This window comes from Pseudomonas sp. TE3911, assembly GCF_054062775.1.
In genome coordinates, this window is sequence record NZ_JBSSFP010000001.1 from 4,233,415 (window position 1) to 4,348,757 (window position 115,343).

Genomic DNA, 115,343 nt, shown 5'->3' on the forward strand with positions numbered 1-115,343 from the left:
ATGAAAAACTCGGCATGCTTTACCTGCCGATGGGCAACCAGATGCCCGACCAATACGGCGGCGACCGTACCGACGATTCCGAAAAATACGCCGCTGGCCTGACCGCCCTGGACATCGACAGCGGCCATGTGAAGTGGACCTTCCAGTTCACTCACCATGACCTGTGGGACATGGACGTAGGCGGCCAGCCGTCGCTGATCGACATCAAGACCGAAGCCGGCGTGAAGCAGGCCGTCATGGCGTCGACCAAGCAAGGCAGCATCTACGTGCTGGATCGCGCAACCGGTCAGCCGGTCGTGCCGATCCATGAAGTGGCTGTTCCGCAGGGCGCAGTGGCGGGCGACCGTACCTCCCCTACCCAACCGAAGTCCGAACTGAACTTCATGCCGCCGCCGCTCAAAGAGCGCGACATGTGGGGCGTGACGCCGTTCGACCAACTGCTGTGCCGCATCGATTTCAAATCCATGCGCTACGACGGTCCGTTCACCCCGCCATCGCTGCAAGGCTCGATCGTTTACCCAGGTAACTTCGGCGTGTTCGACTGGGGTGGCATTTCTGTCGATCCAGTGCGCCAGATCGCCTTCGTGAACCCAAGCTACATGGCGTTCAAGTCCAAGCTGATCCCAGCTGCCGACATCGCCAAGCAAGGTCCACGCGTCAGCGAAACCGAAGGCGTGCAGCCGAACAAAGGCGCGCCGTACGGCGTGATCCTGGAAGCGATGCTGTCGCCAATGGGCCTGCCGTGCCAGGCACCGGCGTGGGGTTATGTGGCAGCGGTCGACCTGACCACCCACAAAACCATCTGGATGCACAAGAACGGCACCGTGCGCGACAGCTCGCCGGTTCCGATCCCACTGAGCATGGGCGTACCTAGCCTGGGCGGCACCTTCACCACCGCCGGTGGCGTGTCCTTCCTCAGCGGTACCCTCGACCAGTACCTGCGTGCGTATGACGTGAAAAACGGCAAGCAACTGTGGGAAGGCCGCCTGCCAGCGGGTGCGCAAACCACACCGATGACCTACACCGGCAAGGACGGCAAGCAGTACGTGCTGGTCGTGGCGGGTGGTCATGGTTCCCTGGGTACCAAACAGGGTGACTACGTAATGGCGTTCAAACTGCCGGATTAAGCGTTACCGGCGGCAAAACAAAGGCGGCTACCCTCACAGGTAGCCGCCTTTTTCATAAACAACACAGATCAAAATGTGGGAGGGGGCTTGCCCCCGATGGCAGTGGGTCAGCCAATGCTCATGTCACTAGCGCACTGCTATCGGGAGCAATCCCCCTCCCACGCTTGCCGCCGGCACTCATGAAACTAGTGCTCGATCACTTCACCGCGCATCACCGCCAACCGTGCAATCAACCGATTCTGCACCGGCACCGAGATCCCTTCGCTGTCCATCGCCTTGATCAAATCCTCCACCAACGCATTGAAGTCACTGCGGCTCACATTCTGGCCCTTGTGACTCTCGGCCATGCTGTCACCGGTGTAGGTGCACGGCCCGCCTGCTTCGACGCAGAACTGTTCGATCAATTTGTTGCGCAGGCGCTGGATATCGACGCGCCGAAAGCGTTCGACGATGCGCTGATCCCGGGCAATGTTGAGCAGCATGCCTTCGACAATCCGCGTGATGCCGGGCATGGCGCCAAGGTCGCGGTACAGGCTGTCGTCCTTGGGCGGTTGCTGGGCGCAGGCGCTGAGCAGCAGCACCAGCGCAATCGGTAAAAGGCGCATTAGAAACTCCCCTGCACGGACAGGTAGGTGCCGTTCTGGTTATCCAACGTAGCGATTTCGCCGAGGCGCGCGTAGGCCAGCACAAACGACACATGCTTGTTGGGAAAGTAGCCGACAAACACGTCCGCCCAGTCGCTTTCGCCAGCGAACGACAAGTTATCGGGCTTCTCGCGGTACTCCACGCCCACCGCCCAGCGCGGGTTGAACAGCAGGGCCACCGACCCTTCCTTGAGCAGGCTGCGACGGTCGCGGCGGTCGCCGCCGAAGCCTAGCAGGCCGGTTTCATTGGCGCGGCTGTAGCGCAGGCTACCGTTGACCAGCACGTTGTAGCCAAACGCCGCGCCCATGAACAAACGGCTGGCGGCGAGGTAGCCCTCCACGTCGCTGTCACGCTTGGCGCCGACCAGGCTGGGGATGTCGAAGTTGGTCTGGTGTTTGTATTCCAGGCCCAGCGAAACCTGCGGCAAGCGGTCGTAAATCACGTCACCGAACAGGCGAAGCTTCACACCGAGCACATCCTGGCCAAGGTTGTCTTCCGGCAGATTCAGCTTGTGCACCAGGCTGCCGAGGTCAAAGCGCTGGCGGGCGAAAGAGACTTCGACGCGGTTGTCATAGGCCAACGCCAGCCCCGCCACGTCCAGCCGATAGTCCGGCAGGTTGACGGTGGTGGCGAACGCCGTGGCGCCCCACTCGTGCTGTTCGCCATAGCCGGCCAGCACCGCCCACGGCGTGATGCCGCCGCCCGCCGTGCCCTCGATGCTGCTGGCACCGCCGGTGGCGATCAGGCGGCCGTTGTCGGCCAGGGTGGTTTGCACAGTCAGGGCGGCCAGGCAGCCGATCAGTAGAGAAAGACGCACGTCAGCCACTCAATGAACCAGGGAAGTTTGCGCACTGAGTGGCAACGCCACCCAGGCTTCGAAAGCGTCGGCGCTCAAAGGCCGACTGATCAGATAACCCTGGGCCGTGTCGCACTGCCAGCGCTCCAGCAGGCGCAGGCTATGGGCATATTCAACGCCCTCGGCAACCACTTTGAGGCCCAGGTTGTGGCTCATTTCGATGGTGGAACGCACGATCACCGCGTCCTCACTGGTTTCATCGAGGTTGCGCACAAAGGATTGGTCGATCTTCAACTCTTGCACCGGTAGACGCTTGAGGTGCGCGAGGGACGAATAGCCGGTGCCGAAGTCATCCACCGACAGACTGATGCCGCAATCACGCAGCAAGTGCAGGACTTTGAGGGCTTTTTCCGGCTCGCGCATCACTGCGCTTTCGGTGATTTCGAACACCAGTTGCTCAGCCGGCAAACCGTAGCGACGCAGCAACGCCGAGACGCGGTGGGCCAGTTCATCGCCGAGCAAATCGTCCGCCGAGATGTTCAACGACAACTGCAGGTACAGGCCACGGCGGTTCCACTCACACAACTGACGAATGCCCTCTTCGATCACCCAGTGGGTCAGCAACTGAATACTGCCGGAGCGCTCGGCCAAGGGAATGAACTCCGCCGGCGAGACCATGCCGAACTGCGGATGCTGCCAGCGCAGCAAGGCTTCGGCCTGACGTACGTGGCCCTCGCGAATGTCCAGCTTGGGCTGGTAATGCAGCAGCAATTGGCCTTGGTTGGGCGCGTGGCGCAGGTCGCGGATCAGCGTGATCTGGCGGCGGTGCGCGAGGTCACGGCCATGTTCATAGACCTGCAGGCGACCGGGCATTTGCGCGGCGTCTTTCATGGCGATGGCCGCGCGTTCAAGCAAGGTGTGCGGGCTTTCGCCATCGGCTGGGAATGCGGCGATGCCCAAACGGCAGTCCAGCGCCAAGTCATGGCCGTTGATGCGCTGGGGCCGCAGCAACAGTTGTTGGAGTTTGTCGGCCATGCCCACCGCCTCGTCGCTGCCTGCGCCTTCGAGCAATAGCAGGAACTCGTCGGCGATCAGATGCGCCAGGGTATCGCCGGGACGCAGCACGGCTTCCAGGCGACGGCTGACGGCAAGCAGCAATTGGTCCACCGCGTCAGTCCCGGCGGTTTCGCTGGCGACGCGCAAGTTGTCGATGCCCAGGTAGATCAACGCGACCGGCCGATTCAACGCAATGGCGCTGCCCAGACGCTCCATGGCCAGTGCCCGATTCGGCAGGCCGGTGAGGCGATCATGCAAAGCATTGTGGGCAAGCTGCTGTTCGCGCTCGGCGATGCCGCTTTGCATGGAATTGACCGCATGGGCCAGTAACCCCAGTTCGTCACTGCGGGCCAGGGTCACGGGTGTTTGATAGTCGCCCTGGCCAATGCGCTCGGCCGCCAGGGCCAGCGCCTGCACTGGGCGCGACACGGTGCGCGCCAGCAGCAAGGCACCGATCAACGAAGCCAGCAACGCGACCAGTGCGATGGCGAGGATCTTCTCATCCAACGGCACAAAGGCTTGCATCGCCGCATCCAGCGGGCTTTGCAGCAACGCCAGGACTTTGCCGTTTTCATCGCTGGCCAATACCAACGACTGATTGAGGAAACGCTGCTCCAGGTGATCGGTGGTGGACACGCCACGGCGCGTGGAATCGCCCTGCATCAATGCAAGGATGCTCCTGCGCAGCTCTTGGGGTTGGGTGGTGACCAACTCGCCAGGCTGGTCTTTTTCAATCGCCAGGAACGACACTTCCAGGTTGCTCAACGAGCGCAACTCATCGGCGAACGCACCGTCCATGCTGAAGCCCATCACCACCCGCGCAATCGGCAGCGGCGCCAGCACCGAGGCTTCCACCAACAGGTGCGGTTTGCCTTGCAGCGGCACAATCAACATGACCTGGCGATTGCGCCGGGCCTCGCGCAGCGACTGGTCATACTTGAAGGTCGAGCCTTCGGGCACTTCGCTGAGGGTACTGGCCAGGACTTTGCCGTCCATGCCCAGCAGGATCATGTCACTGGCGTTGATGCGCTTGCCGTGGTTGAGCAGCACCGAGCGCATCGTCGCCGAATCGCCACTGGCCACCGCATCCCGAAAACCGAAGTCGGCCGCCAACAGTTGCACGCCGTCAGCGAGGCGCCGCCCGCGTACGTCCAGCAAGCGCTCGAAAACCCGCGCGCCCACATCCAACTGGGCCAGCGCCTGGCTGCGCACCGCTGAATTGGTGGCAGCCTTGACGCTGAAATACAGTGCGCCGATCACCACCAGCAACAGCAGGATCAGGACGCTGGCGACCCGCGCCTGGAAACTACTGCGCAGTTTCACGGGCGGCTCGATTGAAGGCATCGCCAAAGGCACTTGGCGTCGGCGGAAGATCCTCGGACGCCGGCTCCAGGGCCAGCACTACGTTGTGTCTCAGGCCAGCGGCAGGCACATGCAGGGTACCGCCGTCCAAGGGCTGCATATCCGCCAACTGCGGGTGCCATAGGGTGGCGTGGTAATCACCGGGCGCCAGCTGCTCCAGGTGCACTTGGCCCTGGGCATCGCTGACAGCGAAGAGCGGGTCATCGGTGACGTAGATGTAACCGAGCATCCAATCATGGATATTGCAGCCCAGCACCACCACGCCGGGTTTGTCGAACAGCAGCGGCTCGGCGGGCGTGCCTTCGTACAGGCGCAGTTCGAAACGTTTGGCGGCGCTGAACGAATAGACCTGATGCCGGATGTTGTCGCTGTTGGGGAAGCGCACCTGAGTGCCGGTGTGTACCGCCAGCACATGGGGCGCAAAGCGCTGGCCGCGTTGGTCCATATTCGCCTTGAGCACGGCCGACGATGAGCCGGGCGGGCCTTGCAGGGTCACGACCGCATCCGCCACCGGGCTGCCATCGGCCCGCTTGAACACCAGGTCCAGCGTGGCCGCCGACGCAGAGCCGGCCAACATCAGCATCAGCGTCAGGGAGAGCAAGGGAGGAGTTCGGGCCATGGTCGATCCGCAAAAAATGGAAAATGAGCGGCCAGCCCTGGCACAGTGGGTTACGGTCATGATGCCGCAAACAAGGCACAATGCCATCATGCAATAGCGCTGGATACTTGACCGTTGGTCGGTAAATAACTGTGCAAACGGTCAAGCCTTGTAGAGCGTATCGGCCTGGGGCCTAAAAACTATAGACGCGGGCTTCAGACCGGCGCGCGCTCGCGGCGCATCCACATCTCGAACGCCATGGCATTGAGCGGCCGACTGATGAGGTAGCCCTGGGCCGTATCGCAGTTCCACTGTTTGAGGAGTTTGAGACTGGGCTCGAACTCCACCCCTTCGGCCACTACCTTGAGCCCCAGGTTGTGGCTCATTTCGATGGTGGAACGCACGATCACGCCGTCGCCCGTGGCGCTGTCGAGGTTGCGCACAAACGACTGGTCGATCTTCAATTCCTGTACCGGTAAGCGCTGCAATTGCGCCAGCGACGAATAGCCCGTGCCGAAGTCATCCACCGACAGGCTGATGCCACACCCACGCAATTGTTCCAGCACGCTGAGGGCCTGCTTCGGGTTGTGCATGATCGCGCTTTCGGTGATCTCGAAAATCAGTTGCTGGGCCTGCACGTCGTAGTGTTCCAGCAAGGTGGTCACACGAATCGCCAGGTCATCATCGGCCAGGTCGTCCACCGAAATATTCACCGACAACTGGATATGCAATCCGCGCTGCGCCCACTCGCCGATCTGACGAATAGCCTCTTCGATCACCCACTGGGTCAGGCCACCCATGCTGCCAGTGCGTTCAGCCAGGGGAATGAACTCGGCGGGCGATACCAGCCCCAGCGTCGGATGCTGCCAGCGCAACAAGGCCTCGGCCTGGCGAACATGGCCATGCAGGAGGTCGAGCTTGGGCTGATAACACAGGTGCAACTCACCTTCGACGACCGCACGGCGCAGGTCGCGGATCAGGCTGATCTGGCGCTGGTGCGCAAGATCGCGGTCCTGCTGGTAGATCTGTAGATAACCGGGCAGCGTCGTTGCATCGTGACGCGCGATGGCCGCACGGCTGATCAACTCCTCCACATACTGGCCGTCGGCGGGGTACGCGGCGATGCCGATACTCACCTCGTGGCGCACTTCGTCATTGCCGATGCGCTGGGGTTCGGTAAGCAGCGCGTAGAGGCGGTCGGCGCGGGCTACGGCGCGGTCAACCTCGGTATTTTCCAGCAACAACAGGAATTCGCTGCTGGTGATGCGCGCGGCGGTATCGCTGGCCAATAGGCTCATGGACAGACACCGGCTGGCCTCGCGCATCATTTCTTCGACGCCCTCGGGACCGAAGCCCTCGTTGATGACCCGGTAGTTTTCGATGCCCAGGTACAGCAACACTACTGGCCGACGCGCACTGATCGCGCTGCCCAGGCGCTCCATCGCCAGCGCGCGATTGGGCAACCCGGTGAGAGCGTCATGCAGGGCGTTATGGGCCAGTTGCCGTTCGCGCACGGCGATGCGGCTTTGCATGGCATTGAACGCACGGGCCAACAGGCCGAATTCATCGTGGCTGCGCACCCGCACCGGCGTGCGGTAATCCCCCGCGCCAATGCGCCCGGCCGCCTCCACCAACGCATTGAGCGGGCGCGACACCCGCCGCGCCAGGAACAACGCACCGGCCAACGAGACCACCAGCACGGCCAGGGCAATCCCGAGGAACTGCCGGTCCAGCGGCGCAAAAGATTCCAGCGCGTGGTCCAGCGGGCTTTGCAGCAATACGCGCACCTCGTTGCCGTCACCGGTGTTGGCCAGCGGCAACACTTGGCTGAGCACACGCTCACCGTAAAACGGATGGATCTGCGCCTCTGGGTTCAAAGGCGCATCGTGGAGCAGGCTGAGAGTGCCAGCCTGATAATCGACAGGCTGGGTACTGAACAACGGACCGGGCCTGCCGTCCTGCACGCTGAGAAACGACACCTCCAGGTTGCTCATGGAACGCAGTTCGTTGGCGAACAGTTGGTCCATGGCAAAGCCCATGACGACGCGGGCGATGGGCAGGGGGTCGAGGACTTCATCCTGCACCAGCAAGTAAGGCCGCCCGTCCAGGGCGACAATCACCATTTGCAGGCCGTCGCGCCGCGCATGGCGCAAGGCAGTGTCATAGGGAAAAAGCTGCCCGCGCGTGAGGATGGGCAACGTGCTGACCACGACCTTGCCATCCAGCCCCAGCACAAACACCTCGCTGGAACGGACGCCGGAGCCATGCCGACGCAGTGCAGCCAGAATCGACACCGTGTTGCCTTCGGCCACGGCTTGCTTGAACGGGCCGTCGACGGTGAGCCAATCGAGGCCGTATTGCAGGCGACGCCCGCGCAGGTCCAGCAGACGCTCGAATACCTGGGTTCCGGTTTTCAACTGGACTTGCGCCTGGTTCTCCACCGCGCGGGTGGTGGCGGCCTTGACGGCAAAATAGGTGGCGGCGACGACCACCAGCAGTAGCAGTGCCAGCACCCCGGCGATGCGAGTTTGGAACGTATGGCGCCACGTCATGGCGGTGCCCTCTGGCAGTGTTCGCCTCTCTCTGCCACTACGTCCTTTTGTCATGTGCATTCCTTGCGACAGCTGACCTGGCGTCAAAAAAATATCCATTTTCGTTGGATATTGGGTGTGAGGAGATTAGCTGGGAGTTGGGGGGTGTGCATTCAATAAACGTGGGGATTTAGGTGGCGGTTTATTGGCGACAGAGGGTTGGCTTGGGGGGCATATCCGTTATTTGGGTAACGGCGGGTATTGGTTCCGCCCTTACGGCGGGTCACTTTGGAAAAGCCCCAAAGTAACCAAAGGGCTCTTGCCCCAACACTCGGCACCTCGCTTAGGCTCGGTGTGCCCGCACTCCGGCTTGAATCCGTGGGCCGCCGCAATGGGCCATCCATGGCCCAGTGCGGCTAACCCGGCGTCCTGCCGGGTTACCCACGGATTCAAGCCTGCGTGCGGCCAGCGTGTTTAACGGGGCGCCTAAGATCACGATCAAAAGCGCAGATCAAAAGACCGCTGACTTCGTCAGCGAAAAGGATGTAAGAGCAAAGGCAAAAGCCAAAGCAAAAGCAAAAGCAGATCTAAAGCAGATCTAAAGCAGATCTAAAGCAGATCTAAAGCAGATCTAAAGCAGATCTAAAGCAGATCTAAAGCAGATCTAAAGCAGGCTGGGACTTATCTGATATGTGGAGATCAAAATGTGGGAGGGGGCTTGCTCCCGATGAGGGTGTGTCAGTTGATGCAGCTGTGACTGACCCACTGCCATCGGGAGCAAGCCCCCTCCCACATTTGGAATGAGTTCGGCTTAAGAACCCGGTCGGCTCTAAGGCCGCCGCGCTGTTGCTTTTGATCTGGAATCGCCCCGTCAACCACGCTGGGCCAACATTCCGGCCTTTCCAAAAGTGACCCGTTGTAAGAGCGGATCCATAGGCGGCCGTTACCGCAGCAACGGATATGCCCCCCAACCCACGCACTCAATCAAACACCACGCGCCCGCATGAAATCCCCCCACCTGCGCACCAGGTAGTTGTGCTCATCCATCACCGAGTTCCACACCGCAATATGCCCCATCCGCTGCTCATACGAACCACCATCGCGCACTTCGCCAATATCGATCAGCGGCAATCCATCACTCCCCAACAATTCCTCCCGCGCAGGCTTGCCGGCGTACCAGTAATCCCACTCGGCGCTGCTCAGGTGATCGCGGCTGCGCGCCGGGTTGCCGATGTAGTAACCCTGGCGGGCCATGACCGCGCCGGGCCAGCCGGACAACCACCAATTGAGGTAGGCATAGGCCGCATCCAGCACCGGGCCTTGGGCATGGCGCGACAGTGACAAACCGCCAAACCAGGCGCGATAGCCTTCGCGGGGCACGGCCAGGCGGTACTTCACTCCGGCGCGGTGCAGGCGCATCAGCGTCGGCGACCACAGGCTCTGGATATCGATGCTGGGGCTGAGCATCAGTTGCGCAGCCTCTTCATCGTCGGACCAGAACGCAGCGAAATGCCCTTCTTTCTGTTTGCGCACCAGAATGTCAGCAAGCACGTCGATCTCTTCGATGCTCATATTGCCGATGTCGTTAAAGCGGGCCAGTCCCGCGCCCTGCACCGCCAGTGCGGCGTCCAGGGCGCCGATGGCGGCGTCACTTTGCAGCGCTGTGCGCGCGCGCCAGGCCGGGTCCAGCAGCCAGCCCCAGCTTTCGTTGCCGTGGCAAAAACCTTCGGGCAGGCGCTCGGGGCGGTAGGCGAAACTGTCGGCGTTGTGGGTCAGGGGCAGCATGCTGATGCGGTCGGTGACGGTGCTGCCGAGGCTGCCGTCGTGCTGCACAAATAAACGCTCACTGGGCACGCTGCCGCTGCCCAGGCGGTCGCTGGGCGACAGACGCCCGCGTTTGGGCAGGTCGTTGATCTCATGCCACAGCGCGATGCGCCGTGTGTCGATGGGCTGGATCGCCCGGGCCGGCCACACGAAGTCGACGTTATGAAACCACTGGTCGTACAGGTCGTAGCTGTCGGGCTGCATCACCGCAATGCGTTGGGCCTGTTCAACGTCGTGCACCTGGTACACCAGGCGAATACCCAGCTCCTGTTCGGCACGTACGCGCAGGGTTTCGAGCAAGGTCACGGAGGTGCCGAGGACGCGTAAAGTGATCATCCGGCGAACCGCCGCGAGAACACATCAAAAGAACGCCGCAACAGCGCAGGGTCAAGACCACGCAGGATAAACACCAGGCGCGATTGCCGGTCTGTGCCCGGCCACGCAGGCAGATGGACCGGGGCATGCAGACAGTGCTGCACGCCATGAATGACGATGGGGGCGTTGCTGGCGTTCACGTTGAGCAGTCCTTTGACGCGAAGGATTCGTTCGCCGTGGCATCTTAACAGCATCGACAACCACACCCCGAAGCCGACCCAGTCCAGCGGCTGGTCGAAGGTCAGGCTGCACACTTGCGCCGCGCCGTGGGTGGCGGTGGTGGTTTGATGCAGTTGCCAGCGGCTGACTTCCATCGCTGGCTCGGCGCTGCGCAAGCCTTCGCCCAGCAGCAATTGATCGCCGCTGTGAATGTCATGGGTATTGAGGATCGGCGTGCCGGTATTGAGTGCCCGCAGATGCGCGCGCAGGGGCTCGCACTCGCCCGCCAAGTCGGTCTTGCTCAGCAGCAAACGGTCCGCAGCCGCCACCTGGGCCAGCCATTCCGGGTGCAGGCGCTCTTGCAGGGCGGCGTGGCTGGCATCGACCAGCGTGATCACCAGGCCGATATGAAAACGTCCACGCAATTGCACATCGTTGTTCAGGGTGGCGAGGATCGGTGCCGGGTCGGCCAGGCCGGTGGTTTCCAGGATCACGCGTTTGAACGCGGGTATTTCGCCACGCTCGCGGCGCTGCAACAGGCCGAGCAACGCGTCCTTGAGTTCGCCACGGATCGAGCAGCAGATGCAGCCGCTGGGCAGCAGCACGGTGTCTGGCGCGACTTCTTCCACCAACAGATGATCGATGCCGATGTCGCCGAATTCGTTGATCAGCAACGCGGTATCGCCGAGGCTTTCGCCTTGCAGCAGGCGTTTGAGCAAGGTGGTCTTGCCGCTGCCGAGGAAGCCGGTAATGACATTCAGCGCGATGCTCATGGGGTTGACTCCAAATGATCCAACAGCCGTGGATCGAGAGGATCCAGCGGGCGGCCGAGCATGGTTTCGGCCGCCTGCCAGAGTTGATCCAGGCCGCTCGCCAGTTCCTGTTTACCGGTGGCGCCCAACAGCAGATAGGAGGCGCCCTGGAAATCTTCGACCTTGAGCCGGAACACCGCCAACACCTGGTTGATCGCAGCGATACGGCGCAGGCGCTCGCGGCGCCGGGGCAATTCGTCGCCCAGGGGATCACTCCAGTGCAGGTCTTCGCCGAGCAATCCGCAGAGTCCGCACATGGCTACACCTCACTCATGGCATGACATCGCCGGAGTTCGGGCCCAGGGTCTGGCCGACGAACAGATTGCCGCCCGGCTCGCTGGCGAGCAGCACGGCGGTAGGCGCGACTTCGTCCGCCAGGCCAAAGCGGCCCAAGGGCAGTTCGGCGGCCTTGGCGCGTTTCCAGTCGTCGCTGATGCCACCGACCAAAGGGGTTTCGATCGGGCCAGGGGCGATGGCGTTGACCAGCACGTTGTCCTTCGCCACTTCCAGCGCCAGGGACTTGGTAAACCCAATCACACCCGCTTTGGCCGCCGCGTAGTGAGTCAGTTCGGCGCCGCCCTTGATGCCCAGTTGCGAGGCCACATTAATGATCCGCCCCCAGCGCTGCGCGACCATGTGGGGCAAAGCGCGCTGGCTGGCGACGAACACGCTGGTGAGGTCGACGCGCAGCATGTCGTTCCACATCTCGATGGACAGGTCGACGCACCGCGCCTGGGTAAGCATGCCAGCGTTGTTGACCAGAATATCGATGCCGCCGAAATGTTCGACGCAGCGGTCGACACTGGCTTGGGCGCCTTCGACGGTGCCCACATCGGCCACGCACTCGACCACTTCGGCGCCGAGGTTGCGGCAGGTGATTGCGGTTTCAGCGAGGCTGGCGGCGTGGCGGTCGGCCAATAGCAGACGCGCGCCTTCAACGGCGTAGGCGCGGGCGATGGCGGCACCGATGCCGCTGCCGGCACCGGTGATCACGGCCCGGCGGTTGGTCAGTTGGTTCATGCAAAAACTCCTGAAAAATTCCACTTTCAATGTGGGAGGGGGCTTGCCCCCGATGGCAGTGGGTCAGTCAAAGATGGGCTAACTGAAACACCGCCATCGGGGGCAAGTCGAATCGTCGCACCGCCCCTCCCACATTTGGATCAAGTACATCAGTCAGTCAGGCCAGCGCACGGTCAGGCCGCCGTCAATGACGATGCTCTGCCCGGTTAAATAACTCGACGCATCACTGGTCAAGAACTGCACCAGCGACGCCACTTCATCCGCGCGCCCTACCCGCCCCAGCGGAATCGCCCGCGCGGCTTTCGCCAAACCTTCTGGCCCCAGCGAATTCTTCGCATCCAAGGACTGCGGCGTCTCGATCAAGCCTGGGATCACCGCATTGCAGCGAATCCCCAAACCGGCCAATTCCACCGCCAGCGACCGGCACAAGCCCGGCACACCGGCCTTGGCGGCGGCATAGTGCGAGTGCTCCTGCCAGCCATACACGCCGCCGGCAATCGAGGAAATCGCCACCAGCGCGCCGCCTTCCTTCATGTGCCGCGTCGCCGCACGGAAGGTGCGCATCACCCCCGTCAGGTCGACGTTGAGCATCTCGTCCCAGAGTGCATCGGTCATTTCCAGCAGTGGCGCGCGACGCAGCAAGCCGGCGTTGGCTACCGCGTAATCCAATCGGCCGAAGTGCTGCACGGCCTGTGCGGCCAGGGCGTCGACCGAGGCAGTATCACCGACATCCAGCGGCAACATCAGGCATTCGCCACCGGCCTCTTCCACCAGGGAAACGGTGGTCTGTGGATCATGGGGATCGGCCGGGTAGTACCCGCCCACCACCGCCACGCCGTTGCGCGCATACGCCACGGCGAGGGCTTGGCCGATGCCACTGGCGGCACCGGTAATCAAGGCAACTTTACGACTCATCAATCACTCCTTACTGAACGGTTTCCGGACGCACATGGCGCGCGGCAAACATCAGGACACCGGACAAAAAGCACGGCAAGGCGCCGAACCACAGCGCGGCGGTCTGCCAGTCGCTGCCGGCGGACAACACCTGGGTTGCACCGAAACCGGCGACTACTGCGCCAATCGGTCCCATGGCGTGGATGATCGCGCCACCGGTGGCGCGGATGCTGGTGGGGAAACTTTCGCTGATGAAGAACAGAGCCGCCGAGTACGGCCCGATCAGGAAGAACAGGCCCAGGCTGTAAAGCCCGACCACCATGGCCATGTTGCTTGGGCCAAACAGCATACCGGCGAACGACAGGCCGCCCAGCATCCAGCCCAGGCCGATCACGTTGCGACGGCCGATCTTGTCACCCATCCAGCCGTGGCTGAGGTAACCGCAGTAACCCACCAGGTTCGACAGCACCAGGATGATCAGCGAGTTCTCGAACGAGATGTGGTGCACGCTGACGATCACGGAAGTGCCCAACACGCTGAACACCTGGATCGCCGCCCAGTTGAGCAACAACGCAGCGCCGATCACCAGGGTGGCGCGGCGGGCCGGGCCACGGAACGCAGCTTTCAGGCCGGCCTTGCTGTGTTCGTCGTAATCCACGCCGTAGGTTGCCGCCACGTTCTGTGCTTCTGTCACCGCGCCGTTTTTGCGCAGTTGGCTGATGCGTTCATGGATCTGGAACTGCGGGCTCTCCTTGAGCTTGCGCGCCATGATCGCAATCACCACCGCCGGGATCGCGGCGAAGATAAAGCAGCCCTGCCAGCCGATGATCGGTAGCAACAGTGCAGTCAAGCCAGCGGCGATCAATGCACCGACCGGCCAGCCGCCCTGCACCAGGCTGTAGATGAAACCGCGACGTTTGGTCAGTCGCGGGTCTTCCGAGGCGCCGTACAGCTCACTCAGGTACGTGGCGTTGACGGTTTCCTCGGCATAGCCCAGGCCGCCCAACGAACGGATCAGAATCAGCGGTGACTTACCCCACGCCCCACCAATCGCGGTCAGCGCCGAGCACAGCGCGGAACCGGCCACGGTGAAGATAATGCCCTTGCGACGGCCCAACTTATCGACCACAGGGCCGATGGCAAAGGCGACCACTGCCGTGCCCACCGCCACCCACGTCGCGATTTCAGCTTGCTCCACTTCACCCCAGCCAAAATGCCGGCCGATCTCCGGCAGCAAGGTGCCGAACAGGATGAAGTCATACACCGCAAACACCCAGGCGAAAAACGCAATCCAGGTCGCAAACCGCACTTCCTTGGAGGTGAGTTGCCGGGGTTTCCAGCCAGTCAGGTCAAGCTTGTTGTAGATGGACATGAGTCGCGCCTCGGAGGTGGGGGGCTGTTTTTCTAAGGGTCAGGTACGGGGTTGGCGGCGGATAAAGTCATCGGCGATTTCGTCGAAGGTGACGAAGCGCACGCCGGCATGGCTCTGGATGTGTTCGATCAGGCGCTCAAGCATCAACAGCACTTGCGGGCGGCCGGACACGTCGGGGTGGATGGTCATGGTGAACACCGCGTGTTCGTGTTCGCGATAGACCCAGTCGAACTGGTCGCGCCACATTTCTTCGAGGTGACGCGGGTTGACGAAACCGTGGCTGTTGGGGGCTTTCTTGATGAACATCATCGGCGGCAGGTCGTCCAGGTACCAGTTGGCCGGGATCTCCACCAGGTCGGTTTCTTCGCCGCGCACCAAGGGTTTCATCCAGGTGTCGGGGTGCTGGCTGTAGTCGATCTTGGTCCAGGTGTCGCCCTTGCGGACGTAGTACGGATGGAAGTCGTTGTGCATCAGACTGTGGTCGTACTTGATGCCCTTTTTCAGCAGCAGTTCGTTGGTGACCTTGCTGAATTCCCACCAAGGCGCGACGTAGCCGGTGGGACGTTTGCCAGTCACCTGAGTGATCAACTCGATAGATTTATCGAGGACGATTTCTTCCTGCTCGGCGGTCATCGCAATCGGGTTTTCGTGGCTGTAGCCATGCACGCCGATTTCGTGACCGGCGTCGGCCACGGCCTTCATCTGCTCAGGGAAGGTTTCCATCGAGTGGCCAGGGATAAACCAGGTGGTGCGCAGGCCGTAACGTTCAAACAATTTGAGCAGGCGCGGCGCGCCGATTTCACCGGCGAACAGGCCACGGGAAATATCGTCGGGCGAGTCTTCGCCGCCGTAGGAACCGAGCCAGCCGGCGACGGCGTCCACGTCAACGCCAAATGCACAGAGGATGTCTTTAGCCATGGTGTGTCTCCTTAAACGTTAATTACGGTTTCGACGGACAACGCTGCGCGCAGCAGGCGTGCGTCTTCTCCTGTCGGGGCGCTGAGCAGCAGCCCGGTGGGCAGGCCCTGGGCATCGCGGCCGCTGGGCAAGGTCACGCCTGGCATGTCCAGCAAACTGCCGGGCATGGTCAGGCGCAGGGTGGCGAGGTTGGTGTTCACGAAGAGGTCGTCGTCGTTTTCCAGGGGCGCCAAAGCGGGCGCGACGTGGGCGACGGTGGGGGTGATCAGGATCGCGCCGTCAAGGTCGTCGAGCAGTTGCTGTTGCAGACGACGGCGCGCATCGGTCAGGTGGATAAGTTGGCTGGCCGGCAGCGCGCGGGCGGCTTCGAGGCGGCGGCGCACGCGGGGGTCGAGTTGCTCGGCATCGGCGCTGTCAAGCAGGGTTTGGTGCAGGGCGAACGCTTCGAAGGCACCGAGCCAGCCGTGGTGTTTGATCAGGTCCAGAGTGGCCTGGAAGGTCGGGCATTCACGTTCTTCGATCAGCGCGCCTTGGGCCTTGAGTTGCGCCACGGCGCTCAGCAGATTGTTGCGCACAGCGGGCTCGACGTCCTGCTGCGCCAGTACAAAGCGCTGGCCTTTGAGGCTGCGGGCGCTGTGGGTCTGTGTGCGGCCATGGAGCAGGTCATCGATGGCCAGCGCATCACGCACGCTGCGGGTCAGCGGGCCGAGGCTGTCGAGGGAACGAGCCAGGGGAAATACGCCGTCACGGCTGTAACGTCGGCTGCTGCTGCGGTAACCCACCACACCATTGAGCGCCGCCGGGATGCGAATGGAGCCAGCGGTGTCGGTGCCCATGGCAATCGGCACAATGCCGGCGGCCACGGCCACGCCCGAACCCGAGGACGAGCCGCCGGAAATGCGCGGCTGGTCCGTGCCATGGGGGTTGTGCGGCGTGCCGAAATGCGGGTTGAGGCCCAACCCTGAATAAGCGAGTTCGCTGAGGTTGGTTTTGCCGATGCTGACCATCCCGGCGCGGCAAAGCAGGCCCACGCTCGGTGCGTCGAGCAAGGCCGCAGGCGCGTTGCGCCGGTAAGCAGCGCCGGCTGTGGTGACGCTGCCAGCCACGTCGAACAGGTCTTTCCAGGCCACGGGCACACCATCGAACCCGCTCAAGGGCTGGCCAGCTCGCCAACGGGCCGCGGACGCTTCGGCTTCACGGCGGGCGCGCTCGGCGGTCAGGGAAATGAAAACGCTGGCCGAGCGGCTCGCTTGATCGAGTGCCTGTTCGAGGGCTTGCACCGGGTCGCTGCGACCGCTGGCGAAATCCTCGGCCATTGATGTGGCGTCTGACATCAGGAGAACCTCATAAAACGTACATATTCATAAAATGTACATTTTACAAAGGCAGCTTTCGTGCCAGTCTCTGCGTAGCGCTGTTTACGCGGTTACGGTTTTTCGCCCATAGCAGCGGGATAGATGGTTTTGATCGATGGAAAAATGTCTTGCATCACACCTGGGATCCACCTCCAATGAAATAATGTATCTTTTATTAATAAGTACATTTTGGTGCAGAAAAGTAACAGTCACACCTTTCAGGCCCCAAAAAAGTGCCACCGACGTAGCACAGAGTGACAGGCGCAACTTATGAGAGAATCCCCGGCCACCGTCCTACAAGCCCCAGAGAAAGTGATGAAAGCAGTGTCCGCCTCGGCCTCCCGTTACGCGATGATTCACCAGGTGTTGCGCGACGCGATCGTCAATGGCACCGCCCGTCATGGCTTGGTTTTACTGGAAGCGCCCTTGGCCGAACTGTTCGGCACCAGCCGCGTGCCGGTGCGCAAAGCGCTGGACCTGCTGCATGCCGAAGGCTTGATCTGCCGCTTCAACGGCCGGGGTTATCTGATCAACCCCGAAGGCCTGGTCATGGAGCCGCTGCGCCTGCCCCTGAGCCATGCGCACCTGGGTCTCAACGGCGAGGCTGAGCTGGTGGACACCCGGCCGCTGGGCGAGCGGATCGTCGAGGAGATCGGCGCGGCACTGTCCACCTGCATTGCCTTCGGCCATTACCGCTTGGATGAACAAGCCGCCGCCGACCACTACGGCGTCAGCCGAGCGGTGGTGCGTGAAGCGCTGATGCGCCTGCGTGACCGTGGCCTAGTGGAAAAAGAGCCCTACTCCCAATGGTTGGCCGGGCCGTTGACCGCGCGGGAAGTCACCGAGGATTACGAACTACGTGCCTGCCTGGAGCCCGAGGCGCTGCGCCAGAGCGCACCGAACCTGGACCGCGAAGTCCTTGAAGCCATGCTGCAGCGGGTACTGGATGCCCAGAACAGCGCCGAGTGCAGCCTGGAAGCCATCGAGCAGATCGAAGAAGACTTGCACCAGCGCTGCCTGGCCGGGATGCAGAACCGCAAGATTGCCGCGCTGATTCGCCAGGGCCAAAGCCCGATGATCATCAGCCGAATTTTTTACCGATTGCTGGGGATCGGCGCGGATCCAGCCATGCTCGCCGAACATCGCTTGATTCTGGAGTTGCTGCTGCATGGCGCGTTTGACGCGGCGGCGTTGAATCTGCGCGAGCATTTGCAACGGGCACGGCAGCGGATGTTGCAGCGTTTGAAAGTGCTATCGGTGCTGCCAGAACAGCCACTCCCCGCCTACCTCCACAAAATCAGCTGACGCAACACGGAGCCGATGTAGGCAGGGCGGTGCGACGATTGACTTGCCCTCTCCCACATTGACCAAGTCGCCGCAGGAATTTCATGCAATATGTTGCTATCTCACGCCCCCCATTGAAACCACTGCTGCCTCGCCCCATCTAACCTCCATACTTCCTTATGCAGGTGCCCCATGAGCGACCAGCAAGAATTCCCTGATTACGACCTCAACGACTACGCAGACCCCGAAAACGCTAAAACCTCCTCGTCCAATACCGGCCTGGCTCTTCCAGGGCAAAACCTGCCGGACAAGGTCTACATCATCCCGATCCACAACCGGCCTTTCTTCCCGGCGCAAGTGCTGCCGGTGATTGTCAACGAAGAACCGTGGGCTGAGACCCTTGAGCTGGTGAGCAAATCCGACCACCACTCACTCGCTCTGTTCTTCATGGACACGCCGCCGGAAGATCCACGCCACTTCGACACCTCCGCCCTGCCGCTGTACGGCACCCTGGTGAAGGTGCATCACGCCAGCCGCGAGAACGGCAAGCTGCAATTCGTGGCCCAGGGCCTGACCCGCGTGCGCATCAAGACCTGGCTCAAGCACCATCGCCCACCGTATCTGGTGGAAGTCGAATACCCACACCAGCCCACCGAGCCGACCGACGAGGTCAAGGCGTACGGCATGGCGCTGATCAATGCGATCAAAGAGCTGCTGCCGCTTAACCCGCTGTACAGCGAAGAGCTGAAGAACTACCTCAACCGCTTCAGCCCCAACGACCCGTCGCCCCTCACCGATTTCGCCGCCGCGCTGACCTCGGCCACCGGTAACGAGCTGCAGGAAGTGCTGGACTGCGTCCCCATGCTCAAACGCATGGAAAAAGTCCTGCCGATGCTGCGCAAGGAAGTCGAAGTCGCGCGCCTGCAAAAGGAGCTCTCCGCCGAGGTGAACCGCAAGATCGGCGAACACCAACGCGAGTTCTTCCTTAAAGAACAGCTCAAGGTGATCCAGCAGGAGCTGGGCCTGACCAAGGACGACCGCAGCGCGGACGTGGAGCAATTCGAGCAACGCCTGGAAGACAAAGTGCTGCCAGCCCAGGCGAAAAAACGCATCGATGAAGAACTGAACAAACTGTCAATCCTGGAAACCGGCTCGCCGGAATATGCGGTCACCCGCAACTATCTGGATTGGGCAACCTCGGTGCCGTGGGGCGTGTACGGCGAGGACAAGCTCGACCTGAAACACGCGCGCAAGGTGCTGGATAAGCACCATGCCGGCCTGGACGACATCAAGAGCCGCATCCTCGAATTCCTGGCGGTGGGCGCTTACAAAGGCGAAGTCGCCGGCTCCATCGTGCTGCTCGTCGGCCCGCCGGGCGTAGGCAAGACCAGCGTGGGTAAATCCATCGCCGAGTCCCTGGGCCGGCCGTTCTACCGGTTCAGCGTCGGCGGCATGCGCGACGAGGCCGAGATCAAGGGCCATCGCCGTACCTACATCGGCGCCATGCCGGGCAAGCTGGTGCAGGCGCTCAAAGATGTTGAAGTGATGAACCCGGTGATCATGCTCGACGAGATCGACAAGATGGGCCAAAGCTTCCAGGGCGACCCGGCCTCGGCCCTGCTCGAAACCCTCGACCCGGAACAGAACGTCGAATTCCTCGACCACTATCTCGACCTGCGCCTGGACCTGTCCAAAGTGCTGTTCGTGTGCACCGCCAACACCCTTGACTCAATTCCCGGCCCGCTGTTGGACCGGATGGAAGTGATTCGCCTGTCGGGCTATATCACCGAAGAAAAAGTCGCCATCGCCAAGCGCCACCTGTGGCCAAAACAGCTGGAAAAAGCTGGCGTATCGAAAAACACCCTGACCATCAGCGACGGCGCCCTGCGCGCATTGATCGACGGTTATGCCCGTGAAGCCGGAGTGCGCCAGTTGGAGAAACAACTGGGCAAACTGGTACGCAAAGCCGTGGTCAAGTTGTTGGATGCGCCGAACTCGGTGATCAAAATCGGCAACAAGGACCTGGAAAGCTCCCTGGGCATGCCGGTGTTCCGCAATGAGCAAGTGCTGTCCGGTACCGGTGTGATCACCGGACTGGCCTGGACCAGCATGGGCGGCGCGACCCTGCCAATCGAGGCGACGCGCATCCACACACTGAACCGCGGCTTCAAGCTCACCGGGCAGTTAGGCGAGGTGATGAAAGAGTCTGCCGAAATTGCCTACAGCTACATCAGCTCCAACCTGAAGTCGTTTGGCGGCGATCCGAAGTTCTTCGACGAAGCCTTCGTGCACTTGCACGTGCCGGAAGGTGCCACGCCGAAGGACGGCCCGAGCGCTGGCGTGACCATGGCCAGTGCGTTGTTGTCCCTGGCCCGTAACCAAGCGCCGAAAAAAGGCGTGGCCATGACCGGCGAACTGACGCTGACCGGGCATGTACTGCCGATCGGCGGCGTGCGCGAGAAGGTGATCGCAGCGCGACGTCAGAAGATTCACGAGCTGATATTGCCGGAACCCAATCGCGGCAGTTTTGAAGAGTTGCCGGAGTATCTTAAAGAGGGCATGACGGTGCACTTTGCCAAGCGGTTTGCGGATGTGGCTAAAGTGCTTTTCTAAGCGATAGAGAGCAACCGTGTACTCATAATGACCAGGTTCAAGCCTGGTCATTTTCATTTCAGATTTGCGGTAATCAATCCCTTCCTGAGTTATCGCCAACCCGTCTAAAAAACTGTCATTTCTCACAGGTCCCAGTTGTTCCGGCGCCCTCTACATTGAAGCGACTGCGCGTCCAATCATGCGCAGGTCCAATCAAGGAGAAACCAATGACAGCAACTCGCGAAGCACCAGCCGAGATCGAAAACATTACGGGTGAGTTCAAAGGATCCGTGTCCAAACGTGGGAATTTCCAAACCCAACAGCTGGAATATACAGCCGATGACAAATGGCTTGGCATAACCGCCATTGCTGAGCGACAAAGCCGCCAAAGCGAGCGAAGAATCGAGCTGGTACTCCATCGTGATATTAAGCCCGGCACGTACCATTTTGAAGGCACCCCCTCACCACCCGTGGTGAGAGTGCGCTACTTTGAAATGTACCGCATCGGCTTCTACCACTATCTGGGTGAGGCCACAACCCAAAAAGGAACGCTGGTTTTAGATATCTCGACAGACAACCAACACCATACGGCAAAGCTAGACTTCACCGTCAAGCTCCGGAACGGAAATGAACTCAAGCTAAGCATCAAATATGACGTATGGCTGACTACGACCCTTATTTGAAACTTAGGCGGCACAGACGGTGCCGCCGTCACACCTTGTCTCATCTTCGGTTATGCTCGCCCTTCGTCGTGTATAAACGGAGTCTCCATGACTGCTGCCCGCCTGCTTCTCCCCCTGAGCCTTTGCCTGCTGACCGCGTGCGCCAGTGCGCCGAAGCAAAACGTCACCGTGGAAAACCAGAGCGCCTGCCCGCTCCAGCTTAAAACCGGGCAAAACCTGATCCTCACCCTGCCGAGCAACCCCACCACCGGCTACCGCTGGGCCATCCAGGATTCCGCCGGCGGCGTGCTGCGTGCGCTGAGCCCTGAGGTCTACAGCAGCACTGAGTCCGGCGTGATCGGGGGCGGTGGTCAATCCACCTGGCGCTTCCAGGCGTTTGCCGCCGGCCAGGGTCGTTTACGCCTGACGTCCCAGCAGCCGTGGGAGCCGGAAGCCGAACCCGTGGAGACCTTCGACTGCACCCTTACGGTGAACTGATATGCCATGGCTGATACTCGCGTTGATGGGCGCCGCCACTTTTATCTACGGTTTGAGCACTCACGCGATGTTGCTCTGCCTTCTGGTCAAACCGCTGCCGGTACTGGCGTTGTTGGGCTGGCTGCATGACGCACCGCCCACCGACTATCGACGCTGGATCAGCCTCGGGCTGATTTTCTCACTGGTGGGCGACGTGTTGCTCGCTTGGCCTGGCGACTTGTTTATCTTCGGCCTTGGCGCGTTTCTGTTTGCGCACCTGGCATACCTCAAGGCCTATTTCAGCGATTGCCGTCGTTTGGCGGTATTACCGTTGGTATTGGCCCTTGGCGTAGGCATCGTCCTGCTGAGCATCCTGATTTCCCATGGCCTTGGCGACTTGTTGATTCCCGTCGTGGTTTACGCCTTGGTGATCAGCGCAATGCTCTGGCGCGCGCTCGCGCGGCTGGGCAGTGACGTGCCAAAACGCTCGGCCTTACTGGCTGCGGCGGGCGCGGTGTCGTTTGTGTTTTCAGACGCCCTGATCGGCATCAATCGGTTCGTGGTGGCGTTCGACGCCGCGCCGTATTTGCTGATCACCACGTATTGGCTTGGCCAGTGGGGCATCACCGCCTCTGCTTTCCATCAGACAACCCGCGCACACGAGGGCCAACTTGGCTAAAATGCCGGCCTTTCCCCCCTCGTCGCCGGAACAACCGTGAGCAAAGAACCCGATCGCCTTTTCGCCCAGCCCCTGCCCCAGGTGCCGGACTTCGCCTTTAACGAGGACGTGGTGCGGGTATTCCCGGACATGATCAAGCGCTCGGTGCCAGGCTACCCGACTATCGTCGAAAACCTCGGTGTGCTCGCGGCGCAGTTTGCCCAACCCAACAGCGTGCTCTACGACCTGGGTTCATCCCTTGGCGCTGTCACCCAAGCCCTGCGCCGACACGTGCGTACCGACGGCTGCCGAGTGATCGCGGTGGATAACTCCGCCGCCATGGTCGAGCGCTGCCGCGAATACCTCAACGGCCAGGACTCGATGTTCCAGGAGTTGCTGCCGGTCGAGGTGATCGAGGGCGATATCCTCGCGCTGCAATTCCAGCCGGCCTCGGTGGTGGCGTTGAATTTCACCCTGCAATTCATCGCGCCCGACGAGCGCCTGAGCTTGCTGTCGCGAATTCGTCAGGCGCTGTTACCGGGCGGTGCGCTGATCCTTTCGGAAAAGCTGCGCTTCAATGACCTTGAAGAACACGCGCTGCTCACCGACCTGCATATCGCGTTCAAACGCGCCAACGGCTACAGCGAACTGGAAATTGCCCAGAAGCGCAGCGCCATCGAAAACGTCATGAAGCCCGACAGCCTCGAAGAACACCGCGAACGCCTGCTGGCAGCCGGGTTCTCGAAAGTCGTGCCGTGGTTCCAGTGTCTTAACTTTGCCTCGTTGATTGCCTTGCCATGATTGATCTGTCTCCCCTCGCCCGCCATTTGGTCGGCACTCCTCTGGCCGTATGGGCCCAAGGCCTGCAAGCGCAGCTCGACAGCAAAATGGAAAAAGGACATGGCGACCTGGGGCGCTGGCAGAGTGCATTGGATGCACTGCCGAAGATCATGCCCAGCGACGTCGACTTACTGAATGACCTGGTGCTGGACACCGACTGCAACGACGAAACCCGCGCACAGATGCGCACCGCATTGATGGGCCTGAGCCCATGGCGCAAGGGGCCGTTCCACCTGTTCGGCGTGCACGTCGACACCGAATGGCGCTCGGACTGGAAGTGGTCACGCGTCGCACCGCACCTGGACTTGAAAGGCAAGCGCATCCTCGATGTCGGCTGCGGCAACGGTTACTACATGTGGCGCATGCTCGGCGCCGGCGCCGACAGCGTGATAGGTGTCGACCCGAACTGGCTGTTCTTCTGTCAGTTCCAGGCGGTGCAGCGGTATCTGTCCGAACCGAAAGCCTGGCACCTGCCATTTCCGTTTGAAGACTTGCCGGCCAACCTCGAAGGCTTCGACACGGTGTTTTCCATGGGCGTGTTCTACCACCGTCGCTCGCCCATCGAGCATTTGCTGGCGCTGAAGGACACCTTGGTCAAGGGCGGCGAGCTGGTCCTGGAAACCCTGGTGGTGGAAGGCGACCAGCAACAGGTGCTGGTGCCGGAAGACCGTTATGCGCAGATGCGTAACGTGTGGTTCCTGCCGTCGGTACCGGCGCTGATGCTGTGGCTGCGCCGCGCAGGTTTCAGCGATGTGCGTTGCGTGGATGTGAGCGTGACCACGGTGGAGGAACAGCGCGGGACGGAATGGATGAAGTATCAGTCCCTGAGTGACTTCCTCGATCCCGAGGATCACAGCAAGACGATTGAAGGGCTGCCGGCACCGATGCGGGCGGTCATCATCGCCAAGAAGTAACCGCTAATCTCCCTGAAAAAATGAAGATCAAAAATGTGGGAGGGGCAAGTCGAATCGTCGCACCGCCCCTCCCGCATTTGATATTCGGTGTTGGTTAGATCTGAGGCTTGGCCCGGCGAGCCTTGAAGAATTCGCTCAATACCGTGCCGCACTCCTCGGCCAGCACACCGCCTTCAAACATCACCCGATGATTCAGAAAGCCCTGGGTAAAAAACTGCCCCTGGCTTTGCACAATCCCCGCCTTCGGCTCCAACGCGCCATAAACCACCCGCGCGACTCGCGAATGCACGATCAACCCCGCGCACATGCTGCACGGCTCCAACGTCACATACAGCGTGCTGCCCACCAGCCGGTAGTTGCTGATGGCCTGGGCGGCGTCGCGTATGGCGACCATCTCGGCATGGGCGCTGGGATCGTTGCCGCTGATGGGGCGGTTGAAACCTCGACCAATGATTTCACCGTCCTGTACCAACACCGCACCCACGGGCACTTCGCCCAGTGCGGCGCCTTGGGCGGCAAGTGCCAGGGCTTCACGCATGAAGTCTTGGTCGCGGCTGCGGTCGATGATTGCCGCGGGGCGAATCTGGCGCATCACGCCACCTCGATGGCGGCCATCAGGCCGGTTTCCATATGGTCGATGACGTGGCAGTGGAACATCCACACTCCAGGGTTATCCGCCACCAAGGCCACGCGGGCGCGCTCGTTCTTGCCCAACAAATAGGTGTCGGTAAAGTACGGGATCACCTTGTGGCGGTTCGAGGCGATCACCTTGAAGCTCATGCCGTGCAGGTGGATCGGATGCTGGTACTGGGTCATGTTCTTCAATTCGAAAATGTAGCTCTTGCCCTTTTCCAGCTTGGCAATCGGTCGGTCGGCGCAGGTCTTGTCGGTGATGTCCCAGGCCTGGCCGTTGATCTGCCACAGGCTCGGCGGCTTGCCATTGTCGACGTTGACCGAGACCGAGCCGACCCACTCGAAATTGAAGTTGAGTTTCTCGGCATTGGCCAGGTCCGGTTCGGCAATCGGATTGGCGGGCAGCGCCGGGGGCCATTCGGTCGGTGCATCGGTGTTGGCGACTGAGCGGAAAGTGCCCAGGCGCACCGGGCCGTTGCGAATCGAGAGCTCTTCGCCCGCCGGCGGTGCCTTGATCGCCAGGCAGATGCGCATACCCGGACCCAACCAGTACTCCTTGCCCAATGGACGCGGTTCGATGGGATTGCCGTCCAGCGCATAGATCTGCGCTTCGACGTCGGGGATGTTGATGCGATAGGTCAGGGTGTTATCGAGGTTGAGCAGGCGCACGCGGGTGATCTGCCCAGCGGGTAAGTCGATCACCGCCTGGGATACGCCATTGATCGTCGACAGCCGCCCGGCCGTACCGCCACGCGCCGCTTCACGGGGAACGCTGAAGGCAACGAACGCACCCTCTTCGTCCACATGCCAGCTCTTCAGGCTGAGGGTCCGTTCGTGTTTGAAACCGGTGGGTTCACGCTCTTCGATGATCAGCGGGCCGACCAGGCCTCGGCCGAGTTCTTCGCTACTGTTCACATGCGGGTGATACCAGTAGCTGCCGGCGTCGGGCACGCGGAATTTGTAGTCGAAGTATTCGCCCGGCAGCACCGGCAGTTGCGAGACATAGGGCACGCCGTCCATTTCCAGCGGCAGGCGGATGCCGTGCCAGTGGATGGTGGTCGCGACCGGCAGGTGGTTGATAAAGCGCACCCGCAACCATTCGCCCTGACGCACACGCAACTCGGTGCCGGGTGCCGAGGGGCCGAACGCCCAGGCTTGGGTCTTGTGCCCCGGCACCAGCTCCACGTCCAACGGTGCAGCGATCAGCTCGTAGTCGTGACCCGCTTCGGATTCGGCGACTTTCCCCAGCCAGTAACGGTAGGCGCCACCGGCACCGACGCCCACTACGGCCAGGCCTGCAAGACCACCCAGGATTTGTCGACGGGAAAAGGATCGGGACACAACAACCTCACGTATCTGCCGCAGGCCCAAGGCCTGCAAAGGGCAGATACGATACACCTGCATCGGCTAAACAGTAAGGCTTCTCATGTGGGAGGGGGCTTGCTCCCGATAGCAGTGTGTCAGCCACCACATTTATGGCTGATACACCGCTATCGGGAGCAAGCCCCCTCCCACATTGGTTCTTCATTGTTTTTTAGGGCTTGGAGGCCGCCAGGATCAGGGCTTTCATCTCGGCCACAGCGCCTTTGAAACCGACGAATAGCGCGTGGGCTACCAACGCGTGGCCGATGTTCAGCTCGTTGATGCCTTTGATCGCAGCCACGGCTTCGACGTTGTGGTAATGCAGACCATGGCCGGCGTTGACGATCAGGCCTTCATTGAGGCCGCAGTTCACACCGTCAATGATGCGCTGCAGTTCATCCGCCACTTCGGTCGGCGTGGTGGCATCGGCGTAACGGCCGGTGTGCAGTTCGATGGCCGGCGCGCCGACACGACGCGACGCTTCGATCTGGCGCTCGTCGGCATCGATGAACAGCGACACTTCGCTACCGATTTTCGACAGGCGCTCCACCGCGGCCTTGATCCGCGCTTCCTGGCCGGCCACGTCAAGGCCGCCTTCGGTGGTCAGCTCCTGGCGGGTTTCCGGTACCAGGCAGATGTGCGCTGGGCGAATGCGCTCGGCGAAGAGCATCATTTCTTCGGTGACGCCCATTTCGAAGTTCATGCGGGTTTGCAGCACGTCCTTGAGCAGCAACACATCGCGTTCCTGGATGTGGCGGCGGTCTTCTCGCAGGTGCACGGTGATGCCGTCGGCGCCTGCTTCTTCGGCGTCCAGCGCGGCCTTGACCGGGTCAGGGTAACGGGTGCCCCGGGCCTGGCGCAGGGTGGCGACGTGGTCGATGTTGACGCCAAGAAGAATGCGATTGCTGGTGGTCACGGAAGCGCTCCTGAAAAGGGAAAGAAACGGTGCACAGCATACACGGGGAGGTCAGGGCTTTCGAAACAACTCGCGGCTGACCAACGGCCGTCCGCCCAGATGCACGGCCAAGGCCTGACGCATCAAGCGCTTGGCGGCGGATAACGCACCGGGTGCGCTCCAGTCGGCCTCGCTCATGGCCAGCAGTTCGGTGCCCTGGAACAGGCCGGGTTGCAGCAGGTAGACGCGCTCAAGACCCGCGTCGACTTGCAGGCGGTACATGCCGTCGGCGGCGACGGGGTCGCCGTGCAGGTCGTTGCTCAGCTCGAAGCCGTAGCCCAGGTCATCGAGCAGACGCCATTCGAAGGCACGCAGCAGCGGCTCCAGAGGGCGACCTTCGGCCAGGGCCAGCAAAGTGGCAGCATAGTGATCGAAGACAGCCGGGTGCGGGTCTTCGGCGGGCAACAGACGGATCAGCAGCTCATTGAGGTAGAGCCCACTGAACAACGCATCGCCATTGAGCCAGGCGGAAGTGCCGACGCTTTCCAGGCGGCCGACGTTTTTCAGCTCGCCCTTGCCGCGAAACTCCACGTCCAACGCCACGAAGGGCCGCGCCAATGTCCCCGCCTTGCCCCGCGCGCTACGCAACACCGCGCGCAGGCGGCCTTGGGGCGTGAGGAAATCCACTAGCGCGCTGGTCTCGCGGTAGGCGCGGCTGTGCAGGACGTAGGCGAGTTGGCTGGGGGGTTGGGACATGGGTGCTCACTGCTGGAATGCATTTTTTGAAAACTACACAAACCTAATGTGGGAGGGGGCTTGCCCCCGATGGCAGTGTGTCAGTCACTTATTTATTAACTGACTCACCGCCATCGGGAGCAAGCCCCCTCCCACATTTTTTGCCCTGCGGTGTTCTTACAGGTCGCCGTAACCGAGGGAACGCAGAGCGCGCTCGTCATCGGACCAGCCGCCTTTCACCTTCACCCACAGGTTGAGCATGATCTTGGAATCGAAGAGCAATTCCATGTCCTTGCGCGCCTCGGTGCCGATGCGCTTGATGCGCTCGCCCTTGTCGCCAATGATGATTTTCTTCTGGCCGTCACGCTCGACGAGGATCAGCGCATGGATATGCAGGGTCTTGCCCTGTTGCTTGAACTCTTCGATTTCGACGGTGATCTGGTACGGCAGCTCAGCACCCATCTGGCGCATGATTTTCTCGCGGACCAGTTCAGCGGCGAGAAAGCGGCTGCTGCGGTCGGTAATCTGGTCTTCCGGGAAGAAGTGCTCGTTCTCCGGCAGGTAGCCAGCGATCACGCGCTCCAGGGCTTCGAGGTTATGACCGTGCTGGGCCGAGATCGGCATGATCTGGGCGTTCGGCAGTTGCTCCTGCAACCAGGTCAGGTGCGGCATCAGTTCGGCTTTGTCTTCGATGCGGTCGGTCTTGTTCAGCGCGACGATCAATGGGCCGGTGACGTACTGCACACGCTCAAGGACCATCTGGTCTTCGTCAGTCCACTTGGTGCGGTCGACCACGAAGATCACCACGTCGACGTCTTTCAACGCCGCCGAAGCGGTCTTGTTCATGTAGCGGTTCAGGGCTTTCTCGCCACCTTTGTGCATACCCGGGGTGTCGACGTAGACCGCTTGCACGGCGCCTTCGGTCTTGATGCCCAGCATGTTGTGGCGAGTGGTCTGAGGCTTGCGCGAGGTGATCGCGAGCTTCTGACCGAGGATGTGGTTCAGCAGCGTGGACTTGCCCACGTTCGGGCGGCCAACGATGGCAACATAGCCACAGCGTGTTGCGGTTGAATCAGTCATGGCCATTCTCCACGCCCAGGGCAATCAGTGCTGCAGCGGCCGCTACCTGTTCGGCAATACGACGGCTCACACCCTGACCTCGGCTTTTTTCATTCAGTAAGGTGATTTCACATTCCACGAAGAACACGCGGCAATGGGGCTCACCCTGGATATCCACCACTTCGTAGCGTGGCAGTTCGCAACCACGGGACTGCAGGTATTCCTGCAGGCGGGTCTTGGGATCTTTGTTGGTGTCGACCAGCGTAAGGCTTTCAATCTCCGAAGCCAGCCAGGCGACCACGCGCTCCTTGGCCGTTTCCATACCTGCATCGAGGTAAATCGCGCCGATCAAGGCTTCGAGGGCATCGGCCAGGATCGACTCGCGACGGAAGCCACCGCTTTTCAATTCGCCCGACCCCAGGCGCAGGTACTCACCCAGGCCGAAACCACGGGCCAGTACGGCCAGGGTCTCACCCTTTACCAGACGTGCACGCAATCGCGATAGCTGGCCTTCGCGCGCTTGCGGGAAGCGTTCGAACAGCGCCTCACCGGCGGCGAAATTGAGAATGGCGTCACCGAGGAATTCCAGGCGCTCGTTATTACGCCCTGCAAAGCTGCGGTGTGTGAGGGCAAGGATCATCAATTCCTGATCCTTGAAGGTGTAGCCGAGCTGGCGCTCTAAACGACTTAGCGAAACGGTCACGGTTTATCCATACCTAGTTGCTGCATATCTAGTGGGTGGCACCGGCGGCCATCGACGATTGACGCAGTGTTCAAATTCAAATCCTGATGGTTACAGCCTGGAGCCGGAATTGTCCAAGCCCCAGAAAAGCAGTCGGCGCTGTGTTCACAGCGCCGCTTGTATTACTTGATCAGCCCGACCCGCGAGAAGTTCGGCAGGTGGCTGAGCTTGGGTTCCGGCCAGCTCATCCAGACCGCGAAGGCCTTGCCGACGATATTCTGGTCGGGAACCATGCCAAGCAGCTCCTTGGGAATGCTCGGGTCATCCCAGTAGCGGCTGTCGTTGGAGTTGTCACGGTTGTCGCCCATCATGAAATAGTGCCCGGCTGGCACTTTCCACTCTCCATCAGGCATGGCGCGGTAGCGGCTCATTTCCTTGCGGATTTCGTGCTCTACCGCACCGAGTTTTTCCTGGTACAGCTCGGCGCTGCCCAGGCTGTTCGGTTCGGAACCGAGCAGTTTCTCGGCCACCGACTCGCCATTGATCAACAGGCGCTTGTCGCTGGTGTAGCGAATCACGTCGCCCGGCAGCCCCACCACACGCTTGATGTAATTGACGTTCGGGTCGCTTGGATAGCGGAACACCATCACATCACCGCGCTGCGGATCACCGACTTCGATGACCTTCTTATCGATCACCGGCAGGCGAATCCCGTAGGAAAACTTGTTCACCAGGATGAAGTCGCCCACGTCCAGGGTAGGTTTCATCGAACCCGAAGGGATCTGAAACGGCTCCACCAGAAACGAACGCAGCACCAGCACGATGAACAACACCGGGAAGAACGACTTGCCGTACTCAACCAGCAAAGGCTCTTTGTTCAGCTTCTCGATCACCACGACATCGGGCTGGCTGACGCTGCCCTGATAGGACGCGATAGCCGCCCGCCGACGCGGGGCGAAGAACACCAGATCGAGCAACGCCAGGAGACCACAAACGGCAACGGCGATGACCAGCAACAGCGGGAAATTTAGCGACATAGGACCTAACTATCCAACCTGAGCACCGCAAGGAAGGCTTCTTGTGGAATTTCCACGTTGCCCACTTGCTTCATGCGTTTTTTACCGGCCTTTTGCTTTTCAAGCAGCTTGCGCTTACGGCTTACGTCACCGCCATAGCATTTGGCCAGTACGTTCTTTCTGAGAGCCTTGACGGAGGTCCGTGCAATGATCTGCCCGCCAATAGCGGCCTGGATCGCGACGTCGAACATCTGGCGCGGAATCAGTTCTTTCATCTTCTCGGTCAACTGGCGACCTTTGTAGTGCGCGTTGTCCTTGTGCACGATCAGTGCAAGGGCATCAACCTTGTCGCCGTTGATCAACACATCCAGTTTCACCAGATTAGCCGATTGATAACGATCGAAATGGTAATCCAGCGAAGCATAGCCGCGACTGGTGGATTTGAGACGGTCAAAGAAGTCCAGGACCACTTCGTTCATCGGCAAATCGTAGGTCACTTGCACCTGGGTACCGAGGAACAGCATGTCGTGCTGCACGCCACGTTTTTCGATACACAGGGTAATGACGTTGCCCAGGTGTTCCTGCGGCACCAGAATATTGGCGCGCACGATCGGCTCACGCATGTCTTCGATAGAAGACAGGTCTGGGAGCTTGGACGGGTTATCTACATAAATCGTTTCACCGGTTTTCAGCGCCAGCTCAAAAATAACCGTTGGCGCGGTGGTGATCAGGTCCAGGTCGTATTCGCGCTCAAGGCGCTCCTGAATGATCTCCATGTGCAGCATGCCGAGGAAGCCGCAACGGAAACCGAAGCCCAGGGCGTCGGAGCTTTCCGGGGTGTACTGCAACGACGAGTCGTTGAGGGTCAGCTTCTGCAACGCTTCGCGGAAGTCTTCGAAGTCATCGGAGCTGACCGGGAACAGACCGGCGTAAACCTGCGGCTGGATGCGTTTGAAGCCAGGCAGCACGTCGACGTCAGGGGTGGAGCTCAAGGTCAGGGTGTCACCCACCGGCGCACCGTGGATGTCCTTGATACCGGCGATGATGAAACCTACTTCACCGGCTTTCAGATCAGTGGTTGCAGTGTGTTTCGGGTTGAATACACCGACGCTGTCCACCAGGTGGATCTTGCCGGTGGACTTGACCAGGATCTTGTCGCCCTTCTTCACACGGCCGTGGCGTACACGTACCAGGGAGACAACCCCCAGGTAGTTGTCGAACCAGGAGTCGATGATCAACGCTTGCAGCGGATCTTCGTAGTTGCCGGTGGGGGCAGGAATGGTCTTGACCAGGCGCTCGAGCACTTCGTCAACGCCCAGGCCGGTCTTGGCGCTGCACTCGACGGCGTCGGTGGCGTCAATGCCGATGATTTTTTCGATTTCTTCTTTGACGCGGTCCGGATCGGCCTGTGGCAGGTCGATCTTGTTCAGCACCGGCATCACTTCCAGGCCTTGCTCGATGGCGGTGTAGCAGTTGGCCACGGACTGGGCTTCAACGCCCTGACCCGCGTCCACCACCAGCAGCGCACCTTCGCAGGCCGCCAGGGAACGGCTGACTTCATAGGTGAAGTCGACGTGGCCCGGGGTGTCAATGAAGTTCAGCTGGTACTTGATACCGTCTTTGGCGGTGTAGTACAGAGTAACGCTGTGGGCCTTGATGGTGATCCCGCGCTCGCGTTCGAGGTCCATGGAATCCAGTACCTGGGCTTCCATTTCACGCTCGGCAAGGCCGCCGCACATCTGGATGAATCGATCGGCCAGCGTCGACTTACCATGGTCAATGTGGGCGATGATGGAGAAATTGCGGATATGACTCAAATCACTCACGGATCAACACTCAAAAAGGCTGCAGGCAGATTGCCCGCTGAAAAATAGCCGGGAATTGTACCTGAAGCATCGGCCAGACGTCATCTTTGCTGACCAGAACAAAAATGCCCCACTCATTCGAGCGGGGCATTTTTTGTGCATAAGAGCGGTATCAGCCAGCTCGGCGCAGCAGCCAGAACCCGGCCAGAGCGCAGATGGCGGTCGGCACCAGCACCGCAAACAGAGGGGAGAAACCGAATACCAGGCTCGACGGGCCTAGCAGGTCCTGGGCGATGCGGAATGTGAAGCCCACCAACACGCCAGTAAACACACGCTGACCCAGGGTCACGGAACGCAATGGGCCGAAGATGAACGAGATCGCCATCAACACCAGCGCGGCGGTTACCACTGGCTGCAACACCTTGACCCAAAACGCCAGCCAGTAACGACCGTTGTTCAGCCCTTGCTCCTTGAGGTAGTGGATGTAACTCCACAACCCGGAGATAGGCAGGCTTTCCGGGATCATCACCACGGTGTTGAGCAATTCCGGCTTGAGAGAGATGTCCCACTCTTCGCTTGGCTCATTGATCACTTCGGTGCTGGCCTTGGTGCCTTGGCCGACATTGCGGAAGTGAGTGGTAGTGATGTCCGTCAGTTGCCATTTTTCGCCGCTGTACTGCGCACGTTTGGCGAAGCTGGACGACAGCATGTGACGTTCTTTATCAAAAGTGTAACGCGTCACACCGATCAACAGGCCGCCCGGTTGCACGGCGTTGATGTGGATGAACTCATCACCCTGGCGATGCCACAGGCCATGCTTGGCGCTTTGCGCATCGCCCGAACCCTGCGCCAGGGCGCGGTTGGCTTGGGCGGTGGTTTCGGCCGGCGGCGCGACGTATTCACCGATCAGCACGCTGCACAGCATCAGCAGCAACATGGGCTTCATCACCGCCCAGACGATACGGCCGATGGACACCCCGGCGGCACGCATGATGGTCAGTTCGCTGTTGCTGGCCAGGCTGCCCAGGCCAATCAGACAGCCGATTAGCGCAGCCATCGGCATCATGTCGTAGAGCCGACGCGGCGCGGTGAGTGCCACGTAGCTCAGTACATCCCACACAGTGTAGGTGTCGCTCACGTTGCCCACTTCATCGATGAAGGCGAACAACGAGGCAAGGCCCAGGATGATGCCCAGAACCGCCAGAATGGCGATCAGGACGCTGCTACCAATGTAGCGATCGAGCTTAGCCACGAGCCAACTCCTTCTGGCCGCGACGGCTCAACATTTTCAAACGGATAGGTTCCCAGTAGAGCAGGCCCAGGCCGATCACCAGGAAGATCCCGTGCACCCACCACAACCCCAGGGTCGGCGAAAGCTTGCCCTTCTCCAGGGAGCCGCGAGCGGAAATCAGAATGGTGAGGTAAGCCATGTACAGCAGGATCGCCGGCAACAGTTTGAGGAAGCGGCCCTGACGCGGGTTGACGCGCGACAACGGCACGGCCATCAAGGTCACGATAAACACCAGCAGTGGCAGAGAAATACGCCATTGCAGCTCGGCAATGGAGCGCAGTTCCTTGCTGCCGAACAAATCCTTCGTGGGGATGGCGTCGCGGTCAGTCACCTCGTCGCTGACATCCGGACGGGCGAGCAACACGCCGTAAGTGTCGTACTTGATGGCGCGGTAGTCGGCCTGGCCGGGACTGCCGTCATAGCGATAGCCGTTCTCCAGGATCAGGTAGCGACTGCCATCGGGACGCACGTCCTGGCGACCGGACTCGGCCACCAGCACGGAGATGCCACGGTCTTTCTTGTCCTGGCCCAGGCGCTTCTCGGAGATGAACACCCCGCCCAGGTTGGCACGGTCTTCGGTCAGGGTTTCGGTATAGGTGACCCGCGTGCCGTCATTGAGTGCCTGGAAGCGGCCCGGCTCAAGGGTGTCGAACTCGGTCATCGCGTCCTGCTTGTTCAGCACCAGCTGGAACTGCATGGCGCCCTGGGGGGCCAGGCTCAGGCTCAGCCAGGCAACGATAAGCGCGATGCCGGCTGCCGGGATCATGGTCATGCCGAGCAGACGCTGCTGGCTCATGCCGGTGGCCGAGAGCACAGTCATTTCGCTTTCGAGGTACAAACGACCGTAGGCCAACAGGATCCCGAGGAACAGGCCCAGCGGCAGGATCAGTTGCAGGAACCCCGGCAGGCGAAAGCCCATGATCAGGAACAACGAGCCTGGATCCAGGGCGCCCGAAGCGGCTTGGGCCAGGTATTTGACGAAACGACCACTCATGATGATGACCAACAGGACCGCACTCACGGCACTCAGGGTCAACAGGACTTCGCGGGATAGATAACGGAAGACAATCAAACCAGACACTCCAGGGTTGTCAGGCTAAGGCGGCCAAACAAGCAAGCATACCGAGTCAGCCCCTTTACGCAGGGCCGATTAAAAAGATGGCGCATTATCCTGTGATTGACCGCGCCTGTCACTGCGCAACCTCATACGCGGGTACAAAGCGCGTACGAAGGGTTGTCAGGCTCCGCCGGCGAGGTTCAAACTGCGGCCTTTGTCGCTGGCGGTTTACACAGCTGCCACGCTTTAAAGCCTGGATACAAATACCAGGCTCTCAGACCTTTATAAGGGACCCGAAAATGGAATTGGTTGTAAAAAGCGTTAGCCCCGAAACGTTGAAAACCGCCACCCTCGTGGTCGCCATCGGCGAAGGCCGCAAGCTCGGCGTGGCCGCCAAGCAACTCGACGAACTCAGCGGCGGCGCCATCAGCGCCGTGCTCAAGCGCGGCGACCTGGCCGGCAAAGTCGGTCAGAGCCTGCTGTTGCAGAGCCTGCCTAACCTCAAGGCCGACCGCGTTTTGCTGGTCGGCGTGGGCAAAGACGCTGAGCTGGGCGACCGCCCGTTCCGCAAGATCATCAGCGGCATCCTCAGCACCCTGAAGGGCCTGGGCGGTGGCGATGCGACACTGGCTCTCGACGAAATCGTGGTCAAAGGCCGCGACAGCTACGGCAAGACGCGCCTGCTGGCAGAGACCCTGGTGGACGGCGGCTATATCTTCGACCAGTTCAAGAGCCAGAAAGCCGAACCCCGCGCCCTGAAGAAAATCACCCTGCTGACCATCAAGGCCGCGCAGGCTGAAGTTCAGCGCGCTGTAACCCACGCTACCGCGATTGCCAACGGCATGTCGTTTACCCGCGACTTGGGTAACCTGCCGCCGAACATCTGCCACCCGACCTACCTGGGCGAGCAAGCCAAGGCGCTGGGCAAAGAGTTCAAGGGGCTGAAAGTTGAAGTGCTGGACGAGAAAAAGATCAAGGAACTGGGCATGGGCTCGTTCTACGCCGTGGGCCAGGGCAGCGACCAGCCACCACGCCTGATCGTGATGCAATACAACGGCGGCAAGAAGTCCGAGAAGCCTTACGCACTGGTCGGCAAAGGGATCACCTTCGACACCGGCGGCATCAGCCTCAAGCCGGGCGCGGGCATGGATGAGATGAAGTACGACATGGGCGGCGCCGCCAGCGTGTTCGGCACCCTGCGTGCCGTACTGGAGCTCAAGCTGCCGATCAACCTGGTGTGCATCCTGGCCTGCGCCGAGAATATGCCGAGCGGCGGCGCTGCCCGCCCAGGGGATATCGTCACCACCATGAGCGGCCAGACCGTCGAAATCCTCAACACCGACGCCGAAGGCCGTCTGGTGCTGTGCGATGCCCTGACCTACGCCGAGCGCTTCAAGCCGCAAGCCGTAATCGACATCGCCACCCTGACCGGTGCGTGCATCGTTGCCCTGGGCTCCCACACGTCGGGCTTGCTGGGTAACAACGACGAGCTGATCGAGCAACTGCTCAGCGCGGGCAAGGCTGCCGACGATCGCGCCTGGCAACTGCCGCTGTTCGATGAATACCAAGAACAGCTGGACAGCCCGTTCGCCGACATCGCCAACATCGGCGGCCCGAAAGCCGGCACCATCACCGCTGCCTGCTTCCTGTCGCGCTTCGCCAAGAACTTCAACTGGGCGCACCTGGACATCGCCGGCACGGCCTGGACCAGCGGCGGCAAGGACAAGGGCGCCACTGGCCGCCCGGTTCCGCTGCTGACCCAGTACCTGCTGGATCGCGCAAAGGCCTGAAACTGAAGATGCCGGGGCGGCCATCACGCCGCTCCGGTCTCAGGAACCGCAATGACCCAAGTCGACTTCTATATATTGCCCAGCGCCGACCCGCTCGCGCGCCTGGACTTTGCCTGCAAACTCACCGAAAAAGCCTGGCGCATGGGCCATCGCATCTACCTGCACTGCAGCGATGCCGCTCAACGCGACGAGCTCGACGCCCGCCTGTGGCGCTTCAAGGGTGAAAGCTTCGTGCCCCACGGCCCTGCCGAATCACAACCTGAAGGTCTGATAGTGCTGGGGCTGGGTGACAACTGCGGCGATCACCATGACCTGCTGGTCAACCTGGACCTGAAAGTACCGCCGTTCGCCAAGGCCTTCGCCCGTGTGGCGGAAGTGGTGGTGGAAGATCCGGCTATTCGTCAGGCCGCGCGGGAGAGTTTCCGTTTCTACCGCGAACAGGGCTATCCTTTGCAAGATCACCGGCTACAACGACTTTGAGCACACGATGGACACTTCCAACCCTGTAAAAAAAGATGACCACCTGCTGGACGACCTGGAGTCGATCCGTCAGTTGCTGGGTGATGATGGCTTGCAACCGCCGCTGCTGACCGAACCGGTCGACGGCGAGGTACAGATTCCGTTGCTGTTTGACATGGTGGGCGGCAAACCTGCGCCGGCACCGGTCGAACTGCCCGTCGTAGAACCAGCCCCCGTTGCCGCCGCTGCCGAGAAAACCCCCGACGCCCTGCTGCTGCATCTAGATAACGAACTGCGCGCCGCCGCGCAATTGATCATGCAAGACGTGATCGACGACTTTGCCCCGCATATCGAAACCGAGATCAAGCGCCGAATGGATGCGCGAATGGAACGGTTGCTCAGCCAGTACCAGTCTTAAACCGTGCATAGATCCCCTGTGGGAGGGGGCTCGCCCCCGATAGCGGTGTATCCGTCAGCCCATGTATGGTTGACACATTGCCATCGGGGGGGCGAGCCCCCTCCCACATTGACCGGCGCACGCCTTTAGCCCGTCTTCGCCTCGCCCTGCGCCCTATCCCCCGTTATACTTGCCGGCTTTCCTGAATATATGCCAACTAGGGTCCCGCCGCGCATGGATAAGACCTACCAGCCGCACGCTATTGAAACTTCCTGGTACAACACCTGGGAGTCCGAGAACTATTTCGCTCCGCAAGGTGCGGGCGAGTCCTACACCATCATGATTCCGCCACCGAACGTCACTGGCAGCCTGCACATGGGCCATGGCTTCAACAATGCGATCATGGATGCGTTGATCCGTTTCCGCCGCATGCAGGGTCGTAACACCCTGTGGCAACCGGGCACCGACCACGCCGGTATCGCCACCCAGATGCTGGTGGAGCGCCAACTCGAAGCCACCGGCCAGAGCCGTCACGACTTGGGCCGTGAGAAATTCCTGGAAAAGATCTGGGAATGGAAAGACCAATCCGGCGGCAACATCAGCCGTCAGATCCGTCGCCTGGGCTCGTCCGTCGACTGGAGCCGCGAGCGTTTCACCATGGACGACGGCCTGTCCGAATCCGTGAAAGAAGCCTTCGTGCGCCTGCATGAAGACGGCCTGATCTACCGCGGCAAGCGCCTGGTCAACTGGGACACCAAGTTGCACACGGCGATTTCCGACCTCGAAGTGGAAAACCACGACGAGAAAGGCTTCCTGTGGAACCTCAAGTACCCGCTGGCCGACGGCGCCAAGACCGCTGAAGGCAACGACTACCTGATCGTCGCCACCACCCGTCCGGAAACCATGCTCGGCGATGCCGCCGTCGCGGTTAACCCGAACGACGAACGCTACCAGGCACTGATCGGCAAGTTCGTCGACCTGCCATTGGTTGGCCGTCGCATCCCGATCATCGCGGACGACTACTGCGATCCCGAATTCGGCACCGGCTGCGTGAAGATCACCCCGGCCCACGACTTCAACGACTACGAAGTCGGCAAGCGCCACAACCTGCCGCTGCTGAACATCTTCGATAAAAATGCCGCCGTACTGCCGGCCTGCCAGGTGTTCAACCTGGACGGCACGCTGAACGAAAGCATCGACGGCAAGATCCCGGCCGAATACGCCGGCCTCGACCGTTTCGAAGCACGCAAGCAGATCGTGGCCGCTTTCGATGCCGCCGGCCTGCTGGTCAGCGTTGACGACCACGGCCTGAAAGTGCCGAAGGGCGACCGCTCCGGCACTGTGATCGAGCCGTGGCTGACCGACCAGTGGTACGTGTCCACCAAGCCGCTGGCTGAGCCTGCGATTGCTGCCGTAGAAGATGGCCGTATCCAGTTCGTACCTAAACAGTACGAAAACATGTACTTCTCGTGGATGCGCGACATCCAGGATTGGTGCATCAGCCGTCAACTGTGGTGGGGCCACCGCATTCCGGCCTGGTACGACGAGTCGGGCAAGGTCTATGTAGGCCGCGACGAAGCCGAAGTGCGTGCCAAGCACAACCTCGGCCCGGACGTGGCGCTGCAACAGGACAACGACGTACTGGATACCTGGTTCAGCTCTGGCCTGTGGACGTTCTCCACCCTGGGCTGGCCGCAGCAGACCGAATTCCTCAAGAAATTCCACTCCACCGACGTGCTGGTGACCGGCTTCGACATCATTTTCTTCTGGGTTGCCCGGATGATCATGCTGACCATGCACTTGGTGAAGAACGAGGACGGCACGCCGCAGGTTCCGTTCAAGACCGTGTATGTGCACGGCCTCGTGCGTGATGGCCAGGGCCAGAAAATGTCCAAGTCGAAGGGCAACGTCCTGGACCCGCTGGACATCATCGACGGCATCGACCTGGAAACACTGGTGCAGAAGCGCACTTCGGGCTTGATGCAGCCGAAACTGGCAAAGAAGATCGAAAAGCAGACCCGCGACGAGTTCGCTGACGGCATCGCCAGCTACGGCACCGACGCCCTGCGCTTCACCTTCTGCTCGTTGGCGTCTACCGGTCGCGACATCAAGTTCGACATGGGCCGCGTCGAAGGCTATCGCAACTTCTGCAACAAGATCTGGAACGCCGCGCGCTACGTGCTGGATAAAGGTGAAGACTGCGGCCAGAACGGCGAAGCCTATGAGCTGAGCCTGGCCGACCGCTGGATCATCTCGCAGCTGCAACGCACCGAAGCCGAAGTGACCCGCCAACTCGACCAGTTCCGTTTCGACCTGGCCGCGCAAGCCTTGTACGAGTTCATTTGGAACCAGTATTGCGACTGGTACCTGGAGCTGTCCAAGCCCGTGCTGTGGGACGAAAACGCACCGGTCGAACGCCAGCGCGGCACCCGTCGTACCCTGGTACGCGTGCTGGAAGTGGCGTTGCGCCTGGCGCATCCGTTCATGCCGTTCATCACCGAAGAAATCTGGCAGCGCCTCGCGCCGCTGGCCGGTATCGAAGGCAAGACCATCATGCTGCAGCCTTGGCCGGTGGCCAATGAAGCACGTATCGATGAAGCCGCTGAAAGCGATATCGAATGGCTCAAGACCCTGATGCTCGGCACGCGCAACATCCGCGCAGAAATGAACATCGGGCCGGGCAAGCCGTTGGCGGTGTTCGTGAAGAACGCCAGTGCCGAGGACCAGCGTCGCCTTACCGAAAACGATGCACTGCTCAAGAAACTGGCGAAGCTGGAGTCGATCACCGTATTGGCTGATGGCGCCGAAGCACCGTTGTCCGCTACCGCGCTGGTTGGCGACATGGAAGTGCTGGTGCCAATGGCCGGTTTGATCGACAAGGGCGCAGAGCTGGCCCGTCTCGACAAAGAAATTGCGCGCCTGCAAGGCGAAGTGCAGCGGGTGGGCGGCAAGCTGTCCAACGCGGCATTCGTCGACAAGGCGCCAGCTGAAGTGATCGAGAAAGAGCGCGCCAAGCTCGCCGAGGCCGAACAGGCCCTGGGCAAGTTGGCGGAGCAACATGCGCGGATCTCCAGCCTTTAAGGTGGAATCAGCGTGAAAAAAGAGACCTTCGGGTCTCTTTTTTTATTTGCGAACCCGGTCAATGTGGGAGGGGGCTTGCCCCCGATTGCAGTGCATCAGCCTGAATATCTTTGACTGTCACACCGCCATCAGGGGCAAGCCCCCTCCCACATTTGCCCGGGTCAGGCTCAAGATGTGTGACAATGCCCACCACTTTGAGCCAACACCAGAATCAACATGACCGCCCCCACTACGCCCAAACCTCCGCGCAAGAAGCCTAAAACCGCTGCCACGGCCAAACCCGTCGCGCCGCGCAAAGAGGCCACCCTGCACCCGCGCAACCGCCACACAGGCCGTTACGACTTCCCGGCGCTGATCAAGACCACGCCGGAACTGGCGAAATTCGTAATCCTCAACCCCTACGGTAAGGAAAGCATCGACTTCGCCAGCCCTGACGCCGTGCGGGTATTCAACCGGGCGTTGCTCAAGTCGTTCTATGGCATCCAGCATTGGGATATCCCGCAGGATTACCTGTGCCCGCCGGTGCCGGGACGTGCGGACTATGTGCACTTCCTCGCCGACCTGCTGGCCAGCGTCAACGAAGGCAAGATTCCCCGTGGTTCCATCGTCAAGGTGTTGGACATCGGCATGGGCGCTAACTGCGTCTATCCGCTGATTGGCTACATGGAGTACCGCTGGAACTTCCTTGGCTCGGAAGTCGACCCTATCGCCGTAGCCGCTGCCAAGGCCATCGTGCAGTCCAACGACCTGAGCAAGGTCATCCAACTGCGCCAGCAAAACAACCCCAAGCACATCCTGTTGGGCCTGCTGGAACCTGGCGAGCGCTTTGACCTGACCATGTGCAACCCGCCCTTCCATGCGTCCATGGACGAAGCCACCAAGGGCAGCGAACGCAAGTGGCGCGCGTTGGGCAAGGCTGATCCGAAGCGCAAATTGCCGGTGCTGAACTTCGGTGGCCAGTCGGCCGAGTTGTGGTGTGAAGGCGGTGAAGCGCGGTTCGTGACGCAGTTGATCGCTGAAAGCGCGAATTTTGCCCATAAGGTGCTGTGGTTCAGCACCCTGGTATCAAAAGCGTCGAACTTGCCCGCCATTGAAACAGCCCTGAAAAAAGCCGGCGTGCTGGAAAGCCAGGTGGTGGAGATGTCCCAGGGTCAGAAGCAAAGCCGTTTCGTGGCATGGACTTTCCAGACCAAGAACGAGCAGCAGATCTGGCGCCAACGCTGGGTTCGCGATTAATAAATCGCAGGCAACAAAAAACCGTGCCCGGATTGCTCCGGAGCACGGTTTTTTTTTGCTGCGTCTTACTTGTTAACAGCGTCGGTCAGGCCTTTGGCCACAACCAGCTTGATAACTTTCTTGGCAGCGATTTCGATGGCAGCGCCAGTCGAAGGGTTACGGCCAGTACGGGCTGGACGCTCGGTCACTTTCAGTTTGCCAACGCCTGGCAGAGTGATTTCGCCGCCGTTTTCCAGCTGATCAGCAACAACTTGGCTCAGTTGGTCCAGCAGAGCGCGCACGGTAGTTTTCGGTGCGTCTACTGCTTCAGCCAGGTCAGCGATCAGTTGGTCTTTAGTAATAGCCATTGTGGTGTTCCTTCCCTATCAAATTCATATGGATTGCAGAGTGCAGTGTCAGCCGTCGAGCCCGACCGTCTAGGCCTGGCACCCCAGGCTTATAACCTCGGAGAACGGGGTTATAGATGCTTGAAACGGGGATTGGTTCGACCTGACAGATGCTGAATGCACGCTTAACGCCGAGACTTGGCGTAAGACGGGGCAAAACTAGCACAGAGACGGGGAAATATCCGCCTCTACCTACCCATTTGGTCAGCTTTATCGCTCTAAACCGTCAAAAAAAGGAATATACCCGGTCGGACCCCACCCAAAACGCCCTTCGAAGCGCGTCTTGACCAATGGGTGCGGTACACTGGGCGACTTTTCGGGGAGGCCAACCGCTCCCCTTCAACCAGCCGAGAAGCCCATGCCGATCCGTCATTGCATCGTCCACCTGATCGACAAAAAACCCGACGGCACGCCCGCAGTTCTCCACGCGCGCGACTCGGAGCTCTCCGAATCCGCCGCCATCGAGAATATGCTTGCCGACCTCAACGAGAGCTACAACGCCAAACAAGGCAAGGCCTGGGGTTTCTTCCATGCCGAGTCCGGCGCGCACCCGTTCAGTGGCTGGTTGAAGGAATATTTCGAGGGTGGCCAGGATTTCACCACCTTCAGCCGCACCGCCGTTGAGCATCTGCAGAAGCTGATGGAGGAATCCAACCTCTCCACCGGCGGCCACGTACTGTTCGCCCACTACCAGCAAGGCATGACCGATTACCTGGCCATCGCCCTGCTGCACCACAGCGAAGGCGTAGCGGTAACCGACGAGCTGGACGTGACTCCGTCGCGCCACCTGGACTTGGGCCAACTGCACCTGGCCGCACGGATCAACGTGTCGGAGTGGCAGAACAACAAGCAATCCAAGCAGTACATCTCGTTTATCAAAGGCAAGAATGGCAAGAAAGTCTCGGAGTACTTCCGCGACTTTATCGGCTGCCAGGAAGGCGTCGACGGTCCGGGCGAGACCCGCACCCTGCTCAAGGCCTTCAGCGACTTCGTGGAAAGCGAAGACCTGCCGGACGAGTCCGCCCGCGAGAAAACCAAAACCTTGGTGGACTACGCCAGCAGCCAGGCCAAGCTAGGCGAGCCCATGGGCCTGGAAGAACTGTCGGGCTTGATCGATGAAGATCGACCAAAGGCGTTCTACGACCATATCCGCAACAAGGACTACGGCCTGTCGCCGGAAATCCCCGCCGATAAGCGCACCCTTAACCAGTTCCGCCGCTTCACCGGGCGCGCCGAAGGGCTGTCGATCAGTTTTGAAGCGCACCTGCTGGGCGACAAGATTGAGTACGACGAAGCCGCTGGCACCCTGATCATCAAGGGCCTGCCGACCCAACTGACTGACCAGCTCAAGCGCCGTAACTGATGCTCAGCGGGGTTCTCAAGAAAGTCCTGTTGGTGTTGCTGGTGGTGGTGGTTATCCAGAACTGGGGCAAGATCGAACGGCTATTCAACCCCTCGCAGGTGGTTTCAGAGCAGGTCCGCACTTCGGCGCGGGTGGTGCTCTATGCCACCGAGTGGTGTGGCTACTGCAAGCAGATCCGGCGCTTCCTGGATCAGAAAGGCATTCCGTACCAGACCTTCGACATCGAGAAGGACGCCCCTGCGCGCAAGGCGTATGAGGCGTTGGGCGGTGGCGGGATTCCGTTTGTGGATGTGAATGGGACGCTGATTCGCGATTACAACCCTGAGGCGATCATGGCGGCGCTGAAATAATCAGCGCACCACGATCACCCGTCCCAGCAGGCTGTGCTGTTCAAACCCCAGCACTGCCTGCAACGCGTTCAGCACGGCCTGCGGGTCTTTGCTCGGGAAGCTGCCACTGACCCGCTTGGCGCCCATATCTTCGTTGAGCAGCAGGATGCGGCCAGGGTAGTAACGCCCCAAATCCTTCACCACATCGGCGAGCGGTGCCTTGTAGTAGTTGAGCCAGCCGTCGCGCCAGGCCAGGCGCGATTCGCTGTCGACCGCGTGCAGGGGATCGGCAATGCCATCGGCGTAAGCCACTTGCTGACCTGCCGTCAGAATTTGCTGCTGGCCCTGCTCCGACGGCGTCACGCCGACCCGCCCCGACAACACCGTCACTTGAGCGCCCGCTGGTTGCAGGCGTACTTCGAATTGTGTGCCGAGCACCCGCGCTTCACCGCTGCCCGCCCCCACCACAAAGGACTCGCCGGTGTGGGTCACGCTGAAAAAACCGGCGCCGCGACGCAGCTGGATATGCCGCTCGCCATGGCTGAAATCCACGGCAATTGCGCTGTCGGCATCCAGGGTGACTTGAGATTGATCCGCCAGGGTGACGGTTTTTATTTCTCCTGGCGCCGTCACGTAATCGGCGCCGAAATCATCGACCCAACGCGACGGCTGCCAACCTGCGCCCATGGACACCATCAACAGCAGGCAGGCAGCCATGGCCAGGGCGCCGGACCAGCGCACGACACGTGAACGTTTCGCGGTGTTCATCGTATTGAGGTAGCCCTGCAATGCCAGGGCTTCTTCTTCCGCCAGGGCGCGTGCAGGTACTTCGCTTAGCTCCCAGAGCACCTGGGCCTGGGCGTAGGCCTCGACGTGTGCCGGGTTGGCGCGCAGCCAGTGGCTGAACGTCGCCTGGTCGCCGCTGCTGGGTTGGTCGTGCAACAGACTCAGCCAGGCCAGTGCGGCGTGTTCCTGCTCGGGCGTGGGGGTGACGTTCACGGTGCTTTCCCTGGCGTGCGTGGAGGCGATGGGTCGCGAAGGCTGGCCTTGCAAGCTTCGAGGGCACGCATCATATGTTTTTCCACGGCACTTTGGGACAGGCCCATGGCCTTGGCGATTTCCGCATATTTGCGGCCATGGATGCGGTTGAGCAGGAAAATCTGCCGAGTGCGCTCGGGCAGGCTGCGCAAGGCGGCTTCGACATGGCGCAGGTCGTTACCCGCTTCCAGTGCGGCCTGGGGTTCAGAGCCCTGGTTGTCCTGCTGCTCGGGCAACCAACCTTCGCTGCTGCGCACCCGCGCGCCTTCGCTGCGCAGGTGGTCGATGGCGATATTGCCGGCGCAGCGCAGCAGGTAGGTGCTGAGCTCTTCGACCTGCACCAGCGGCCGGCGCCAGAAGCGTAGAAACAGATCCTGCACCAGGTCGGCCGCCGTGGCGCGGCAGCCTACACGTCGACTCACCAAGGCTTCCATCTGCGAACGCTGGGACAGAAACACCTGCAGAAAATGCGCACGCCCACCCGCCGCATCAGCTTGCGAGCTGTCCTGGGATTCGGGTGGGGTGCTGATCATCATGGCTTGGGCTCAGAGGGTGGCGAAGGCCGCAACGGGGCTCGCCAGCAGGCCGGCGCCCGCGAGGATCAAGGCCAGCCTTGGCCGATACGGCAACAGCAACACCAGCAGCAGCGCGCTGAGCATCAATACAGCGCACCACTCCACCAATCCCAGGCCCCAGCCAGCCACGCTCACGGCGGGCCAGATCGCGACGGCAAGCAGCAACCCGCCAGCCACACGCAAACCCAGGCGTCGACGAGGCGATGGCTTGCTGTGCAGCAGTTCGCCGTGATGGCGATCGGTGGACAAGCACAGAGCGGTAAACCCGGCATAGCACATCAGCAGCGCGAGGAGCATTCAATTGGCCTCTTGCTTGAGGTTGAGCGGACGCGCCCGTTCAGCCTTGGGCTGCGGTGCCGTGCGGTGGTGCATCTTCCACGCCGCCCAGGCGAGAAACACGCCGCTGCCCAGACAGGTCAGATCAAAGCCGGCCATCGCCCAGTCACCACGGGCCAGGGACACGCCCAAAGCGTGGTCGGTGGTGATTGCGTTGAGCAGTGGCACCGCGGCAAACAACAACGCACCGACGCTCAATTGCTCGACCCAACCCTGGCGCCCACGACGCACAATGGCGTGCAACAGGCTCAGGCCCCAGGCGATAAAGAAGGTCTGCACTTCCCAATCGGAGCGTTCGGCGAGGCTCACCGGCAGCAGGCGGTTGGCCCAGAAGAACGCTGCAATGGCGATCAGCAAACCGGACATGCTGGCGATATTCAGCACTTCCACCAGTCGCAGCTCAAACGGCATCACACCGGTTTTGGCATGTTTGAGTTGGCGCTTGCCAAGCCAGATCACCAGCCCGGTGCCGATCATCGCAGTGCCTGCCAGGCCGCAGATGAAGTACAACCAGCGCAGCACCGGCCCAGCGAAATGCCCCATGTGCAGGCCGTAGAAACTGCCGCCGACCATGGCGGTCAACGATTGCCCGTCGCTGGCCCGCAACAGTTCGCCGGTGTGCCCGTTAAACGACACAATGCTGTCGAATTCATGCACCACGCTGTCGGAACTTGCGCGGAACACATTGACCGACGCGTTGACATCACCGGGGTTATTCACCCCGATCCGCCCTACGTGGCCACCCTCCCATTGCGCCCGCGCTTGCTCGTACATCGGCAGCAGCGGCGCCAATTCGCCCGGCTGCCCCGACGCCGGCGCGTTGTTGGTCGCGGGGAATATCTCGTTGAAAAATGCGCGGGTGTCGTTGCCATAGGAGGCCATGATCGGCGCCGGCATCACCATGCTCATAAAGATCACCAGGCTGCTGTACGTGATCATCAGGTGAAACGGCAGCACGAGCACACCCACCGCGTTATGCCCGTCGAGCCAGGAGCGCTGGCCTTTACGGGGGCGGAAGGTGAAGAAGTCCTTGAATATTTTCTTGTGGGTGATGATGCCGGTGATCAGCGCCACGAACATCACCATCGCAGCGAGGGTGGACAGCCAGCGGCCCCAGGGGTGCGGCATTTGCAGTTGGAAGTGGAAACGGTAGAAGAAATCCCCGCCCATGCTTTCGCGGGCCTCTACGGCTTGGCCGCTGACGGGGTCGAGGGTTTTGCGCATGAAATTGCCGCGGCGGCCGGGGTCGAGCTTGTCTTGCCACATGACCGACAGTCCGGGGTCGCGGCTATCCGGCAGGGCGATAAACCAGCGTGCCGCTGTGGGTGCCACCTGCTGCAGGTAGGTTTGCGCGACGCTGAGGCTGCGCGCATTGTCCAACGGATGAGCCTGGACCTCGGGCTGCATCCAGTGGCTGATCTCATCCTTGAAGTAAGACAGCGTGCCCGTCAGGAAAATCGCAAACAGCAGCCAGCCGAAGATCAAGCCCGCCCAGGTATGCAGCCAGGCCATGGCCTGGCGAAATCCCTCTTTCATGTGCGCACCATCCACAAGCCCACACCCGCCAAAGCGGCAAAGAGTGCGCTCGGCAGCATCACGCCAAACCAGGCGCGCCAAGCCGTACGGCAGGCGAAGCACCAGAGTACGGCCAGCAAATAGAACACAAATGAACTCATCATCCCGGTGATCACGGCGTCGGCGCGAGAAGTTGGCATCCACAATGCCAGGCAGATGGCGGCGAGGGAGGCCATGAGGTAGCCACCGACCACGGCCGCCAGCACGCGGGAGGTGACAGCCAAGCGGTAGAGCGCGGGAAGCGAAGTTTTGCTTTTCATGCGGGAGGCGCCAGGTTCATCAGCGCGCAATATTAATGATAAATATTCTCATAAGCAAAAGAGAACGGATGAAACACCTGCTCTGCCGGATTGCCGAACCGGGTCTCGGGCCATACAATGCGAACAATTCTTGTTCTCTAAAGCATGCCGATGCTTGCGGAGTGTTTGCGTTGAGCCCGTCCAACACCGTCGAAGTTCTGTACAACGACCATCACCACTGGCTCACCGGCTGGTTGCGACGCAAGCTCGGCTGCCCGGAAAGTGCTGCCGACCTGGCGCAGGACACCTTCGTCCGCGTACTCACTGCAAGGGAAACGCCCACGCTGGTCGAGCCGCGCGCGTTTCTCACCACCGTGGCCAAGCGCGTGCTCTTCAACTTCTATCGCCGCCAGGACCTCGAACGCGCCTATCTTGACGCCCTCGCACAAATGCCCGAACACGTGGCGCCGTCGGAAGAAGAACGCGCAATCATCCTGCAAACCCTGGTCGAGCTGGATCAACTGCTCGCCGGCTTGCCCACACAGGTCAAGCGCGCGTTCCTGCTGGCCCAGCTCGATGGCCTGACCTACGCGCAGATCGGCGCTGAACTGGGCATTTCCATTGCCACCGTCAAACGCCACCTGAATAAAGCCGCCATGCGCTGCTACTTTGCCCTATGAACGTCTCGACCCAAGTCGCCGAACAGGCCGTGCGCTGGCTGATGGAAATGCAGCAAGGCGCGCTCAACCCACGCCAACAGGCCGCCTGGCAACACTGGCTGAATGCCCACAGCGAGCACCAGCGCGCCTGGGACCATATCCAGCGCGTTAACCAGCGCCTGCGCGGCATGCCCTCGCCCCTGGCTCACGCCGCGTTGAATGCGCCGACGTCTACCAGCCGGCGGCAGGCGCTGAAGTTGCTGTTGATCCTCGGCGCTGGCTCGGCAGCCGCCTGGAGCCTGCGCCAGCAGCATATTCTGCCGCCCCTGACCGCCGACTACCGCAGCCCCGTGGGCCAACGCCGCAAGGTGCAATTGGCCGACGGCAGCCAGTTGCAGCTCAATACCGGCAGTGCCGTAGATGTACATTTTGATGGCCAGCAACGGCTGATCCGACTGCTCGAAGGCGAGATCATGCTGAACGGCATCGCGGGCAACACGCCATTGCGCGTCCTTACCGGCCAGGGCCTGCTCAGCAGCCAAGCGGCGCGCCTGAACGTACGTCAGTTCAACGACCACACCCAGCTGGCGGTGCTCGACGGCCAAGTCGAGGTGATGCCCAACACCTACAGCGGCCTGCCGCTGACAGTCGAAGCGGCGCGCCAAGTCAATTTCACCCGCAAAGGCTGGGACACCCCGCGCCCCACCGACGCCAACAGCGGCGCCTGGGCCGACGGCATGCTGGTGGCTGCACACATGCGCCTGGAAGATTTCCTCGGCGAACTGGGCCGCTATCGTCGCGGCCAGGTCAATTGCGATCCGCAGGTTGCCAATTTATTGATCTCTGGCAGCTACCCGCTGGACGACAGCGAACGCATTCTCAACCTGTTGGAAGTCAGCCTGCCGGTGAAAGTGCGGCGTTTTACCCGCTATTGGGTGACAGTGCAGGCGCGCGCCTGAAATTATTTTCTGTACCTGTGAGCCGTTTTCCACACCTCGCGTGACAGAGAAGGAAAGCCACCTTGATCCTTCCTTCTCAGGACCGCTCTTCATGCCCCAGCAGCCGACCCTAATCGCCCGCACCTTGCGCCAACTGTTACTGGGCGCCAGCCTCAGTTTCGCAGTATTGCCCCCGGTGATGGCCGCCGACCCCAAGCCTTATCACATTGCCCCGACCTCGCTGGAAGCGGCCCTCAATCAGTTTGGTCGCGAAGCCGGCGTATTGATTTCCTTCGGCTCCGAAATCACGGCGGGCATGCAGAGCCGTGGTTTGTCCGGCAGCTACAGCACCACCGAAGGCCTGCAAAAACTGCTGGAAGGCACAGGCCTGGAGGCCCGCCCTGAAGGTGACAACGCCTTCAGCCTGCAACCGGTAAACGCACCGGCTGCGGTAGAGCTGGCGACTTCCAGCGTGGTCGGCGACTGGCTCGGCGATGCGGCACAAACCAATGTGTTCGAACACCCCGGCGCCCGCGATGTGATCCGCCGCGAAGAGTTCGAACGCCAAGGCGCCACCCAGGCCAAGGACGTGCTCAACCGCATCCCCGGCGTCAACGCTCCGGACAACAACGGCACCGGCAGCCACGACATGGCGCTGAACTTTGGCATTCGCGGACTCAACCCGCGCCTGGCGTCGCGCTCCACCGTATTGATGGATGGCATCCCGGTGCCCTTCGCGCCGTATGGCCAGCCGCAACTGTCCTTCGCACCGATCAGCATGGGCAACATGGACGCGGTGGACGTGGTACGTGGCGGCGGCGCCGTGCGTTACGGCCCGCAGAACGTCGGCGGCGTGGTCAACTTTGTGACCCGCGCGATCCCGGATGCGCCAACGGTCAAGGGCGGCTTGCAGACTGAAACCAGCCCGTCATCCAGCCATGACGGTTTCAAGACCACCGGCAACCTGCTGGCCGGCGGCACGGCCGACAATGGCCTTGGCGGCGCGATTCTGTATTCCGGCACCCGTGGTGGCGACTGGCGCGAAAACAGCAACACGCGCATCGACGATTTGATCCTCAAGGGCAAATACCAGCTCGACGACGCCAATAGCTTCAACGCCATGGCGCAGTACTACGAAGGCCAGGCCGATATGCCCGGCGGTTTGAACGTGGCGAACTACAAGGCCGATCCGTATCAGTCCACCCGCCCCTACGACAAATTCTGGGGCCGCCGCACGATGTTCAACGTCGGCTACCGCTACGAACAGGATCGTCGAGAATTCACCGTCAACAGTTTCTTCACCAAGACCCTGCGCAGCGGTTATCTGGACCAGGGCACGTTCCTGTCGCTGTCCCCGCGTGAGTATTGGGTGCGCGGCGTGGAAACCCGCTTCGCCCAGGGCTTTGACCTCGGCCCGACCAGCCATGAAGTGGGCGTCGGCTACCGCTACATCAACGAAGCGGGTCACGAGTTGCGCTACCGCACGCCGATCTCGGCCAACAACCAGCAAATCCCCACGACTGACAGCCGCAACGACCGCGACACCCGTGGCGGCACAGAAGCCAATGCGTTCTTCGTCGATGACCGGATTGATATCGGCAAGTGGACCATCACCCCGGGCATTCGCTACGAGATGATCGAGTCCCAGCAGAGCAATAATCTGACCAACGTCAAATACAAAGGCGACTACAACACCGCGCTGCCGGCGTTGAACGTGCTCTATCACCTGACCGACGACTGGAACCTGTATGCCAACACCGAAGGTTCATTCGGCAGCGTGCAGTACAGCCAGATGCCCAACCGCGTCACCAGCGGTGAAGTCAAACCGGAAAAAGCCCGCACCTGGGAACTGGGTACCCGCTATGACAACGGCACCTTGCGCGCGGAGATCGGTGCGTTCCTGATCAACTTCGATAACCAGTATGAAAGCAACCAGACCAACGACTCGGTAATCGCCCGGGGTGAGACACGCCATCAGGGTATCGAAACCAGCGTCAACTACGCCCTCGATGGTTTGAGCCCGGCGTTGGCCGGTTTCGATGTGTACGCCACCTACGCCTACGTCGACGCCACCATCCGCGAAGACGGCCCGAACAAAGGCAACCGCGTGCCCTTCTCGTCCAAGCACAAAGGCACCCTCGGCGTGGGTTACACCGAAGGGCGCTGGAAACTCAATGTGGACAGCAGCTACCAGAGCAGCCAGTTCGCCGATAACGCCAACACCGAGGCCGAGACCGCCGACGGTGCCAACGGACGCATCCCCGGCTACATGCTGTTCAGCAGCCGCGCGGCCTATGATTTCGGCCCGCAACTGTCGGATTTGAACGTGGCGGTCGGCGTGAAGAACATCTTCAACAAGCAATACTTCACGCGCTCGTTTGACGATAACAACAAGGGCAAATACGTCGGTGAGCCACGCACGGTGTACGTGCAGACCTCCATCGCGTTCTAACTGCCCAAGCAACACACGACCTGTGGCGAGCGGGCTTGCCCCGCGTTGGACTGCGTAGCAGGCCCGGCCTTTTCAAACAAAGAGCTAAGGTCGCTTCGCAACCTAACGCGGGGCAAGCCCACTCGCCACAACAAACCCGTTTGCCTTAATAGCATGCTCGCCCTGACCCGCCGGTTCTAACTGCCCGCCAGGCAACTGGGGGTGGCTTCGACCAATGCATCGATTGCACACCGTGTCTTGGCCGGCATATGCGTGGCCGTGGGCCAGATCACATGGATGGGCGCAGGTTGCTCGCGATAGTCGGGCAATACTGCGACCAACTTCCCACGCAGCACATAGTGCGCAATCAACCAACTCGGCAACCAGGCCAGGCCGACGCCCGCGATGGCGGCATCGGCAACAGCCTGGAGGTCGTCCATCATTAACGGCGAGGCCACGCGATTGCGGTGCGGGGTGCTGCTGCGGTAGGCGATGCCGCGATGGCCGGCAAGGTCTTCGATGCATTCAATCGGCCCAACGCGCTGCAAGTACGCCGGTGACGCCGCCAGTCCCACGGCCTGCTCGCCCAGCCGACGCGCACTGAGGCGGTCGGTGTCGGGGAGCGGGCCGATCCGCACGGCGACGTCGAAGCCTTCCTGTGCCAGGTCCACCAGCCGATCGGCGAAGCTGATCTCGATTTCCAGTTCCGGATAACGCGCCATCAATCCCCACAATGCCGGGGCCGCGTAGTGGTGCCCGAAGGCCAGCGGCAAGCTGGCCCGCAAGCGGCCGCGTGGCTGTTGCCGGCCGCTTTCCAGCACCGATTCGGCAGCCTCGAGCTCCGCCAATGCCCGCAGGCAATGTTCGTAGTACGCCTGGCCGTCCTCGGTCAAACGCTGGCGGCGGGTGGAGCGCTGCAGCAGGCACGTGCCCAAGCGTGCCTCCAATCGCGCCAGGCCCTTGCCAACCGCCGAGCGTGTGAGATTCAGGCGTTCGGCGGCCTCGGTCAGGTTGCCGCTTTCGACGATTTGCAGAAACAGCTCAACGCCATCAAAACGCGGTCTGGCCATGGCTCTATTGTCGCCCTTGATTCCCCTATTAGCAGAAAACTTATCACGAATAACGAACCCTATTCCCCTGAAAATATCCCGATACCCATCCACAGGAGAATCCCATGCCACCCGTCGCCACGTTAACCGCCACCAGCCGCCCGCGCACCGCCAGGAATGGGCTGGCCCTCACTGCCGTGTGCCTCGTCGCGCTGATGTTCGGCCTGGAGATTTCCAGCGTCCCGGTGATCCTGCCGACGCTCGAGCGAGAGTTGGGCACGGGCTTCCAGGCCGCCCAATGGATCATGAACGCCTACACCTTGGCCTGTACCAGCGTGCTGATGGCGGCGGGCACATTGGCGGATCGCTTTGGCCGTCGCCGCATGCTGGTGTTGTGCCTGTGGGTGTTTGGCCTGGCCTCACTGGCCTGTGGGCTGGCCGAGGAGGCTTCGCTGCTGATCACGGCGCGGTTTGTTCAGGGCATCGGTGCCGGAGCGATGATGATTTGCCAATTCGCCATCCTGTCGCACCTGTTCAGCGAACCGGTAGCACGGGCACGGGCCTTTGCAATATGGGGCGTGATTGCTGGCGTGGGCCTGGGCTTCGGACCGATGATCGGCGCATTGATCCTGGCGGTGGCGGATTGGCGTTGGGTGTTCCTCGTGCACGTGCCCCTCACCCTGTTCACCCTGGTGCTGCTGCACATCAGCGTGCAGGAGTCCCGCGACCCGGCCGCCCGTCGCCTGGACATCGCCGGTATGCTCACCTTGACCGTGTCGGTGTTTGCCCTGGTGTACTTCATCACCCAAGGCAGCGAGCACGGCTTCGGCGCACCGGCCATGCTCGGTTGGGCGGCGTTGTCGGTGCTCGGCTTGCTGCTGTTCATCGCGGTCGAGCTTCGCAGTGCACACCCAATGTTCGACTTCTCGGTGTTCCGCATCCAGCGTTTCAACGGCGCGTTGATGGGCTCGATCGGCATGAACTTCAGCTTCTGGCCGTTCATGATCTACCTGCCGTTGTACTTCCAGGCGGGCCTGGGTTACGACACCCTGACCACCGGCGCAGCCCTACTCGCCTACACCTTGCCGACCTTGCTGGTGCCGCCGCTGGCCGAGCGCCTGGCTCTGCGCTATGGAGCCGAACGCATCATCCCCCTGGGCCTGGGCCTGATGGGCGCGGGCTTTCTGGCCATGGCCGCCGTCAACGGCGCCGAGCACCCACGTATTGAGCTGGTGCTGCTCAGTTGCGTGATCGCCGGCGTAGGCCTGGCGCTGACCAACTCGCCCACCACCAACACCACCACCGGTTCGGTGTCGGCGGACCGCGCGGGCATGGCCTCAGGCATCGACCTCAGTGCGCGGCTGATCACCCTGGCGCTCAACATTGCCCTCATGGGGTTGGTGCTGTTGCTGGGGATCAGCCATCACCTGGCCGAGGTGCTGCCCGCTGCCACGGCAATGGATTGGCCGGTTATCAGTCAAAACATTGCCGCAGGAAAACTCGAGTCAATGGGGCTGACAGTCAACGACGCTCAGGCAGCACTGCGCCACGGCGCCGGTTGGGCGATGCTGTTTGCCGGGTTGGGTGCTGGCGGGCTGGCGATGCTGAGCCGGTATTTTTTCCGACGCAGGCGCTAAACGAAAACGGGCCTGCAGATGCAGGCCCGTTTGAGGGGGTCAAAAGAAAGTTAGCCGTTGATGACAGCGTTTTCGTTTTCCAGGAATTCCTGTTCCAGCGCGTCTTCATTCACTTTGTTGATTGGCTGGTTTTTCGCGGCAGCGCGGGGCTTGCCTTGCAGTCTGCCAAACAGATGTTCCAACGCGTGGTCCAGCTTGGTGGCCGCACTGTCGATCGCTTGTTCCAGGGTATCGCCCTTGGCGGATACCGACAGTGGTTGATGGCCTTTTGGCCGCGCTTCCAGGCGGCAACTTAAATCGTGGGGACCGGGCTTGTCGCCGTTCTCATCCCGCAGATAGACCTCCACTCGGGTCAGGTCTTCTTCATAACGTTCGAGCGTGCTCTCAATGGTAGTACGTACCCACTCCTCCAGTCGGATGCTGCTTTCAATATGGTTATCGCTATTGACTTGGATTTGCATAGTTCTTCCCTTATTTCAGCTAGCTCGCGAGAGGTCACAAACTGCAACACCGGGGTGGTGAAACCATGACCTCTTGATTACACAATTGAGCAGCCAGACGAACAATTCAACCCCTTTGCAAAGATAAATCCTACATTACAAATTAAGCCTGACTACGGGCAAAAACGCTGTTAGGGTGGGGAGTTAGTTACATCTTCTTACGCTCTGTAAACGTCATAATTGCCCCTCTCCCAACGGGTGCAATCCGCGAAAAATCCCCGCTTCCTCTACCAGCCAGTCATGCACCGCGCGCACGCCCGGATGGCTCAGTGCGCCTGGCGCATACAGCAGCACATAGCGCTTGTGGTTGGGCACCGCGAGGCCGAACGGCACGATCAAGGTGCCGCGCTCCAGCTCATCGTTGAGCAAAGTACGCCGCGCAATCGCCACGCCCATACCGGCGATGGCGGCTTCTATGGTCAAGTGGTTGCGGTTGAAGGTGTGGCCGCGGCGAACATCGGCGTCGTGGTAGCCAATTGCATTCAGGTAAAACTCCCACTCGGCATACTCATAACTCCCACGCCAGGCGGTGATGTCGTGCAGCAGCGGGAAATGCACAAGGTCGGCCGGGCCATGCAAGGGCGGACGACCGCGCAACAGGCTTGGCGCACACACCGGAAATATCTGCTCATCCAGCAAGGCTGTGGATAACAGCCCAGGGTAGCTGCCGTCGTTCAAGTCGATAGCCAGGTCGAAGTCCCCCTCATGCAGGGCAATGCTGCTGTCCTCGGCAACCATGCGCAGTTGGATGTCCGGAAAGCGTTGCTGCAAGCGTGGCAAACGTGGGGTGAGCCACTTGCCGAGAAACGACGGGATCGAGCGTAGGCGCAAGGTGCCGCTGATCATCCCCGCATCGAGCCGCTGCAATTCGGCATCAATGCTGCCGTATGCCTCCCCCACCGTAGCCGCCAACCGCTGCCCCTCCGCACTCAACTCCACACCCCGCGCCCGTCGATGGAACAGCCGAAACCCAAGACGCTCCTCCAACTGGCGGATTTGTTGGCTCACCGCCCCCGGTGTGATGTGCAGTTCTTCGGCGCAGCGGGTGAACGACAGATGCCGCGCAGCGCAGGAAAACACGTGTAACCAGACATAAGTCTGGCCATGGAGAGGGCGAGCCATAGGGTTTAGTCCTGCTAAAGGGTGTCTTAGGATAATTCGTTGGTCAGTGCCGATCCAGAGGCTCAGTATCGCGCCAATTGCGCTCGTCCTACAAAACATGGCAGCGATTCCTACTCCATTGCTTGTAAGGGTTTAGCATGGCTATCAGTGTTTTTGATCTATTCAAGGTGGGCATCGGCCCGTCCAGCTCCCACACCGTCGGCCCCATGCGGGCAGCGGCGACCTTCGCCCAAGCCCTGATCGACCAGCGATTGCTTACCGAAACCCGACGGATTGAAGTGCGTTTGTACGGCTCGCTGTCCGCCACCGGCGTCGGCCATGCCACCGACCGCGCCTGCGTAATGGGCCTGATGGGTGAATGGCCGGACCGTATTGACCCCACCTCGATCAATAGCCGTATCCAGCAACTGCGCGAGACCGGCCGCTTACTGCTGGCAGGCACCCAGGACATTGCTTTCAACTGGCACACCGATCTCCTGCTGCTGGAAGAAAGCCTGCCCTACCACCCCAACGCCATGTCCCTACACGCCTATGGCGACAGCGGACTGCTTAGCGAGCAGACGTATTACTCGGTGGGCGGTGGTTTCATCATCGAAGCTGCCGAAGCAGCGTCAGGCATTGCGCCGACCAGCGATGTTGAATTGCCCTACGACTTTTCCAGCGCCGTCGAACTGCTGGCCTTGTGCAACAAGCACGGGCTGCGCGTTTCAGAGTTAATGATGGCCAACGAGCGCGCGTGGCGCAGTGACGAACAGATCCGCAGCGGCCTGCTGCATATCTGGTCGGTGATGCGCGAATGCGTGGAGCAAGGCCTGCGCGATGAAGGCATCTTGCCCGGCGGTCTAGATGTGCCACGGCGCGCGGCGAAATTGCACCGCAGTTTGTTGGAAATCGGCAAACCCAATGTCATCACCTCGACCTTGTCGGCCATGGAATGGGTCAACCTGTTCGCCCTTGCCGTCAACGAAGAAAACGCCGCCGGCGGACGCATGGTCACCGCACCCACCAACGGCGCGGCGGGGATCATCCCGGCGGTGCTGCATTACTACATGAAGTTCAACGCCGACGCGTCCGACGACGATGTGGTCAATTTCTTCCTGGCCGCCGCCGCCGTCGGCATCCTGTGTAAGAAAAATGCGTCGATCTCCGGTGCCGAAGTCGGCTGCCAGGGCGAAGTCGGCTCGGCCTGCGCCATGGCCGCCGCCGGCCTTGCCGACATCCTCGGCGCCACCCCCGAACAACTGGAAAACGCCGCCGAAATCGGCCTGGAACATAACCTCGGCCTGACCTGCGACCCGGTCGGCGGCCTGGTGCAAGTGCCGTGCATCGAGCGCAACGCCATCGCGGCGGTCAAGGCCATCAACGCCACGCAAATGGCCCTGCGCGGCGACGGCAAACACTTCATCTCCCTGGACCGGGTGATCCGCACCATGCGCGATACCGGCGCCGACATGCATGACAAATACAAAGAAACTTCACGGGGCGGCCTGGCCGTGAGCTGGGTGGAGTGCTGAGGAGCATTCCCTGACTGCCCCAACGTGAGCCCGCGCAAAAATAATAACGAGGCAATAACGATGACCGATGTACGTACACCTGCTGCCGAAAATCCTGTTGAGGTAGAAAACACCGTAACAACCGGCTGGACCAAGCACGACACCACTTGGATGCTCGGCCTTTATGGCACCGCCATCGGCGCAGGCACTTTGTTCCTGCCGATCAACGCCGGCGTCGGCGGCTTCTGGCCACTGATCGTGCTGGCGTTGCTGGCCTTCCCGATGACCTTCTTCGCCCACCGTGGGCTGACGCGCTTTGTACTGTCAGGCACATCCGGCGACATCACCGAAGTGGTCGAAGAACATTTCGGCGTCGGTGCAGGCAAGCTGATCACTTTGCTGTACTTCTTTGCGATCTTCCCGATTTTGTTGGTGTACAGCGTTGCGTTGACCAACACCCTAGGCAGCTTTATGGAACACCAACTGCACATGACACCGCCGCCCCGGGCGATCCTGTCGCTGGTGCTGATCCTGGGTTTGATGGCTATTGTGCGCTGCGGCCAGGGCGTGATCGTCAAGGCCATGAGCGTGCTGGTGTACCCGTTCGTCGCCGCCTTGCTGTTGCTTGCGCTCAGTCTGATTCCCAACTGGAACGGCGCGTTTTTCGCTTCTGCCAGTGAGGGCATGCCGCTGCCCGTGTTCTTCAAGACCCTGTGGCTGGCGATCCCCGTGATGGTGTTCTCGTTCAACCATTCGCCGATCATCTCCGCGTTCGCCGTCGACCAGAAACGCGTGTACGGCCCGCTGGCCGAGCGCAAAAGCAGCGGCATCCTCGCCACAGCCCACGGCATGATGGTGCTGACGGTGATGTTCTTCTGCTTCAGCTGCGTGCTGGCTCTGTCCCCGGCGGACCTGGCGGCAGCAAAGGCGCAGAACATTTCGATCCTGTCGTACCTGGCCAACCACTTCCAAACCCCTGTGATCGCTTACGCCGCGCCGTTGATCGCGCTGGTGGCCATTACCAAATCCTTCCTTGGCCACTACATCGGCGCCAGCGAAGGCTTCCAGGGCTTGATCGTCAAATCTCTGCGCGGGCGTAACCGCTCCCTGTCGTCCAAGTGGCTGGAACGCAGCACCGCCCTATTCATGGTGCTGACCTGCTGGGCCGTGGCCACCTTCAACCCAAGCATCCTGGGCATGATCGAAACCCTGGGCGGGCCGATTATCGCGTGCCTGTTGTTCCTGATGCCGATGTACGCGATCCAGCGCGTGCCAGCCTTGCGCCAGTATTCGGGCCAGGTGTCGAATGTATTTGTGGTGGTGATCGGCTTGATTGCGCTGTCTGCGATCGTTTTCTCTGTACTGCCCTGAAACAGGTCACCGATTTCAATAACAACCCAAAACAATTGTGGGAGGGGGCTTGCTCCCGATAGCGGTCCTTCAGCCAATAAATGCTCGACTGAAGGACCGCTATCGGGAGCAAGCCCCCTCCCACATTGGGATCCCGGTGCCTGGAAAGCCGCTGTACGGCACGCCCCTTGCTGTACAGCTCATGAGGTAAACGGAATTTGTACAACCTCAGCGACGGAGTGGCCGGTGGTCAGGAGACGCGAACTAATCACGACACCGGTCGTCAATGACTGCATGTTCTTATCAGGCGGTAACGCACCATGGACAATCCTTTTCAGATCATCACCGACACCTTCACCCCAAAATACCGCGTCAACCTGAGTATTCAACGGCTGGACGGCAGCATCATGCTCACCCTCTCGAATGAGGATGGCGTGGTGGCCAAGCGCATGATCAGCGCCGCACAACGCAACGACCCGCAACGGCTCAAACGCCTGGTGCAGAGCATCCAGTTCGGCATTGCCATCGAGCAAGGCCACAGCGCCATGGAGATCCTGGCGGTGATGACGGATGGCGATCACAAATTATTGCAGCGACCGCCCACCCGCCCCCTGCCCTTCAGCGTCGGGCTTTAAAGCTCGCCCTTCTCGGTTTCCAGGCTCGCCTCGCCCTTGCGACGCGGGCCTTCGACCTTCACCGACGGGAATGCCGACGAGGCGTAACGCACCACCAGAATCGCGAATGCCAACAGCAAAATCCCACCGCACAGGTAGATGATGCCCACGTCTGGCGGGTTGTGGTGGGACACGTTGGAGATCAGCAGACGCGTCAGCGCAGTGATTGCCACGTAGATCAGGAAGCGCACTGGCATGTGGTTGGTCTTGACGGACGGATCACTCCTTTTTATTAAAAAATGATTGTTTTTTTAAGCAGTCGATCGCCAAGAAACTCTGACATTGCCAAGTTTTAAAGCCCCCCTGTATTTCCTTCTTGACTAGCAAATAAAAAACTAGTAAATGAAGCATCTCGAGAATTAGCATCTAGCCATCATTCAAGCTAATTTCAAATTGGGAACACTGACATTGAACAACAACACAAAATTGTAAACAGCATTAAAAACCCTTCATATAAGAACATTAAAAACAATAACCCCTTACCCATCAGCAGTGAAAAATACATGAACTTAGCCATTATAATTGGTGTTGAAAAATATCAGTCTCAAACTTACGACAACCTGCCAGCTTGCAAGAAAGACGCGGAAGCAATCAAAGCTGTTATTGAAAATGTGAAGGATCTAAAAGAGCTAATATTTTTCGGTGAAAATGAAACAGGTTCAGAAATAAAAAGAAAAATATCCGACATCGTAGAAAAATATAAAGGCGAAGATTTAAACGAGTTGTTCTTCTATTTTTCAGGACATGGAGAGCGATTTGAAGACGATTTTTTTTACGTGCTTTCTGACTTCGATCCCAAGCGCAAAGAAACTACAGGACTACGAAACTCCGAACTTGACGACTGGATAAAAACTCTCTCACCGAAACTCTGCATAAAAATAATTGACGCCTGCTTTAGCGGCACACAATACATAAAAAGTGAATTCAACGCGGAAGAAGAACTCAAGAAGTCGGCAAAAAAATACGGACTGAACGATATCTATTTTTGGTTTTCCTCACGTGAAAGCGAATCATCCTATGCTGGCACTGACTTTAGTTATTTCACTGAAAGCATACTAACTGCAATCACTGGGCTTGAAGGCGATGTGAGATATAGAGAGATAATGGCAGCTGTCGCAGACGACTTTGCAGATAAAGGCGGCCCCAAGCCAATATTTGCAACACAAGCCGATAATATAGAAAAATTCGGAACAATCACCAAACAAACACATCAAATAATTTACAGGTTATTTGGATTATCAGAAAAAAATACGGAGACTGAAGAAAAAAAGGAGAACCTCAAACCCCCTAAAACCCACCAACAAGAAGAGAATGTATACGCATTAGCGAAAAGAATTTCGGACAAGACTTGTTTTAATGAGCAGACGCTTATAGATTTCACAAACACATTTAAAGAGCAAATCGAGTCATGGCCTCAAAAACTAAAGCAAATATATAAAGTTGCGGTCGACTCCGACGTACACCCACAAGAAGTACCTAACGTTTCAAAAATAGGGGAGTGGTTAAAAAAACAATCCGAAGAAAACTACTTTGCCGAAGTCACCTATGCATCAAAAAGCTATAAAACTGAAGAATACAAGGCACTCCCTCAAAAACCTAAGAAGCAGGATCCATTTGGTCTTTCAGCCGCAGTGGTAATGGGTTCATTAGCCCGCTGGCGTCAAGACGAAGATACAGAGTATAAGTTAGAGACCGTGACCAAATCGACAACATATGTTAATGGCTTTTCTTATACGCACAATGCTGAGCACAGAATACTAAAAGTTACCCTTGAACCAAATATAGAAATAGCCTCACCAATTTGCATGCACACAATCTCAATATATTCCAACAAAGCTTTTTCCATACATTTCTCCTACGAAACACTAAAGAGAAAAAACTGGGAACAGCACTCAAAACCCGAATGCAACAAATGGAAAACTTTAAAAGTTAACATCAACGCAGAAAACTCCGCATCACTTACAGCAGACCTAATAAAAAAAGAAATAATGCAATGGCTCGAGATAGAACTTAAAAAAATTACAGAACAATAACTTCAACCATTTGTTATTTTAGACTTTACACTTAAACACCTGACACAAATTCATGTAAAGCACTGTAAAACACTTAGAATCTTACAGTGCTTATATTCAAAAACCAAATAAACCTTCACACATCAGACTTTTCCTTTACTGACGGGTATTTCGAAGAAGAGTATCTGACAACAAGGATGGAAAACGCTAACAACAATACGCCACCGCAAACGTAAATAATCCCCAAATCCGGCGCGTTATGGTGTGAAACATCGCTAATCAAAAGCCTGATCAAAGCTGTAACGCCGATATATAGCAAGAATCGCAAGGGCATATGATTTGTTTTAAAATATATACCAGACATTGCTAGCAGTTCTAGATAAATGAAAAGCAATAGAATGTCATCAACGCTTATTTTTTCTTGCCCGAGCATTCCCACAAAAGCGCTTACTGCTGCCCAAACTGTTATCAGAGCAATACCAAATAGGGCTAGGTAATGAAAGGCCTCTACAAGCAGATTACCCAACGAATCAGCCCCACCATGCAGGCTCTTGCGTAACTTCTCAATTCCACGAATTTCGTTCATTACTCATCACCATCAATCAAAGAAAAACTTGCAAAGCGAGGGTCAAGCGCACCAAAAACCAGCATGCACAGAGCTTTCAGACGTTTTTCGGCAAAAATAAAAATTGTTAGATTCAGGTGGGTTCGTCTTGAAATAAATCCCGACCATGGCGCCCAATTCCAGATAGATGAACAGCAGCAAGATGTCATCGATCTTGATGTGTCCGTTCTCCAGCATCCCCAGAAATTCCATCACCGCCGCCCAGGCGGTCACCGCACCAATGGCGAACAGCGCCAGGTAGTGGAACGACTCCACAAACAGATTGCCCAGCGATTCAGCCAGCCCATGGACTTGCTGGCGCAGCTTTTCGGCCCAGTTGATTTTCACGAGGGTACTTCCTTAGGTCGATTCGACCGGATAATGCGGGTTGGACGTGACGGTTGTTCTGCATGCAGAAAAAAGGCCAGAGGCAGGGATAAGATGATGGCGGGGTGACATGAGACACGCCAAACCTGTATTTACGGGCTACATTAAAAAACTGCTACCCAAACCCCACGGTTTGGCTTACCCTTTTAGCTGTATATAAATACAGTAGTCGCAAAAGACAACTATCGTGAAGGCATGTGAGGTGGTGAATGGCCGTCGAAGTGGTATACCGCAGCAGCCGAGATCTGGAGCGTTTGTTCATGGATAAAGCCGAAGCTGACCGTCATGACAAAATGCTTGAACTCGCTGAGTTGCTGGCAGAAGTGTTGCAAAAAGCCGTGCCGTCCCTGAGCGAGCAGCAGGTAGAAGAAGCCGGGATCTATATGGCGAAGAATCGCGATGTATTTGCCAAGGCGTTCAAGAGCCAACCGGATGCGTTGTCCGAGTTGCTCAACGCAGCGGCGGAATAAAGTCCGAATTGAACAGGCCCTGAATCAATGATTCAGGGCCTTTTTAATGCCTGATCATCCGTAAAGCAGGCGCTCGGCGAGTTCATCAGCCACACGTGCTGGGGAGCGTTTTTCCGCCTGGGCGTGGGCGTAGATTTCGGTCAGGCGTTTGCCGATGTTGGACAGGTGCGCGGTGATGGTCGGCAGTTCGGCCCCGCTGTGCTTGAGGGCGACGTAGATCAAGCCGCCTGAGTTGATCACGTAATCCGGGGCGTAGAGGATGCCGCGCCCTTCCAGTTGGTCGGCCACTTGCAGGTTGGTCAGTTGCGCGCTGGCGGACCCGGCCACGGCGGCGCAGCGCAGTTGCCCGACGCTGGTGCGGTTGAACACTGCCCCAAGGCCACAGGGTGCGAGGATGTCACAGGGCGTGCTGAGCAAGGCGTCGTTGGCGATGGGGTGCGCGCCCAGTTGTTCCATGGCCAGTTGCACTTTGCCGTGGTCGATGTCGCTGACCAGCAATTCAGCGCCGGCGGCGTGAAGTTGTTCAGCCAGTGCGTAACCGACGTTGCCCAGGCCCTGGATTGCCACGCGCAGGCCTTCAAGGTTGTCGCTGCCCAAGCGGGCCATGGCTGTGGTGCGAATACCGGCGAACACGCCCATGGCCGCATGGGGCGATGGATCGCCGGCGGCGGTGGTGCTGGTAACGAAGCGAGTGTGCTGGGCGATGCAATCCATATCGGCCACCGAGGTGCCACTGTCGACAGCGGTGATGTAGCGGCCGTCGAGTTGTTCCACACAACGCCCAAAGGCTTCAAACAGCGCCGCACGGTTTTCCACATGGGCGGGGCGCAGGATGACCGCGGTGCCGCCACCCACCGGCAACCCGGCCAGGGCGGCCTTGTAGCTCATGCCCTGGGCCAGCCGCGCAGCATCGGCCACGGCGCTTTCGTCGTCGGGGTAGGCGATATAGCGACAGCCGCCCAAGGCAGGCCCCAGGCGGCTGTTGTGAATGGCGATGACCGCCTTGAGCCCCGTGACCGGGTCGACGCTCAGGTGCAGCGATTCAAGGCGGGTGCTGTGCATGAGAGCAAACATCGTCAAGCTCCCGAATCACTTCTGGTGTCGCCAAGTATAGGCTTGCGGTAGAAAACTGCCGAAGTGCACTGGAATAAGCCGCCCGGTTTTGCAGGGCTTGCGACATAAGCGCGCGGGAAATTTCTTAAGGCACTGGACGAATATTCCCAGCAAGGCTAAAACGAGGGCATCCGCCGGAGAAAGCAATGAAGCCCCGCCAAGCCTTTTTCGCCTGCCTGCAACGTTCGCCGCCGGCGCTGTTCGAAGCGGCGTTATGGATCGCCGCCGAGCACGATCCTTTGGTGAAGCCGCTGGAGATCCTGCAGAACCTGACCTCACTGCAACAACAGATCAGCCTGAGCATGCCCATGTTGCCAGCGGATGAACTGGGTCAACCGCTGCTGCGGTGCATGAATGACCTGGGGTTCGCCCAGGATGACTTCACACCGCTGCGCCCCGCCGCCGCCCTGCTGGACAAGGTGCTACAGCGCAAACGCGGGCAGCCCTTGGCCATGGGGTTGATTGCCATGGAGTTGGCACGACGCCTGGATATTCCGATGGTTGGCGTCAATTTCCCTGGGCACTTTCCTGCTGCGAGTGCCCGGTGCCGATCACCTACTGGACCCGTGCGGCGGCCGACGCCTGTACCCCAACGATTGCCGAGAGCTGCTGCAACGCCAATATGGCCCCAACCTCACGTTGCAGGCCGACCACCTGCACACCGCCGATCCGCGTTCGATCCTGCAAAGGCTTTCGCGCAACCTGCGCCAATTGCATCTCTCCAACGACAACCCGCTGGCCGCCCTGGTAGACGCCGAGCGCGTGCTGGAACTGGGCAGCGCCAACGCTGCCGACTACCTTGCGAGGGCCAGTCTGTATCAACGCCTGGACTGCCCCAACGCCGAGCGCTTTGACTTGGAACACGCCCTGATGCTCAGCGAAGACCCGATCCAACGCCTGCGCCTGACCGAGCGCCTGGGGCACCTGCCGCCCAACTCAGTGGTGCATTGAATAGCGTGACCATCGGGAGAATCCTCAGTGATTCGCCGGCGCTTTCAGAATATCGCCAGGCAGGGGGCTTACAGGCGCATCGCGCCCTGGCGAACGCACCTGAATAATCAACAATGCCGCCATCACAGCCGGAATCGCGCAAAAGAAGAAAATCTGCTGCACCGGAATATGCATCGCCAGCAACATGCTGCCAAACAGCGGCCCCAGGATCGAGCCGAAACGCCCCACGCCCAACGCCCAGCCCGTACCGGTGGCGCGCACGTGTGCGGGGTAGAAATTGCTAGCGAAGGCATTGAGGGTCAGTTGCCCACCGATGATGCAGAACCCGGCCGCAAACACGCAGGCCACCAGGTAGCGCGGGTTGTCGTGGTTCAGCCCCAGCAGAATGGTACACACCGCCGCTGCCGCCAATACGCCAGACAGCAGGCGCACCTTGCTTTTGAGCCGGTCGGCAAACCAGGCCATGCCGATAGCGCCCAAGGTGCCGGCGAACAGAAACATCGACGTCACCAGATTGGCTTCCTTCAACGCCAGGCCGCTCTCCAACAGCAGCGACGGTAACCAACTGATCATGAAATACAGCAGGATCAGGCTGACAAAAAAGGTCGACCAAATCAGCACGGTCGGACGCGCATAGCCGTTGCGAAACAGCTCCACCACCGTCAGTTTGCTTCCCTGTTCTTGCAGGTTTTCTGCCGCGCTCGCCAGCGGCGGCTGCCAGTCGGGCAGCATACGCCCGGTCACTTTGCGCAATCGCACGTACGGTGGAGCATCCCGCAGCAAGCGCGGCAAGGACTCAGGCAACAGCCACACCAGAAACGGAAACAGCAGCAACGGTGTGACGCCACCGGCCAGGAACACCGCCTGCCAGCCGAAGTTGTCGATAAACCCCGCCGCCACGAACCCACCGGCCGCACCGCCGAACGAGAAACCGCACGCCGCCAAGGTCACCATCAAGGTGCGCAGGCGCGGCGGGGAATACTCCGACATCAACGCCATGGCGCTGGGCATCGCACCGCCCATGCCGATACCGCAGATAAACCGCGCAGCCATGAGGGAGGTCAGTGAGTTGGCGAACACCATCAGCAGGGTCAGGCAGGCATAGATCAACACGCAGCCCAGCAGGATGCGCCGCACGCCAAATCGGTCAGCCAGAGGCGTTACCAGCAGCGAGCCCAATGTGAGCCCCAACAGGTTGGCGCTGAACACGGGGCCGAACGCGGCTTTTTCCAATCCCCAATCCGACGCCAGGGCCGGCACCACGTAACCTAGCACCTGGGCATCGTAGCCATCGGTGACCAGTAGCAGAGCCAGCAACAGGAGGATCAACCACTGATAGCGCGACACCGGACGGGCGTCGAGTGCCGCGCGAAAGCTGGCAATCTGATTGTGCATCGCAAGGTACCTGTTTATTTTTATTTGAAGTGACACAAATCCAATGTGGAAGGGGGCTTGCTCCCTCTCACATTGGGTTCTGTGCAAACCTGAACATCACGGGGTATCAGGTTGATTCGCGGGATGGGCCTGAATAAACGCCGGATGCTGCGCCGCCAACCCGGCCACCCGCCCAATGCGCGGATAAGCCGCCAACGGCACCTTGAAGCGCTCCGCCGCATAGAGCTGGGGAATCAGAAACGCATCCGCCATCCCAGGCTGTTCGCCAAAGCAAAACCCGGTATCGCCAATCAACTGTTCCACCGCGCCCAGCCCCTGGCTGATCCAGTGGCCGATCCACTCCAACACCTTGGCCTCATCGTGCCCCCATTGGCGCAGCAGGTTCTGGGTGCTGGAGTTGTGCAGCGGGTGGATATCACAGCCGATGATCGACGCCACCGCGCGCTCGTGTGCGCGGGTGGCCAGGTCTTTGGAGAGCAGCGGCGCCTGTGGATAACGTTCGTCCAGGTACTCGATGATCGCCGGCGACTGAATCAACAGCTCGCCGTCATCGGTGCGCAAGGCCGGCACACGGCCTTGCGGGTTGATAGCCAGGTACTCCGGCTGACGATTGGCACCGCCTGCCGGGGCCAACAGGTTCACCGGTATCGCCGTGAAATCCAGGCCCTTGAGGGCCAAAGCGATACGCACCCGGTACGACGAAGTGGAACGATAGTAGGTATAGAGTTCCATCACCCTGCCCTCTTAACGTGCGGCGACCACAGTGCCACGGCATTCGCCGAAGCCGATGGAGGCGAACCCTTCGCGGGTGCAACGGGCACGCAGGATGACTTCATCACCATCCTCCAGGAACCTGCGCACTTCGCCCGACGGCAATTCGATGACCTTCTTGCCGCCTTCGGTCATCTCCAGGAGGCTGCCGAACTGCCCGGCCTCAGGGCCGGACAAAGTGCCGGAACCGAACAGATCACCCGCCTGCAACTGACAGCCGTTGACGCTGTGGTGTGCCACCAACTGCGCGACGGTCCAGTACATATGCAGGCTGTTGCTCAGGGCCAGGCGATGGGCCGGCAATTTCTGTTCGCGCATGGCAGCGGTGGTCAGCAGCACTTCCAGTTCGATATCCAGAGCACCGGCGGCCTGATCACGTTTATCCAGCAAGTACGGCAGTGGTTGAGGGTCGCCCTCGGGACGAGCGGGTTGCGCCTTGCGGAACGGCTCCAGCGCTTCGGCCGTGACGACCCAGGGCGAAATCGTGGTGATGAAGCTTTTCGACAGGAACGGCCCCAGCGGCTGGTATTCCCAGGCCTGAATGTCCCGCGCGGACCAGTCGTTGAGCAGGCAGAAGCCGGCGATGTGCTCGGCGGCATCGCCGATGGCAATCGAGTCGCCCATGGCGTTGCCCTGGCCGATCCAGATGCCCAGCTCCAGCTCGTAGTCCAACCGTGCACAGGGGCCGAAGGTCGGCTCGGTCTGGCCAGCGGGCAGGGTCTGGCCCTTGGGACGGCGCACATCGGCGCCGGAAGCGCGAATGGTCGAAGCGCGGCCGTGATAACCGATCGGCACGTACTTGTAGTTAGGCAGCAAAGGGTTGTCGGGGCGGAACAGCTTGCCGACGTTCTGCGCGTGCTCTATGCCTACATAAAAATCGGTGTAGTCGTTGATCCGGGCCGGCACTTGCATCTGGCAATCGGCGGCAAGGTGCAGCACCTGCGCCTCACGCGCTTGCAGCGGGCTGCCTTCACCGAGCAACTCCAACAGGCGTTCCCGCAGGGCAACACGCGGGCCACGGCCCAGTTCGAAAAACGCGTTCAACTGCCCGCCCGCTGTCGCTTCAACCGCTCGGCGTGCCTCACCTTCAAATGCATCCAAAGCGGCCTGCAGGTCGAAAATATAGTCGCCAATCGCCACGCCACTGCGGGGGGCCGAACCGTTGATGCTGAACACGCCCAGTGGCAGGTTCTGCAGTGGAAAGTCGCGGTGTCCGTTGGCGCAGGCCACCCAGCTGCGGGTAGAAGTGGGCTGAGTCATGGGTTATCTCCGGTTCGGGTTGAAGGTGTTGGGCAGCGAGGCCCAGCACGCGTCATAAGCAGGTTGTAGTTGCGGGCAGTCCAGGGCGAACTGAGTGGGACGCAGCACTTGGCTGGTCTCGAACATGAAGGCCATGGTGTTATCGATCTTGTGCGGCGCCAACTCGACGTTGATGGCCTTGGTGCAGGTCTCGCCGTCCGGACCGTGGGCGCTCATGCAACTGTGCAGCGACGCCCCGCCCGGCAGGAAGCCTTCGGCCTTGGCGTCGTAGGCGCCCTGGATCAGGCCCATGTATTCGTTCATCAGGTTGCGGTGGAACCACGGCGGACGGAAGGTGTTTTCGGCCACCATCCAGCGTGGCGGGAAGATCACGAAGTCGAGGTTGGCCAGACCGTGCACGCTGGTAGGCGAGGTCAACACGGTAAAGATCGACGGGTCCGGGTGATCGAAACTCACGGTGCCGATGGTATTAAAGTGGCGCAGGTCGTATTTGTACGGCACGTTGTTGCCGTGCCAGGCGACCACGTTCAGCGGTGAATGGTCGAGTTCACAGGCCCAGAGTTCACCGAGGAATTTCTGAACCAGGGCTGTAGGCTGCTTCAGGTCTTCGTAGTGGGCAACCGGAGTGAGGAAGTCGCGTGGGTTGGCCAGACCGTTGCTGCCAATTGGGCCAAGGTCCGGCAGACGCAGCGGCGCGCCGTGGTTTTCCGCCACATAACCGCGTGCGTGCGCATCCAGCAGTTCGACGCGGAATTTAAGACCGCGCGGCAACACCACGATTTCCAGCGGCTCAACATCCAGCACACCGAGTTCGGTGGCGACACGCAAGCGGCCCTGCTCGGGGACGATCAACAGTTCGCCATCAGCATTGAAGAACACGCGTTCCATCGACCGGTTGGCACGGTAGGTGTAGATGCTGATGCCTGAAGGCTTTTCTGACCCGGAGTTAGCCACCATCCCAACAAGGCCGTCGATGAAGTCCGTCGACTCACTCGGAATATCCAGCGGGTTCCAGCGCAGACGATTGGGCGTCACCGCGCCCAACGAGCCACCGGCCAGTTGCCGTTCCAATTTGACGAACGCCGGGTGATTGGCCGACGGCTGGATGCGGTACAGCCAAGTGCGGCGGGCTTCGCTGCGCACCATGGTGAAGGCAGTGCCGGAGAACAGTTCGGTATACAGCCCGTAGGGCGCTTTTTGCGGGGCGTTCTGGCCGACCGGCAATGCGCCGGGAAGTGCTTCGCTGGCGAATTCATTGCCGAAGCCCGAAAGGTATTCGAGGTTCATGGAGCATCCTCTGTACGGAAGTTGTTTTTATCGTAATCGAGTTACGCATAACGTAATTTGATCACTATCGACCGTCAAGCTATAAAGACGCCCATTCATCTCTCGGATCCTCGCCCTTCCATGGAAAAGCCTCGCGACACCGGTAAACAAAAAGTCCGCTCGGCCGAAGTGGGCACCGATATCCTCAAGGCCCTGGCCGAGTTGTCGCCCGCCACGTCGCTGTCGCGCCTGGCCGAACATGTGCAAATGCCGGCAAGCAAAGTTCACCGCTACCTGCAGGCGTTGATCGCGTCGGGTTTTGCCGAACAGAACACCGCCACTAACCACTATGGCCTGGGCCGCGAAGCGCTGCGGGTGGGCTTGGCGGCGCTGGGCAGCATGGACGTGCTGAAAGTCGGCGCGATGCCCCTGGCCGAGTTGCGCGACGACTTGAATGAAACCTGCTTTTTAGCGGTGTGGGGCAACCAGGGCGCGACCGTGGTGCACATCGAACCGGCGGTGCGTGCGGTTACGGTGGTGACGCAGTTGGGCTCGGTATTGCCGCTGCTCAGTTCGTCCACCGGACTGGTGTTCAGCGCGTTCCTGCCAACGCGGGAAACCGTGGAATTGCGCGAGCGTGAGATCCAGGCCGGTATCGCCCATGCCCTGGCGGACGACCAAACCTACGCCACCACCTGCGAGCAGATCCGCAGCCGTGGCCTGCACTTTGTGCATGGCCTGCTGATGCCGGGGGTGGACGCGCTGTCAGCGCCGGTGTTCAACGCGGTCGGGAACGTGGCGGCGGTGATGACCGTGGTCGGCCCCACCTCGCTGTTCCACGCCGACGAAGATGGCCCGGCGGCGCAGCGTCTGCTGGCGGCGACCCAGGCCGTGAGTTGGCGGATGGGCTATCAACCCTGAGCTAGTCGTGCCATTGGGTCAGGGCCTGCACGACACGGTTCTCCAACGCGCGAATGGGCGCGGCGTCACTCACGTAGTTATTGCTGATCATCGAGAACACCAGGCGCCGCCCCTCGGCATCGGTGATATAGCCGCTCAACGATGACACGCCGGCCATGGAGCCGGTCTTGCCGTGCAGGTTGTTTTCAGCTGCGGTGCCGCGCAAGCGATAGCGCAGGCTGCCGCCGGTCATACGGTCGGCGTTGCCGGCAATTGGCAAGGCGTTGTACCAGGCCTCGAACCACGGTTGTTTCGCGGTCGCGAGCAGCAGGTCCGTGAGGTTCTGCGACGACACCAGGTTACGCCGCGACAAGCCCGAGCCGTCCACCTGGACCAGCGTCGACGGGTGCATTCCCTGGCGTTTCATAAACGCCGCTACCGCTGCCACACCCGCCTGCGCTGTGCCCGCGTTGGCGGTCTTGCGCCCCATGGCTTTGAGCAACGCCTCGGACATGTTGTTGTTCGAGAGTTTGAGTAGTGGCGTGATCAGTGCCTGCAACGGTGCCGACTGATGCTCCGCCAGCACCCTGGCCGTCGCCGGGCTTGCACCGCCAATCACCCTGCGCCCCATCACCTGGATGCCCTGCTGCGCCAATGCCTGCTCGAACAGATTGGCCACCAGTTGCGTCGGCTCCCACACACTGACCCACTGCCGGCTTTGTTTGCCCGGCGCCAGCGCTCCAGTGAGTTGCAGCACGTTGGTGCCGTGCTGACGAGTGATGCCATAGCTGTTGCCGGGGCCGCTGATGGCGCGGTTGCTGAGTTGTACGTAATCAGTAGGAGGGCTTATAGAAACAGTCACCGGCTGGCCGGAAATAACCGACGCCTTGGCCGTGACGATCAAGGTGCCCGCGTCAAAATCCGTATTGGGCGATACCGTCAGCGCGGAAATCTGCGCACCGTAGTAGGTGCTTTCGTCATCCTGGGCCCAATCAACGCCCAAGCGCTCGGCGTCGAACCAGGTGTCGTCGAACACCAAGTCGCCCTGCACCTGGCGCACGCCCTGGCTCGCCAGTTGGGCGGCCAATGCCTGGTAGTCGGAAAACTGTGTGGTCGGGTCGCCAAGGCCACGCAGGTAGAGGTTACCGGTCAGGCGCTCGCCTTGTTGCGGGCCGTCGCTCAACAGTTGCGTGGAGAACCGATACTGGGGCCCCAGCACATCCATTGCCGCCGCCGTGGTCAGCAATTTGAGGTTGGACGCGGGAACCAGGCGTGTGCGCGGGTTGTGCTGATACAGGGTGCTGCCACTGCGGGCGTCGCGCACCATGACGGAAACCGTGGCGCCGTTGAGGACAGGATCGGCCAGCAGGTGATCCAGTGTTGAAGGCGTGGACGGCGGCGAAACACTCGCACAACCGCCCAGTAAAACGCTCAGACACAGCAGGTGTAGCCATCTTCCAAAGTGCATCAGTACTGTGTTCCGCAAAGCCATTAATGGCCGCAACGCTAACAGCTCCGTACCTTTGTGGCGAGCGGGCTTGCCCCGCGCTGGGTGGCAAAGCCGCCCTTACTGATGCCGCCGCGTTCTTTCAGGAACACCGCAGAGTCTGTTTTGGGGCTGCTTCGCAGCCCAACGCGGGGCAAGCCCGCTCACCACAGGAAGCCTGCCCACCACAAGGAGCACACTTGCCATAGGGAGCCCGTCAGGTTTTAGAATTGCAGCGTGCTGGACAGCGACACCTGCCGCGCATCACCAATGGACACAAACAACCGGCTGGCCGCGGAGGTGTAGTAGGTGCGGTCGAACATGTTCTTCACGTTGAGCTGGAACTTGACCTTCTGCCCTTCGATCTTGGTGTCGTAGGTGGCAAACGCGTCAGCCACGGTGTAACCCGGCAGATCGAAATCGTTGGCGGCGTCGCCGGCTCGTTCGCCGACGTAGCGTGCACCCGTGCCCACGCGCAATTGATCGCCACCAAAAATGCTGCCGAAGTCATAGGCGACCGACAGCGAGCCGGTGTGCTTGGCCACGTTTTGCAGGCGGTTGCCTTGCAGGGTCGGGTCTTTGTCCTTGATGTCTTCGGCGTCGGTGTAGGCGTAGCTGCCGATCACGCTCCACTTGTCGGTCAACTGGCCGCTGGCATCCAGTTCCAGACCACGGGACCGCACCTGGCCAGCGATGCTGTAGATGGTGTTCGCGAGGGATCCCACCGACACCAGCACGTTGCGCTTGTCGATGTTGAACAGTGCCGCGCTGGCGGTGATGCGTCCTGGAATATCGAGCTTGGCGCCCAACTCCCACGACTTGGATTCTTCTGGCGTGAGGTCACCGGTCAGCGTGCTGCCATCGGCCAGGGCGGCGATGGTGGAGTTGGGTTTAAACGACTCGGTGTAGCTGCCGTAGAACGACAACTCATCGGTGTAGCGATACACCAGCCCCGCACGCGGCACCCAGGCCTGGCCGTTGCCATTGGTGTTGGCCTTGAACGGCACGCCTTTGCCGGCGTATTGGTCGTACATCTGGTAGCGCGCGCCCGCGACAAAAATCCACTGGTCGGTGAGATGAATCGCGTCCTGGAAGAACAGCGAGTCGCTGCGCAACAGGTCGGTCTGGGCGCTGTCGGCGGCGCTGACCGTGGTGCCCGCGACTTCGTTACCGTACACCGGGTTGTTGTAGTTGAACGTCGTGCGCGAGGCCTGGCGAATCAGGTCGGCGCGGTAGACCTTGCGGTACTCATCGTCCATGCCGAATACCAGATCATTCTGCAGGCCGAACACATTGACCTTGCCTTCCAGGCTGACGGTGGTGAAGCGGTCGGTGGTGATCGCGCCCTGGGTGCCGTCCATCTTGCGGGTCAGCGTTCCATCCGTGTTCACCGCGCTGACGCGCACTTGGCTGGCGTCGTAGGTTTCGCGATTCCAGCTGTAGCCGAAGTGGGCTTTCCAGTCGTCGTTCAGGTCGTGGTCGGCTTCGAAGCGGTAAAGGTCGGAGCGGCCTTCCATGTTGTTGAACGGCTCATCCAGGCGCCGGGTGGATGGAATGTCCAGCGGATGATTGGACTTGTCGATGGCGGTGCCACGGTCGAACGGCGAGAGAAACTCGCGGTGTTCGTAGGCGAACAAGAGCTGGGTGCTGTCGCCGTACCAGGCCAGGGACGGCGCGACCAAGGTCTCGCGGTGGGTGCCGAAATTGCGCCAGTAGTCCTCGTCTTCATGATCGACGATCAGCCGATAGGCCAGGCCCGAGTCACCGATGGGGCCGGTGGTATCGAGGCCGCCACCGCTGCCGTTTTTGCCGTTGCCGAAGGTCGAGCCGCGCACGGTCAGGGCAGTGGATTGGGTCAGTTCGGGCTTTTTGCTGACGATGTTCACCACGCCGCCCGGATCCTGGATGCCATACAGCAGCGACGACGGGCCCTTGAGCACTTCGACACGCTCCGCCGTGGCATTCAAGGCGCGGCCCTGCACCACCGGCATGCCGTCACGCATGATCGAGCCGTTACGGTTGTCGCCAAAGCCGCGCAGCATCACGGCGTCCTGGGTGCTGGCCAAGGTGTTGGCCTGGGTGATGCCGCTGATATTGCCCAGGGCGTCATCCAGGTTGCGTGGGGTCTGGTCGCGCAGCACTTGGGCCGGCACCACGTTGACGGTTTGCGGGGTTTCCAGCAGCAGGGCACGGGAGCGCATCACCGAACTGGTGGGTGGCGGCTGGTAGCTGGTGCTGTCCTGGGTTTGGCCGACGCCACTGATGGTGGTAGCGCCAAGGTTGACTGCGCCATCGGTCGGCACAGGCTCAAGCGCCAACGTGCGGGCGTCGATCTGGCGGAAGGTGAAGCCGGAGTTGCCCAACAAGCGTTGCAGGGCCTGGGTCGCGCTCATCTGCCCGCTCACGGCCGGGGCGCTGAGGCCGTAGGGCGCTTCATCGGTGTAGATCACGCTGATTCCGGTGACCCGGCTGAAATCACTCAGAGCCTGGGGCAGCGGTTTGGCAGCCAGGGCAAACGTGAACTGAGCGCTTTGCTGCTCCTGCGCCTGAGCCACGCACAGGGGCAGCAAGGCCAACCCCGATACCGCCAATACCGAGGCTCCCAGCCACTGTTTAACCAAACCGCCCGCCGTCGACTTCATGCTGTGAGAACCCGTGTAGAAAACGCTGTTAATGCGAATAGATCGCAGTTTCAAGCACTACACGGATGGGCCACCGGTTTACCTCACGTTTATTTGCAAATATTTTTCTTATTGCGCCTGAATGCGAAAGCCAAAGCGCGGGAAGTGCACGTGCACGGTGCCGCCACGCGGGTCGGTGCGGCGCAGGATCAGCTCTTCGCGCCCGGCAAAGAGCAATTCGCCGGCGACCGGGTCGACGCCGTAGTCGATGGCGCCGATGGTCACCTGCTGGCCGGCCTTGAAGCCATTCAAGTCCTCGAACACCTCGTCCGGCAGCGGCGCCGGTGTGGCGTCGCGCGCAATCTCCAACGCCTGCTCGGCAGTCATTTGGCTGGACGTGCCGTGACCAAAACCAAGCACACGCCCCAGCCACGCAGATACGGCCGGATACGCGTCCACCAACGGCGCGGTTACCGGCGTGGCCTTGAGGAACCACAACGGATGGGCCATAGCAAAGTCGGCAATCGACGGCTCGCCAAACAGGAAGTCCCCCGACTCACGCTGCAGTTGCTGCTCCAGCCGCGCCATGATCGCCGGCCATTGGTGCTTGGCCAGCTCAGTCGGCAGCTTGCTCGCGGTGCCGCCACTGAACAGCGCGGCGCGGTCGGCAAGAAACGCCTTGATCGCTTCCGGTGGCAGCTTGCCAAAACGCACCGCCACCGATTCTGGCTGGAACACCAGGCTCACCGCGTGGGCAAACACCACGCTGTCGGCCCAAGTGGCGAAGGTTTGGGTGATCATTTCCTGGCCCAGCGGGAACAGCGCCGGCGCGGCTTTTTCCTGCTCAAGGCGACGGGCAATCAAGGCGGTGTCGCAATAGATATCGGCGCCCACTTGCAGCACTGGGGTTTTGCGATAGCCGCCGGTGAGGGCCGTCAGGTCCGGCTTGGGCATCACCGGCGAGATATGCACCGAATGCCAGGACAAACCTTTGAAACCCAGCAGCAGCCGAGCTTTTTCCGCGAATGGGGAGGTTGGGTAGTGGTGCAGGATGAGTTCAGACATGCCGGGGTCCACTTGGAAAAATGAACCCGCAGCTTAGCGCGCAACGGGCTATGGCGGCGTGATGGGAACCCATCAGTCAGATCAATGAGCCCTGCGCCGCCAAACACTCCTTGGCACTCTTCTTCAGCTTCTTGATCAACCGCTCCTGGCGCAGCGCCTCGCCCTTGCTTGCGCATTGCTCGGTGTATACCAGCGCCACGGCCGGGCTGGACAGGAAGAACCGCGCGCCCTTGCCGCTCTGGTGCGTGGCGAAGCGGCGCAGCGGATCATTGCTGATGCCGCAATACAGCGAGCCATTGGCGGCGCGCACCAGGTAGACGAACCAGGGCTTGGGTGGAGGAAGATCAGTCACAGGTCATGTCGGCAAGCCAGAGGAGCGCCAATCTTATCAACGCCCGGCCTGAAATGCCTTGAGGCCTTTGCGTGCCTGGGCGCGGACGGCATTTTTCAAGGCCGGCGACCAGCCCAGCAACAGGCCCTTGATGCCCAACGCCTGGCGCGACCAGCGCCACAGGTCGAAGTGGTCGTGGTGCTCACAGATCTTGCCGTCGCGGAACACGAACCGCGCGCCGATATCGTTGACCACGGTGTTGCCGGTGGCACTGAACAGGTAAGTCGCCACCCAATGCGCACTGCCGGTGGTGTCATCGCTGCGTACATGGTCGAACGTCAGGGAGAAATCCTTGGCCCGCGTGGTCAGCATGCGCCACATGTCGCCCGCATCACGGCCGCGCAATTCGCCGAAGGCCGGGTCGCTGAACACAACGTCGTCGGTGTAGCAGGCGGCCATGGCCTCGGCGTCCAGGCGCTGGAAGGCGCTGTAAAACTCAGTAATCAAGGCGTTGTGGGCATCACTCATGGGCAGCTTCCAAACCTGGGGTTGTAGGCCGCTCAAGATAGTCTGCGCACCGGCAAAACTCTATCGGCATTTGCACAGGTGATGACGGCCCAAACCTTAGGGCACCATGCCGCAACTGCGGGCGTAGGCGAACAGGTCGACGTCGGTGGAAATGCACAGCCGGCTCATGGCCGTGCTTTTCTGTTTACTGATCGTGGAAATACTGCGATTGACCCGCGCCGCGATCTGGCTGACGGTCATGCCGCTGGCGAGCATGCGCACCACTTCGCGTTCCTTGCTCGACAATTGCGGCTGTTGCGACTGATCCCCCGTGCCTGCCTCCTCCATCTGCGCGCGCAGGCATTCACTGGCGAAGGTCTGGCCTTTGATCACGGTGCTGATCGCAACCGGCAGCTCCCGGGCCGACGCGCTCTTGGCGACGATCGCCCGCGCGCCATGGGCGAACGACGCACGCAGCGTCGCGACATTGGCAAACATCGTGACCAGGATCACCGGCAAATCCGGATACTGGCGGCGTAACAGGCCCAGCAGTCCGTAACCGTCCGCCTGCTGACCGCCCGGCATGGCGAAGTCGGTCACCAGCACATCACAGGCCACGGTCTCCAATAACCGGAGCAATTCATCGGGCCCATCGGCCTCGCCAACCACTTTGCATTTACCGCCCGCCTCAATCACCACACGTTGGCCGATACGCACAATGGGATGATCGTCGGCAACAATTACACGAAGCATAAATACCCACGAATGATGGCAAAATGAATTCGCGCAAAAATACCCCTGTCCAAGCGGCTCAACAACTACCTGACGCGACACGTTTCGGACCGCGCCCAGCAATTGATAGCCAATAACTTCATGCCTACAAGATAAAAAGAAATTACCTACATCCAAAACTTAGTACACATCCGAACAGCATCTTGCGAACTTCCAGGCAGCACTATTCATAACCGACTCAGATAACGGATGTAGACATGCAAGTTGCGCTGAAACGCTTGCAAATGCGGGGTACTGGCCAAGACGCCTCGGGCTTTGACATGCGCGATCAGTTGCTCGCCACTCAATTCCAGGTCAGCGCCCCCCACGAACGCCAGACTCCCCACCAGACGGTGCAGGCGCTCTACCACCAATGGCGCATCGGCGCTGGCCCGGGCCTGGTCAAGCAAAGCGTCATCTTCCCGTGCTTCATTGATCAGGCTGACCAGCACGCGGTTCACCACCTCATCACTGCCGAAAATCTCGATCAGGCTGCTGCGTGTCGGCCAGGCGGTCTGTCGCGCACCATCAGCGGGGCCCTCCATCAACGGTGGCGAGAGTAAAGGTGTCAACTTCAGGACAGGTACTGGATTAAAAAATACCCTTGTCACCAGACTCACCTCAATGCGCTTACATTAATTTTCAAGCCCATGGGTTCTCGGCACACATCGTGAGTGGGTGAAAGGCTTTAACAGCCAACCGAGAACAACGTGCGACACTTGCGTGACACTCACATGACCATTAATAAGCAGCGACAAATAACGGTTTACCTATGAATCTGGCGATACAACAACTACGAAAAACACTAACTTTCCTACAAATTTGATCATTAATTCCCACGCACTTAGGTAGGAATAACGCCGGCCAGGATTGTCGTAAAAGTTGTATTTCCCCGCCCCCACCCGGCAGCTAAATTGCCGTCACCCCGCAAAGAGGGAATGGACTTGCTGCCACCGGCGAGCCCAATCAAACACAACCAGCCGCCCTGATCACCGTCCTCCTTGAAAGATCGGACGATGCGGTGTGCGCGCCTTTATCAGCCAGCCCTGTAGTGGAATGTATTGAAATGAACAAATCCCTGACCCTGTTGAGCTCTGTCCTGCTGCTCGCCAATGCGCTGCCGACGTTTGCCGCCAGCAGCGTGGACATGACAGTAACGGGCGTAATCACGCCCAGCGCCTGTACGCCCAGCCTGCCGGGAGCTGTCGATTTCGGAAAGATCTCAGCCAAAGACCTGAATGCCGACGTCCAAACCCGGCTTCCTGACCAAACCATAAAACTGTCGGTCAGTTGCGAGGGTTCGACACTGTTTGCCATCACGCCCTTCGACAACCGCACCGGTTCCTCTACCCAAAACAGTGCTTTTGGCCTGGGCCTGATCAACGACACCGAGAAACTGGGCAGGTATTTCCTGACCATGCGCAACCCAGTGGCTGACGTAGCCTCAACCTTGCTGAGTACGCGCGGCGAAGGTCGCTGGGGAGAGCTGTATGACGACGATGCGGTCGTGCCTAACGCCTTGATCGCACTGGGTAGCTTCGACGCTACCAACGGCTGGCTGCCGCACCCATTGCAAGACATGAGTGTGGAAGTGGTGCTCAACACCGCCATCGCGCCGGCCAAATCTCTAACACTCACCAACGAGGTGCAGTTGGATGGTTCGGCGACCTTTGAAGTGAAGTACCTGTAACGCCCACCCAACGTCCTTCCACCCCGCTCAATGGTGATTGCCCTATGAACCTATGTGCCACTCGCACTGCGCTGCTATTGCTGTTCACTCCCGTCGTGTTTGCCTCCAGCAATACCGACCTCAGCGTGAGCGGCACGATTACGCCCAGCGCCTGCGCGCCGCTGATTTCCGATGGCGGCATGGTCGACTTCGGAAAAATGTCGGCAAAGTCGCTCAATGCCGACCAGCACACCTCCCTGCCCAACCAAAGCATGCATGTAAGTGTGCGCTGTGAAGGCCCCACTTTTTTCACCCTCAACACCATCGATAACCGCGCCGGCACGTCGGCCAACCATGATCGGTGGCATGGCTTGGGGATGACGCCCAATGACGAAAAAATCGGTTGGGCAAGCTTTCACCTTTACACCCCCGTTGCGGATGGCGTCGCGGTACGCATGATTAATTCAGAGGATGGCGGCGTCACCTGGAGACCCGCCAATGAATTGAATCACCTGTGGCTGACCACGATTGCGAAAAGCGGTGAAGAGACGCCCATCGCCGCCCAGGAGTTTGACGCCGAGATCCGTCTGTATACCCACGTTGCCCCTTCGGAACGCTTGACCCTGTTGGACGAAGTCCCCATCGACGGTCACGCCACCATCCAACTCAAGTACCTGTAATTACCCATTATCGAAAGGAATCAGTTCGCCATGAAAACCCTGCTCAGTACCGTCGCAGCCAGCGTGATGCTGGTGACCGGCGCGACCGCCTTCGCAGCCTCCACCGTCGACCTGGCGGTCAAGGGCCTGATCGTTCCCAGTGCCTGCACGCCCAGCCTATCCGGCGGCGGCATCATCGATCACGGCAAAATCTCCGCCAAGGACCTGCGCCCGAACAACCCAACGCTCATCGGCACGCACACCCTGATTATCGAAGTGAATTGTGATGGTCCGACCACGTTTGCCCTGAACTCAATCGATAACCGGAAAGAATCGGCACTGATGAGCACGCTGTTCGGCCTGGGCCTGATCAACGGCACGCAAAAACTGGGGTGGTTCACGCTGATTCTGCAGAACGCCATCGCCGACGGCGCCCCAGTGAAAACCATCGCCTCCGGTGATGGCGGCAAGACGTGGTACGAAGAAAGGTTCTGGGACCCAGGCCTCTACATGTCGGTGGCAGCCACAAGTGACACCTCGACGCCAGTACCCGCCACGGAATTGGTGGCTGACCTGCAGGTGAACACCTCGATCGCCCGCACCGACGGCCTGGACCTGACCAACGAGGTCACCCTGGATGGTTCGGCCACCCTGGAAGTGAAGTACCTGTAACGCCAGGGCGACCATGCCCAGGCATGGTCGCCTTTACGTACGGCCACCGTCCTCCAGCCAGTGATCCCCATGAACCTGCAGCCCAATCTTTTTGCCGTCCTGCTCACACTGACCTTCGCCGCACCGACAAGCGCAGCATCGATAGTCGACGTCACGGTGACCGGCAGGCTCACCCCGGACGCCTGCCACGTCGAGCTGTCGGAAGAAGGCATTGTCGACCACGGCAAGATTCCCACGCATACCCTCAACAGCGATGAATTCACCGTGCTGCCAAGCCAGCTACTGGAACTCTCCGTGCAATGCGCGCGGCCCATGCTGTTTGCGCTGGCGGGCATCGACAATCGCGCGGAATCAGCACTGACGCCGGATGTTTTCGGCCTGGGTCGAAATATTCATGCCCCCGATGAGCGCATGGGCAGTGTGGCGCTTTTCTATCGCAACCCGGTGGGCGATGGGCAGCCCATGCAGGTGCTGGTGTCCACCGATGGCGGTGAAACCTGGGCCGCGCGGCCCGACGCCGAGCCAAAGGCCTATGCCGGTTTCGCGCTATCGGGTGACCGTCAGCCGGACTTCATCCGCCAACTGGACGCCCAATTGCACGTAGAAACGTCCATCAACTTTTCAAACTACCTGACCCTGGATCAAGAGGTGCCCTTGGACGGGTCGATCGTCCTGGATCTGCGCTACTTCTGATTCTTCTTTTGCCCAATGGAACCCCGTCATGACGACGTTACTTTTGAACATCGCGGCCCTGACACTTCTGTTCAGCCTGAATGCCCGGGCCGACGGAATGGTCCCCGACACCTCCGTGGTGATCGTGCATGAAAGCGAGGGCGAGGCCAGTGTTTCGGTGACTAACACCGACAGCCAACTGGCCCTGCTGCACGTCACCCTCGAAAACATTCCGGAAGACACAGAGCCGTTGTTGGTGGTCACTCCCCCGCTGGCGCGCGTCGACCCCGGCAAATCGCAACTGGTGCGTTTCATTTTGCAGGCGCAGCAGCCGCTGATGACGCAGCGGCTCAAACGGGTGATTTTCGAAGGCATGCCCACCGGCCGAGCCGCCACCAAAGCAGGGCATGCCCGCGTCGGCGTGACCGTGCGTCAGAACCTGCCGGTGATCATTCATCCCGAAGGGCTGGCGCCCAATCGCACGCCCTGGACCGGTTTGACCTGGGCCCTTGAGAACAACCAATTGCAGGTCAGTAATGACACGCCGTATGTGGTGCGACTGGCCCAGGAACTGAGCCTGCTTCCGGGTAACGGCAAGGCGATGCTGCCGCGCACCTACGTGTTGCCGGGCGAGCGATTGCGTGTACCGGTAACCGGCACCGGCGCCCAAACTGTCCGGCTGCAACCGGCCACCCTCTATGGCTTCGCGGTGGCCGCCTACGAAGCCCCTATCACCGTGCTCTAACGAAAAAAACAGACGCTCGCGCCTGTAAATACGAAGTGACGGCGCAATGACCGTCACCGCGACGCACAGACGTCCAACACTTAATGCCTTTGGTGAAAACAGTCGTGAATGATCGTGACGGCAAAGCCGTGCCCGCCGCACCCACCCACCTTGCCCTGCCGGCGTGGCTGTTAACTTGCGCCCTGCTCCCTGAAGTGACCTGGGCCGATGCCGATTCCGGTTTCGATTCCAAGACCCTGAGCCAGCGCGGCATTGATCCGCAACTGGCCAGCCTGCTGCTGGAAGCTCCGCGCTTTACCGCTGGCAAACACGCGGTGACGCTGCGGGTCAACGGCCAAAACCGTGGTCGTCTGCAAGCCCGTTTCGATCAACAGGGTTCCCTGTGTTTCGACCGCACGTTACTGGACGCCGCCAACCTGGTGATCCCGGACGACAGCGGCAAATGCCACGACTTTCTCGCCCAATTTCCCCAGAGCCTGATCGAACCCGACCCGGCCACCCTGACGGTGTCGCTGGTGGTGCCGACCGAGGCCCTGCGACCGCTGAAACAGGATGTCTCGGGGTATCAAGCCGGCGGCATCGCGGCCTTGCTCAACTATGACCTGAGCGGTTTCTACAATCAGTTGGGCGATGACACCAACCGCTTCGGCTCGGCCAATACCGAAGTTGGCTTCAACGCCGGCGACTGGATCGTGCGCAGCCGCCAGGTGCAGACCTGGCAGGACGGCCTGTCGCGCAGTACCCACCTGGAAGCCTACGCCCAGCGCACCTTCGCCCAGCATCAGGCGGTGCTGCAAGCCGGGCAGATCAGCCTCTACAACCCGGTGCTGTCCGGGGCGCAGATCAATGGCGTGCAGGTGTTCACCGAGCAGGCACTGCTGGACCAGGAGCAAGGTGCGACCATCGAGGGCATCGCCAACAGCCCGGCGCAGGTCGAAGTGCGGCAGAACGGCGCGTTAATCCACTCAACGGTAGTCCCCGCCGGCCCGTTCGCCTTGCGCGATGTGCGGCGCTTGAACACCCGCTCGGACGTCGAAGTGACTGTTCGGGAAAGCACCGGCGAGGAGCGCCGTTTTACCGTGCCGGCAGCGATGCTTGGCCTGGGCCTGCCGGCAGCCGGTTATTCGGTGGGCGCAGGTCGCGTACGCAATATAGGAGACGCCAAAGGCGATGACCCCTGGGTTGTCAGCGCCGGCTGGAACGGCGCCGTGCACCCGCAAGTCTCGGTGGGCGGCGGCCTGCTCGCGGCCAGCGAATATCGCGGCGTGGGCGCAAGCCTGGCCTGGCTGCCAGGGCTCGACAGCCAAGTGCAACTGGCCAGCCAGTTCTCCGATGCGCAGTCCCACGACAAGGCCCAAGGCATGCAGACCGACCTCGCATGGTCCCAGCGCCTGGGTGAGCAATGGTCATTCAGCGCGGCCAACTCCTGGCGCACGCCGGGCTATCGCGATCTGGAAGAAACCACTTACGACACCCAACCCGACCACTATCGCCGCTCACGTTACCGCGACCAGCAAAGCGTCACACTCGGCTGGTCGCACCCATCGCTAGGGGCGTTCAGCGCCGGGGTGTCGCGCTCCAGCAATTTTGACGACGAGACCAGCAGCCGTGCCCTGGCCTCGTGGGGCACCAGTGTGGGCGGCGTATCGCTGTCCGCCAGCGCCGAATGGCAGATGGGCGGTCGCCAACAGCAGGACAACGCGGTGTACCTGAACCTCAGCCTGCCCCTCGGCGAGCGTCGCCGGGGCCGCGCGTGGGTGCGCAATTCGGGAGGCGAGCATCGCTCGGGAGTCGGGCTCAACGAGCAGATCGACGATCAACTCAGCTACCGCGTCAGCGCCGAATACGACACCCGCGACCGCCAGGTCGAGACCACCGTCGGCGTGTCCACCCTGCCCCGCTACAGCCAGTTGGACCTGAGCTACAGCCGCAGCGACAGTGAACGTTCAAGCTACCAAGGCGGCGCTCGCGGCGCCGTGGTGGCCCATGGCAGCGGTCTGACCTTCTCGCCGTATCCCGTGCGCGACACGTTCGCACTGGTGTCTGTGGGCGACATGAGCGGCATCAAACTCAGCACCCCCAGCGGCCCGGTCTGGACCGACTGGCAGGGGCAAGCGGTGGTGTCCCAGGTCAACGCCTATGGCCGCAGTCCGGTCGAAGTGCAGACCCGTTCGCTACCGCGCAATGCCGACATCAACAACGGCCTGGCGATGATTTCGGCCGGGCGCGGTGCGGTGGATCGCGTCGAGTTCGGCGTGGCGCTCACCCGTCGGTTGCTGCTCACCGCACGCACTGATCAGGGCCAACCGCTGCCGCGCGGCGCGGTGGTAAGCACGGCCGAGGGCGAGTTCATCACCCTGGTCCAGGATGGAAGCCAGGTGTTCCTGCCCAACGTGCTGGAGCACACCACGCTGTGGGTCAGCAACGCCGACATCGGGCGCTGTGAACTGCGCTTCGACCTGCCGACCAAGCCCGACCCCACGGTGTATTTCGAAACCGCCGACGCCCGCTGCCATACCCCTGGAGAATGACCGATGCCCATCCTGAGAGTTGCCTGCCTGCTGCTGATAGTGTCCAACTGCGCCCTGGCCGCGGATGAATGCCAGTTAAACCTCAGCGAGGCGCGCCTGGATTTCGGCTCGATGAACCGCGCCGCGCAGCACGACAACGCCCCCCAGCGTCTACTCGGCGAGCGCCGTCTGAGCCTGACACTCAACTGCGCGCAACCCGGCGACATGAGCCTGTTCTATCGCGCTGTCGCCGCAAGTGCCGAGCGCCTGCAATTCACCGAGCACGGCAGCTACGCCATACAGGTCAGCGACGGAATGCTGGATGGCCAGGCGGTCAACCTAGGGTTGCTGCCCGCCAACGGTCAGCCGCCCGTGGCCACCGGCGCCGCACTCGGCTGGCGGCCGGGGCACGGGATCGCCCCGATGCTCAACGGCACACCGCTGACCGGCAAGCATTTCACGCTGCAACTGAGCGTGAGCGCCTGGGCCGATGCTGCCGCCACACGCGTGCGGGACGCGACCACTTGGGAAGTGACCGGCCGCGTCTCCCACCCGCAAAGCGAGCGAGAGCTGACCCTGCAAGCGCACTTCGCCCCTGTGGCGTGCGTGCCGCTATTGTCTAATGGCGGGCTGGTGAATTACGGCAGGCTGCTGGCCAAGGACTTGAGCGCCACCAGTGAAACGCCGCTGCCCACGCGGACCTTGCAGTTTTCCGTGAGCTGCGACGCCGCCACGCCCTTCGCCCTGAAGATGCATGACAACCGCAACGGTTCCGCCACCGGCGGCACCGATGAAACTGCCTACGGCCTGGACGTGGACTACAGCCACAACAAGATCGGGCGCTACTACGTGAACATCGACCCGGCCGAGTTCAGCGCTGATGCCCTCGGCCCGCTGTATCGCACCGACTCCACCAGTGGCGGGGCGGCGTGGAGCAGCTCCAGCCCGCGCCAAATCCCCATCGCCGCCAACAGCCTAATGGGCTTTACCGACCGCACCGCCAGCACGTTGGGGCCGGTGCCGATCCAGAACCTCTCCGGCACGCTGCGCATCAAGGCCTACCTGGCGCCGATGGAATCGCTGGACTTGCGCAACATGGTGCACATCAACGGCGCCGGCACCCTCGAAATCATTTACCTGTAACCCAAGGGATCAGCCTCATGAAAACGCACAACATCGCCCTTCTTTCCCTGCTGCTGGCCGCAGGCACCGCCGTTCAGGCGGCCTCGCAGGTGGATCTGGCGGTCACAGGCCGTCTCACGCCCACCGCCTGTACGCCGCTGCTGTCCAACGGTGCAGTCATCGACTACGGCAAGATCTCCCGTCAGGACCTCAACGTGGACAAGGGCACGCGTCTGCCCATCAAGCCGTTGCAAGTCAGGATTGCCTGCAACGGCGCGAACCGCTTCGCCTTGCGCATGCGGGACAATCGTGACGGTTCGGCGATGGTCAACAGCGAGATTTACTACGGCCTGGGCTTGGACCATAGCGGTAACCGCATCGGTCTGTACTCGATGGCCTTCGACCCGCGCCAGACCATCGTCGACGGCAGCACGCTGGTGTATGGCACCGAGTCCACCACCGGTGGCCTGGCCTGGCGCACTGCCAACCTCAACCCGATCAACATCGGCGCCAAGAGCTACCTTGGGTTCACGGACATCGCCGGCAGCACGGCCGGCCCTTCGGCGATTCAAGAATTGACCAGCACGGTGCAGGTCGAGACCGTGATCAACGCCACGCAAAACCTCGACCTGAGCCGCGACATCGCGCTCGACGGCCTCGCCACGCTGGAGGTGGTGTACCTCTAGATTTTCTCGCTGGTCACCTGCACATACCGCGCCCGCCCGGCGCCAAGGCCCGCGGCGATCGCACCGACACCAAGCACCGCGAAGATCCAGCCAATGGCCGACCAGCCGCCGGTCCAGTCATGCACCAGGCCCACGGCCAATGGGCCGAGCGAGGCCAGGGTGTAACCGAAGCCCTGGGCCATACTCGACAGGTTGGCCGCCACGTGGGCATCAGGGGAACGCAGCACGATCAGGGTCAACGCCAGGCTGAACGTGCCGCCCTGCCCCAGCCCAAGCAAAATCGCCCAGCCCCACAAGCCATCGAGCGGTGCATAGAGGCAACCGAACAGCCCGCCGAGGGTCAGCAGCATCACCACCACAATCGCCAGGCGCTGGTCCTTGCCCCGGGTGGCCAGCCACGGCGCGGCCAGCGAACTGACCAATTGCACAATGATCGAGCCAGACAGCGCCAACCCGGCCTCGGTGGCGCTCAGGCCACGACCGATCAGGATCGACGGCAGCCAGCCAAACACGATGTACGCCAGGGACGATTGCAGGCCCATGTACAAGGTCACCTGCCAGGCCAGTGGGTCACGCAGCAAGCCCTTGACCCGGTAAGCCACCTGATGCGCGCCCTGTTTATGCCCGACCTGGGGCAACCAGAACACGGCCGCCATCAGCGCCGGCAAGATCCAGAAGCCCAGGCCTATCGGCCAACTGTCGCCGAAGTAATGACTCAACGGCACCGTTGCGCCTGCCGCCAGCGCCGCGCCCAGGCACAGCGCCATGGTGTACACGCCGGTCATGGCGCCGGCCTGTCGAGCGAAATCACGCTTGACGATGCCCGGCAACAACACGCCGATAATCCCAATGCTTGCGCCGGCAATCAGGCTGCCGGCGAACAGGCCCACTTCACCGAACGAACTGCGTAGCAGGATGCCCGCCGCCAGGGTCAACAGAATTCCCAGCACCACGCGCTCGGCGCCAAAACGCCGCGCCAGGATCGGCGCCAGGGGCGCGAAGAGCCCCAGGCACAACACTGGCAAGGTGGTCAGCAGACCGGCCCTGGCGGCTGACAAGCCCAGGCTGCTGGACACTTCACCGAGCACCGGCGCCATGCTCGACAGCGCCGGACGCAGGTTCAACGCCACCAGGACCAGGCCTAGCAGCAACAACCAAGGGCGGTTCAGCGGCGCGGGCGCCTGCTGCACGATGTCGTCGTCTGCTTCGGCGTCGATCAACAGTTCTTCAAGTTCAGTCGTGCGTTTGGCTTCAAGGTTCATGGATCAACTGGGCGCCGAGGATGGCGTAGAAGGAGTGGTACAACTCGCTCAAGGCGGGGTTGCGCGCTTCGTCCAATCATTGGATGAATTTGCCCACAGGCTATTCGGAGTTTCCTACGAGGGCAAGGCAACGGTTTTTTTGAACAGGCAAAAATAAACCCGGCGCCAGGCCGGGTTTATGGTTAAGCGTCACCTGTCGATCAATGCAGAATCTGGCTCAAGAACAACTTGGTCCGATCGTTCTGCGGGTTGTCGAAGAAGTCATTCGGCGCCGCTTGCTCAACGATTTCGCCTTTGTCCATGAAGATCACGCGATTGGCCACGGTGCGGGCGAAGCCCATTTCGTGGGTTACGCACAACATGGTCATGCCGTCTTCAGCCAGGCCGATCATGGTGTCGAGTACTTCCTTCACCATTTCAGGGTCGAGGGCCGAGGTCGGTTCGTCGAACAGCATGATTTTCGGCTTCATGCACAGCGCACGGGCAATCGCCACACGCTGTTGCTGGCCGCCGGACAGTTGCCCCGGAAACTTGTGGGCCTGCTCCGGAATGCGCACGCGCTCCAAGTAGTGCATGGCGATTTCTTCGGCCTTGCGCTTAGGCATCTTGCGCACCCACATCGGCGCCAGCGTGCAGTTCTGCAGGATGGTCAGGTGCGGGAACAGGTTGAAGTGCTGGAACACCATGCCGACTTCACGGCGGATCGCTTCGATCTGCTTGAGGTCGTTGGTCAGTTCCACGCCATCGACCACGATGCGGCCTTGCTGGTGCTCTTCCAGACGGTTGAGGCAGCGGATGGTGGTGGACTTGCCCGAACCCGACGGGCCGCACAGCACGATACGCTCGCCCTGCTTGACGTTGAGGTTGATGTCTTTCAACACGTGGAACTGGCCGTACCACTTGTTGACGCCCTGCATCTGGATAATGCCTTCAGGGCTCACAGGCTGTTTGATTGCTTCGCTCATAACAACAACTCCTAACGCTTGTGGCCTGTGTCGAGCTTGTGTTCCAAATGAATGGAATAGCGCGACATACCAAAACAGAAAATCCAGAACACCAGGGCGGCGAACACGTAGCCTTCAGTGGCCATGCCCAACCATTTCGGGTCGGCGGCGGCTTGCTTGACGCTGTTGAGCAGGTCGAACAGGCCGATGATGATCACAAGGCTGGTGTCCTTGAACAACGCGATAAACGTGTTGACGATACCGGGGATCACCAGCTTCAAGGCTTGCGGCAGAATCACCAGGCCCATGCTGCGCCAGTAACCCAGGCCCATCGCGGCAGCCGCTTCGTACTGACCTTTAGGAATCGCCTGCAAACCACCACGCACCACTTCGGCCACATAGGCCGACTGGAACAGGATCACGCCGATCAACGCCCGCAGCAGCTTGTCGATGCCCATGCCTTCAGGCAGGAACAGCGGCAGCATCACCGAGGACATGAACAGCACGGTGATCAACGGCACGCCGCGCCAGAACTCGATGAACGTCACGCAGATCACACGAATTGCCGGCATGTTCGAACGCCGTCCCAGCGCCAGCACGATGCCCAGAGGCAAGGCGCCGGCGATACCGACGGTGGCGATCACCAGGGTCAGCATCAGGCCGCCCCACTGGCTGGTCGCCACGTTGGTCAGGCCGAAGATCCCGCCGTGCAACAGGAAGAACGCAATGATCGGGTACAGCACCAGGAAGCTCAGGCCGTAGATCGCCTTGCGTTGGAAACGCGAGATGAACAACGGTGCCACGCCAACGATGGCCAGCCACACGGTCAGGTCTACACGCCAGCGCAGGTCGCCGGGGTAGTAGCCGTACATGAACTGCCCAAAGCGCTGTTGGATGAACACCCAGCAGGCGCCTTCTTTCGTGCAATCGGCGCGGGTCGTCCCAACCCAGTTGGCGTCGAGGATGGCCCAGTGCAGGATCGGCGGCACCACCAGGTAGATCAGGTAGAACGCCAACAGCGTCAGCAGGGTGTTGAGCCAACTGGAAAACAAGTTGGCGCGCATCCATGCCACCGGCCCGAAGACTTTGCTCGGCGGCGGCATATCAGGTTTGAAAGTATGCGTACTCATGGGCGTTTCCTCACCGCTCGATCAGCGCAATGCGCTTGTTGTACCAGTTCATCAGCAGGGAAATGCTGATGCTGATCGCCAGGTACACGCTCATGGTGATGGCAATGACTTCGATGGCCTGGCCGGTCTGGTTGAGCACCGTGCCGGCAAACAGCGAAACCATTTCCGGGTAACCGATACCGGCGGCCAACGACGAGTTTTTCGCCAGGTTCAGGTATTGGCTGGTCAGCGGCGGAATGATCACCCGCAGGGCTTGCGGGATGATGACCTTACGCAGCGTCGGTCCAGGGCGCAGGCCCAGGGAGCGCGCAGCTTCGGTCTGGCCGTGGCTGACGGACTTGATGCCCGAACGCACGATCTCGGCGATAAACGCTGCCGTGTACACGGTAAGCGCCAGGGTCAGCGCCAGCAGCTCAGGGATCAGCACCCAGCCGCCGACAAAGTTGAAACCTTGCAGCGTGGGCATTTCCCAGTGCAGCGGTGCACCGAAGATCAGGGCGCACAACGCCGGGATCACGAAGAACAGCGCCAGGCCCGCCCAGAATTTGTGGAACGGAACGCCGGTGGCTTCAAAGCGTTTGTTGGCCCAACGCGCCATCGCCACGATTGCCACGATCGCCACCACCACACTGGCCACAAACGGCCAGAACCCATCAGCGGCAAGCGCTGCCGGCATATTCAGGCCACGGCTGCTGACAAAGAAGGTGTCGCCGAAGTTATGGCTGTTACGCGGCCCCGGCATGGTCAGGAACACCGCGAAGTACCAGAACAGGATTTGCAGCAGCGGCGGAATGTTGCGGAACACTTCCACATACACGGTCGCCAGCTTGTTGATCATCCAGTTCGGCGACAGACGCGCCACGCCAATGATGAAACCGAGCAAGGTCGCCAGGACCACGCCGATCACGGTCACCAGCAGGGTATTGAGCAAGCCGATTACAAAGACGCGGGCATAGCTGTCCGATTCGGTGTAGTCGATCAAATGCTGCGCGATGCCGAACCCGGCACTGCGCTCAAGAAAGTCGAAACCCGAGGTAATGCCTCGGTGCTGAAGGTTGGTCTGGGTATTGTCGAAGAGGTACCAGCCCAGCGAGATCACCGCCACAATCGTGATGATCTGGAAGAGCCACGCACGCACTTTGGGATCGCTGAAGCTGAGCTTCTGCTTTGGTGCGCCGATTTGATTTTGCATGAAGTGCCCCGGAAAGAATGGAACAGAACATCACCCGGCGGTTGGCCCACCGGGTGACAGAACCATCAGCGATCAGCGCACAGGGGGTGCGTATTGAATGCCGCCGTTGTTCCACAGTGCGTTCAGGCCACGGTCGATTTCCAGCGGGGTGCTCTTGCCGAGGTTGCGCTCGAACACTTCGCCGTAGTTACCGACTTGCTTGACGATCTGTACGACCCAGTCTTTCTTCACTTTCAGGTCTTTGCCGTATTCGCCGTCAGCACCGAGCAGACGTGCAACGTCCGGGTTCTTGGTGGATTTGGCTTCAGCTTCAACGTTTTTGGAAGTGATGCCGGCTTCTTCAGCGTTGAGCATGGCGTAGCCAACCCAGCGCACGATGGCCAGCCACTCGTCGTCGCCGTTACGCACGACTGGGCCCAGCGGTTCTTTGGAGATGGTTTCCGGCAGAACCACGTAGTCCTTCGGCGCGGCCAGCTTGCTGCGCTGGGCGAACAGTTGGGACTTGTCGGAAGTCAGTACGTCGCAACGACCGGATTCCAGCGACTTGGCGCTTTCGTCGGAGGTGTCGAAGGTGATCGGGGTGTATTTGAGGTTGTTGCCACGGAAGTAGTCGGAAACGTTCAGCTCGGTGGTGGTACCGGCCTGGATGCAGATGGTTGCACCGTCCAGTTCCTTGGCGCTTTTTACGCCCAGCTTGTTGTTAACCAGGAAGCCGATGCCGTCGTAGTAGGTGATGAAGCCTGGGAATTTCAGGCCCATGCCGGCGTCGCGAGAGCTGGTCATGGTGGTGTTACGGGACAGAATGTCGACTTCGCCAGACTGAAGCGCGGTGAAACGCTCCTTGGCGTTCAACTGGCTGAACTTGACCTTGGTCGCGTCGCCGAACACAGCAGCAGCGACAGCGCGGCAAACGTCAGCGTCGATCCCGAGGATCTTGCCGCTGGCATCCGGTACCGAGAAACCCGGCAAGCCGTCACTCACGCCGCATTGCACGAAGCCTTTCTTCTGCACGGCGTCCAGAGTGGCGCCAGCTTGGGCGAAACCACTGACACCCAGTACAGCGGCCGCGGAAACGATGGCCAGGGTGGATTTCAATACCTTCATTCAAACCTCCAAATACGCTCTTGTTGTGTCGGAGCTCGAACCTCAGCGCACCCTTATGAGGCGATATTGACCCGTGTTGGTTTTTTTTAGGGTCAAGCGGCATGAGGCTGTCGCAGTAATTCCAGCGGCTATCCCATAAACGGCAGTCACTGATAGTGTTACCGTCCCGGGATAGTTCTGACATCGACCTACACATAGCAAGCGCCGTACCAGAGTGGTGGCTGAGTCGTTTCAGCCCATGGTCAATAGGAAAAGATTCAACCTTGCGACATTCTCTTAACAGATCAACCTATGACGCACCGTTCCGTCGCACTTAATCGGAGCGCACGCACATTTATGGAGCAGACATGACCGAACCCTTGATTCTTCAGCCCGCCAAGCCCGCAGACGCCTGCGTAATCTGGTTGCATGGCCTGGGTGCCGATCGCTACGACTTTTTGCCGGTGGCCGAAGCGCTGCAGGAAAGCTTGCTGACGACGCGCTTTGTATTACCCCAAGCGCCAACCCGCGCGGTGACTATTAATGGCGGCTACGAAATGCCGAGTTGGTACGACATCAAGGCCATGAGCCCGGCCCGCTCGATCAGCCTGGAAGAGCTGGATGAGTCGTCCAGAATGGTCACCGATTTGATCAAAACTGAAAAAAGCAGCGGAATAGACGCCTCGCGAATTTTCCTCGCCGGTTTTTCCCAAGGTGGCGCGGTGGTTTTCCACACAGCGTTTACCAAATGGCAGGGTGCCTTGGGTGGCGTCATCGCCCTCTCCACCTACGCGCCTACCTTCAGCGATGAGCTGGAATTGTCCGCCAGCCAGCAGCGCATTCCCGCTCTGTGCCTGCACGGCCATCACGACGAGGTGGTGCAGAACGCGATGGGCCGTACGGCTTACGAACACCTGAAGAGCCGTGGTGTCACCGTGACATGGCAGGAATACCCAATGGGCCACGAAGTGTTACCTCAGGAGATACACGATATCGGCGCCTGGTTGAGCGCTCGCCTGGGCTGATACTCCGCATTTATGTAGCCGTATGACAGACACACTACGCCGCGCCCGATTCTTGCATTACACTGCCCGGCGTACATTCCTTAACCAATTAATGAGATCACCGTGCTCAAAGCACTTAAGAAGATGTTCGGCAAAAGCGAGGCTGAGCCGCTCGCGCCTGTCCCCAGTGCTCCTGTCCCCGCCTCCGGCAGCCGCAATGACGGCCAACAGCCCGACCGGACCGCTCCTATCGCGCAGCCGAAGACGCCGCCGGTGACATCGCCCGAACAGGCAACCCCTCAGGCTGAAGCCGCGCCCGCCCCCAAGCCTCGCCGGGAACGCGCCCCTAAACCGCCGGTGATCCCATGGAAACTCGAAGACTTTGTCGTCGAGCCCCAGGAAGGTAAAACCCGTTTCCACGACTTCAAACTGGCCCCGGAACTGATGCATGCCATCCAGGACCTGGGCTTCCCGTACTGCACGCCGATCCAGGCGCAGGTATTGGGCTTTACACTTGCCGGCAAAGACGCCATCGGCCGTGCCCAGACCGGCACCGGCAAGACCGCCGCGTTCCTGATCTCGATCATCACCCAGCTGCTGCAAACGCCGCCGCCGAAAGAGCGCTACATGGGTGAACCGCGCGCGCTGATCATCGCCCCGACCCGGGAGCTGGTGGTGCAGATCGCCAAGGACGCCGCCGACCTGACCAAATACACCGGCCTTAACGTGATGACCTTCGTCGGTGGCATGGACTTCGACAAGCAGCTCAAACACCTCGAAGCCCGCCACTGCGACATTCTGGTAGCGACCCCTGGCCGCCTGCTGGACTTCAACCAGCGCGGCGACGTGCACCTGGACATGGTCGAAGTGATGGTGCTGGACGAAGCCGACCGCATGCTCGACATGGGTTTCATCCCGCAAGTGCGCCAGATCATTCGTCAGACCCCGCCGAAAAACGAGCGTCAGACCCTGCTGTTCTCCGCGACCTTCACCGAAGACGTGATGAACCTCGCCAAGCAGTGGACTACCGACCCGTCCATCGTCGAGATTGAAGCGCTGAACGTCGCCAGCGAAAACGTCGAACAGCACATCTACGCGGTGGCCGGTGCCGACAAGTACAAACTGCTCTACAACCTGATCAACGACAACGGTTGGGAGCGCGTGATGGTGTTCGCCAACCGCAAAGACGAAGTACGCCGCATCGAAGAGCGCCTGGTACGTGATGGTGTCAACGCCGCGCAACTGTCCGGCGATGTGCCGCAACACAAGCGCATCAAGACACTGGAAGGCTTCCGCGAAGGCAAGATCCGCGTGCTGGTGGCCACTGACGTGGCGGGCCGTGGGATTCACATCGATGGCATCAGCCACGTGATCAACTTCACCCTGCCGGAAGTGCCGGACGACTATGTGCACCGGATTGGCCGTACTGGCCGTGCGGGCGCAGCGGGTGTGTCGATCAGCTTTGCCGGGGAAGATGACTCGTATCAGTTGCCGTCGATCGAGACGTTGCTGGGTCGCAAGATCAGCTGCGAGACACCGCCGACGCACTTGCTGCGAGCTGTAGAACGCAAACGCCCGTAAGCTGAAACCCGGTCAAAAATGTGGGAGGGGGCTTGCCCCCCGATAGCAGTGGATCAGTCGATACATAAATTAACTGACACACCGCTATCGGGGGCAAGCCCCCTCCCACATTTGGTTCTGTGTTCGGCTGGCTACTTCCAGCGATCCGCTGCAGCGTGGTCGCTGTCCCGCCCGTCCACCCAGCGCGAACCTTCTGGGGTGTTCTCTTTCTTCCAGAACGGCGCTCGCGTCTTCAAGTAATCCATCACAAACGCACAGGCATCAAATGCAGCCTGGCGATGGGCACTGGCTGCCGCGACAAACACAATCGGCTCACCCGGCTCCAACGCGCCGACGCGGTGCAGTACGTCCAGCTTGAGCAACGGCCAACGCTGCTCTGCTTCCACGGCGATCTTGGCCAGGGCCTTTTCGGTCATACCGGGGTAATGCTCCAAGAACATCCCCGATACGTCGCGACCATCATTGAAGTCGCGTACATAACCGACAAAGCTCACCACCGCGCCCACGCCCACGTTGGCCGCGTGCATTGCGTTAACTTCAGCACCGGGATCAAACGCCTCAACCTGCACACGGATGACCATGTTCAGCCTCCGGTCACGGGTGGGAAGAAGGCAACTTCGTCTCCGGCGTGTACCGGTTCGTCGAGACTGCACAACTCCTCATTGCGGGCGCACATCAGACTTGGCTCGTTGAGGACTGCAAACTCCGGGTCACTGGCCAGCGCCAGGCGCACGGCATCCACGGTGGCAAACTCACCTTCCATCTCCAGCGAATCGAAGCCCACCGATTCGGCGTAGCGCGCAAAAAACAGGACGTTAATACTCATACTTGATCCGCCTTGAAATGCCCGCTCTTGCCGCCCAGCTTTTCCAGCAGGCGAATACTTTCGATGGTCATGCCGCGATCCACGGCCTTGCACATGTCGTAGAGGGTCAGCGCAGCGACGCTGGCTGCCGTCAATGCTTCCATCTCCACGCCGGTCTGCCCGGACAGCTTGCAGCGCGCCACGATATGCACGGCGTCCTCGCCATCGGCACTCAGTTCGACCTTGACGCCGGTGAGCATCAGCGGATGGCACAGGGGGATCAGATCACTGGTTTTTTTTGCTGCCTGGATCCCGGCGATGCGGGCCACGGCAAACACGTCGCCCTTGGGATGGGCGCCGTCGACAATCATTTGCAGGGTGCTTGGCAACATGCGCACCCGCGCTTCAGCCACCGCCTCACGGAACGTCACGGACTTGTCGGTGACGTCGACCATATGGGCGCGACCTTGGGAATCGAGATGAGTCAGCACAGCGATACTCCTGATCAGGAGCCGCGATTGTAAACCCAACACACAACAAAATGTGGGAGGGAGCAAGCCCCCTCCCACACTGACCGCATTTACAAATGAGACTCTGCGTATTCAGCCAGGATCGAACGTGGAACACCCTGCAGCGCAATGTGCACGCCGTTCGGGAAGTCTTTGAAGCGTTCAGTCAGGTAGGTCAGCCCGGAGCTGGTCGCGGACAGGTAAGGGGTGTCGATCTGTGCCAGGTTGCCCAGGCACACCACTTTGGAACCAGCGCCGGCACGGGTGATGATGGTTTTCATCTGATGCGGCGTGAGGTTCTGGCATTCATCGATCAAAATCAGGCTCTGCTGGAAGCTGCGACCTCGGATGTAGTTGAGGGATTTGAACTGCAACGGCACTTTGCTGAGGATGTAGTCGACGCTGCCATGGGTGTTTTCGTCATCCATGTGCAAGGCTTCGAGGTTGTCGGTGATCGCCCCGAGCCACGGCTCCATTTTTTCCGCTTCGGTGCCGGGCAGGAAGCCAATTTCCTGGTCCAGCCCCTGCACGGAGCGGGTGGCGATGATGCGGCGATAGCGCTTGGTCACCATGGTCTGCTCGATGGCGGCAGCCAGGGCGAGGATAGTTTTACCGGAACCCGCAGCGCCGGTCAGGTTGACCAGGTGGATGTCCGGATCGAGCAGCGCATACAGCGCCAGGCTCTGGTAGATGTCGCGCGGTTTCAGGCCCCAGGCTTCCTGGTGCAACAGGGGTTCCTGATGCAGGTCGAGGATCAGCAGCTTGTCGACCTGGATCTCTTTGATCCAGCCCACGAAGCCCTGTTCGTCGATGATGAATTCATTGATGTGCACGGCCGGCAGGTTGTCGATCAGTTGTACCTGGTGCCAGGTGCGGCCATGGTCCTGACGGGTTTCGACCTTGCTCACGAGGTCCCAGAAGGAACCGGTCACCGTGTGATAACCACGGGACAGCATTGAAACGTCATCGACCAGTTGGTCGGTGCTGTAGTCCTCGGCCGCGATCCCACACGCTCGGGCCTTGAGGCGCATATTGATGTCTTTGGTCACCAACACCAGGCGCAAGTCCTTGTCACGCGCGTGCAGGTCGATCAATTGGTTAATGATTTTGTTGTCGTTGAGGTTTTCCGGCAGCAGGCTGTTGGGCTCGCTGCGCTTGCTCATCAGAATCGACAGCAAGCCCTTGGGCCCGCTTTTGCCACGCTGGATCGGCACGCCGACTTCAACGTCCTCGGGTGACGCTTCGCCCAGGGTCTTGTCGATCAGGCGGATGGCCTGGCGGCATTCGGCGGCAACGCTGTGGTGCCCACTTTTGAGTTTGTCGAGTTCCTCAAGCACGATCATCGGGATGGCGACGTGGTGCTCTTCGAAATTGAGCAGTGCGTTTGGATCGTGGATCAATACGTTGGTATCAAGCACATAAAGGATTGGCTGGTCGGAAGAAGGGGTGCGTCCATGATCATCCATACTCGGTCACCTTTGTGGGAGCCAGTCGACGCAATACCACGACAGTGCTGCGCCTTGATTCGACCACCGACTGCACCTGAGTGACGTCAAGCGCAGTGCCCACATGAGGAGTCTTGGAAGACGCCACCTGTGTTGCAGGTTTCGGCGATCTGACTTCGTAATACCGCAAAACCCATGACAGGAAAAAGCACTTTGACGCTTTTTTGAAGTTTATTTTTCAGGATGACGAATAGCACTAGCCGAGTGCCATGCACCCCGTTAAAGTCGGAAGTCCGCCTGCATCGAAATGTCGCACAAAATCACCCCGAAAACGCCTCATACCCAACAGGGCCGGGCACTTCATCTTTTTAACGAAATGCTTCCCGGCAGTCCTGCCAACCCAAGCCACTCTGCGCCGTTGCCTGTAGCAACAGCGGCAATGCCACCCGCGCCTTGTCTTGAGTGTCGTGAAACACAATCACCCCTTTGCGCCATAGCAACATCAGTGTGAGCACGCGCTGCATCGACTCATCGGCCTTGAGCTTGCCTGGATCATCCTGGGAATCGATGTCCCACAACGCCAACTGCAAACCCTGGGATTGAAAGAATCCCTGACTGTCCGCGCGGCGCTGGCCGTACGGTGGGCGGAACAGCGGCACGTAGTTTTCCGGCATCAGGTTCTGTACCAACGACGCACTGCGGGTGACGGAGCTTTGCCAGTCCACCCAATGGCTGTGGGAGCGGTACTGCCAACCCTGGGTGCCGACGCATTGGCCTTGGTACAACGCCTCCACTTGCGCGGCGGAACTGCGCTCGACACGGGTTTGCAAGCTGCTGCCGAGGGCAAAGAACGTTGCGTTCATCTTCTGCTTGCGCAGGTAGTCGGCGAGCCAGTCGGTATTGCCGCTGACCGGTGCAGGGCCGCCGTCGAACGTCAGCAGGAACAGGCGGTCGTTGAATTCGTCGCCATTGCGCTCATGGTCGCCAAACCGAGCAACTTCGCTGCTGATCTGCGGGAAAAGCGCGGCCTTTCTCAGCAGTTCGTCCAGGTAACGTTCATGGAAGGTATGGCTGGGGGCGGCCCAACCTATATAGAAGGAGTCTTGGCTGACTTCGAACTTGCCGGCCTGTTCGCGCAGGTCGTCCATGTTTTCCACCAGGTAGCAAAACGAGGCATCCACCTCGCAGCTCTGCTGGGCGACGGTGTAGTTTTCCAGCAGGCGTTGCCAGAGCTGGCGGCGCAGGTCGTCGATGGCGGCCTGGTTGATGATCCTCAGGCCCAGGCGCTGCTTGAGCGCCGCGTCATCCAGAGACTCGCTGGCCAACAGGCTGCGGGCGAACATCAGGATTTCGGCGCGCGAGGCTACGTCGAACAGCGCAGGGCTGCTGAGTTTTTCAGGCCAGGTACCACGGTCCAGGCTGGCTACATCCACCGGTGCCGCCTGGGCATTCAGGCACAGCAGGCAAGCCGACAACAAAAGCGCTATTCGCACGCAGGGTCTCCCTCTCCAGAGTCACCGGCCATCATAGCGGATCGCGCCTATCGCCATCATAGGTGGAGTCAAAACGCCCGAGCCCCTAGAATCCCCCCACGATTACAGGAGACGACTTCATGCTGACGGTGATTTCCCCCGCCAAAACCCTCGATTTCGAATCAAAACCGGCGACCCCACGCTTCACCCAGCCGCAGTTCCTGGACCATTCCCAGGAATTGATCGAGCAACTGCGTGAGTTCAGCCCAGCGCAAATCAGCGAACTCATGCACGTCTCCGACAAAATCGGCGGCCTCAACGCCGCACGTTTCGGCAGCTGGACCCCGGCTTTCACCCCCGAAAACGCCAAACAAGCCTTGCTGGCATTCAAGGGCGACGTGTACACCGGCCTCAACGCCGACACCTTCACCGATGCCGACTTCAGCTACGCCCAGGACCACCTGCGCATGCTCTCGGGCCTTTACGGCCTGCTGCGCCCTCTGGACCTGATGATGCCGTATCGCCTGGAGATGGGCACCAAACTGGCCAACGCACGTGGCAAGGACCTGTACGCCTTCTGGGGCACGCGCATCAGCGAATGGCTGAACGAGGCCCTGGCCGAGCAAGGCGATGACGTGCTGCTCAACCTGGCGTCCAACGAGTACTTCTCGGCGGTCAAGCGCACAGCCCTGAACGCGCGGATCATCAACACCGAGTTCAAAGACCTGAAGAATGGCCAATACAAGATCATCAGCTTCTACGCCAAAAAGGCCCGGGGCATGATGAGCCGCTTCGTGATTGAAGAACGCATCAACGATCCCGCCAAGCTCAAGCAGTTCGATGTGCAGGGTTATCGCTTCAATGCGGAGCAGTCCAAACCGGACAACCTGGTGTTTTTGCGCGATCACGCACCGGAATAAAGCTCTCAACAGCACCGATGTTCAAATGTGGGAGGGGGCTTGCTCCCGATAGCAGAGTGTCAGTCACTGATTGGGTGACTGATACACCGCTATCGGGAGCAAGCCCCCTCCCACATTTTTATCTGCGTTGAATCCGACAAACGCCAACGTTTTGACGTCAAAAAATATCCTGTCGCATTCCTAACGTTTCTTTCACTCGACATTTCTAAATTTTTTTCGTAGTGGCACCACTTTTTTAAAACACTAGTGGCACAAAACTATCTCTCCAAGCCAACTCCCTATAACTACTGGCCCAAATAGCAAGTGCTATCAATATAGCACTAGTGCCATCCCTCCTAATATTTCAAGAAATTTCAGCGCTCTAGATAGGCGGTCTGGAACTTCGTCCCAAAGCACGGCTCATACCACCGGTAACGAAATTCTCTGTTTCTGTAGGAGATGACTTACATGGCGACCAACGGAAGTAGCGAAGTTGTCATATTAAACTTTGACTCATTGGTCATATTGCCAACCGATTAATTAAGAGCGGCGACAAGGATGATTTGCTTCTCCCTATAAGGCCAGGGCTAAGCCTCCCCTAATGGTCAGTGATACAACCCAAGGCATTGATATTTAAAGGCTTGCCGCCTCTATCAAAGCCCTGCGGCACTGGCGCCAGGCCCTTCTCCCAGGAAGGCCGGCTGCATTTGAGGGCAGGTCCCAACAATAAGGCCAAGTTGCGCACAACTTGAGTGCAATCGTTAGTCACTCATTATTCAACATGCCTGTACGCGGTAAGTCGGCGTCTATTCGCCTAACTTTCGTGGCATTTGTGACGCTTGCAAACATGAACTCCGGCCATTAATTGGCATGATTAACACAGAGGTAAATGCGATGCGCATCAGCATATTTGGTCTAGGTTACGTTGGCGCAGTGTGTGCCGGTTGCTTGTCTGCCCGTGGCCACGAAGTGGTAGGCGTAGACATCTCCAAGGATAAGATCGACCTGATCAACGCTGGCAAATCGCCAATCGTTGAACCGGGTCTGGGCGAGTTGTTGAGCCAGGGTATCGAAACCGGTCGACTGCGCGGCACCACCAACTTCGCCGACGCCATCCGTGATACCGACCTGTCGATGATTTGCGTCGGTACGCCGAGCAAGAAAAACGGCGATCTGGAACTCGACTACATCGAAGCCGTGTGCCGCGAGATCGGTTTTGTCCTGCGTGACAAAGCCACCCGCCACACCGTCGTCGTACGTAGCACCGTACTGCCAGGCACCGTGGCCAACGTGGTAATCCCGATCCTCGAAGACTGCTCCGGCAAGAAAGCCGGCGTCGACTTCGGTGTCGCGGTCAACCCGGAATTCCTGCGTGAATCCACTGCCATCGCCGACTACGACTTGCCACCGATGACCGTCATCGGCGAGTTCGACAAAGCTTCCGGCGATGTCCTGCAATCCCTGTACGAAGAACTCGACGCACCGATCATCCGCAAGGACATCGCCGTTGCCGAGATGATCAAGTACACCTGCAACGTGTGGCACGCCACCAAGGTGACCTTCGCCAACGAGATCGGCAACATCGCCAAGGCCGTCGGCGTCGATGGTCGTGAAGTGATGGAAGTGGTCTGCCAAGACAAGACCCTCAACCTGTCCCAGTACTACATGCGCCCAGGCTTTGCGTTCGGCGGCTCGTGCCTGCCAAAAGACGTGCGCGCCCTGACCTACCGCGCCAGCACCCTGGACGTGGAAGCGCCGCTGCTCAACTCGCTGATGCGCAGCAACGAGTCCCAGGTGCAGAACGCCTTCGACATCGTTGCCGGCCACGACAAACGCAAAGTCGCCCTGCTGGGCCTGAGCTTCAAGGCCGGTACCGACGACCTGCGTGAAAGCCCGCTGGTAGAGCTGGCAGAAATGCTGATCGGCAAAGGTTTCGACCTGAGCATCTACGACAGCAACGTCGAGTACGCCCGTGTCCACGGTGCGAACAAAGATTACATCGAAGGCAAGATCCCGCACGTGTCGTCCCTGCTCAACTCGGACTTCGACGACGTGATTAACAACTCCGACGTGATCATCCTCGGTAACCGTGACGAGAAATTCCGCGCCCTGGCGCAGAACGCACCGCACGGCAAGCAAGTGATCGACCTGGTGGGCTTCATGTCCAAAGCCACCTGCGCGACCGGTCGCACCGAAGGCATCTGCTGGTAACAGCAACGGCAAGTTTCAGGCGGCGCGCGTTTCCATCCCCAGCGCTCGCCGCCTGAAACCTCCTTCACCTTCGGAAGATGCTTATGTCCAAGTTAAAACACGTACTACTGCAATCCGCCGGCTGGCTGTTCTTCCTCAGCCTGCTGATGGGTCTCGCCCTGCTGTTGCCGGCGAGTACGTTCGACTCCGAGTCGAAGAATTTTATTTTCCTGATTGGCGCCGTCGGTATCTGGCGCTATTCGATGGGTGCTACGCATTTCTTTCGCGGCATGCTGTTCTTGTACGTGGTCTACCCGCACCTGCGTCGTAAAGTGCGCAAGCTGGGCAAGGCCGCCGACCCGTCCCACGTGTTCCTGATGGTTACAAGCTTCAGGATCGATGCGCTGACCACCGCGCAGGTCTACAGCTCCGTGATCCGCGAGGCCATCGAATGCGGCTTCCCCACCACCGTGGTCTGCTCGCTGGTGGAAATGTCCGATGAGCTGCTGGTCAAGAGCCTCTGGGAGAAGATGAACCCTCCAGAGCACGTGAAGCTCGACTTCGTGCGCATCGCCGGCACCGGCAAGCGCGACGGCCTGGCCTTCGGTTTCCGCGCCATCTCCCGCCACTTGCCGGACGACCGCGCCGTGGTGGCGGTGATCGATGGCGACACCGTGCTTGCCGAAGGCGTAGTGCGCAAAACCGTGCCGTGGTTCCAGCTGTTCGGCAATGTCGGCGGCCTGACCACCAACGAGTTCTGCGAAGTACGCGGCGGCTACATCATGAGCGAGTGGCACAAACTGCGCTTCGCCCAGCGCCACATCAACATGTGCTCCATGGCCCTGTCCAAGCGCGTGCTGACCATGACTGGTCGCATGTCGGTGTTCCGTGCCAGCGTGGTCACCGACCCGGGCTTTATCGCCGACGTGGAAAGCGACTCGCTGCAACACTGGCGCCTGGGCCGCTTCAAGTTCCTCACCGGCGACGATAAGTCCAGCTGGTTCAGCCTGATGCGCTTGGGCTACGACACCTTCTACGTGCCGGACGCCGCGATCAACACCGTGGAACACCCGCCGGAAAAGAGCTTTATCAAGGCCAGCCGCAAGCTGATGTTCCGCTGGTACGGCAACAACCTGCGCCAGAACTCCCGCGCCCTCGGCCTGGGCGTACGCCGCCTCGGTCTGTTCACCAGCGTGGTGCTGTTCGACCAGCGCGTGTCGATGTGGACCTCCCTGCTCGGCCTGACCGTGGCGATTATCGCCACCTTCAAATACGGCGGCGCGTTCATCCTCGCGTACCTGCTGTGGATCGGTATTACCCGCCTGATCCTCACGCTGTTGCTGTCGTGTTCCGGCCACAAGATCGGCCCGGCTTACCCGGCGATTCTCTATTACAACCAGATCATGGGCGCGCTGGTGAAGATCTACGTGTTCTTCCGCCTTGATCAACAGTCCTGGACTCGCCAGGACACCAAACTGACCCGCGATTTGGCCAGCTTTCAACGTTGGTTCAACACCTGGTCGTCTCGGACCATGACCTTCTCCGCCGGCAGCATTTTCGTCGCCGTGTTGCTGATGATGGTCTGACCCTGCCAAGCCTGAATTAACTAGGAAATCGAAAATTATGAACAGCCAAGCAAACGTCAATGTTGTCCACGAATCCGAAGCCCAACGCCAACACGCACGGGTAAAAATCCCGGCCAAATTGCGCTTCTTCGGCAATGACGGCAAACCCACCGAAGCGCGGGTTCTGGACCTGTCCGCCGGTGGCCTGGCATTCACTGCAACCCAACCGCTCAACGTCGGTGAAGTGCACAAGGGCCGCCTGCAGTTCGTGATCGATAACCTCGGTCTGGCGATGGACGTCGAATTGCAGATCCGCTCTTACGACCGCCAGAGCGGCCGTACCGGTTGCCAGTTCCAGAACCTGGAACAGCAGGATATTTCCACCCTGCGCCACCTGATCACCTCGCACTTGTCCGGCGACATCGTGTCCATGGGTGACGTGCTGGCGACCCTGCAACGCGACAACTTCACCAAGGCGCGCAAGGTCAAGGACAGCGGCAGCGGCATGACCGCACTCGGTCGCCTGCGTGCAGTGACGTTCAGCGCGGGGATCTTCATCGTGGGCCTGGCGGCGTTCGGGTTTGTCTTCAAGTCGGTGTACGGCATGTACTTCGTCAGCCACGCCCAGGCCGGTCTGGTCAGCGTGCCGGGTATGAACGTGACGATGCCGCGCGACGGCACCGTGCAAAGCCTGCTCAAAGGTGACGCGATCGCCGCCAAAGGCGCGCCGCTGGCGACCTTCAGCACCAGCATGCTGGATGTGCTCAAGGGCCATTTGGACGAAGACCAGCTGCAACCGGCCAAGGTTGAAGAACTGTTCGGCAAGCAAATGACCGGCACCCTGACCTCGCCGTGTGATTGCGTGGTTGCCCAGCAAATGGTCGCCGACGGTCAGTACGCCAGCAAAGGCGATGTGATCTTCCAACTGGTGCCACGCGGCGCTCCGGCCAATGTGGAAGCGCGTTTCACCTATCGCCAGTTCGGCGCCGTACGCCCAGGTACGCCAGTGAGCTTCCAGGTTGCCGACGAAGACCAAGTGCGTACCGGCACTATCGTCAGCAGCACCAGCCTGAACAGCGCCGATCTGTCCTCCGACATCCGCGTACAGATCAAGCCTGATGCACCGCTGGACAGCGCATTCGCCGGCCGCCCGGTGGAAGTCACCAGCGACCGCGGCCCATCGCTGAACTGGCTGATCGATAAAGCCATGGCTGCCGGACTGTAAGCGAGGAGATGCCTGTGATGACGCGCCTAAAAACACCGCAATCCCTGTGGGAGCGGGCTTGCTCGCGATGGGATCAGCGCGGTTTGCCTGACGGACCGGGTCGCCTGTATCGGGAGCAAGCCCCCTCCCACATGGGTTCGGTGGCGTTGCTGGCTATTGCGGTGAGCCTCGCCGGTTGCGCCGGCCTGCCCGACCAACGCCTGGCCAATGAAGCGCTTAAGCGTGGCGACACCGTCACCGCGCAGCAGAATTACCAGCAACTGGCAGACCTGGGTTACAGCGAGGCCCAAGTGGGCCTGGCCGATATCCAGGTAGGCACCCGCGATCCGGCGCAAATCAAACAGGCCGAAGCCACTTACCGTGCAGCGGCGGACACTTCGCCGCGCGCCCAGGCTCGCCTGGGGCGCCTGCTGGTGGCCAAGCCTGGCTCCACCGAAGCCGAGCACCATGAAGCTGAAGGCCTGCTGAAAAAAGCCTTTGCCAATGGTGAAGGCAACACCCTGATTCCACTGGCGATGCTGTACCTGCAATACCCGCACAGCTTCCCGAATGTGAACGCCCAGCAGCAAATCAGCAAATGGCAGGCCGACGGTTACCCGGAAGCCGGCCTTGCCCAAGTGCTGCTGTATCGCACCCAAGGCACCTACGACCAGCACCTGGATGATGTGGAGCGCATCTGCAAAGCCGCGCTGAACACCACCGATATCTGCTACGTCGAGCTGGCCACGGTCTATCAGAAACAAGCCGCGCCGGAAAAACAGGCCGAACTGCTCAAGCAGATGGAAGCCGGTTACAGCCGTGGCACCGTCACTGCCCAGCGCGTCGACAGCGTCGCCCGTGTGCTCGGCGATGCCACCCTTGGCACGCCGGACGAAAAAACCGCCCAGGCCCTGCTGGAAAAAATCGCCCCTGGCTACCCGGCGTCCTGGGTCAGCCTCGCGCAACTGCTCTACGACTTCCCGGAACTGGGCGACGTCGACCAAATGATGAAGTACCTCGACAACGGCCGCGCGGCCGACCAGCCTCGCGCCGAACTGCTCCTGGGCAAGCTCTACTACGAAGGCAAGTGGGTACCGGCCGATGCCAAGGCAGCCGAAGCGCACTTCGAAAAAGCCGTGGGCAAGGAAGTCGCTGCCGATTACTACCTCGGCCAGATCTACCGCCGTGGCTACCTCGGCAAGGTCTACCCGCAAAAGGCCCTGGACCACTTGCTGACCGCGGCGCGAAACGGCCAGAACAGCGCCGACTTCGCCATCGCCCAACTGTTTTCCCAAGGCAAGGGCACCAAGCCCGACCCATTGAACGCCTATGTCTTCAGCCAATTGGCCAAAGCTCAGGACACCCCGCAAGCCGTTGAGCTGGCCACCCAGCTCGAAGCACCGCTGACGCCGGAACAACGCGCCCAGGGCCAACGCCTGGTGCAACAGGAACTGGCCGCCCGCGGCACCCTGGCCCAGAGCACGTTGCAACTGCACGCCCTGGATGAAGAAGACGACGGCGAGGAATCCCTATGAAGCTCAACCCATTCGTCAAGGCCGGTATTGGCCTGACCTTCGCCCTGCTGTGGTCGTGCCCGACCCTGGCCGCGCTGACCGAAGCCAAGAACTTCGGCCTGGAAGTGAAAATCACCGGCCAGTCCGAAGATGACCGCGACCTGGGCACGCAAAAAGGCGGCGACGTCAACGGCGTCGGTATCGACCTGCGCCCGTGGATCTACGGTGAAAGCGGCAACTGGAGCGCCTACGCCATGGGCCAGGCGGTTGCATCGAGCGACATCATCGAGACCGACACCCTGCAACAGTCGGCCGACGACGAAAACCAGCAAACCACCAACAACGACCGCAAGACCAAGAAGAACTACTTGGCGATGCGCGAATTCTGGGTCGGCTACAGCGGCTTCACGCCCTACCCTGGCGAGATCCTCAAGCTCGGTCGCCAACGCCTGCGCAATGACGACGGCCAATGGCGCGACACCAACATCGAAGCGCTGAACTGGACCTTCGACACCACCTTGCTCAAAGCCAACGTGGGCGTTGCCGAACGCTTCAGCGAATACCGCACCGACCTCAAGGAACTGTCGCCTGTCGACAAGGACCGCCAGCACCTCTACGCCGACGCCGCTTACCAGTGGACGCCAGGCCAGTGGATCGGCCTGCGCGGTCATCACACCCATGACAACGGCAAGCTCGACTACCCGGAACCGGGTCAACCCACCGACTCGTTGGACAAGCGCGAAAACGGCGACCTGACCTGGCTCGGCATCGAAGCCAACAGCGACGCCTACAACTGGCGCAACACCAACACCGTCAACTACTGGGCAAGCGTGACGGGCATGCGTGGCGACCGCGACAAGGTCAACGCGTTGAAGTCCGACGGTTCGAGCCCTGATCAGGCCAAGCGCAGTGACAATCTCAGCGGCTGGGCCACCGATATCGGCGTGCGCCTGCGCCTCGACCCGCAGTGGCAAGTGGGTGCGGCTTACTCCCGCGCCAGCGCCGATTACGAGCAGAACGGCCTGCAAAGCAACCGTTCGAACTGGACCGGTACTCAGTCCCGCGTGCACCGCTTCGGCGAAGCGTTTCGCGGCGAGATGAACAACATGCAGTCCATGAGCCTGTTCGGGTCCTGGCAGTTGCGCGAGGACTACGACGCCAGCCTGGTGTACCACAAGTTCTGGCGCGTGGATGGCAACAAGCCGGTGAGCAGCAACGGCATTGCCGCGCTGGATAACACCACCGACGCCGCCGGTGACATCGTCGCCAGCACCTCCTTGCCACTGGCCGACGGCAAGAAAGACCTCGGTCAAGAGATGGACCTGGTCGTCACCAAGTACTTCAAGAAAGGCCTTCTGCCGGCCGCGCTCAGCCAGTCGGTTGACGAACCTTCGGCCCTGGTGCGTTTCCGTGCCGGTGTGTTCAAACCGGGCGACGCTTATGGCAGCAAAGTCGACTCCTACATGCACCGCGCCTTTGTCGACGTGGTCTGGAAATTCTGATGGGAGCCTGCGCAATGAATGCTCAAAGCCTACTCGTCGCGGCAATGCTGATGGCCAGCGCCACAGCGTTCGCCGATACGGCGGCCAAGGCGCCGACCATCGCCAAGGAACTGCAACAGGCCAAGACCTACACCATTTCCAGCCCGCCTACGGCGCCGCTGGAAATGGCCAAGCCGACCCTGCCGGACCTGTCGGGCTACACCGCCGCCGCGATGGAAAAGAAGATCGTGCGCAGCAAGCCCGGCAAAATCAGCATCCGCCGCATGATGCAGGAAGACGCCCTCAAGGACTTTATCGGCGGCGACAACAAGATGGCCGAATGGGTAGTGCGCCAACACGGCATTCCACAGGCGATCTTTGTCGACGACGGCTACATGAACCTCAAGGACTTGCTGGGTAAAGTGCCCAAGCAATACTTCAGCGAAACCTCGCCGGGTGTGTTCCTGGCCAAGTTGCCGATCGTGGTCGGGCGCAAAGGCATCCTGGACATCGATAACAAGACCCAGGAGCTGCGCCTGTCCCAACAGGCCGGTTCGTTCCTGATCAACGACGGCCAGTTGTTTGTGCGTGACACCAAAATCACCGGTTGGGACGAAAAGGCCAACGGCCCGGCGCTGTTCAAGTCGCCGAAGGAATTCCGCCCGTTCCTGCTGGCCTGGGGCGGCACCGAGACGTACATCTCCAAGACCAAGATGGCCAGTTTCGGCTACGCCAACAGTAAGTCGTACGGGGTGAGTATTTCCCAGTACACGCCGAACATGGCCAAGGTGCTCAAGCGCCCTGAACCGACCGGCTGGATCATCGACTCCGAGTTCTCGGACATGTGGTACGGCTTCTACTGCTATGAGACCACGGGCTTCGTGATCAAGGGCAATACCTACAAAGACAACATCGTCTACGGCATTGACCCCCACGACCGTTCCCACGGCCTGATCATCGCGGACAACACCGTCTACGGCACAAAGAAGAAGCACGGCATCATCATTTCCCGTGAAGTGAACGACAGCTTCATCTTCAACAACCGCAGCTACGACAACAAGCTTTCGGGCCTGGTGATCGACCGTAATAGCGTCAACAACCTGATCGCCGACAACGAGATCTACCGCAACCACACTGACGGCATCACCCTCTATGAGAGCGGCGACAACCTGTTGTGGGGCAACAAGGTGATCAGCAACCGTCGCCACGGCATTCGGGTGCGTAACAGCGTGAACATCAAGCTGTACGAAAACACCTCGATGGCCAACGGCCTGACCGGCGTGTACGGCCACATCAAGGATTTGACCGACACCGACCGCGACATCGCCCTCGACCCCTTCGACGCCAAGGTCTCGCTGATCGTGGTCGGCGGTGAGCTGGCAGGGAACGGCAGCGGGCCGCTGTCCATCGACTCGCCGCTGAGCATTGAGCTGTATCGCGTGTCGATGCTGGCGCCGACCAAATCCAGTGGCATCAGCTTCTCCGGCGTCCTAGGCGAACGCCAGGAAGAAATTCTCGACCTGCTGGTACGCCAGCAGAAAGCCGTGCTGATCGACCCTGTCGAACGCCAGACCGAAATGCAGGACTGAGGATGACCCTTATGCACCCACACATGATCAAACTGCTGAGCCTCTCGGGTCTGACCCTCGGCCTGCTCGCGGCCAGCCAGGGCGTACGCGCCGACGAACTGAAGGCACCGACCTTCACCGCCGAACCGTGCTGCAGCCTGTGCCCGGCCGCCCATGACGCGAAGAACTACACCACGCGCTACCAGCAGAACTTCACCACCCTGGTAGAAGCCCAGGGCGACTGGCTGTTCCGTACCCAGGAAGACTTGCGTACCGAATTCGACACCAGCCCCGCCGGCTACAAACGCATGCAACAACTGCACGATGCGTTCAAGGCCAAGGGCGTGGAACTGGTGGTGGTCTACCAGCCGACCCGTGGCCTGGTGAACCGCAACAAGCTCAACCCTGAAGAGAAAGCCAAGTTCGACTTCGACAAGGCCCTGGGCAACTACAAAACCATGCTCGGCCGTTTCGCCAAGATGGGCTACGTGGTGCCGGACCTGTCGCCGCTCACCAATGAGCAACTGCCGGATGAACTGCCGGCCCACGATTTCTACTTCCGTGGCGACCAGCACTGGACCCCATACGGCGCCCAGCGCACTGCGAAAATCGTCGGCGCCAAAGTGCGTGCGATGCCTGAGTTTGCCGATATTCCGAAGCGTGAATTCGAGACCAAGCGCTCCGGGCGCATGGGCAAGACCGGCACCCTGCACAACATGGCCGGGCAATTGTGCGGCACCAGCTACGCGATCCAGTACATGGACCAGTTCACCACCGAGCCCAAGGGCGAAGCCGGTGACGGCGACCTGTTCGGCGACTCGGGCAACCCGCAGATCACCCTCGTGGGCACCAGCCACAGCGGCAAGAACTACAACTTCGCCGGCTTCCTGGAGCAGGAAATCGGTGCCGACATCCTCAACGTGGCCTTCCCCGGCGGTGGCCTGGAAGGTTCGATGATCCAGTACCTGGGCAGCGAAGAATTCCAGAAGACCCCGCCGAAAATCCTTATCTGGGAATTCTCGCCGCTGTATCGCCTGGACCAGGAGACCATCTACCGCCAGATGATGTCGCTGCTCGACAACGGCTGCGAAGGCAAGACCGCGCAGATGACCGCGAGCACTACATTGAAACCCGGCAAGAACGAATTGATGGTTAACAGTTCGAACAAAGACCTGCGCAACGCCAACCATCAGGTTGATATCCGCTTCGCCGATCCATCGGTGAAAACCTTGCAAGCCACCCTCTGGTACATGAACGGGCGCCACGAGGACATCAAGATCGAGAAACCCGAAACATCCGATACAGACGGGCGTTTCGCCTTTGAACTGCGCACCGATGAAGACTGGGCCTCGCAGAACTTGCTGGCCGTGGAAGTGCAGGGCCCCGAAGCGGGCGCTGCCGCGCAGAAGGTCGAAGCGAAAATTTGCACACGCAACGTATTCCCAAGCGGCGGTCAGAAGACTGCCTCACTCGGGCAATGAGGTTACTTATGCAGAAGTTATGGATTCCATCGTTGCTGGGCCTGGCGATCTTCGCCGGCTCGGTCAACGCCGCCGCCCCACTGCGTCCGCCCCAGGGCTACTTCGCACCAATCGAAGCGTTCAAGACGGGCGACTTCAAGGAAAACTGCGACACCATGCCGACGCCCTACACCGGGCCTCTGCAGTTTCGCAGCAAGTACGAAGGCTCCGACAAGGCCCGCTCCACGCTGAACGTGCAGTCGGAAAAAGCCTTCCGTGACAGCACGGCCGACATCACCAAGCTGGAAAAAGACACCAGCAAACGCGTGATGCAGTTCATGCGTGACGGTCGCCCAGAGCAGCTTGAATGCACCTTGAACTGGCTGGTGTCGTGGGCCAAGGCCGATGCGTTGATGTCCAAGGACTTCAACCACACCGGCAAGTCCATGCGCAAATGGGCACTGGGCAGCATGGCTTCGGCCTATGTGCGTTTGAAGTTCTCCGACTCGCACCCGCTGGCCAATCACCAGCAGGAATCGCAGCTGATCGAAGCCTGGTTCAACAAACTGGCCGACCAAGTGGTAAGCGATTGGGACAATCTGCCCCTGGAAAAAACCAACAACCACTCTTACTGGGCAGCCTGGTCAGTGATGGCTACGTCCATCGCCACCAACCGTCGCGACCTGTTTGATTGGGCGGTCAAGGAATACAAGGTCGGCGTGAATCAGGTCGACGACCAAGGCTTCTTGCCCAACGAATTGAAGCGTCAGCAACGCGCCCTGTCGTACCACAACTACGCCCTGCCGCCGCTGTCGATGATCGCCAGTTTTGCCTTGGTCAACGGTGTTGATCTGCGCCAGGAAAACAACAGCGCGCTCAAGCGCCTGGGCGACAAAGTGCTTGCCGGGGTCAAGGATCCGGAGATCTTCGAACAGAAAAACGGTAAAGAGCAGGACATGAAGGACTTGAAGCAGGACATGAAATTCGCCTGGCTCGAACCCTTCTGCACCCTCTACACCTGCGCGCCGGATGTGGTGGAGCGCAAGCACGGGATGCAGCCGTTCAAGACCTTCCGCCTCGGGGGTGACCTGACCAAGGTCTACGACCCGTCGCACGAAAAAGGCAACAAAGGCAGCTGATGGAACACGGTTAGAAATGTGGGAGGGGGCTTGCTCCCGATGGCGGTGTAACAGTCGCCCTCTGTGTTGAATGACACACCGCTATCGGGGGCAAGCCCCCTCCCACACTTGAACCGCGCTTGCCAGTGAAATTGTTGTACCGCCCCCCGTATTTTCGTGGGGGGGTTTGGGGGGGCTGCGGCCCTTGACTGTTGGTTAAACATGGAGAGATCGGGATGGTTTTCTCGTCCAATGTGTTCCTGTTTCTGTTCTTGCCGATCTTTCTCGGCTTGTACTACTTGAGCGGGCAACGCTATCGCAACCTGCTGCTGCTGATTGCCAGCTACGTGTTCTACGCCTGGTGGCGAGTGGACTTCCTGGCGCTGTTCGCGGCGGTGACGCTGTGGAACTACTGGATCGGCCTCAAGGTCGGTGCAGCCGGCGTGCGCACCAAGCCGGCCCAACGCTGGCTGCTGCTGGGCGTGGTGGTCGACCTGTGCATCCTCGGCTACTTCAAGTACGCCAACTTCGGCGTCGACAGCATCAACGTGATGATGAAGTCAGCCGGCCTGGAGCCGTTCATCCTGACCCACGTGCTGTTGCCGATCGGGATCTCGTTCTACATCTTCGAGTCCATCAGCTACATCATCGACGTGTACCGTGGCGACACTCCGGCGACGCGCAACCTGATCGACTTTGCGGCATTCGTGGCGATCTTCCCGCACTTGATCGCCGGCCCGGTATTGCGTTTTCGCGACTTGGCTGACCAGTTCAACAACCGCACCCACACTCTCGACAAGTTCTCCGAGGGCTGCACGCGGTTCATGCAGGGTTTCATCAAGAAGGTCTTTATCGCCGACACCCTCGCGGTGGTGGCCGACCATTGCTTCGCCCTGCAAAACCCAACCACAGGCGATGCCTGGCTCGGCGCGCTGGCCTACACCGCGCAGCTGTACTTCGACTTCTCCGGCTACAGCGACATGGCCATCGGCCTGGGCTTGATGATGGGTTTCCGCTTCATGGAAAACTTCAAGCAGCCGTACATCAGCCAGTCGATCACCGAGTTCTGGCGCCGCTGGCACATCAGCCTCTCTACCTGGCTGCGTGACTACCTGTACATCACTCTGGGCGGCAACCGTAAAGGCACGCTGACCACCTACCGCAACCTGTTCCTGACCATGCTGCTCGGTGGCCTGTGGCACGGTGCGAACATCACTTACATCGTGTGGGGTGCCTGGCACGGCATGTGGCTGGCGATTGAAAAAGCCATTGGCCTCAATACCGCGCCGCGCAGTTTCAACGTCCTCCGCTGGGCCTTCACTTTCCTGCTGGTGGTAATGGGCTGGGTGATCTTCCGCTCCGAAAACCTGCACGTTGCCGGCCGTATGTACGGTGCGATGTTCAGCTTTGGTGAGTGGTCGCTGTCGGAACTCAACCGCGCCAACCTCACTGGCCTGCAAGTGGCAACCCTGGTGGTGGCGTACGCAACCTTGGCGTTCTTCGGCCTGCGCGATTTCTACACCAACCGCCCTGCTGAAAAAACCAAGCCTGTCGACCCAAGCCTGATCAAGGCGGTACCCGGCGACAACCCCGGCAGCATCCACCAGCCAGGTTTCACCGTTGGCCAGGACGCCGCCGTGCAACCGGCCTACTGGACCGCTGACTGGCCACGCTACGCCATGCGCGCTGCGGTGCTGCTGCTGTTCGTGGCGTCGATTCTCAAACTGTCGGCGCAGAGTTTCTCGCCGTTCCTTTACTTCCAATTCTGAGGGAGCCGACCATGACCCGTTCATTACGCGTCCTCTATATCAGCCTGTTCATGGTGCTGCTGTTGGCCCTGGGCGCCTGGTCGCTGCGTAGCTTCTTTGGCTTCAGCACCAACGCCGAGGCCACGGTGCTCAACGGCCGCTGGACCAAGGCCGTCGAGACTCACTACGACGACGAGTTCCCGATCAAGCGCCTCGGCACCAACCTCTGGGCGGCGCTGGATTACAAGCTGTTCAATGAAGGCCGCCCTGGCGTGGTGCTGGGCCGCGATCACTGGTTGTACAGCGACGAGGAGTTCAACCCCGCCGTCAACGAAGACCAGAACCTGCAAGGCAACTACGCGCTGGTCGAAGGCGTACGCCAGAAGCTCAAGGCCCAAGGCATCCAACTGGTGATGGCCATCGTGCCGGCCAAGGTGCGCCTGTACCCGGAACACCTGGGTGAAGTAAAACCGGCGAGCATCCACGCCAATCTGTACCAGGACTTCCATGCCCGTGTTGCCGCAGACAACATCCCTGCTCCCGACCTGCTCGGCCCGTTGCAACAGGCCAAGTTGAGCGGTAAGCAAGTGTTCCTGCGCACCGACACCCACTGGACACCGGACGGTGCCGAAGTCGCCGCCAAGCAATTGGCCAAGGCGATTGCCGACAAGACCCCGCTCCACGGCGAGCCACAGCGCTTTGTCACCGAGGCTGAAAAGACCGAGCCGCACAAAGGCGACCTGCGTCTGTTCCTGCCCCTGGACCCGCTGTTCGAAAACCTGATGCCGCCCAAAGAACCGCTGGAAAAACGCGTCACGCACCTGGCCGAAACCAAAGGCGACGACGCGCTGTTTGCCGACAGCGAAACCCCCGTGGCACTCGTGGGCACCAGCTACAGCGCCAACCCGAACTGGAACTTTGTCGGTGCGCTCAAGCAAGCCTTGGGCAGCGACGTCATCAACTACTCCGAAGACGGCCACGGCCCGATCCTGCCGATGCTCAGCTACCTGAAAAGTGATGACTTCAAGAACAGCCCGCCACAGGTGCTGATCTGGGAGTTTCCTGAACGTTATCTGCCCGTAAACAACGAAATCGGTGATGCCGACCCCGCGTGGGTTGCGCAACTTAAACAAGCCGGTTCGCGCCAACAGAACATGGCACTGAACACCCCAGCTATTAAAAATCAGAAATCCGAGACGCCCGACCGGGCGCAAAACTGAAAGAGAGGTAACTCACATGACTTTCACTACAACTCCTCGTCGTCTCGCTAAAACCCTGGCTATTGCTGCCGGTCTGAGCTTCGTATCCCTGTCCGCCTTCGCCGGTGGTGATGCCGCGCTCTACGGCCCTACCGCGCCAAAAGGTTCGAGCTTCGTACGTATCTATAACGCCAGCAACCAGGAAGTCAGCGCCACCGTCGGCAACACCAATCTCAACGAGGTTGCGCCACTGGCCAGCAGCGACTTCAGCTTCATGCCGGGCGGTGACTACAGCGCCAAGGTTGGTAGCCAGAGCCTGCCGGTCAAACTCGCCGCCGATCACTACTACACCTTGGTCAACAGCGGCAGCGGCCAACCTCAACTGATCGAGGAACCGCCGTTCAAGAACAAGCAAAAGTCTCTGGTGCGCGTGCAGAACCTCAGCGACAAGGCCCTGACCCTGAAGACCGCCGATGGCAAGACTGATGTGGTCAAGTCGGTGGCTGCCAAAGGCCGTGGCGAGCGCGAAATCAACCCGGTGAAGGTGAGCCTGGCGTTGTATGACGGTGACAAGAAAGTCGGCGATGTGAAGCCGGTTGCGTTGGAACGTGGTGAAGCGGCGGTGCTGTATGTCACCGGCTCGGGTTCGAGCTTGTCGCCAGTTTGGGTCAAGCGCCCGGTGTCGACCCGCTGATTAGCTTTTGAAATTGACGCTCCCCCTTGTGGGAGCGGGCTTGCTAGCGAATACGGTGGTTCAGTAACAGATGTGCTGACTGAATCACCGCCATCGGGAGCAAGCCCCCTCCCACAGGCTCTGACCCAATTGATTCAAGGAGAAACACATGATCCCAGTAATCCTTTC

General features: G+C 60.3%; 103 protein-coding genes and 3 pseudogenes (2 of these 106 only partly in view). 49 read left to right on the forward strand and 57 right to left on the reverse strand.

Going from position 1 to position 115,343, the window contains the following annotated elements:
• On the forward strand, positions 1–1,127 hold the 3' end of the coding sequence (locus tag ACVWXD_RS19195) for a glucose/quinate/shikimate family membrane-bound PQQ-dependent dehydrogenase (protein ID WP_032891870.1). It extends 1,285 nt beyond the left edge of the window; 1,127 of the gene's 2,412 nt are visible here — the last part of the coding sequence; its start codon lies beyond the left edge, outside the window; the stop codon is at positions 1,125–1,127.
• A gap of 185 nt (positions 1,128–1,312) precedes the next feature.
• Here ACVWXD_RS19195 and ACVWXD_RS19200 read toward each other — a convergent pair whose 3' ends face one another.
• The 13 genes from ACVWXD_RS19200 to ACVWXD_RS19260 form a co-directional block, all read right to left on the reverse strand.
• Positions 1,313–1,732 carry a group I truncated hemoglobin gene (locus tag ACVWXD_RS19200; RefSeq protein ID WP_032891871.1) on the reverse strand — a complete coding sequence of 140 codons (420 nt, stop codon included), beginning with the start codon at positions 1,730–1,732 and terminating at the stop codon, positions 1,313–1,315.
• Entirely contained in the window at positions 1,732–2,589 is an 858-nt protein-coding gene (locus tag ACVWXD_RS19205) for a DUF3034 family protein (protein WP_181642768.1), read from the reverse strand. The genes ACVWXD_RS19200 and ACVWXD_RS19205 overlap by 1 nt, the downstream gene beginning before the upstream one ends.
• Positions 2,590–2,598: 9 nt before the next feature.
• Entirely contained in the window at positions 2,599–4,947 is a 2,349-nt protein-coding gene (locus tag ACVWXD_RS19210; protein WP_032891872.1) for a bifunctional diguanylate cyclase/phosphodiesterase, read from the reverse strand.
• A complete protein-coding gene (locus ACVWXD_RS19215; protein ID WP_122755653.1) occupies positions 4,931–5,605 on the reverse strand; it encodes a methylamine utilization protein in 675 nt (224 codons plus the stop codon). Before ACVWXD_RS19215 ends, ACVWXD_RS19210 begins: the two co-directional genes overlap by 17 nt.
• 194 nt (positions 5,606–5,799) lie before the next feature.
• Positions 5,800–8,136, reverse strand: a complete 2,337-nt coding sequence (locus tag ACVWXD_RS19220; protein ID WP_181642769.1) for a putative bifunctional diguanylate cyclase/phosphodiesterase — start codon at positions 8,134–8,136, stop codon at positions 5,800–5,802.
• A gap of 963 nt (positions 8,137–9,099) precedes the next feature.
• Positions 9,100–10,275 (reverse strand): ABC transporter substrate-binding protein, encoded by a 1,176-nt coding sequence (locus ACVWXD_RS19225; RefSeq protein ID WP_032886475.1) that lies wholly within the window; start codon positions 10,273–10,275, stop codon positions 9,100–9,102.
• The gene (locus ACVWXD_RS19230) at positions 10,272–11,246 is read right to left on the reverse strand and encodes a CobW family GTP-binding protein (protein ID WP_401381668.1); all 975 of its coding nucleotides are present in this window, start codon (positions 11,244–11,246) and stop codon (positions 10,272–10,274) included. The genes ACVWXD_RS19225 and ACVWXD_RS19230 overlap by 4 nt, the downstream gene beginning before the upstream one ends.
• On the reverse strand, positions 11,243–11,542 hold the full coding sequence (locus ACVWXD_RS19235) for a hypothetical protein (protein WP_032886473.1): 300 nt from the start codon (positions 11,540–11,542) through the stop codon (positions 11,243–11,245). The genes ACVWXD_RS19230 and ACVWXD_RS19235 overlap by 4 nt, the downstream gene beginning before the upstream one ends.
• A gap of 13 nt (positions 11,543–11,555) precedes the next feature.
• A complete protein-coding gene (locus tag ACVWXD_RS19240) occupies positions 11,556–12,305 on the reverse strand; it encodes an SDR family NAD(P)-dependent oxidoreductase (RefSeq protein ID WP_032886471.1) in 750 nt (249 codons plus the stop codon).
• A gap of 153 nt (positions 12,306–12,458) precedes the next feature.
• Positions 12,459–13,220 (reverse strand): SDR family NAD(P)-dependent oxidoreductase, encoded by a 762-nt coding sequence (locus tag ACVWXD_RS19245; RefSeq protein ID WP_095183921.1) that lies wholly within the window; start codon positions 13,218–13,220, stop codon positions 12,459–12,461.
• 10 nt (positions 13,221–13,230) lie between these two features.
• On the reverse strand, positions 13,231–14,571 hold the full coding sequence (locus ACVWXD_RS19250; RefSeq protein WP_032886468.1) for an MFS transporter: 1,341 nt from the start codon (positions 14,569–14,571) through the stop codon (positions 13,231–13,233).
• Positions 14,572–14,610: 39 nt separating this feature from the next.
• The gene (locus tag ACVWXD_RS19255) at positions 14,611–15,489 is read right to left on the reverse strand and encodes a polysaccharide deacetylase family protein (RefSeq protein ID WP_003210406.1); all 879 of its coding nucleotides are present in this window, start codon (positions 15,487–15,489) and stop codon (positions 14,611–14,613) included.
• Between the two features lie 11 nt (positions 15,490–15,500).
• Complete coding sequence (locus ACVWXD_RS19260) at positions 15,501–16,823, reverse strand: amidase (protein WP_181642770.1); 1,323 nt, start codon at positions 16,821–16,823, stop codon at positions 15,501–15,503.
• Between the two features lie 336 nt (positions 16,824–17,159).
• On the opposite strand from ACVWXD_RS19260, the gene ACVWXD_RS19265 reads away from it, so the two are divergent.
• From ACVWXD_RS19265 to cmoB, 7 genes are all read left to right on the forward strand, one after another.
• Complete coding sequence (locus tag ACVWXD_RS19265; protein WP_095183918.1) at positions 17,160–18,149, forward strand: GntR family transcriptional regulator; 990 nt, start codon at positions 17,160–17,162, stop codon at positions 18,147–18,149.
• A 171-nt stretch (positions 18,150–18,320) separates the two neighbouring features.
• A complete protein-coding gene (lon, locus tag ACVWXD_RS19270) occupies positions 18,321–20,741 on the forward strand; it encodes an endopeptidase La (RefSeq protein ID WP_032886465.1) in 2,421 nt (806 codons plus the stop codon).
• A gap of 206 nt (positions 20,742–20,947) precedes the next feature.
• Positions 20,948–21,403, forward strand: a complete 456-nt coding sequence (locus ACVWXD_RS19275) for a hypothetical protein (protein WP_032886464.1) — start codon at positions 20,948–20,950, stop codon at positions 21,401–21,403.
• Between the two features lie 87 nt (positions 21,404–21,490).
• Positions 21,491–21,880, forward strand: coding sequence for a protease inhibitor I42 family protein (locus ACVWXD_RS19280; RefSeq protein ID WP_032886463.1), 390 nt, complete (start codon positions 21,491–21,493; stop codon positions 21,878–21,880).
• Position 21,881: 1 nt separating this feature from the next.
• On the forward strand, positions 21,882–22,538 hold the full coding sequence (locus ACVWXD_RS19285) for a lysoplasmalogenase (protein WP_457371256.1): 657 nt from the start codon (positions 21,882–21,884) through the stop codon (positions 22,536–22,538).
• Positions 22,539–22,574: 36 nt separating this feature from the next.
• On the forward strand, positions 22,575–23,318 hold the full coding sequence (gene cmoA, locus ACVWXD_RS19290; RefSeq protein ID WP_032886460.1) for a carboxy-S-adenosyl-L-methionine synthase CmoA: 744 nt from the start codon (positions 22,575–22,577) through the stop codon (positions 23,316–23,318).
• A complete protein-coding gene (gene cmoB / locus ACVWXD_RS19295) occupies positions 23,315–24,271 on the forward strand; it encodes a tRNA 5-methoxyuridine(34)/uridine 5-oxyacetic acid(34) synthase CmoB (protein ID WP_260366747.1) in 957 nt (318 codons plus the stop codon). The genes cmoA and cmoB overlap by 4 nt, the downstream gene beginning before the upstream one ends.
• Before the next feature lie 94 nt (positions 24,272–24,365).
• Here the strand turns inward: cmoB and tadA are convergent, their stop codons facing one another.
• The 10 genes from tadA to lptF form a co-directional block, all read right to left on the reverse strand.
• Entirely contained in the window at positions 24,366–24,863 is a 498-nt protein-coding gene (tadA, locus tag ACVWXD_RS19300) for a tRNA adenosine(34) deaminase TadA (protein WP_095183916.1), read from the reverse strand.
• Complete coding sequence (locus ACVWXD_RS19305) at positions 24,863–26,245, reverse strand: multicopper oxidase family protein (RefSeq protein WP_095184314.1); 1,383 nt, start codon at positions 26,243–26,245, stop codon at positions 24,863–24,865. Before ACVWXD_RS19305 ends, tadA begins: the two co-directional genes overlap by 1 nt.
• A 193-nt stretch (positions 26,246–26,438) precedes the next feature.
• Positions 26,439–27,182, reverse strand: coding sequence for a pyridoxine 5'-phosphate synthase (gene pdxJ, locus ACVWXD_RS19310; RefSeq protein ID WP_122752519.1), 744 nt, complete (start codon positions 27,180–27,182; stop codon positions 26,439–26,441).
• Positions 27,183–27,233: 51 nt separating this feature from the next.
• Entirely contained in the window at positions 27,234–27,917 is a 684-nt protein-coding gene (recO, locus tag ACVWXD_RS19315) for a DNA repair protein RecO (RefSeq protein WP_095183914.1), read from the reverse strand.
• A 156-nt stretch (positions 27,918–28,073) separates the two neighbouring features.
• Entirely contained in the window at positions 28,074–28,976 is a 903-nt protein-coding gene (era, locus tag ACVWXD_RS19320; RefSeq protein ID WP_032886448.1) for a GTPase Era, read from the reverse strand.
• Entirely contained in the window at positions 28,969–29,658 is a 690-nt protein-coding gene (gene rnc / locus ACVWXD_RS19325) for a ribonuclease III (protein ID WP_032886446.1), read from the reverse strand. The genes era and rnc overlap by 8 nt, the downstream gene beginning before the upstream one ends.
• 161 nt (positions 29,659–29,819) lie before the next feature.
• Positions 29,820–30,674, reverse strand: coding sequence for a signal peptidase I (lepB, locus tag ACVWXD_RS19330; protein WP_032886444.1), 855 nt, complete (start codon positions 30,672–30,674; stop codon positions 29,820–29,822).
• A gap of 5 nt (positions 30,675–30,679) precedes the next feature.
• The gene (gene lepA / locus ACVWXD_RS19335) at positions 30,680–32,479 is read right to left on the reverse strand and encodes a translation elongation factor 4 (protein ID WP_003210439.1); all 1,800 of its coding nucleotides are present in this window, start codon (positions 32,477–32,479) and stop codon (positions 30,680–30,682) included.
• A 151-nt stretch (positions 32,480–32,630) separates the two neighbouring features.
• On the reverse strand, positions 32,631–33,710 hold the full coding sequence (gene lptG / locus ACVWXD_RS19340; RefSeq protein WP_181642775.1) for an LPS export ABC transporter permease LptG: 1,080 nt from the start codon (positions 33,708–33,710) through the stop codon (positions 32,631–32,633).
• A complete protein-coding gene (gene lptF, locus ACVWXD_RS19345; RefSeq protein ID WP_032886439.1) occupies positions 33,703–34,821 on the reverse strand; it encodes an LPS export ABC transporter permease LptF in 1,119 nt (372 codons plus the stop codon). Before lptF ends, lptG begins: the two co-directional genes overlap by 8 nt.
• Before the next feature lie 284 nt (positions 34,822–35,105).
• Here lptF and ACVWXD_RS19350 point away from each other — a divergent pair, with 284 nt between their 5' ends.
• The 5 genes from ACVWXD_RS19350 to rlmF all read left to right on the forward strand — a co-directional run bounded on the left by ACVWXD_RS19350 (position 35,106) and on the right by rlmF (position 41,769).
• A complete protein-coding gene (locus ACVWXD_RS19350; protein WP_099601187.1) occupies positions 35,106–36,596 on the forward strand; it encodes a leucyl aminopeptidase in 1,491 nt (496 codons plus the stop codon).
• Between the two features lie 51 nt (positions 36,597–36,647).
• Entirely contained in the window at positions 36,648–37,076 is a 429-nt protein-coding gene (locus tag ACVWXD_RS19355; protein ID WP_032886436.1) for a DNA polymerase III subunit chi, read from the forward strand.
• 7 nt (positions 37,077–37,083) lie between these two features.
• Positions 37,084–37,473: a hypothetical protein gene (locus ACVWXD_RS19360; protein WP_032886434.1), complete on the forward strand. Its 390-nt coding sequence runs from the start codon at positions 37,084–37,086 to the stop codon at positions 37,471–37,473.
• Positions 37,474–37,686: 213 nt separating this feature from the next.
• The gene (locus tag ACVWXD_RS19365; RefSeq protein WP_032886432.1) at positions 37,687–40,533 is read left to right on the forward strand and encodes a valine--tRNA ligase; all 2,847 of its coding nucleotides are present in this window, start codon (positions 37,687–37,689) and stop codon (positions 40,531–40,533) included.
• Positions 40,534–40,749: 216 nt separating this feature from the next.
• Positions 40,750–41,769 carry a 23S rRNA (adenine(1618)-N(6))-methyltransferase RlmF gene (gene rlmF, locus ACVWXD_RS19370; RefSeq protein ID WP_122680318.1) on the forward strand — a complete coding sequence of 340 codons (1,020 nt, stop codon included), beginning with the start codon at positions 40,750–40,752 and terminating at the stop codon, positions 41,767–41,769.
• Between the two features lie 65 nt (positions 41,770–41,834).
• Here rlmF and ACVWXD_RS19375 read toward each other — a convergent pair whose 3' ends face one another.
• Positions 41,835–42,116: an HU family DNA-binding protein gene (locus tag ACVWXD_RS19375; RefSeq protein WP_003188840.1), complete on the reverse strand. Its 282-nt coding sequence runs from the start codon at positions 42,114–42,116 to the stop codon at positions 41,835–41,837.
• A 397-nt stretch (positions 42,117–42,513) separates the two neighbouring features.
• Between ACVWXD_RS19375 and yejK the strand changes: the two genes are divergently transcribed.
• Positions 42,514–43,518 carry a nucleoid-associated protein YejK gene (yejK, locus tag ACVWXD_RS19380; protein ID WP_032886429.1) on the forward strand — a complete coding sequence of 335 codons (1,005 nt, stop codon included), beginning with the start codon at positions 42,514–42,516 and terminating at the stop codon, positions 43,516–43,518.
• Entirely contained in the window at positions 43,518–43,868 is a 351-nt protein-coding gene (locus ACVWXD_RS19385) for a glutaredoxin family protein (protein WP_181642776.1), read from the forward strand. The genes yejK and ACVWXD_RS19385 overlap by 1 nt, the downstream gene beginning before the upstream one ends.
• On the opposite strand, the gene ACVWXD_RS19390 is transcribed toward ACVWXD_RS19385, so the two are convergent.
• The 5 genes from ACVWXD_RS19390 to ACVWXD_RS19410 are packed head-to-tail and all read right to left on the reverse strand — an operon-like array spanning position 43,869 to position 47,631.
• On the reverse strand, positions 43,869–44,846 hold the full coding sequence (locus tag ACVWXD_RS19390; protein ID WP_122752518.1) for a FecR family protein: 978 nt from the start codon (positions 44,844–44,846) through the stop codon (positions 43,869–43,871).
• Positions 44,843–45,421, reverse strand: a complete 579-nt coding sequence (locus tag ACVWXD_RS19395; RefSeq protein WP_032886425.1) for an RNA polymerase sigma factor — start codon at positions 45,419–45,421, stop codon at positions 44,843–44,845. Before ACVWXD_RS19395 ends, ACVWXD_RS19390 begins: the two co-directional genes overlap by 4 nt.
• 9 nt (positions 45,422–45,430) lie before the next feature.
• A complete protein-coding gene (locus ACVWXD_RS19400; protein ID WP_099601184.1) occupies positions 45,431–45,757 on the reverse strand; it encodes a DUF3325 domain-containing protein in 327 nt (108 codons plus the stop codon).
• Complete coding sequence (locus ACVWXD_RS19405) at positions 45,758–47,332, reverse strand: PepSY-associated TM helix domain-containing protein (RefSeq protein ID WP_181642777.1); 1,575 nt, start codon at positions 47,330–47,332, stop codon at positions 45,758–45,760. It lies immediately after the preceding gene.
• Positions 47,329–47,631 carry a DUF3649 domain-containing protein gene (locus ACVWXD_RS19410; protein ID WP_099601182.1) on the reverse strand — a complete coding sequence of 101 codons (303 nt, stop codon included), beginning with the start codon at positions 47,629–47,631 and terminating at the stop codon, positions 47,329–47,331. Before ACVWXD_RS19410 ends, ACVWXD_RS19405 begins: the two co-directional genes overlap by 4 nt.
• A 170-nt stretch (positions 47,632–47,801) precedes the next feature.
• Here ACVWXD_RS19410 and ACVWXD_RS19415 point away from each other — a divergent pair, with 170 nt between their 5' ends.
• The 3 genes from ACVWXD_RS19415 to fecA all read left to right on the forward strand — a co-directional run bounded on the left by ACVWXD_RS19415 (position 47,802) and on the right by fecA (position 51,659).
• Positions 47,802–48,290, forward strand: a complete 489-nt coding sequence (locus ACVWXD_RS19415; protein WP_122680321.1) for a sigma-70 family RNA polymerase sigma factor — start codon at positions 47,802–47,804, stop codon at positions 48,288–48,290.
• Complete coding sequence (locus tag ACVWXD_RS19420) at positions 48,287–49,228, forward strand: FecR domain-containing protein (RefSeq protein WP_032886417.1); 942 nt, start codon at positions 48,287–48,289, stop codon at positions 49,226–49,228. The genes ACVWXD_RS19415 and ACVWXD_RS19420 overlap by 4 nt, the downstream gene beginning before the upstream one ends.
• A gap of 91 nt (positions 49,229–49,319) precedes the next feature.
• Positions 49,320–51,659 (forward strand): TonB-dependent Fe(3+) dicitrate receptor FecA, encoded by a 2,340-nt coding sequence (gene fecA / locus ACVWXD_RS19425; RefSeq protein WP_122752516.1) that lies wholly within the window; start codon positions 49,320–49,322, stop codon positions 51,657–51,659.
• A 176-nt stretch (positions 51,660–51,835) separates the two neighbouring features.
• Here the strand turns inward: fecA and ACVWXD_RS19430 are convergent, their stop codons facing one another.
• Entirely contained in the window at positions 51,836–52,708 is an 873-nt protein-coding gene (locus ACVWXD_RS19430) for a LysR family transcriptional regulator (RefSeq protein WP_457371257.1), read from the reverse strand.
• Between the two features lie 104 nt (positions 52,709–52,812).
• Here ACVWXD_RS19430 and ACVWXD_RS19435 point away from each other — a divergent pair, with 104 nt between their 5' ends.
• The gene (locus ACVWXD_RS19435) at positions 52,813–54,324 is read left to right on the forward strand and encodes an MFS transporter (RefSeq protein WP_181642779.1); all 1,512 of its coding nucleotides are present in this window, start codon (positions 52,813–52,815) and stop codon (positions 54,322–54,324) included.
• A gap of 50 nt (positions 54,325–54,374) precedes the next feature.
• Here ACVWXD_RS19435 and ACVWXD_RS19440 read toward each other — a convergent pair whose 3' ends face one another.
• Both ACVWXD_RS19440 and ACVWXD_RS19445 read right to left on the reverse strand, forming a co-directional pair.
• A complete protein-coding gene (locus tag ACVWXD_RS19440) occupies positions 54,375–54,785 on the reverse strand; it encodes an HPF/RaiA family ribosome-associated protein (RefSeq protein WP_027604683.1) in 411 nt (136 codons plus the stop codon).
• Between the two features lie 213 nt (positions 54,786–54,998).
• Positions 54,999–55,946, reverse strand: a complete 948-nt coding sequence (locus tag ACVWXD_RS19445) for a LysR substrate-binding domain-containing protein (RefSeq protein WP_095183904.1) — start codon at positions 55,944–55,946, stop codon at positions 54,999–55,001.
• A 137-nt stretch (positions 55,947–56,083) separates the two neighbouring features.
• Between ACVWXD_RS19445 and ACVWXD_RS19450 the strand changes: the two genes are divergently transcribed.
• The 3 genes from ACVWXD_RS19450 (at position 56,084) to ACVWXD_RS19460 (ending at position 59,424) form a co-directional block, all read left to right on the forward strand.
• On the forward strand, positions 56,084–57,460 hold the full coding sequence (locus tag ACVWXD_RS19450; protein ID WP_181642780.1) for an L-serine ammonia-lyase: 1,377 nt from the start codon (positions 56,084–56,086) through the stop codon (positions 57,458–57,460).
• Between the two features lie 60 nt (positions 57,461–57,520).
• The gene (locus ACVWXD_RS19455; RefSeq protein WP_095183902.1) at positions 57,521–58,810 is read left to right on the forward strand and encodes a serine/threonine transporter; all 1,290 of its coding nucleotides are present in this window, start codon (positions 57,521–57,523) and stop codon (positions 58,808–58,810) included.
• 299 nt (positions 58,811–59,109) lie between these two features.
• On the forward strand, positions 59,110–59,424 hold the full coding sequence (locus tag ACVWXD_RS19460; RefSeq protein WP_032886408.1) for a DUF3509 domain-containing protein: 315 nt from the start codon (positions 59,110–59,112) through the stop codon (positions 59,422–59,424).
• On the opposite strand, the pseudogene ACVWXD_RS19465 reads toward ACVWXD_RS19460, so the two are convergent.
• Positions 59,421–59,672 (reverse strand): annotated as a pseudogene (locus tag ACVWXD_RS19465) (phosphate-starvation-inducible PsiE family protein); the annotation flags it as partial. The gene ACVWXD_RS19460 and the pseudogene ACVWXD_RS19465 overlap by 4 nt on opposite strands.
• Positions 59,673–59,966: 294 nt before the next feature.
• On the opposite strand from ACVWXD_RS19465, the gene ACVWXD_RS19470 reads away from it, so the two are divergent.
• Positions 59,967–61,496, forward strand: a complete 1,530-nt coding sequence (locus ACVWXD_RS19470) for a caspase family protein (protein ID WP_457371258.1) — start codon at positions 59,967–59,969, stop codon at positions 61,494–61,496.
• A 115-nt stretch (positions 61,497–61,611) separates the two neighbouring features.
• Here ACVWXD_RS19470 and ACVWXD_RS19475 read toward each other — a convergent pair whose 3' ends face one another.
• Positions 61,612–62,061 (reverse strand): phosphate-starvation-inducible protein PsiE, encoded by a 450-nt coding sequence (locus ACVWXD_RS19475; protein WP_457371259.1) that lies wholly within the window; start codon positions 62,059–62,061, stop codon positions 61,612–61,614.
• 120 nt (positions 62,062–62,181) lie between these two features.
• Positions 62,182–62,427 (reverse strand): annotated as a pseudogene (locus tag ACVWXD_RS19480) (phosphate-starvation-inducible PsiE family protein); the annotation flags it as partial.
• A 248-nt stretch (positions 62,428–62,675) separates the two neighbouring features.
• Between ACVWXD_RS19480 and ACVWXD_RS19485 the strand changes: the two are divergent.
• A complete protein-coding gene (locus tag ACVWXD_RS19485) occupies positions 62,676–62,936 on the forward strand; it encodes a YebG family protein (RefSeq protein ID WP_003171979.1) in 261 nt (86 codons plus the stop codon).
• Between the two features lie 54 nt (positions 62,937–62,990).
• On the opposite strand, the gene ACVWXD_RS19490 is transcribed toward ACVWXD_RS19485, so the two are convergent.
• Complete coding sequence (locus ACVWXD_RS19490; protein ID WP_032886406.1) at positions 62,991–64,010, reverse strand: Glu/Leu/Phe/Val dehydrogenase family protein; 1,020 nt, start codon at positions 64,008–64,010, stop codon at positions 62,991–62,993.
• A 185-nt stretch (positions 64,011–64,195) separates the two neighbouring features.
• On the opposite strand from ACVWXD_RS19490, the pseudogene ACVWXD_RS19495 reads away from it, so the two are divergent.
• Positions 64,196–65,000, forward strand: a pseudogene (locus tag ACVWXD_RS19495) (SirB1 family protein).
• Between the two features lie 24 nt (positions 65,001–65,024).
• Here ACVWXD_RS19495 and ACVWXD_RS19500 read toward each other — a convergent pair.
• The 4 genes from ACVWXD_RS19500 to hmgA all read right to left on the reverse strand — a co-directional run bounded on the left by ACVWXD_RS19500 (position 65,025) and on the right by hmgA (position 69,713).
• Positions 65,025–66,395: an MFS transporter gene (locus ACVWXD_RS19500; protein WP_032886402.1), complete on the reverse strand. Its 1,371-nt coding sequence runs from the start codon at positions 66,393–66,395 to the stop codon at positions 65,025–65,027.
• A gap of 96 nt (positions 66,396–66,491) precedes the next feature.
• The gene (gene maiA, locus ACVWXD_RS19505) at positions 66,492–67,127 is read right to left on the reverse strand and encodes a maleylacetoacetate isomerase (protein WP_095183901.1); all 636 of its coding nucleotides are present in this window, start codon (positions 67,125–67,127) and stop codon (positions 66,492–66,494) included.
• Between the two features lie 12 nt (positions 67,128–67,139).
• Positions 67,140–68,426 carry a fumarylacetoacetase gene (fahA, locus tag ACVWXD_RS19510; RefSeq protein WP_260368206.1) on the reverse strand — a complete coding sequence of 429 codons (1,287 nt, stop codon included), beginning with the start codon at positions 68,424–68,426 and terminating at the stop codon, positions 67,140–67,142.
• A gap of 3 nt (positions 68,427–68,429) precedes the next feature.
• Positions 68,430–69,713: a homogentisate 1,2-dioxygenase gene (hmgA, locus tag ACVWXD_RS19515; protein ID WP_457371260.1), complete on the reverse strand. Its 1,284-nt coding sequence runs from the start codon at positions 69,711–69,713 to the stop codon at positions 68,430–68,432.
• Between the two features lie 120 nt (positions 69,714–69,833).
• Here hmgA and ACVWXD_RS19520 point away from each other — a divergent pair, with 120 nt between their 5' ends.
• Positions 69,834–70,613 (forward strand): IclR family transcriptional regulator, encoded by a 780-nt coding sequence (locus ACVWXD_RS19520; RefSeq protein ID WP_032886396.1) that lies wholly within the window; start codon positions 69,834–69,836, stop codon positions 70,611–70,613.
• Between the two features lies 1 nt (position 70,614).
• Here the strand turns inward: ACVWXD_RS19520 and dacB are convergent, their stop codons facing one another.
• The 7 genes from dacB to ACVWXD_RS19555 all read right to left on the reverse strand — a co-directional run bounded on the left by dacB (position 70,615) and on the right by ACVWXD_RS19555 (position 77,918).
• Complete coding sequence (dacB, locus tag ACVWXD_RS19525; protein WP_457371261.1) at positions 70,615–72,060, reverse strand: D-alanyl-D-alanine carboxypeptidase/D-alanyl-D-alanine endopeptidase; 1,446 nt, start codon at positions 72,058–72,060, stop codon at positions 70,615–70,617.
• 242 nt (positions 72,061–72,302) lie between these two features.
• The gene (locus ACVWXD_RS19530; protein WP_457371262.1) at positions 72,303–74,720 is read right to left on the reverse strand and encodes a TonB-dependent siderophore receptor; all 2,418 of its coding nucleotides are present in this window, start codon (positions 74,718–74,720) and stop codon (positions 72,303–72,305) included.
• A gap of 108 nt (positions 74,721–74,828) precedes the next feature.
• Positions 74,829–75,764, reverse strand: coding sequence for a glutathione S-transferase family protein (locus ACVWXD_RS19535; protein WP_032886394.1), 936 nt, complete (start codon positions 75,762–75,764; stop codon positions 74,829–74,831).
• A gap of 76 nt (positions 75,765–75,840) precedes the next feature.
• A complete protein-coding gene (locus ACVWXD_RS19540) occupies positions 75,841–76,116 on the reverse strand; it encodes a GIY-YIG nuclease family protein (protein WP_032886393.1) in 276 nt (91 codons plus the stop codon).
• Positions 76,117–76,152: 36 nt separating this feature from the next.
• Entirely contained in the window at positions 76,153–76,623 is a 471-nt protein-coding gene (locus ACVWXD_RS19545; protein ID WP_032886392.1) for a nuclear transport factor 2 family protein, read from the reverse strand.
• Positions 76,624–76,719: 96 nt separating this feature from the next.
• Positions 76,720–77,355 (reverse strand): response regulator transcription factor, encoded by a 636-nt coding sequence (locus ACVWXD_RS19550; protein WP_032886391.1) that lies wholly within the window; start codon positions 77,353–77,355, stop codon positions 76,720–76,722.
• A 206-nt stretch (positions 77,356–77,561) separates the two neighbouring features.
• Positions 77,562–77,918: a hypothetical protein gene (locus ACVWXD_RS19555; protein WP_260368202.1), complete on the reverse strand. Its 357-nt coding sequence runs from the start codon at positions 77,916–77,918 to the stop codon at positions 77,562–77,564.
• 521 nt (positions 77,919–78,439) lie between these two features.
• On the opposite strand from ACVWXD_RS19555, the gene ACVWXD_RS19560 reads away from it, so the two are divergent.
• The 8 genes from ACVWXD_RS19560 (at position 78,440) to ACVWXD_RS19595 (ending at position 86,108) form a co-directional block, all read left to right on the forward strand.
• Complete coding sequence (locus tag ACVWXD_RS19560) at positions 78,440–79,063, forward strand: DUF1120 domain-containing protein (protein WP_095183895.1); 624 nt, start codon at positions 78,440–78,442, stop codon at positions 79,061–79,063.
• Positions 79,064–79,107: 44 nt separating this feature from the next.
• Positions 79,108–79,722: a DUF1120 domain-containing protein gene (locus ACVWXD_RS19565; protein ID WP_457371263.1), complete on the forward strand. Its 615-nt coding sequence runs from the start codon at positions 79,108–79,110 to the stop codon at positions 79,720–79,722.
• A gap of 30 nt (positions 79,723–79,752) precedes the next feature.
• Complete coding sequence (locus ACVWXD_RS19570) at positions 79,753–80,373, forward strand: DUF1120 domain-containing protein (RefSeq protein ID WP_401382149.1); 621 nt, start codon at positions 79,753–79,755, stop codon at positions 80,371–80,373.
• Between the two features lie 69 nt (positions 80,374–80,442).
• A complete protein-coding gene (locus ACVWXD_RS19575) occupies positions 80,443–81,066 on the forward strand; it encodes a DUF1120 domain-containing protein (protein WP_181642813.1) in 624 nt (207 codons plus the stop codon).
• 28 nt (positions 81,067–81,094) lie between these two features.
• Positions 81,095–81,790 (forward strand): fimbria/pilus chaperone family protein, encoded by a 696-nt coding sequence (locus ACVWXD_RS19580; protein WP_032886386.1) that lies wholly within the window; start codon positions 81,095–81,097, stop codon positions 81,788–81,790.
• An 83-nt stretch (positions 81,791–81,873) separates the two neighbouring features.
• Positions 81,874–84,321, forward strand: a complete 2,448-nt coding sequence (locus tag ACVWXD_RS19585) for a fimbria/pilus outer membrane usher protein (RefSeq protein WP_457371264.1) — start codon at positions 81,874–81,876, stop codon at positions 84,319–84,321.
• A gap of 3 nt (positions 84,322–84,324) precedes the next feature.
• A complete protein-coding gene (locus ACVWXD_RS19590; RefSeq protein ID WP_447095890.1) occupies positions 84,325–85,443 on the forward strand; it encodes a DUF1120 domain-containing protein in 1,119 nt (372 codons plus the stop codon).
• Between the two features lie 17 nt (positions 85,444–85,460).
• Positions 85,461–86,108, forward strand: coding sequence for a DUF1120 domain-containing protein (locus tag ACVWXD_RS19595; protein WP_122680333.1), 648 nt, complete (start codon positions 85,461–85,463; stop codon positions 86,106–86,108).
• On the opposite strand, the gene ACVWXD_RS19600 is transcribed toward ACVWXD_RS19595, so the two are convergent.
• The 5 genes from ACVWXD_RS19600 to ACVWXD_RS19620 all read right to left on the reverse strand — a co-directional run bounded on the left by ACVWXD_RS19600 (position 86,105) and on the right by ACVWXD_RS19620 (position 91,740).
• Positions 86,105–87,370, reverse strand: coding sequence for a CynX/NimT family MFS transporter (locus tag ACVWXD_RS19600; RefSeq protein WP_122680334.1), 1,266 nt, complete (start codon positions 87,368–87,370; stop codon positions 86,105–86,107). The two genes, ACVWXD_RS19595 and ACVWXD_RS19600, sit on opposite strands and share 4 nt — an antisense overlap.
• Positions 87,371–87,570: 200 nt before the next feature.
• Positions 87,571–88,335 (reverse strand): amino acid ABC transporter ATP-binding protein, encoded by a 765-nt coding sequence (locus ACVWXD_RS19605; RefSeq protein ID WP_003171943.1) that lies wholly within the window; start codon positions 88,333–88,335, stop codon positions 87,571–87,573.
• An 11-nt stretch (positions 88,336–88,346) separates the two neighbouring features.
• Positions 88,347–89,444 (reverse strand): amino acid ABC transporter permease, encoded by a 1,098-nt coding sequence (locus ACVWXD_RS19610; protein ID WP_032886381.1) that lies wholly within the window; start codon positions 89,442–89,444, stop codon positions 88,347–88,349.
• 10 nt (positions 89,445–89,454) lie between these two features.
• Positions 89,455–90,636 carry an amino acid ABC transporter permease gene (locus ACVWXD_RS19615; protein WP_032886379.1) on the reverse strand — a complete coding sequence of 394 codons (1,182 nt, stop codon included), beginning with the start codon at positions 90,634–90,636 and terminating at the stop codon, positions 89,455–89,457.
• Positions 90,637–90,708: 72 nt separating this feature from the next.
• The gene (locus ACVWXD_RS19620) at positions 90,709–91,740 is read right to left on the reverse strand and encodes an amino acid ABC transporter substrate-binding protein (protein WP_010212954.1); all 1,032 of its coding nucleotides are present in this window, start codon (positions 91,738–91,740) and stop codon (positions 90,709–90,711) included.
• A 347-nt stretch (positions 91,741–92,087) separates the two neighbouring features.
• Between ACVWXD_RS19620 and ACVWXD_RS19625 the strand changes: the two genes are divergently transcribed.
• Both ACVWXD_RS19625 and rhlB read left to right on the forward strand, forming a co-directional pair.
• Complete coding sequence (locus ACVWXD_RS19625) at positions 92,088–92,744, forward strand: alpha/beta hydrolase (RefSeq protein ID WP_181639182.1); 657 nt, start codon at positions 92,088–92,090, stop codon at positions 92,742–92,744.
• A 96-nt stretch (positions 92,745–92,840) separates the two neighbouring features.
• On the forward strand, positions 92,841–94,304 hold the full coding sequence (gene rhlB / locus ACVWXD_RS19630) for an ATP-dependent RNA helicase RhlB (RefSeq protein ID WP_177326431.1): 1,464 nt from the start codon (positions 92,841–92,843) through the stop codon (positions 94,302–94,304).
• 131 nt (positions 94,305–94,435) lie between these two features.
• On the opposite strand, the gene moaE is transcribed toward rhlB, so the two are convergent.
• The 5 genes from moaE to ACVWXD_RS19655 form a co-directional block, all read right to left on the reverse strand.
• Positions 94,436–94,885, reverse strand: a complete 450-nt coding sequence (moaE, locus tag ACVWXD_RS19635; protein WP_401383470.1) for a molybdopterin synthase catalytic subunit MoaE — start codon at positions 94,883–94,885, stop codon at positions 94,436–94,438.
• 2 nt (positions 94,886–94,887) lie between these two features.
• Positions 94,888–95,130, reverse strand: coding sequence for a molybdopterin converting factor subunit 1 (gene moaD / locus ACVWXD_RS19640; RefSeq protein WP_032886374.1), 243 nt, complete (start codon positions 95,128–95,130; stop codon positions 94,888–94,890).
• Positions 95,127–95,600 carry a cyclic pyranopterin monophosphate synthase MoaC gene (moaC, locus tag ACVWXD_RS19645; RefSeq protein WP_032886373.1) on the reverse strand — a complete coding sequence of 158 codons (474 nt, stop codon included), beginning with the start codon at positions 95,598–95,600 and terminating at the stop codon, positions 95,127–95,129. Before moaC ends, moaD begins: the two co-directional genes overlap by 4 nt.
• Before the next feature lie 89 nt (positions 95,601–95,689).
• On the reverse strand, positions 95,690–97,084 hold the full coding sequence (locus tag ACVWXD_RS19650) for a PhoH family protein (RefSeq protein ID WP_032886372.1): 1,395 nt from the start codon (positions 97,082–97,084) through the stop codon (positions 95,690–95,692).
• Positions 97,085–97,431: 347 nt separating this feature from the next.
• Positions 97,432–98,556: a polysaccharide deacetylase family protein gene (locus tag ACVWXD_RS19655; protein ID WP_457371265.1), complete on the reverse strand. Its 1,125-nt coding sequence runs from the start codon at positions 98,554–98,556 to the stop codon at positions 97,432–97,434.
• A gap of 119 nt (positions 98,557–98,675) precedes the next feature.
• Here ACVWXD_RS19655 and yaaA point away from each other — a divergent pair, with 119 nt between their 5' ends.
• The 13 genes from yaaA to ACVWXD_RS19720 form a co-directional block, all read left to right on the forward strand.
• Complete coding sequence (gene yaaA, locus ACVWXD_RS19660; RefSeq protein WP_095183885.1) at positions 98,676–99,455, forward strand: peroxide stress protein YaaA; 780 nt, start codon at positions 98,676–98,678, stop codon at positions 99,453–99,455.
• Positions 99,456–100,328: 873 nt separating this feature from the next.
• Positions 100,329–101,645 carry a nucleotide sugar dehydrogenase gene (locus ACVWXD_RS19665; protein ID WP_095183884.1) on the forward strand — a complete coding sequence of 439 codons (1,317 nt, stop codon included), beginning with the start codon at positions 100,329–100,331 and terminating at the stop codon, positions 101,643–101,645.
• 83 nt (positions 101,646–101,728) lie between these two features.
• On the forward strand, positions 101,729–103,210 hold the full coding sequence (gene alg8 / locus ACVWXD_RS19670; RefSeq protein ID WP_122755618.1) for a mannuronan synthase: 1,482 nt from the start codon (positions 101,729–101,731) through the stop codon (positions 103,208–103,210).
• A 37-nt stretch (positions 103,211–103,247) separates the two neighbouring features.
• A complete protein-coding gene (locus tag ACVWXD_RS19675; RefSeq protein WP_401383464.1) occupies positions 103,248–104,414 on the forward strand; it encodes a PilZ domain-containing protein in 1,167 nt (388 codons plus the stop codon).
• A 131-nt stretch (positions 104,415–104,545) separates the two neighbouring features.
• A complete protein-coding gene (algK, locus tag ACVWXD_RS19680) occupies positions 104,546–105,928 on the forward strand; it encodes an alginate biosynthesis TPR repeat lipoprotein AlgK (RefSeq protein ID WP_032886363.1) in 1,383 nt (460 codons plus the stop codon).
• Positions 105,925–107,409, forward strand: a complete 1,485-nt coding sequence (locus ACVWXD_RS19685) for an alginate export family protein (RefSeq protein ID WP_032886361.1) — start codon at positions 105,925–105,927, stop codon at positions 107,407–107,409. Before algK ends, ACVWXD_RS19685 begins: the two co-directional genes overlap by 4 nt.
• Positions 107,409–108,977 (forward strand): mannuronan 5-epimerase AlgG, encoded by a 1,569-nt coding sequence (gene algG / locus ACVWXD_RS19690; RefSeq protein WP_032886358.1) that lies wholly within the window; start codon positions 107,409–107,411, stop codon positions 108,975–108,977. The genes ACVWXD_RS19685 and algG overlap by 1 nt, the downstream gene beginning before the upstream one ends.
• Positions 108,978–108,988: 11 nt before the next feature.
• Complete coding sequence (locus ACVWXD_RS19695) at positions 108,989–110,437, forward strand: alginate O-acetyltransferase (RefSeq protein ID WP_032886487.1); 1,449 nt, start codon at positions 108,989–108,991, stop codon at positions 110,435–110,437.
• A gap of 8 nt (positions 110,438–110,445) precedes the next feature.
• Positions 110,446–111,555 carry a mannuronate-specific alginate lyase gene (locus ACVWXD_RS19700; protein WP_081797682.1) on the forward strand — a complete coding sequence of 370 codons (1,110 nt, stop codon included), beginning with the start codon at positions 110,446–110,448 and terminating at the stop codon, positions 111,553–111,555.
• Positions 111,556–111,770: 215 nt separating this feature from the next.
• A complete protein-coding gene (locus tag ACVWXD_RS19705) occupies positions 111,771–113,303 on the forward strand; it encodes an MBOAT family O-acyltransferase (protein WP_032886355.1) in 1,533 nt (510 codons plus the stop codon).
• Positions 113,304–113,314: 11 nt separating this feature from the next.
• The gene (locus ACVWXD_RS19710) at positions 113,315–114,502 is read left to right on the forward strand and encodes an alginate O-acetyltransferase (RefSeq protein WP_032886354.1); all 1,188 of its coding nucleotides are present in this window, start codon (positions 113,315–113,317) and stop codon (positions 114,500–114,502) included.
• A gap of 16 nt (positions 114,503–114,518) precedes the next feature.
• The gene (locus ACVWXD_RS19715) at positions 114,519–115,175 is read left to right on the forward strand and encodes an alginate O-acetyltransferase AlgF (RefSeq protein WP_032886353.1); all 657 of its coding nucleotides are present in this window, start codon (positions 114,519–114,521) and stop codon (positions 115,173–115,175) included.
• Between the two features lie 148 nt (positions 115,176–115,323).
• A protein-coding gene (locus ACVWXD_RS19720; RefSeq protein ID WP_032886351.1) for a mannose-1-phosphate guanylyltransferase/mannose-6-phosphate isomerase crosses the window boundary here: on the forward strand, positions 115,324–115,343 show its start. Its footprint extends 1,432 nt past the window's final position; the window shows 20 of its 1,452 coding nt (coding positions 1–20); it begins with the start codon at positions 115,324–115,326; the stop codon falls past the right edge of the window.

What these genes read in the sequence shown, in the direction of transcription:
- ACVWXD_RS19530 (WP_457371262.1), bottom strand. Translation starts at nt 74,720, where the DNA reads ATGAAGTCGACGGCGGGCGGTTTGGTTAAACAGTGGCTGGGAGCCTCG.
- ACVWXD_RS19250 (WP_032886468.1), bottom strand. Translation starts at nt 14,571, where the DNA reads ATGTCCATCTACAACAAGCTTGACCTGACTGGCTGGAAACCCCGGCAA.
- ACVWXD_RS19555 (WP_260368202.1), bottom strand. Translation starts at nt 77,918, where the DNA reads ATGGAGGGCCCCGCTGATGGTGCGCGACAGACCGCCTGGCCGACACGC.
- ACVWXD_RS19685 (WP_032886361.1), top strand. Translation starts at nt 105,925, where the DNA reads ATGAAGCTCAACCCATTCGTCAAGGCCGGTATTGGCCTGACCTTCGCC.
- ACVWXD_RS19430 (WP_457371257.1), bottom strand. Translation starts at nt 52,708, where the DNA reads ATGGCCAGACCGCGTTTTGATGGCGTTGAGCTGTTTCTGCAAATCGTC.
- ACVWXD_RS19675 (WP_401383464.1), top strand. Translation starts at nt 103,248, where the DNA reads ATGAACAGCCAAGCAAACGTCAATGTTGTCCACGAATCCGAAGCCCAA.
- algG (WP_032886358.1), top strand. Translation starts at nt 107,409, where the DNA reads ATGGGAGCCTGCGCAATGAATGCTCAAAGCCTACTCGTCGCGGCAATG.
- ACVWXD_RS19375 (WP_003188840.1), bottom strand. Translation starts at nt 42,116, where the DNA reads ATGGCTATTACTAAAGACCAACTGATCGCTGACCTGGCTGAAGCAGTA.
- ACVWXD_RS19385 (WP_181642776.1), top strand. Translation starts at nt 43,518, where the DNA reads ATGCTCAGCGGGGTTCTCAAGAAAGTCCTGTTGGTGTTGCTGGTGGTG.
- ACVWXD_RS19560 (WP_095183895.1), top strand. Translation starts at nt 78,440, where the DNA reads ATGAACAAATCCCTGACCCTGTTGAGCTCTGTCCTGCTGCTCGCCAAT.
- ACVWXD_RS19650 (WP_032886372.1), bottom strand. Translation starts at nt 97,084, where the DNA reads ATGGATGATCATGGACGCACCCCTTCTTCCGACCAGCCAATCCTTTAT.
- lon (WP_032886465.1), top strand. Translation starts at nt 18,321, where the DNA reads ATGAGCGACCAGCAAGAATTCCCTGATTACGACCTCAACGACTACGCA.
- ACVWXD_RS19595 (WP_122680333.1), top strand. Translation starts at nt 85,461, where the DNA reads ATGAAAACGCACAACATCGCCCTTCTTTCCCTGCTGCTGGCCGCAGGC.
- ACVWXD_RS19625 (WP_181639182.1), top strand. Translation starts at nt 92,088, where the DNA reads ATGACCGAACCCTTGATTCTTCAGCCCGCCAAGCCCGCAGACGCCTGC.
- rlmF (WP_122680318.1), top strand. Translation starts at nt 40,750, where the DNA reads ATGACCGCCCCCACTACGCCCAAACCTCCGCGCAAGAAGCCTAAAACC.
- ACVWXD_RS19440 (WP_027604683.1), bottom strand. Translation starts at nt 54,785, where the DNA reads ATGCAAATCCAAGTCAATAGCGATAACCATATTGAAAGCAGCATCCGA.
- ACVWXD_RS19615 (WP_032886379.1), bottom strand. Translation starts at nt 90,636, where the DNA reads ATGCAAAATCAAATCGGCGCACCAAAGCAGAAGCTCAGCTTCAGCGAT.
- ACVWXD_RS19620 (WP_010212954.1), bottom strand. Translation starts at nt 91,740, where the DNA reads ATGAAGGTATTGAAATCCACCCTGGCCATCGTTTCCGCGGCCGCTGTA.
- ACVWXD_RS19700 (WP_081797682.1), top strand. Translation starts at nt 110,446, where the DNA reads ATGCAGAAGTTATGGATTCCATCGTTGCTGGGCCTGGCGATCTTCGCC.
- ACVWXD_RS19280 (WP_032886463.1), top strand. Translation starts at nt 21,491, where the DNA reads ATGACTGCTGCCCGCCTGCTTCTCCCCCTGAGCCTTTGCCTGCTGACC.
- ACVWXD_RS19570 (WP_401382149.1), top strand. Translation starts at nt 79,753, where the DNA reads ATGAAAACCCTGCTCAGTACCGTCGCAGCCAGCGTGATGCTGGTGACC.
- ACVWXD_RS19445 (WP_095183904.1), bottom strand. Translation starts at nt 55,946, where the DNA reads ATGGCTCGCCCTCTCCATGGCCAGACTTATGTCTGGTTACACGTGTTT.
- ACVWXD_RS19605 (WP_003171943.1), bottom strand. Translation starts at nt 88,335, where the DNA reads ATGAGCGAAGCAATCAAACAGCCTGTGAGCCCTGAAGGCATTATCCAG.
- ACVWXD_RS19550 (WP_032886391.1), bottom strand. Translation starts at nt 77,355, where the DNA reads ATGCTTCGTGTAATTGTTGCCGACGATCATCCCATTGTGCGTATCGGC.
- ACVWXD_RS19365 (WP_032886432.1), top strand. Translation starts at nt 37,687, where the DNA reads ATGGATAAGACCTACCAGCCGCACGCTATTGAAACTTCCTGGTACAAC.
- ACVWXD_RS19285 (WP_457371256.1), top strand. Translation starts at nt 21,882, where the DNA reads ATGCCATGGCTGATACTCGCGTTGATGGGCGCCGCCACTTTTATCTAC.
- ACVWXD_RS19235 (WP_032886473.1), bottom strand. Translation starts at nt 11,542, where the DNA reads ATGTGCGGACTCTGCGGATTGCTCGGCGAAGACCTGCACTGGAGTGAT.
- ACVWXD_RS19420 (WP_032886417.1), top strand. Translation starts at nt 48,287, where the DNA reads ATGAACGTCTCGACCCAAGTCGCCGAACAGGCCGTGCGCTGGCTGATG.
- ACVWXD_RS19490 (WP_032886406.1), bottom strand. Translation starts at nt 64,010, where the DNA reads ATGTTTGCTCTCATGCACAGCACCCGCCTTGAATCGCTGCACCTGAGC.
- ACVWXD_RS19600 (WP_122680334.1), bottom strand. Translation starts at nt 87,370, where the DNA reads ATGAACCTTGAAGCCAAACGCACGACTGAACTTGAAGAACTGTTGATC.
- fecA (WP_122752516.1), top strand. Translation starts at nt 49,320, where the DNA reads ATGCCCCAGCAGCCGACCCTAATCGCCCGCACCTTGCGCCAACTGTTA.
- ACVWXD_RS19455 (WP_095183902.1), top strand. Translation starts at nt 57,521, where the DNA reads ATGACCGATGTACGTACACCTGCTGCCGAAAATCCTGTTGAGGTAGAA.
- ACVWXD_RS19410 (WP_099601182.1), bottom strand. Translation starts at nt 47,631, where the DNA reads ATGAAAAGCAAAACTTCGCTTCCCGCGCTCTACCGCTTGGCTGTCACC.
- yejK (WP_032886429.1), top strand. Translation starts at nt 42,514, where the DNA reads ATGCCGATCCGTCATTGCATCGTCCACCTGATCGACAAAAAACCCGAC.
- ACVWXD_RS19485 (WP_003171979.1), top strand. Translation starts at nt 62,676, where the DNA reads ATGGCCGTCGAAGTGGTATACCGCAGCAGCCGAGATCTGGAGCGTTTG.
- dacB (WP_457371261.1), bottom strand. Translation starts at nt 72,060, where the DNA reads ATGCACTTTGGAAGATGGCTACACCTGCTGTGTCTGAGCGTTTTACTG.
- ACVWXD_RS19245 (WP_095183921.1), bottom strand. Translation starts at nt 13,220, where the DNA reads ATGAGTCGTAAAGTTGCCTTGATTACCGGTGCCGCCAGTGGCATCGGC.
- maiA (WP_095183901.1), bottom strand. Translation starts at nt 67,127, where the DNA reads ATGGAACTCTATACCTACTATCGTTCCACTTCGTCGTACCGGGTGCGT.
- ACVWXD_RS19200 (WP_032891871.1), bottom strand. Translation starts at nt 1,732, where the DNA reads ATGCGCCTTTTACCGATTGCGCTGGTGCTGCTGCTCAGCGCCTGCGCC.
- ACVWXD_RS19585 (WP_457371264.1), top strand. Translation starts at nt 81,874, where the DNA reads ATGCCTTTGGTGAAAACAGTCGTGAATGATCGTGACGGCAAAGCCGTG.
- ACVWXD_RS19610 (WP_032886381.1), bottom strand. Translation starts at nt 89,444, where the DNA reads ATGAGTACGCATACTTTCAAACCTGATATGCCGCCGCCGAGCAAAGTC.
- ACVWXD_RS19405 (WP_181642777.1), bottom strand. Translation starts at nt 47,332, where the DNA reads ATGAAAGAGGGATTTCGCCAGGCCATGGCCTGGCTGCATACCTGGGCG.
- ACVWXD_RS19275 (WP_032886464.1), top strand. Translation starts at nt 20,948, where the DNA reads ATGACAGCAACTCGCGAAGCACCAGCCGAGATCGAAAACATTACGGGT.
- hmgA (WP_457371260.1), bottom strand. Translation starts at nt 69,713, where the DNA reads ATGAACCTCGAATACCTTTCGGGCTTCGGCAATGAATTCGCCAGCGAA.
- ACVWXD_RS19715 (WP_032886353.1), top strand. Translation starts at nt 114,519, where the DNA reads ATGACTTTCACTACAACTCCTCGTCGTCTCGCTAAAACCCTGGCTATT.
- ACVWXD_RS19255 (WP_003210406.1), bottom strand. Translation starts at nt 15,489, where the DNA reads ATGGCTAAAGACATCCTCTGTGCATTTGGCGTTGACGTGGACGCCGTC.
- ACVWXD_RS19575 (WP_181642813.1), top strand. Translation starts at nt 80,443, where the DNA reads ATGAACCTGCAGCCCAATCTTTTTGCCGTCCTGCTCACACTGACCTTC.
- ACVWXD_RS19350 (WP_099601187.1), top strand. Translation starts at nt 35,106, where the DNA reads ATGGAATTGGTTGTAAAAAGCGTTAGCCCCGAAACGTTGAAAACCGCC.
- ACVWXD_RS19590 (WP_447095890.1), top strand. Translation starts at nt 84,325, where the DNA reads ATGCCCATCCTGAGAGTTGCCTGCCTGCTGCTGATAGTGTCCAACTGC.
- ACVWXD_RS19265 (WP_095183918.1), top strand. Translation starts at nt 17,160, where the DNA reads ATGAAAGCAGTGTCCGCCTCGGCCTCCCGTTACGCGATGATTCACCAG.
- ACVWXD_RS19260 (WP_181642770.1), bottom strand. Translation starts at nt 16,823, where the DNA reads ATGTCAGACGCCACATCAATGGCCGAGGATTTCGCCAGCGGTCGCAGC.
- ACVWXD_RS19395 (WP_032886425.1), bottom strand. Translation starts at nt 45,421, where the DNA reads ATGATGATCAGCACCCCACCCGAATCCCAGGACAGCTCGCAAGCTGAT.
- lepB (WP_032886444.1), bottom strand. Translation starts at nt 30,674, where the DNA reads ATGTCGCTAAATTTCCCGCTGTTGCTGGTCATCGCCGTTGCCGTTTGT.
- yaaA (WP_095183885.1), top strand. Translation starts at nt 98,676, where the DNA reads ATGCTGACGGTGATTTCCCCCGCCAAAACCCTCGATTTCGAATCAAAA.
- ACVWXD_RS19520 (WP_032886396.1), top strand. Translation starts at nt 69,834, where the DNA reads ATGGAAAAGCCTCGCGACACCGGTAAACAAAAAGTCCGCTCGGCCGAA.
- ACVWXD_RS19565 (WP_457371263.1), top strand. Translation starts at nt 79,108, where the DNA reads ATGAACCTATGTGCCACTCGCACTGCGCTGCTATTGCTGTTCACTCCC.
- ACVWXD_RS19470 (WP_457371258.1), top strand. Translation starts at nt 59,967, where the DNA reads ATGAACTTAGCCATTATAATTGGTGTTGAAAAATATCAGTCTCAAACT.
- recO (WP_095183914.1), bottom strand. Translation starts at nt 27,917, where the DNA reads ATGTCCCAACCCCCCAGCCAACTCGCCTACGTCCTGCACAGCCGCGCC.
- tadA (WP_095183916.1), bottom strand. Translation starts at nt 24,863, where the DNA reads ATGCGCCAGATTCGCCCCGCGGCAATCATCGACCGCAGCCGCGACCAA.
- ACVWXD_RS19435 (WP_181642779.1), top strand. Translation starts at nt 52,813, where the DNA reads ATGCCACCCGTCGCCACGTTAACCGCCACCAGCCGCCCGCGCACCGCC.
- moaD (WP_032886374.1), bottom strand. Translation starts at nt 95,130, where the DNA reads ATGAGTATTAACGTCCTGTTTTTTGCGCGCTACGCCGAATCGGTGGGC.
- ACVWXD_RS19475 (WP_457371259.1), bottom strand. Translation starts at nt 62,061, where the DNA reads ATGAACGAAATTCGTGGAATTGAGAAGTTACGCAAGAGCCTGCATGGT.
- ACVWXD_RS19240 (WP_032886471.1), bottom strand. Translation starts at nt 12,305, where the DNA reads ATGAACCAACTGACCAACCGCCGGGCCGTGATCACCGGTGCCGGCAGC.
- ACVWXD_RS19215 (WP_122755653.1), bottom strand. Translation starts at nt 5,605, where the DNA reads ATGGCCCGAACTCCTCCCTTGCTCTCCCTGACGCTGATGCTGATGTTG.
- cmoB (WP_260366747.1), top strand. Translation starts at nt 23,315, where the DNA reads ATGATTGATCTGTCTCCCCTCGCCCGCCATTTGGTCGGCACTCCTCTG.
- ACVWXD_RS19705 (WP_032886355.1), top strand. Translation starts at nt 111,771, where the DNA reads ATGGTTTTCTCGTCCAATGTGTTCCTGTTTCTGTTCTTGCCGATCTTT.
- ACVWXD_RS19220 (WP_181642769.1), bottom strand. Translation starts at nt 8,136, where the DNA reads ATGACGTGGCGCCATACGTTCCAAACTCGCATCGCCGGGGTGCTGGCA.
- ACVWXD_RS19545 (WP_032886392.1), bottom strand. Translation starts at nt 76,623, where the DNA reads ATGAGTGATGCCCACAACGCCTTGATTACTGAGTTTTACAGCGCCTTC.
- ACVWXD_RS19665 (WP_095183884.1), top strand. Translation starts at nt 100,329, where the DNA reads ATGCGCATCAGCATATTTGGTCTAGGTTACGTTGGCGCAGTGTGTGCC.
- ACVWXD_RS19230 (WP_401381668.1), bottom strand. Translation starts at nt 11,246, where the DNA reads ATGAGCATCGCGCTGAATGTCATTACCGGCTTCCTCGGCAGCGGCAAG.
- ACVWXD_RS19400 (WP_099601184.1), bottom strand. Translation starts at nt 45,757, where the DNA reads ATGCTCCTCGCGCTGCTGATGTGCTATGCCGGGTTTACCGCTCTGTGC.
- ACVWXD_RS19695 (WP_032886487.1), top strand. Translation starts at nt 108,989, where the DNA reads ATGCACCCACACATGATCAAACTGCTGAGCCTCTCGGGTCTGACCCTC.
- ACVWXD_RS19535 (WP_032886394.1), bottom strand. Translation starts at nt 75,764, where the DNA reads ATGTCTGAACTCATCCTGCACCACTACCCAACCTCCCCATTCGCGGAA.
- ACVWXD_RS19580 (WP_032886386.1), top strand. Translation starts at nt 81,095, where the DNA reads ATGACGACGTTACTTTTGAACATCGCGGCCCTGACACTTCTGTTCAGC.
- ACVWXD_RS19355 (WP_032886436.1), top strand. Translation starts at nt 36,648, where the DNA reads ATGACCCAAGTCGACTTCTATATATTGCCCAGCGCCGACCCGCTCGCG.
- era (WP_032886448.1), bottom strand. Translation starts at nt 28,976, where the DNA reads ATGACTGATTCAACCGCAACACGCTGTGGCTATGTTGCCATCGTTGGC.
- ACVWXD_RS19450 (WP_181642780.1), top strand. Translation starts at nt 56,084, where the DNA reads ATGGCTATCAGTGTTTTTGATCTATTCAAGGTGGGCATCGGCCCGTCC.
- ACVWXD_RS19360 (WP_032886434.1), top strand. Translation starts at nt 37,084, where the DNA reads ATGGACACTTCCAACCCTGTAAAAAAAGATGACCACCTGCTGGACGAC.
- algK (WP_032886363.1), top strand. Translation starts at nt 104,546, where the DNA reads ATGGGTTCGGTGGCGTTGCTGGCTATTGCGGTGAGCCTCGCCGGTTGC.
- moaE (WP_401383470.1), bottom strand. Translation starts at nt 94,885, where the DNA reads ATGGTCATCCGTGTGCAGGTTGAGGCGTTTGATCCCGGTGCTGAAGTT.
- ACVWXD_RS19710 (WP_032886354.1), top strand. Translation starts at nt 113,315, where the DNA reads ATGACCCGTTCATTACGCGTCCTCTATATCAGCCTGTTCATGGTGCTG.
- ACVWXD_RS19460 (WP_032886408.1), top strand. Translation starts at nt 59,110, where the DNA reads ATGGACAATCCTTTTCAGATCATCACCGACACCTTCACCCCAAAATAC.
- ACVWXD_RS19225 (WP_032886475.1), bottom strand. Translation starts at nt 10,275, where the DNA reads ATGATCACTTTACGCGTCCTCGGCACCTCCGTGACCTTGCTCGAAACC.
- fahA (WP_260368206.1), bottom strand. Translation starts at nt 68,426, where the DNA reads ATGACTCAGCCCACTTCTACCCGCAGCTGGGTGGCCTGCGCCAACGGA.
- ACVWXD_RS19500 (WP_032886402.1), bottom strand. Translation starts at nt 66,395, where the DNA reads ATGCACAATCAGATTGCCAGCTTTCGCGCGGCACTCGACGCCCGTCCG.
- alg8 (WP_122755618.1), top strand. Translation starts at nt 101,729, where the DNA reads ATGTCCAAGTTAAAACACGTACTACTGCAATCCGCCGGCTGGCTGTTC.